The sequence below is a fragment of the Citrobacter sp. 21OH12SH02A-Citro genome, from assembly GCF_027919895.1.
Classification (GTDB): Bacteria; Pseudomonadota; Gammaproteobacteria; order Enterobacterales; family Enterobacteriaceae; genus Citrobacter; species Citrobacter braakii.
This window is the reverse complement of record NZ_CP114801.1, coordinates 2590452-2705794: the sequence shown is the minus strand read 5'-3', so window position 1 is coordinate 2705794 and position 115343 is coordinate 2590452. Positions and strand designations below refer to the sequence as shown.

112 protein-coding genes, 1 other RNA gene, 1 pseudogene and 1 other annotated feature (2 of these 115 cut by a window edge) are annotated in these 115343 nt (G+C 51.7%); of the genes and pseudogenes, 59 read left to right on the top strand and 55 right to left on the bottom strand.

Annotated elements, in window-relative coordinates:
* Positions 1-460, top strand: partial view of an environmental stress-induced protein Ves gene (gene ves, locus O6D90_RS13110; RefSeq protein ID WP_016152850.1) — the 3' portion only. 116 nt of this gene lie to the left of the window's left edge; only the last 460 of its 576 coding nucleotides appear in the window; the start codon falls outside the window, past its left edge; it ends in the stop codon at positions 458-460.
* Here ves and cho read toward each other — a convergent pair.
* Together cho and nadE are read right to left on the bottom strand one after the other, a co-directional pair.
* Entirely contained in the window at positions 420-1334 is a 915-nt protein-coding gene (cho, locus tag O6D90_RS13105) for an excinuclease Cho (RefSeq protein ID WP_085951045.1), read from the bottom strand. The genes ves and cho overlap by 41 nt on opposite strands.
* A 106-nt stretch (positions 1335-1440) precedes the next feature.
* The gene (nadE, locus tag O6D90_RS13100) at positions 1441-2271 is read right to left on the bottom strand and encodes an ammonia-dependent NAD(+) synthetase (RefSeq protein ID WP_016156329.1); all 831 of its coding nucleotides are present in this window, start codon (positions 2269-2271) and stop codon (positions 1441-1443) included.
* A 210-nt stretch (positions 2272-2481) separates the two neighbouring features.
* Here nadE and osmE point away from each other — a divergent pair, with 210 nt between their 5' ends.
* The 7 genes from osmE (at position 2482) to chbG (ending at position 8394) form a co-directional block, all read left to right on the top strand.
* Positions 2482-2823: an osmotically-inducible lipoprotein OsmE gene (gene osmE / locus O6D90_RS13095; RefSeq protein WP_003030621.1), complete on the top strand. Its 342-nt coding sequence runs from the start codon at positions 2482-2484 to the stop codon at positions 2821-2823.
* Positions 2824-3120: 297 nt separating this feature from the next.
* Positions 3121-3441 (top strand): PTS N,N'-diacetylchitobiose transporter subunit IIB, encoded by a 321-nt coding sequence (chbB, locus tag O6D90_RS13090; protein WP_003832547.1) that lies wholly within the window; start codon positions 3121-3123, stop codon positions 3439-3441.
* Between the two features lie 87 nt (positions 3442-3528).
* Positions 3529-4887 carry a PTS N,N'-diacetylchitobiose transporter subunit IIC gene (gene chbC / locus O6D90_RS13085; protein ID WP_016156330.1) on the top strand — a complete coding sequence of 453 codons (1359 nt, stop codon included), beginning with the start codon at positions 3529-3531 and terminating at the stop codon, positions 4885-4887.
* Between the two features lie 55 nt (positions 4888-4942).
* The gene (gene chbA / locus O6D90_RS13080) at positions 4943-5290 is read left to right on the top strand and encodes a PTS N,N'-diacetylchitobiose transporter subunit IIA (protein WP_003030618.1); all 348 of its coding nucleotides are present in this window, start codon (positions 4943-4945) and stop codon (positions 5288-5290) included.
* Positions 5291-5300: 10 nt separating this feature from the next.
* Positions 5301-6143: a transcriptional regulator ChbR gene (chbR, locus tag O6D90_RS13075; RefSeq protein ID WP_088583157.1), complete on the top strand. Its 843-nt coding sequence runs from the start codon at positions 5301-5303 to the stop codon at positions 6141-6143.
* Between the two features lie 124 nt (positions 6144-6267).
* Complete coding sequence (locus O6D90_RS13070) at positions 6268-7623, top strand: 6-phospho-beta-glucosidase (RefSeq protein ID WP_016156332.1); 1356 nt, start codon at positions 6268-6270, stop codon at positions 7621-7623.
* A 12-nt stretch (positions 7624-7635) separates the two neighbouring features.
* The gene (gene chbG / locus O6D90_RS13065; protein WP_016152855.1) at positions 7636-8394 is read left to right on the top strand and encodes a chitin disaccharide deacetylase; all 759 of its coding nucleotides are present in this window, start codon (positions 7636-7638) and stop codon (positions 8392-8394) included.
* A gap of 36 nt (positions 8395-8430) precedes the next feature.
* On the opposite strand, the gene katE is transcribed toward chbG, so the two are convergent.
* Positions 8431-10689 (bottom strand): catalase HPII, encoded by a 2259-nt coding sequence (katE, locus tag O6D90_RS13060; RefSeq protein WP_016156333.1) that lies wholly within the window; start codon positions 10687-10689, stop codon positions 8431-8433.
* Between the two features lie 212 nt (positions 10690-10901).
* On the opposite strand from katE, the gene cedA reads away from it, so the two are divergent.
* Positions 10902-11144: a cell division activator CedA gene (gene cedA / locus O6D90_RS13055; RefSeq protein ID WP_071600320.1), complete on the top strand. Its 243-nt coding sequence runs from the start codon at positions 10902-10904 to the stop codon at positions 11142-11144.
* A gap of 64 nt (positions 11145-11208) precedes the next feature.
* Here the strand turns inward: cedA and tcyP are convergent, their stop codons facing one another.
* The 4 genes and pseudogenes from tcyP to hxpB form a co-directional block, all read right to left on the bottom strand.
* Positions 11209-12600, bottom strand: a complete 1392-nt coding sequence (gene tcyP, locus O6D90_RS13050; RefSeq protein ID WP_016156334.1) for a cystine/sulfocysteine:cation symporter — start codon at positions 12598-12600, stop codon at positions 11209-11211.
* A gap of 135 nt (positions 12601-12735) precedes the next feature.
* Positions 12736-13335 (bottom strand): metal-dependent hydrolase, encoded by a 600-nt coding sequence (locus O6D90_RS13045; RefSeq protein ID WP_087050648.1) that lies wholly within the window; start codon positions 13333-13335, stop codon positions 12736-12738.
* A gap of 83 nt (positions 13336-13418) precedes the next feature.
* Positions 13419-13540, bottom strand: a pseudogene (locus tag O6D90_RS13040) (2-deoxy-D-gluconate 3-dehydrogenase); the annotation flags it as partial.
* A 30-nt stretch (positions 13541-13570) separates the two neighbouring features.
* Positions 13571-14239 (bottom strand): hexitol phosphatase HxpB, encoded by a 669-nt coding sequence (hxpB, locus tag O6D90_RS13035; RefSeq protein WP_016156335.1) that lies wholly within the window; start codon positions 14237-14239, stop codon positions 13571-13573.
* Between the two features lie 168 nt (positions 14240-14407).
* Between hxpB and O6D90_RS13030 the strand changes: the two genes are divergently transcribed.
* On the top strand, positions 14408-14944 hold the full coding sequence (locus O6D90_RS13030) for a YniB family protein (RefSeq protein WP_019076635.1): 537 nt from the start codon (positions 14408-14410) through the stop codon (positions 14942-14944).
* A gap of 64 nt (positions 14945-15008) precedes the next feature.
* On the opposite strand, the gene O6D90_RS13025 is transcribed toward O6D90_RS13030, so the two are convergent.
* Together O6D90_RS13025 and pfkB are read right to left on the bottom strand one after the other, a co-directional pair.
* Positions 15009-15869 (bottom strand): fructosamine kinase family protein, encoded by an 861-nt coding sequence (locus tag O6D90_RS13025; RefSeq protein ID WP_016152861.1) that lies wholly within the window; start codon positions 15867-15869, stop codon positions 15009-15011.
* 269 nt (positions 15870-16138) lie between these two features.
* Positions 16139-17068 carry a 6-phosphofructokinase II gene (pfkB, locus tag O6D90_RS13020; protein ID WP_016156336.1) on the bottom strand — a complete coding sequence of 310 codons (930 nt, stop codon included), beginning with the start codon at positions 17066-17068 and terminating at the stop codon, positions 16139-16141.
* 287 nt (positions 17069-17355) lie between these two features.
* On the opposite strand from pfkB, the gene O6D90_RS13015 reads away from it, so the two are divergent.
* Positions 17356-18114 carry a DUF481 domain-containing protein gene (locus tag O6D90_RS13015; RefSeq protein ID WP_016156337.1) on the top strand — a complete coding sequence of 253 codons (759 nt, stop codon included), beginning with the start codon at positions 17356-17358 and terminating at the stop codon, positions 18112-18114.
* A 167-nt stretch (positions 18115-18281) separates the two neighbouring features.
* Here the strand turns inward: O6D90_RS13015 and yniD are convergent, their stop codons facing one another.
* Positions 18282-18389: a small membrane protein YniD gene (yniD, locus tag O6D90_RS13010; RefSeq protein WP_003030590.1), complete on the bottom strand. Its 108-nt coding sequence runs from the start codon at positions 18387-18389 to the stop codon at positions 18282-18284.
* Positions 18390-18693: 304 nt separating this feature from the next.
* On the opposite strand from yniD, the gene thrS reads away from it, so the two are divergent.
* From thrS to ihfA, 8 genes are all read left to right on the top strand, one after another.
* Positions 18694-20622, top strand: a complete 1929-nt coding sequence (gene thrS, locus O6D90_RS13005) for a threonine--tRNA ligase (RefSeq protein ID WP_016152864.1) — start codon at positions 18694-18696, stop codon at positions 20620-20622.
* Positions 20623-20625: 3 nt separating this feature from the next.
* Positions 20626-21168, top strand: a complete 543-nt coding sequence (gene infC, locus O6D90_RS13000; protein ID WP_048997935.1) for a translation initiation factor IF-3 — start codon at positions 20626-20628, stop codon at positions 21166-21168.
* A gap of 96 nt (positions 21169-21264) precedes the next feature.
* Positions 21265-21462 carry a 50S ribosomal protein L35 gene (gene rpmI / locus O6D90_RS12995; protein ID WP_003030583.1) on the top strand — a complete coding sequence of 66 codons (198 nt, stop codon included), beginning with the start codon at positions 21265-21267 and terminating at the stop codon, positions 21460-21462.
* A 55-nt stretch (positions 21463-21517) separates the two neighbouring features.
* Positions 21518-21874 carry a 50S ribosomal protein L20 gene (rplT, locus tag O6D90_RS12990; RefSeq protein WP_003030578.1) on the top strand — a complete coding sequence of 119 codons (357 nt, stop codon included), beginning with the start codon at positions 21518-21520 and terminating at the stop codon, positions 21872-21874.
* 120 nt (positions 21875-21994) lie between these two features.
* Positions 21995-22119: a sequence feature (Phe leader region), on the top strand.
* Complete coding sequence (gene pheM / locus O6D90_RS12985) at positions 22000-22044, top strand: pheST operon leader peptide PheM (RefSeq protein ID WP_001386830.1); 45 nt, start codon at positions 22000-22002, stop codon at positions 22042-22044. (Overlaps the previous feature by 45 nt.)
* A gap of 159 nt (positions 22120-22278) precedes the next feature.
* Complete coding sequence (pheS, locus tag O6D90_RS12980; protein ID WP_016152865.1) at positions 22279-23262, top strand: phenylalanine--tRNA ligase subunit alpha; 984 nt, start codon at positions 22279-22281, stop codon at positions 23260-23262.
* A gap of 15 nt (positions 23263-23277) precedes the next feature.
* Positions 23278-25665: a phenylalanine--tRNA ligase subunit beta gene (gene pheT / locus O6D90_RS12975; protein WP_016152866.1), complete on the top strand. Its 2388-nt coding sequence runs from the start codon at positions 23278-23280 to the stop codon at positions 25663-25665.
* A 4-nt stretch (positions 25666-25669) separates the two neighbouring features.
* Positions 25670-25969 (top strand): integration host factor subunit alpha, encoded by a 300-nt coding sequence (ihfA, locus tag O6D90_RS12970; RefSeq protein ID WP_003030571.1) that lies wholly within the window; start codon positions 25670-25672, stop codon positions 25967-25969.
* A gap of 40 nt (positions 25970-26009) precedes the next feature.
* Here ihfA and O6D90_RS12965 read toward each other — a convergent pair whose 3' ends face one another.
* From O6D90_RS12965 to O6D90_RS12945, 5 genes are all read right to left on the bottom strand, one after another.
* Positions 26010-27239, bottom strand: coding sequence for a NupC/NupG family nucleoside CNT transporter (locus O6D90_RS12965; RefSeq protein ID WP_016156338.1), 1230 nt, complete (start codon positions 27237-27239; stop codon positions 26010-26012).
* A gap of 3 nt (positions 27240-27242) precedes the next feature.
* The gene (locus O6D90_RS12960) at positions 27243-28205 is read right to left on the bottom strand and encodes a nucleoside hydrolase (RefSeq protein ID WP_016156339.1); all 963 of its coding nucleotides are present in this window, start codon (positions 28203-28205) and stop codon (positions 27243-27245) included.
* 17 nt (positions 28206-28222) lie between these two features.
* Entirely contained in the window at positions 28223-28957 is a 735-nt protein-coding gene (locus O6D90_RS12955) for an outer membrane protein OmpK (protein ID WP_016152869.1), read from the bottom strand.
* 31 nt (positions 28958-28988) lie between these two features.
* Positions 28989-30203, bottom strand: coding sequence for a PfkB family carbohydrate kinase (locus O6D90_RS12950; protein WP_016156340.1), 1215 nt, complete (start codon positions 30201-30203; stop codon positions 28989-28991).
* 85 nt (positions 30204-30288) lie between these two features.
* Positions 30289-30447 carry a DUF1427 family protein gene (locus O6D90_RS12945; RefSeq protein ID WP_016152871.1) on the bottom strand — a complete coding sequence of 53 codons (159 nt, stop codon included), beginning with the start codon at positions 30445-30447 and terminating at the stop codon, positions 30289-30291.
* 304 nt (positions 30448-30751) lie between these two features.
* Here O6D90_RS12945 and btuC point away from each other — a divergent pair, with 304 nt between their 5' ends.
* From btuC to selO, 6 genes are all read left to right on the top strand, one after another.
* Positions 30752-31732, top strand: a complete 981-nt coding sequence (gene btuC, locus O6D90_RS12940) for a vitamin B12 ABC transporter permease BtuC (RefSeq protein ID WP_032931198.1) — start codon at positions 30752-30754, stop codon at positions 31730-31732.
* Positions 31733-31792: 60 nt separating this feature from the next.
* Positions 31793-32344 carry a glutathione peroxidase gene (locus O6D90_RS12935; RefSeq protein WP_016156341.1) on the top strand — a complete coding sequence of 184 codons (552 nt, stop codon included), beginning with the start codon at positions 31793-31795 and terminating at the stop codon, positions 32342-32344.
* The gene (gene btuD, locus O6D90_RS12930) at positions 32344-33093 is read left to right on the top strand and encodes a vitamin B12 ABC transporter ATP-binding protein BtuD (protein WP_016156342.1); all 750 of its coding nucleotides are present in this window, start codon (positions 32344-32346) and stop codon (positions 33091-33093) included. Before O6D90_RS12935 ends, btuD begins: the two co-directional genes overlap by 1 nt.
* 77 nt (positions 33094-33170) lie before the next feature.
* Positions 33171-33635, top strand: a complete 465-nt coding sequence (locus O6D90_RS12925; RefSeq protein ID WP_003832591.1) for an NlpC/P60 family protein — start codon at positions 33171-33173, stop codon at positions 33633-33635.
* Positions 33636-33954: 319 nt separating this feature from the next.
* Entirely contained in the window at positions 33955-34668 is a 714-nt protein-coding gene (locus O6D90_RS12920) for an EAL domain-containing protein (protein WP_016156343.1), read from the top strand.
* 61 nt (positions 34669-34729) lie between these two features.
* Positions 34730-36172, top strand: a complete 1443-nt coding sequence (gene selO / locus O6D90_RS12915; protein ID WP_271143107.1) for a protein adenylyltransferase SelO — start codon at positions 34730-34732, stop codon at positions 36170-36172.
* Here the strand turns inward: selO and O6D90_RS12910 are convergent.
* The 8 genes from O6D90_RS12910 to ppsR form a co-directional block, all read right to left on the bottom strand.
* Positions 36169-36948, bottom strand: a complete 780-nt coding sequence (locus O6D90_RS12910; RefSeq protein WP_016156345.1) for a heme ABC transporter ATP-binding protein — start codon at positions 36946-36948, stop codon at positions 36169-36171. The genes selO and O6D90_RS12910 overlap by 4 nt on opposite strands.
* Positions 36941-37933 carry a FecCD family ABC transporter permease gene (locus O6D90_RS12905; RefSeq protein WP_032931204.1) on the bottom strand — a complete coding sequence of 331 codons (993 nt, stop codon included), beginning with the start codon at positions 37931-37933 and terminating at the stop codon, positions 36941-36943. Before O6D90_RS12905 ends, O6D90_RS12910 begins: the two co-directional genes overlap by 8 nt.
* The gene (locus O6D90_RS12900) at positions 37933-38754 is read right to left on the bottom strand and encodes a heme/hemin ABC transporter substrate-binding protein (protein ID WP_016156347.1); all 822 of its coding nucleotides are present in this window, start codon (positions 38752-38754) and stop codon (positions 37933-37935) included. The genes O6D90_RS12905 and O6D90_RS12900 overlap by 1 nt, the downstream gene beginning before the upstream one ends.
* On the bottom strand, positions 38751-39782 hold the full coding sequence (gene chuS, locus O6D90_RS12895) for a hematinate-forming heme oxygenase ChuS (RefSeq protein ID WP_016152880.1): 1032 nt from the start codon (positions 39780-39782) through the stop codon (positions 38751-38753). The genes O6D90_RS12900 and chuS overlap by 4 nt, the downstream gene beginning before the upstream one ends.
* 48 nt (positions 39783-39830) lie before the next feature.
* Positions 39831-41816 carry a TonB-dependent hemoglobin/transferrin/lactoferrin family receptor gene (locus O6D90_RS12890; protein WP_016156348.1) on the bottom strand — a complete coding sequence of 662 codons (1986 nt, stop codon included), beginning with the start codon at positions 41814-41816 and terminating at the stop codon, positions 39831-39833.
* Between the two features lie 74 nt (positions 41817-41890).
* Entirely contained in the window at positions 41891-42121 is a 231-nt protein-coding gene (gene hemP, locus O6D90_RS12885) for a hemin uptake protein HemP (RefSeq protein ID WP_016156349.1), read from the bottom strand.
* Positions 42122-42245: 124 nt separating this feature from the next.
* Positions 42246-43292 carry a 3-deoxy-7-phosphoheptulonate synthase AroH gene (aroH, locus tag O6D90_RS12880; RefSeq protein WP_016152883.1) on the bottom strand — a complete coding sequence of 349 codons (1047 nt, stop codon included), beginning with the start codon at positions 43290-43292 and terminating at the stop codon, positions 42246-42248.
* 126 nt (positions 43293-43418) lie between these two features.
* Positions 43419-44252, bottom strand: a complete 834-nt coding sequence (gene ppsR / locus O6D90_RS12875) for a posphoenolpyruvate synthetase regulatory kinase/phosphorylase PpsR (RefSeq protein WP_016152884.1) — start codon at positions 44250-44252, stop codon at positions 43419-43421.
* Positions 44253-44580: 328 nt separating this feature from the next.
* Here ppsR and ppsA point away from each other — a divergent pair, with 328 nt between their 5' ends.
* Positions 44581-46959 (top strand): phosphoenolpyruvate synthase, encoded by a 2379-nt coding sequence (ppsA, locus tag O6D90_RS12870; RefSeq protein WP_016152885.1) that lies wholly within the window; start codon positions 44581-44583, stop codon positions 46957-46959.
* A 95-nt stretch (positions 46960-47054) separates the two neighbouring features.
* On the opposite strand, the gene fadK is transcribed toward ppsA, so the two are convergent.
* From fadK to O6D90_RS12845, 5 genes are all read right to left on the bottom strand, one after another.
* Entirely contained in the window at positions 47055-48701 is a 1647-nt protein-coding gene (gene fadK, locus O6D90_RS12865; protein WP_016156350.1) for a medium-chain fatty-acid--CoA ligase, read from the bottom strand.
* An 82-nt stretch (positions 48702-48783) separates the two neighbouring features.
* Entirely contained in the window at positions 48784-49077 is a 294-nt protein-coding gene (locus O6D90_RS12860; protein WP_016152887.1) for a ferredoxin, read from the bottom strand.
* Positions 49074-50363 carry an FAD-dependent oxidoreductase gene (locus tag O6D90_RS12855; protein ID WP_016156351.1) on the bottom strand — a complete coding sequence of 430 codons (1290 nt, stop codon included), beginning with the start codon at positions 50361-50363 and terminating at the stop codon, positions 49074-49076. Before O6D90_RS12855 ends, O6D90_RS12860 begins: the two co-directional genes overlap by 4 nt.
* 53 nt (positions 50364-50416) lie before the next feature.
* On the bottom strand, positions 50417-51352 hold the full coding sequence (locus O6D90_RS12850; protein ID WP_016156352.1) for an electron transfer flavoprotein subunit alpha: 936 nt from the start codon (positions 51350-51352) through the stop codon (positions 50417-50419).
* A 21-nt stretch (positions 51353-51373) separates the two neighbouring features.
* Positions 51374-52138 (bottom strand): electron transfer flavoprotein, encoded by a 765-nt coding sequence (locus O6D90_RS12845; RefSeq protein WP_016156353.1) that lies wholly within the window; start codon positions 52136-52138, stop codon positions 51374-51376.
* Positions 52139-52643: 505 nt separating this feature from the next.
* Here O6D90_RS12845 and O6D90_RS12840 point away from each other — a divergent pair.
* Positions 52644-53534, top strand: a complete 891-nt coding sequence (locus O6D90_RS12840; RefSeq protein ID WP_016156354.1) for an AraC family transcriptional regulator — start codon at positions 52644-52646, stop codon at positions 53532-53534.
* 54 nt (positions 53535-53588) lie between these two features.
* Here O6D90_RS12840 and O6D90_RS12835 read toward each other — a convergent pair whose 3' ends face one another.
* The 9 genes from O6D90_RS12835 to ydiK form a co-directional block, all read right to left on the bottom strand.
* Positions 53589-54740, bottom strand: a complete 1152-nt coding sequence (locus O6D90_RS12835; RefSeq protein ID WP_016156355.1) for an acyl-CoA dehydrogenase — start codon at positions 54738-54740, stop codon at positions 53589-53591.
* A gap of 13 nt (positions 54741-54753) precedes the next feature.
* Positions 54754-56349: an acyl CoA:acetate/3-ketoacid CoA transferase gene (locus tag O6D90_RS12830; protein ID WP_046274671.1), complete on the bottom strand. Its 1596-nt coding sequence runs from the start codon at positions 56347-56349 to the stop codon at positions 54754-54756.
* Between the two features lie 156 nt (positions 56350-56505).
* Positions 56506-57264 carry a type I 3-dehydroquinate dehydratase gene (gene aroD / locus O6D90_RS12825; RefSeq protein ID WP_016156357.1) on the bottom strand — a complete coding sequence of 253 codons (759 nt, stop codon included), beginning with the start codon at positions 57262-57264 and terminating at the stop codon, positions 56506-56508.
* Positions 57265-57300: 36 nt separating this feature from the next.
* Entirely contained in the window at positions 57301-58167 is an 867-nt protein-coding gene (gene ydiB / locus O6D90_RS12820) for a quinate/shikimate dehydrogenase (protein WP_016156358.1), read from the bottom strand.
* A gap of 21 nt (positions 58168-58188) precedes the next feature.
* Positions 58189-59424 carry an MFS transporter gene (locus O6D90_RS12815; protein WP_016156359.1) on the bottom strand — a complete coding sequence of 412 codons (1236 nt, stop codon included), beginning with the start codon at positions 59422-59424 and terminating at the stop codon, positions 58189-58191.
* 240 nt (positions 59425-59664) lie between these two features.
* On the bottom strand, positions 59665-60885 hold the full coding sequence (locus O6D90_RS12810; protein ID WP_271143106.1) for an MFS transporter: 1221 nt from the start codon (positions 60883-60885) through the stop codon (positions 59665-59667).
* Between the two features lie 48 nt (positions 60886-60933).
* Positions 60934-61290, bottom strand: coding sequence for a YdiL family protein (locus tag O6D90_RS12805; protein ID WP_016156361.1), 357 nt, complete (start codon positions 61288-61290; stop codon positions 60934-60936).
* 158 nt (positions 61291-61448) lie between these two features.
* An RNA gene (gene rprA, locus O6D90_RS12800) (antisense sRNA RprA) lies at positions 61449-61556 on the bottom strand.
* Between the two features lie 184 nt (positions 61557-61740).
* Positions 61741-62850 (bottom strand): AI-2E family transporter YdiK, encoded by a 1110-nt coding sequence (ydiK, locus tag O6D90_RS12795; RefSeq protein ID WP_016156362.1) that lies wholly within the window; start codon positions 62848-62850, stop codon positions 61741-61743.
* Positions 62851-63063: 213 nt separating this feature from the next.
* Here ydiK and ydiJ point away from each other — a divergent pair, with 213 nt between their 5' ends.
* The 3 genes from ydiJ to O6D90_RS12780 all read left to right on the top strand — a co-directional run bounded on the left by ydiJ (position 63064) and on the right by O6D90_RS12780 (position 66793).
* Entirely contained in the window at positions 63064-66120 is a 3057-nt protein-coding gene (gene ydiJ, locus O6D90_RS12790) for a D-2-hydroxyglutarate dehydrogenase YdiJ (RefSeq protein ID WP_271143105.1), read from the top strand.
* Entirely contained in the window at positions 66117-66527 is a 411-nt protein-coding gene (gene menI / locus O6D90_RS12785) for a 1,4-dihydroxy-2-naphthoyl-CoA hydrolase (protein WP_016152900.1), read from the top strand. Before ydiJ ends, menI begins: the two co-directional genes overlap by 4 nt.
* Before the next feature lie 77 nt (positions 66528-66604).
* On the top strand, positions 66605-66793 hold the full coding sequence (locus O6D90_RS12780; protein WP_029139522.1) for a YdiH family protein: 189 nt from the start codon (positions 66605-66607) through the stop codon (positions 66791-66793).
* A gap of 67 nt (positions 66794-66860) precedes the next feature.
* On the opposite strand, the gene O6D90_RS12775 is transcribed toward O6D90_RS12780, so the two are convergent.
* Positions 66861-67712, bottom strand: coding sequence for a Vmh family MBL fold metallo-hydrolase (locus O6D90_RS12775; protein ID WP_016156364.1), 852 nt, complete (start codon positions 67710-67712; stop codon positions 66861-66863).
* A 122-nt stretch (positions 67713-67834) separates the two neighbouring features.
* On the opposite strand from O6D90_RS12775, the gene O6D90_RS12770 reads away from it, so the two are divergent.
* A complete protein-coding gene (locus O6D90_RS12770; protein ID WP_016156365.1) occupies positions 67835-68722 on the top strand; it encodes a LysR family transcriptional regulator in 888 nt (295 codons plus the stop codon).
* 701 nt (positions 68723-69423) lie between these two features.
* Here the strand turns inward: O6D90_RS12770 and O6D90_RS12765 are convergent.
* Both O6D90_RS12765 and O6D90_RS12760 read right to left on the bottom strand, forming a co-directional pair.
* On the bottom strand, positions 69424-69903 hold the full coding sequence (locus tag O6D90_RS12765; protein WP_016156367.1) for a DUF2778 domain-containing protein: 480 nt from the start codon (positions 69901-69903) through the stop codon (positions 69424-69426).
* On the bottom strand, positions 69900-70382 hold the full coding sequence (locus O6D90_RS12760) for an Hcp family type VI secretion system effector (protein WP_016156368.1): 483 nt from the start codon (positions 70380-70382) through the stop codon (positions 69900-69902). Before O6D90_RS12760 ends, O6D90_RS12765 begins: the two co-directional genes overlap by 4 nt.
* A gap of 724 nt (positions 70383-71106) precedes the next feature.
* Between O6D90_RS12760 and sufA the strand changes: the two genes are divergently transcribed.
* From sufA to ldtE, 7 genes are all read left to right on the top strand, one after another.
* Positions 71107-71475, top strand: a complete 369-nt coding sequence (sufA, locus tag O6D90_RS12755; RefSeq protein ID WP_016152905.1) for a Fe-S cluster assembly scaffold SufA — start codon at positions 71107-71109, stop codon at positions 71473-71475.
* 8 nt (positions 71476-71483) lie between these two features.
* Entirely contained in the window at positions 71484-72971 is a 1488-nt protein-coding gene (gene sufB, locus O6D90_RS12750) for a Fe-S cluster assembly protein SufB (protein WP_016152906.1), read from the top strand.
* 16 nt (positions 72972-72987) lie between these two features.
* Entirely contained in the window at positions 72988-73734 is a 747-nt protein-coding gene (gene sufC / locus O6D90_RS12745) for a Fe-S cluster assembly ATPase SufC (protein WP_016152907.1), read from the top strand.
* Positions 73709-74980, top strand: coding sequence for a Fe-S cluster assembly protein SufD (gene sufD / locus O6D90_RS12740; RefSeq protein WP_016156369.1), 1272 nt, complete (start codon positions 73709-73711; stop codon positions 74978-74980). Before sufC ends, sufD begins: the two co-directional genes overlap by 26 nt.
* Positions 74977-76197 carry a cysteine desulfurase SufS gene (gene sufS / locus O6D90_RS12735; protein ID WP_016156370.1) on the top strand — a complete coding sequence of 407 codons (1221 nt, stop codon included), beginning with the start codon at positions 74977-74979 and terminating at the stop codon, positions 76195-76197. Before sufD ends, sufS begins: the two co-directional genes overlap by 4 nt.
* Positions 76198-76209: 12 nt before the next feature.
* Positions 76210-76626, top strand: coding sequence for a cysteine desulfuration protein SufE (gene sufE, locus O6D90_RS12730; RefSeq protein WP_016152910.1), 417 nt, complete (start codon positions 76210-76212; stop codon positions 76624-76626).
* 118 nt (positions 76627-76744) lie between these two features.
* A complete protein-coding gene (gene ldtE / locus O6D90_RS12725) occupies positions 76745-77749 on the top strand; it encodes a L,D-transpeptidase LdtE (protein WP_016152911.1) in 1005 nt (334 codons plus the stop codon).
* A 67-nt stretch (positions 77750-77816) separates the two neighbouring features.
* Here the strand turns inward: ldtE and lpp are convergent, their stop codons facing one another.
* The 3 genes from lpp to O6D90_RS26370 all read right to left on the bottom strand — a co-directional run bounded on the left by lpp (position 77817) and on the right by O6D90_RS26370 (position 80013).
* A complete protein-coding gene (gene lpp / locus O6D90_RS12720; protein WP_003029373.1) occupies positions 77817-78053 on the bottom strand; it encodes a murein lipoprotein Lpp in 237 nt (78 codons plus the stop codon).
* A gap of 309 nt (positions 78054-78362) precedes the next feature.
* Positions 78363-79775, bottom strand: coding sequence for a pyruvate kinase PykF (pykF, locus tag O6D90_RS12715; RefSeq protein ID WP_016152912.1), 1413 nt, complete (start codon positions 79773-79775; stop codon positions 78363-78365).
* A gap of 7 nt (positions 79776-79782) precedes the next feature.
* The gene (locus tag O6D90_RS26370; RefSeq protein WP_419095934.1) at positions 79783-80013 is read right to left on the bottom strand and encodes a hypothetical protein; all 231 of its coding nucleotides are present in this window, start codon (positions 80011-80013) and stop codon (positions 79783-79785) included.
* 338 nt (positions 80014-80351) lie between these two features.
* On the opposite strand from O6D90_RS26370, the gene O6D90_RS12710 reads away from it, so the two are divergent.
* Genes O6D90_RS12710 through O6D90_RS12700 form a run of 3 tightly spaced genes read left to right on the top strand, consistent with a single transcriptional unit; the run spans position 80352 to position 82869 of the window.
* Entirely contained in the window at positions 80352-81374 is a 1023-nt protein-coding gene (locus O6D90_RS12710; RefSeq protein ID WP_016156371.1) for a methionine ABC transporter ATP-binding protein, read from the top strand.
* Positions 81367-82035, top strand: coding sequence for a methionine ABC transporter permease (locus O6D90_RS12705; protein ID WP_016152914.1), 669 nt, complete (start codon positions 81367-81369; stop codon positions 82033-82035). The genes O6D90_RS12710 and O6D90_RS12705 overlap by 8 nt, the downstream gene beginning before the upstream one ends.
* Positions 82036-82056: 21 nt before the next feature.
* A complete protein-coding gene (locus tag O6D90_RS12700) occupies positions 82057-82869 on the top strand; it encodes a MetQ/NlpA family ABC transporter substrate-binding protein (RefSeq protein WP_003029358.1) in 813 nt (270 codons plus the stop codon).
* Positions 82870-82943: 74 nt separating this feature from the next.
* Here O6D90_RS12700 and ttrA read toward each other — a convergent pair whose 3' ends face one another.
* The 3 genes from ttrA to ttrB are packed head-to-tail and all read right to left on the bottom strand — an operon-like array spanning position 82944 to position 87765.
* Positions 82944-86015: a tetrathionate reductase subunit TtrA gene (gene ttrA, locus O6D90_RS12695; RefSeq protein ID WP_016156372.1), complete on the bottom strand. Its 3072-nt coding sequence runs from the start codon at positions 86013-86015 to the stop codon at positions 82944-82946.
* A complete protein-coding gene (gene ttrC / locus O6D90_RS12690) occupies positions 86008-87030 on the bottom strand; it encodes a tetrathionate reductase subunit TtrC (RefSeq protein ID WP_016156373.1) in 1023 nt (340 codons plus the stop codon). The genes ttrA and ttrC overlap by 8 nt, the downstream gene beginning before the upstream one ends.
* Positions 87031-87765, bottom strand: coding sequence for a tetrathionate reductase subunit TtrB (ttrB, locus tag O6D90_RS12685; RefSeq protein ID WP_016156374.1), 735 nt, complete (start codon positions 87763-87765; stop codon positions 87031-87033). It lies immediately after the preceding gene.
* A 227-nt stretch (positions 87766-87992) separates the two neighbouring features.
* On the opposite strand from ttrB, the gene ttrS reads away from it, so the two are divergent.
* From ttrS to ydhT, 9 genes are all read left to right on the top strand, one after another.
* Entirely contained in the window at positions 87993-89726 is a 1734-nt protein-coding gene (ttrS, locus tag O6D90_RS12680) for a tetrathionate respiration histidine kinase TtrS (protein WP_231392230.1), read from the top strand.
* On the top strand, positions 89701-90285 hold the full coding sequence (gene ttrR / locus O6D90_RS12675) for a tetrathionate respiration response regulator TtrR (protein WP_016156376.1): 585 nt from the start codon (positions 89701-89703) through the stop codon (positions 90283-90285). Before ttrS ends, ttrR begins: the two co-directional genes overlap by 26 nt.
* Positions 90286-90377: 92 nt before the next feature.
* Positions 90378-90587: a fumarate hydratase FumD gene (gene fumD, locus O6D90_RS12670; protein ID WP_271143104.1), complete on the top strand. Its 210-nt coding sequence runs from the start codon at positions 90378-90380 to the stop codon at positions 90585-90587.
* A gap of 482 nt (positions 90588-91069) precedes the next feature.
* Positions 91070-91696, top strand: coding sequence for a ferredoxin-like protein (locus O6D90_RS12665; RefSeq protein WP_016152920.1), 627 nt, complete (start codon positions 91070-91072; stop codon positions 91694-91696).
* Between the two features lie 118 nt (positions 91697-91814).
* The gene (locus tag O6D90_RS12660) at positions 91815-93917 is read left to right on the top strand and encodes an aldehyde ferredoxin oxidoreductase (protein WP_016156377.1); all 2103 of its coding nucleotides are present in this window, start codon (positions 91815-91817) and stop codon (positions 93915-93917) included.
* 10 nt (positions 93918-93927) lie between these two features.
* Entirely contained in the window at positions 93928-94593 is a 666-nt protein-coding gene (locus O6D90_RS12655) for a YdhW family putative oxidoreductase system protein (RefSeq protein ID WP_016156378.1), read from the top strand.
* Between the two features lie 64 nt (positions 94594-94657).
* Positions 94658-95326: a 4Fe-4S dicluster domain-containing protein gene (locus O6D90_RS12650; protein WP_016152923.1), complete on the top strand. Its 669-nt coding sequence runs from the start codon at positions 94658-94660 to the stop codon at positions 95324-95326.
* Positions 95323-96108 carry a thiosulfate reductase cytochrome B subunit gene (phsC, locus tag O6D90_RS12645; RefSeq protein ID WP_016152924.1) on the top strand — a complete coding sequence of 262 codons (786 nt, stop codon included), beginning with the start codon at positions 95323-95325 and terminating at the stop codon, positions 96106-96108. Before O6D90_RS12650 ends, phsC begins: the two co-directional genes overlap by 4 nt.
* Positions 96109-96111: 3 nt before the next feature.
* Complete coding sequence (gene ydhT, locus O6D90_RS12640; protein ID WP_016156379.1) at positions 96112-96924, top strand: protein YdhT; 813 nt, start codon at positions 96112-96114, stop codon at positions 96922-96924.
* A gap of 9 nt (positions 96925-96933) precedes the next feature.
* Here the strand turns inward: ydhT and O6D90_RS12635 are convergent, their stop codons facing one another.
* From O6D90_RS12635 to O6D90_RS12615, 5 genes are all read right to left on the bottom strand, one after another.
* Entirely contained in the window at positions 96934-97611 is a 678-nt protein-coding gene (locus O6D90_RS12635) for an amino acid ABC transporter permease (RefSeq protein ID WP_016156380.1), read from the bottom strand.
* On the bottom strand, positions 97601-98386 hold the full coding sequence (locus tag O6D90_RS12630; protein ID WP_016156381.1) for an amino acid ABC transporter permease: 786 nt from the start codon (positions 98384-98386) through the stop codon (positions 97601-97603). Before O6D90_RS12630 ends, O6D90_RS12635 begins: the two co-directional genes overlap by 11 nt.
* Entirely contained in the window at positions 98386-99204 is an 819-nt protein-coding gene (locus O6D90_RS12625) for an amino acid ABC transporter ATP-binding protein (protein WP_016156382.1), read from the bottom strand. Before O6D90_RS12625 ends, O6D90_RS12630 begins: the two co-directional genes overlap by 1 nt.
* A 1-nt stretch (position 99205) precedes the next feature.
* Positions 99206-100039 (bottom strand): ABC transporter substrate-binding protein, encoded by an 834-nt coding sequence (locus O6D90_RS12620; RefSeq protein ID WP_016156383.1) that lies wholly within the window; start codon positions 100037-100039, stop codon positions 99206-99208.
* A gap of 204 nt (positions 100040-100243) precedes the next feature.
* Entirely contained in the window at positions 100244-100384 is a 141-nt protein-coding gene (locus O6D90_RS12615) for a hypothetical protein (protein ID WP_016152930.1), read from the bottom strand.
* Between the two features lie 331 nt (positions 100385-100715).
* Here O6D90_RS12615 and O6D90_RS12610 point away from each other — a divergent pair, with 331 nt between their 5' ends.
* Positions 100716-102197, top strand: a complete 1482-nt coding sequence (locus O6D90_RS12610; RefSeq protein ID WP_016152931.1) for an APC family permease — start codon at positions 100716-100718, stop codon at positions 102195-102197.
* Positions 102198-102218: 21 nt separating this feature from the next.
* On the opposite strand, the gene O6D90_RS12605 is transcribed toward O6D90_RS12610, so the two are convergent.
* Positions 102219-102917, bottom strand: a complete 699-nt coding sequence (locus O6D90_RS12605; protein ID WP_016156384.1) for a cache domain-containing protein — start codon at positions 102915-102917, stop codon at positions 102219-102221.
* A 24-nt stretch (positions 102918-102941) separates the two neighbouring features.
* On the bottom strand, positions 102942-103667 hold the full coding sequence (locus O6D90_RS12600) for a FadR/GntR family transcriptional regulator (RefSeq protein WP_016156385.1): 726 nt from the start codon (positions 103665-103667) through the stop codon (positions 102942-102944).
* A gap of 313 nt (positions 103668-103980) precedes the next feature.
* Here O6D90_RS12600 and O6D90_RS12595 point away from each other — a divergent pair, with 313 nt between their 5' ends.
* From O6D90_RS12595 to O6D90_RS12580, 4 genes are all read left to right on the top strand, one after another.
* On the top strand, positions 103981-105408 hold the full coding sequence (locus tag O6D90_RS12595) for a gamma-aminobutyraldehyde dehydrogenase (RefSeq protein WP_016156386.1): 1428 nt from the start codon (positions 103981-103983) through the stop codon (positions 105406-105408).
* A gap of 11 nt (positions 105409-105419) precedes the next feature.
* Positions 105420-105893, top strand: coding sequence for an ester cyclase (locus tag O6D90_RS12590; protein ID WP_016152935.1), 474 nt, complete (start codon positions 105420-105422; stop codon positions 105891-105893).
* An 88-nt stretch (positions 105894-105981) separates the two neighbouring features.
* A complete protein-coding gene (locus tag O6D90_RS12585) occupies positions 105982-107874 on the top strand; it encodes an NAD(P)/FAD-dependent oxidoreductase (RefSeq protein WP_016156387.1) in 1893 nt (630 codons plus the stop codon).
* Between the two features lie 3 nt (positions 107875-107877).
* Positions 107878-109086, top strand: coding sequence for a c-type cytochrome (locus O6D90_RS12580; RefSeq protein WP_016156388.1), 1209 nt, complete (start codon positions 107878-107880; stop codon positions 109084-109086).
* 47 nt (positions 109087-109133) lie between these two features.
* Here O6D90_RS12580 and O6D90_RS12575 read toward each other — a convergent pair whose 3' ends face one another.
* A complete protein-coding gene (locus O6D90_RS12575; protein ID WP_016156389.1) occupies positions 109134-110609 on the bottom strand; it encodes a PLP-dependent aminotransferase family protein in 1476 nt (491 codons plus the stop codon).
* Positions 110610-110715: 106 nt separating this feature from the next.
* Here O6D90_RS12575 and puuE point away from each other — a divergent pair, with 106 nt between their 5' ends.
* From puuE to O6D90_RS12555, 4 genes are all read left to right on the top strand, one after another.
* Positions 110716-111978: a 4-aminobutyrate transaminase gene (puuE, locus tag O6D90_RS12570; protein ID WP_016156390.1), complete on the top strand. Its 1263-nt coding sequence runs from the start codon at positions 110716-110718 to the stop codon at positions 111976-111978.
* A 250-nt stretch (positions 111979-112228) separates the two neighbouring features.
* Positions 112229-113209, top strand: coding sequence for an ABC transporter substrate-binding protein (locus tag O6D90_RS12565; protein ID WP_271143316.1), 981 nt, complete (start codon positions 112229-112231; stop codon positions 113207-113209).
* The gene (locus tag O6D90_RS12560) at positions 113196-114200 is read left to right on the top strand and encodes a FecCD family ABC transporter permease (protein WP_016156392.1); all 1005 of its coding nucleotides are present in this window, start codon (positions 113196-113198) and stop codon (positions 114198-114200) included. The genes O6D90_RS12565 and O6D90_RS12560 overlap by 14 nt, the downstream gene beginning before the upstream one ends.
* The gene (locus O6D90_RS12555; protein ID WP_016156393.1) at positions 114197-114949 is read left to right on the top strand and encodes an ABC transporter ATP-binding protein; all 753 of its coding nucleotides are present in this window, start codon (positions 114197-114199) and stop codon (positions 114947-114949) included. The genes O6D90_RS12560 and O6D90_RS12555 overlap by 4 nt, the downstream gene beginning before the upstream one ends.
* Here the strand turns inward: O6D90_RS12555 and O6D90_RS12550 are convergent.
* Positions 114918-115343 carry the 3' portion of a substrate-binding domain-containing protein gene (locus O6D90_RS12550; RefSeq protein ID WP_016156394.1) on the bottom strand. It continues 315 nt past the right edge of the window, so 426 of the gene's 741 nt are visible here — the last part of the coding sequence; its start codon lies beyond the right edge, outside the window; its stop codon occupies positions 114918-114920. The two genes, O6D90_RS12555 and O6D90_RS12550, sit on opposite strands and share 32 nt — an antisense overlap.

Below are 115343 nucleotides of genomic sequence, written 5' to 3'. Positions count from 1 at the left end.
TATCGCCTCCATCGCAGCGAATGGAGAGTTTTCTCTTTTTCCCGGCGTAGAACGCGTGATTACCCTGCTGGAAGGCGGAGAAGTGACGCTGGAAGAGCCGAACACCTTCACGCATACCCTGAAACAGCATCAGCCTTTTACCTTTGCCGGTGACAAGGTGGTAAAAGCGAAGCTGACGGAAGGGCAGATGTCGATGGATTTTAATATCATGACCCGACGGGATGTCTGCCAGGCAAAAGTCAGAGTTGCCGATCGCACCTTTACGACCTTTGGTTCGCGCGGCGGCGTGGTGTTTGTTATCAGCGGAGCCTGGCAACTGGGTGATAAGTTGTTGACCGTCGATCAGGGTGCAAGCTGGCACGACGGTAAACACACGTTACGACTGCTGGAGCGCGAGGGGAAACTGCTGTTCAGCGAGATTAACTGGATGCCGGGGCATTCTCCGGACTCAGTTCAATAATGTCATATTGACCAGACAGAATAGGCCGGCAGAGAATTTTGTAGCCATCTTGATCAAAGCCGGCCGGCATTCGCGCGAGTGTAGCTGCCTCATCCAGCGTTGAAACGGCTCCCAGCCACAGCCAGTTATTGATGATATGGTACTGCGTCATTTCAGCGCGGGTTTCCTGCAGCGCAATGGCATTGCTCCACGGCCAGCAGATTACGCGCACTCTTTCCAGGGCTTCTACCAGACGCAAATAATGTGCTTCAGGGCTTTCTTTCCCACAGCAGGCTCCGGCGCAGCGTTTAAGCGCGGAGCGAAAACAGGCGCGCCCGTGGCTGAGGGGTTCCAGCCCCAACAGGCCGTAGCACAGCTGTTGTTCATCGGCGAGGCTTTGCAGCGTCTGTAGCGCTGCGCGGCGGTTGGCAAATAGGCCAAACAGATTGGGTGCGTGGGAGAAATCAATATCTCGTGCGTAAACCACCTGAACCGTTCGATCGGTAAGCTGCAAGGCACACAGCTGGCGATTGCGTCGCAGCCGTTTGTTAAACAGGGGCTGCTGTTCTTTGATAAGCCGCGCTTCCAGCAGCAGGGCGCCAATTTCTCCGGCCGTACAAATCCAGCTAATGCGCCTGGCCTGACGCAGCATACTCGCTTCGTCTGCGGTACGCAGATGCGCCAGCACACGGCTGCGAATATTGACACTTTTACCAATATAAAGCGGCATGGTGTCGCTATCACTGTGAAACAGATAGACGCCTGGCGCGGTGGGAAGCGCACTCAAAAACGGGCGCAGGTGCTCGGGATATTCATAGATTGCCGCTGCCTCAAATGTCAGACGAGGGGCTGATTGACGCTGTACCACTGTTGACTCCAGATGCTGGTTATTCATCCAGTGTAGCAGTTTGAGGGCGATTAAAAAAGCGGCATGAGATTCAGCAGGCTAATGCCAGATAGTGCCAATCCTGGCGCTACCCGGCATTTTGAAGGGAAAAGGATTACGCTTTTTTCCAGAAATCATCAAACACAGTGATCGGGGTGCGACGTTTATGCTCAGTTTTCACGTACCAGCCTTCAATTTTTTTCGCGACGTCGGGATCCAGCGTTTTTCCTTCCAGATAGTCGTCGATGTTGTCGTAAGTGACGCCCAGTGCGGCTTCATCCGGCAGAGAAGGGCGATCGTCCTCGAGGTCGGCAGTTGGTGCTTTCTTATATAAGTGCTCCGGGCACCCCAGCGCGGCGAGCAGTTGTTTGCCCTGGCGCTTGTTCAGACGAAATAGTGGGTTAATGTCGGTACCGCCATCGCCGTACTTAGTGAAAAATCCGGTGATGGCTTCTGCAGCATGATCGGTACCCACGACAACTCCGCTGGTCATGCCGGCGATACTGTATTGTGCCTTCATACGTTCACGGGCTTTTTCATTGCCACGCACAAAATCGCTCAGTTCAATACCCGCTTCACGCAGGGCCTGCTCGCTGGCCAGCACCGCGCCCTTAATATTGACGGTCAGTACGCGGTCCGGTTGAATAAAGGCGATGGCATCCTGGCAGTCCCGCTCATCGGCCTGAACACCATACGGTAGGCGTACGGCAATAAACTGCAGTGCGTCATTACCCGTTTCTTTTCGCAGCTCGGTGATCGCCATCTGGCACAGTTTTCCAGCGAGCGTTGAGTCCTGTCCGCCGCTAATTCCCAACACCAACGATTTCAGAAAGGGGTAGGTCTGCAGATACGATTTCAGGAAATCCACGCTGCGGCGAATTTCTTCTTCTGCATCGATGTGCGGTTTTGCGCCAAGCGCCTGGATTATCTCTTGCTGCAGAGTCATTTAACCCCCTCCGAAAAATAAAATGATCAAAAAAATGATGTGTTAAAGCTAACGCGTTGAGGCCCAAACGACAAGGGATGCGAGCCTGATATAGCATCATTTTGTTTTAATAGAATTTTCCGAAACCACCTAAGTATCCTCTGATTGCTTGAAAAATGCGTTGTTGTGCTCCAGGCTTATATAACACGCTGAAATACAAGAGGACGGAATATGAACAAGAATCTAACAGGAATTCTGAGCGCAGCGGCTGTTTTGACTATGCTGGCAGGGTGTACGGCCTACGATCGTACGAAAGACCAATTTGTTCAGCCCGTGGTGAAAGATGTGAAGAAAGGGATGAGCCGGGCGCAGGTAGCGCAGATTGCCGGTAAACCGTCTTCCGAAGTCAGTATGATCCATGCGCGTGGGACGTGTCAGACCTACATCCTGGGTCAACGAGATGGTAAAGCTGAGACCTATTTTGTTGCTTTAGATGACACCGGACACGTGATTAACTCTGGCTACCAGACCTGCGCAGAGTACGACACCGACCCGCAGGCAGCGAAGAAGTAGCAACTGTTTATTGCCTGAGCACTCGGGAAAACCGGCCACTGCGCCGGTTTTTTTATGTCACACGATCTTAATTATTGACGCGAATTATTTGCCTGAAGTGTGAGGGTGGTCATAACGCCAGGTCAAGGAGAGACAATTTAGTTGGTCAAGGAAATACCATCCGCCGGTGCAATCCCGTATACTCATTTCAGCCACCTAAAAAAGTAATTTAGCTGACGCAAGTTACCCAGAGCATGGATGCAGGTTAGGGCTTGCGGAGTGTCTGGTGACAGATAATCGCACATGAGGATCGTTTTAATGGAAAAGAAACACATTTATCTGTTTTGTTCTGCGGGCATGTCGACTTCATTGTTGGTTTCGAAGATGCGTGCTCAGGCCGAAAAATACGAAGTACCGGTTATTATTGAAGCGTTTCCTGAAACGCTGGCCGGAGAAAAAGGTCCAGTGGCCGATGTTGTATTATTAGGTCCACAAATTGCTTATATGTTGCCCGAAATTCAGCGTTTGTTACCCAACAAGCCTGTGGAAGTGATTGACTCGCTGCTGTATGGCAAAGTCGATGGTTTAGGCGTGCTTAAGGCTGCGGTTGCAGCAATTAAAAAAGCCGCAGCAAATTAATTATTTTATTTTAATTTTTCCCGTCAAAGAGTTATTTCATTAACATTCACCGCAATTATTAATTGCGGTATTTAAGGGTATTTTTCTATGAGTAACGCTATTGCTTCACTTGAAAAGGTACTCCTTCCTTTTGCTGTAAAAATTGGAAAGCAGCCACACGTTAATGCAATCAAAAACGGTTTTATTCGTTTAATGCCGTTAACCCTCGCAGGGGCCATGTTTGTATTAATCAATAACGTTTTCCTGAGCTTTGGGGAGGGGTCGTTTTTTTATTCAATGGGCATTCGACTTGATGCTACAACTATTGAAACGCTGAATAGTTTGAAAGGCATTGGTGGAAACGTCTATAACGGTACGCTGGGTATCATGTCATTGATGGCGCCGTTCTTTATCGGTATGGCGCTGGCAGAAGAACGCAAAGTCGACTCACTGGCTGCCGGGCTGTTATCCGTCGCCGCGTTTATGACCGTAACGCCATATAGCGTGGGTGAAGCCTATGCCGTTGGCGCGAACTGGCTCGGCGGTGCCAATATTATTTCCGGTATTATTATCGGCCTCGCGGTCGCGGAAATGTTCACCTTTGTGGTCCGTCGCAATTGGGTAATTAAATTACCCGATAGCGTACCGACATCCGTGTCGCGCTCTTTCTCTGCACTGATTCCTGGCTTCCTTATCCTCTCCATTATGGGGATCATCGCCTGGGCATTGAACACCTGGGGTACGAACTTCCACCAGATCATCATGGATTCCATTTCAACTCCGCTGGCATCGCTGGGCAGCGTGGTGGGCTGGGCCTACGTGATTTTTGTTCCGCTGCTGTGGTTCTTCGGTATTCACGGTTCACTGGCGCTGACCGCGCTGGACAGCGGTATCATGACGCCATGGGCGCTGGAAAACATCTCCATCTACCAACAGTTTGGTTCCGTAGACGCCGCGCTGGAAGCCGGAAAGACCTTCCACGTCTGGGCGAAACCGATGCTCGACTCCTATATTTTCCTCGGGGGTAGCGGGGCTACGCTGGGTCTGATCATCGCTATCTTCCTGGCATCGCGTCGTCCGGATTATCGTCAGGTTGCTAAACTGGCACTGCCGTCAGGCCTGTTCCAGATTAACGAACCTATCCTGTTCGGTCTGCCGATCATCATGAACCCGGTGATGTTTATCCCGTTCATTCTGGTGCAGCCGATTCTGGCGGCGATTACGCTGGCAGCTTATTACTCCGGCATTATTCCACCGATTACCAACATCGCACCGTGGACTATGCCAACCGGTTTGGGCGCGTTCTTTAACACCAACGGTAGCGTCGCTGCTCTGCTGGTCGCGCTGTTCAACCTCGGTATCGCCACGCTGGTTTACCTGCCGTTCGTGGTGGTAGCCAACAAAGCGCAGAACGTTATTGATCAAGAAGAAAGCGAAGAAGATATCGCTAACGCATTGAAATTCTAAAATTTAATCCGGCATGGCTTCACGGTCATGCCGGACTGAACCAGAGGAAAAAAGTATGTTGGATATCGAAAACATCGTTGACACGCAGTCAGAAGCAGAAGAACTCGAAGAAGTGGTGATGGGTCTCATCATCAACTCCGGTCAGGCGCGTAGCCTGGCGTACGGCGCGCTCAAAATGGCCAAGCAAGGCGATTTCGAGTCAGCTAAGGCTATGATGGACCAGTCTCGCCTGGCGCTGAACGAAGCGCACCTCGTGCAAACGAAACTGATTGAAGGCGATCAGGGCGAAGGTAAAATGAAAGTTAGCCTGGTGCTGGTTCATGCTCAGGACCACCTGATGACATCAATGCTGGCGCGTGAGCTGGTGACTGAACTGATTGAGCTTCACGAAAAGCTGAAATAGCGAGGAGTGCATAATGCAGCTACAGATTAACGCACCGGAAATCAAAACCGTCTATGAGCAGCAGCTGTTTAATGGCAAAAATTTCCATGTGTTCATCTATAACAAAACTGAGAGCATCAGCGGGCTGCATCAGCATGACTACTACGAATTTACCCTGGTTTTAACCGGGCGCTATTATCAGGAAATCAACGGTAAACGCGTATTGCTCGAACGCGGGGACTTTGTTTTTATTCCATTGGGATCGCACCACCAGAGTTTTTATGATTTTGGGGCGACAAGGATCCTGAACGTCGGTATCAGTAAACGCTTTTTTGAACAGCACTACCACCCGCTGCTGCCATTTTGTTTCGTTGCATCGCAGGTCTATCGGGCGAATAATTCGTTTCTCACTTACATTGAAACGGTTATTGCATCATTGAACTTTCGCGAGAGTGGACTGGATGAATTTGTAGAAGTGGTCACCTTCTATATTATTAACCGGTTGCGCCATCATCGCGAAGAGCAGGTGCTGGATGATATTCCGCAGTGGCTTAAAATCACCGTGGAGACCATGCATGACAAACGGCAGTTTAGCGAGAATGCGCTGGAAAACATGGTACACCTGTCCGCGAAATCTCAGGAGTATCTGACCCGCGCAACCCAGCGTTATTACAGCAAAACGCCGATGCAGATCATTAATGAAATCCGCATTAACTTTGCCAAAAAACAGCTGGAAATGACTAACTATTCTGTAACGGATATTGCTTACGAATCTGGCTACAGTAGTCCAAGTCTGTTTATTAAAACGTTTAAAAAGCTGACGTCATTTACACCTAATAGCTATCGTAAGAAATTAACTGAATTTAATCAGTAGATATTATTTGCCAATAACCCATTTTTTATAGCTTGCCCAAAATAGCGTCGGGACAGCCACGCTATACCTGACAAACGGGTTGAGCATAATACACGTCAGTGTTTTGACACTGAAGGGAGAAAGTATGAGCCAGAAATTAAAAGTCGTCACTATCGGTGGCGGGAGCAGCTACACCCCTGAGTTACTTGAAGGCTTTATTAAGCGCTATCATGAATTACCGGTTTCTGAATTGTGGCTGGTTGATGTCGACGATGGAAAAGAGAAGCTGGACATTATTTTTGACCTTTGCCAGCGCATGATCGATAAAGCTGGCGTGCCGATGAAGTTGTTTAAAACGCTGGACCGCCGTGAAGCGCTGAAAGATGCTGATTTCGTTACCACCCAGCTGCGCGTAGGGCAACTGAAAGCCCGCGAAAAGGATGAACGCATTCCGCTGAGTCACGGGTATCTGGGGCAGGAAACCAACGGCGCTGGTGGGCTGTTCAAAGGTCTGCGTACTATTCCGGTTATCTTTGATATTGTCAAAGATGTGGAAGAACTGTGCCCGAATGCGTGGGTGATTAACTTTACTAACCCGGCCGGGATGGTGACGGAAGCGGTCTATCGCCATACGAATTTTAAGAAATTCATCGGTGTATGTAATATCCCCGTCGGCATGAAAATGTTCATTAGCGATGTGCTGGCGCTGAAAGAGAGCGATGACTTATCCATCGATCTGTTCGGTCTGAACCATATGGTCTTTATTAAAGACGTACTGGTGAATGGTAAATCACGCTTTGATGAACTGTTGGATGGCGTGGCTTCAGGTCAACTGAAAGCCTCCACCGTGAAGAACATCTTCGACCTGCCGTTCAGTGAAGGGTTGATTCGCTCGCTGAAGCTGGTGCCGTGCTCATATTTGCTCTATTACTTCAAGCCAAAAGAGATGCTGGCGATTGAAATGGGTGAATACTATAAGGGCGGCGCTCGCGCTCAGGTGGTACAGAAAGTGGAGAAACAACTGTTTGATCTCTACAAAAACCCGGATTTGAACGTGAAACCGAAAGAGCTTGAACAGCGTGGTGGAGCCTATTACTCCGATGCGGCCTGTGAAGTGATCAACGCCATCTACAACGACAAACAGACCGAGCACTATGTCAACGTTCCGCACCATGGGCATGTTGACAATATCCCGGCGGACTGGGCGGTTGAGATGACCTGTACACTGGGACGCAACGGCGCCACGCCGCACCCACGTATTACCCATTTTGATGAGAAAGTGCTCGGCCTTATCTATACCATTAAAGGCTTTGAAGTCGCGGCGAGCAATGCGGCACTGAGCGGCGAGCTGAATGATGTGCTGCTGGCGTTGAACCTGAGTCCGCTGGTGCATTCTGACAGCGATGCCGAGATTCTGGCGCGTGAGCTGATTCTGGCGCATGAAAAATGGCTGCCAAACTTCGCCGGGTGTATCGAGAAACTCAAAAGCGAACAACACTAACTGAGGTCGGCTATGGAACGCGTACTGATTGTAAATGCGGATGATTTTGGCCTGAGTAAAGGACAAAACTACGGCATTGTTGAAGCCTGTCGCAATGGCGTGGTCACCTCGACAACTGCACTGGTTAATGGCGCAGCCATTGACCATGCGGTACAGCTGAGTCGCGACATACCTGAACTTGCCGTTGGGATGCATTTTGTTCTGACGCTGGGCAGGCCATTGACGGCAATGCCAGGCCTTACTCGTGACGGGTTACTGGGAAAATGGATCTGGCAGATGGCTGAAGAAGACACCTTGCCGTTGGATGAAATTTCTCAGGAACTGGCCGCGCAGTATCAGCGTTTTATTGACCTGTTCGGGCGGGAGCCAACGCATCTGGATAGCCATCACCATGTGCATATGTTCCCGCAGATTTTCCCTATCGTGGCCGGGTTTGCTGCCCAACGGGGGATTGCGTTACGGATCGATCGTCAGGCGGTATTCCAGGCGTCTGACTTTCCGCAGACGTTACGGACTTCCCAGGGATTCAGCAGCGAGTTTTATGGCGAAGCGATTTCTGAAGCCCTGTTTTTGCAAACGCTTGACGCGTCAGCAGACCGGGGAGAGTCCTCGCTGGAAGTGATGTGTCATCCGGCCTTTATCGATGACATTATTCGTCAAAGTGCCTACTGTTACCCCCGCTTAACTGAGCTTGACGTGCTGACGTCTCCGTCACTGAAATATGCTATTGCGGAGCGCGGTTATCGTCTTGGCAGTTTTCTGAACGTGTAACTCCTGAGTTTGCGGCGCATAATGCGCCGCATTTTTTTAGGCAGGTATCGTGTCGATTTTTCCGGCGCGTGACCAGACGCGGTGCGCAGTCATTAGCGTCAGCAGGGTATCCATAAACTGTGCGTCTGCACTGTCTGCCTCCACCACGCCTTCTTCTCCTTCATTTTTGATATTCAACGTTGCTTTAAACTGACGCGCATCGCCTGCCAGTGCGATAGGTTTTAAGTGCTTATACGCTTCGAGTAAGTAATATCGGGCATCACCGTTCATAGCGATATCTGCGATATTGCCACACGGAACGATAACCGCATCGACGGTCAGCGATGGTGAACCCGCAAAGGTACCGGCGATTGTCAGGACGGAACCATCATCGGCAACCACATTACCCATTCGGGAATAGAGCAGTTTGGCGTGAACGCCTTTGGCCTGTAAGGCTTGCATGATGGCAAGCAGGTCGCCCGATTTCACCTGGTCATTAAGTAGAATGGCGACCACGCGGCCCTTAATCTCACCTTGCGCACCCGCATATAAACTGAGTGACGGCGCACTTTTCAAACCATTCACGTTAGCCGGTGGGGCGATTTTGGCCTGTTCCTCGGTTAGCTCAAAACCGAGATTATCGGCAACCGCCTCGGCGAGGGCTGTATCAATATGGGCTAACTGTTCGACCACTCTTTCCCGAATATAGGGGCGCGTAACTTTGCTGAGTTCGAAGCTGAATCCGCCGATAATATGCTGCTGTTCAATTGGCATCTGACTTAGCCAGAACAGGCGAGGGTGCGCATAGTATTCGCCAAAAGAGGGGCTACGTTCGCGGATTTTGTTTCCTTCAATCCGTTCCTGATACGATTCAAATCCACCGCGTTTTGGCCCCGGCGGCGTTTCACGCGGCCAGTTATCATTGATGGAATTAGGTTCATAGTTGGCCGGGTTGGTATCGATGTCCATACGATGCATGCCGTCACGCTGGAAGTTATGGTACGGGCAGGTCGGGCGATTAATCGGGATTTCATGGAAGTTGGGCCCGCCCAGGCGGCTGATTTGGGTATCGGTATACGAAAACAAGCGGCCTTGCAGCAAGGGATCGTTGGTAAAATCGATACCAGGGACGATATGTCCGGGATGAAAAGCGACTTGTTCATTTTCGGCGAAGAAATTATCCGGATTACGGTTCAGCACCATTTTACCAACGCGTTGTACCGGAACCAGCTCTTCCGGGATCAGCTTGGTCGGGTCGAGCAGGTCAAAATCGAACTTGAATTCGTCTTCTTCAGGAATGAGCTGCAGCCCCAGTTCGTATTCCGGATAATCGCCTGCTTCAATAGCTTCCCACAGATCGCGGCGATGAAAATCGGGATCACGACCGGTAAGTTTTTGCGCTTCATCCCATACCAGCGAAGCTTTGCCCGCCAGCGGTTTCCAGTGAAAACGGACAAAGGTGGCTTTCCCTTGCGCATTTATCAACCGGAACGTGTGGATGCCAAAGCCTTCCATCGTGCGATAGCTGCGTGGAATACCCCGGTCGGACATTGCCCATATAACGTTGTGCAACGTTTCTGGCTGTAACGAGACATAATCCCAAAAGGTATCGTGGGCGCTTTGACCCTGTGGGATAGCCCAATGCGGCTCCGGTTTTACCGCATGAACGAAATCCGGGAATTTATGGGCATCCTGAATGAAGAAGACTGGCGTGTTGTTTCCCACCAGATCGAAAACGCCCTCTTCAGTATAAAATTTGGTCGCAAATCCTCGAATATCTCTGACCGTATCCGCTGAGCCTGCGCCGCCCTGAACCGTAGAGAAACGGACAAAAACCGGGGTGATTTTATTTTCATCACTCAGAAAGTCCGCTTTCGTCGTCGCGCTGAGACTGGCATAGGGCTGAAAGTAACCATGAACGGCCGAACCTCGGGCATGTACGATCCGCTCCGGGATGCGTTCGTGATCAAAATGGGTGATTTTTTCCCGCAGGATAAAGTCTTCCAGCAGAGTTGGCCCACGGTTTCCTGCACGCAGAGAGTTTTGATCGTCCGCGATGCGCACTCCCTGATTGGTTGTCAGAGCAAAATCTTCGCTGCCTTTGCGAAAACTTTCCAGCGCGTTGAGTTTGTCACTTCTGGTGTCAGGCGCTTTTAAGCTGCCGGACGTAGTGGGCTGCATGCCTGGTGGCGTGGGTTCAGGTGTTGGCCGATGTGAACCGTCTGCTGGCGCCAGTGAGTCAAGTCCTGGTTGGGATTCGCTGGCATCATGAACCGGCGCTGAGTGATGGAGTGGGTGCTTATCATTCTGTGACATTAAACTCGTCTCCTGTTTTCATCGCTTAAAGGTCGTTGTTGCCGTCAAAAGCTTTAACTATAGACCACTTGCTCAGTGGTGCAGGAACTGACCGAGGACGTAAAGCGCGATGAACCAGGCAAACAGCGCACGCAAGGCAGGACGTCAGGAGGCAAAATCGGCTAAGATAGCCGTTTTCTGATTTTTAGAATTAGTCTTTAGTGAAGCAACTGATTATGAAACCTCTTCGCCAACAAAATCGTCCGGTAATTAGCTATGTTCCTCGCGTGGAGCCAGCCCCACCAGAGCATGCAGTTAAAATGGATGCGTATCGTGACGTATGGATACTGCGCGGAAAATATGTCGCTTTTGTCTTAATAGGGGAGGCGTTTCAGCGTTCGCCTGCATTTACGGTCCCGGAATCAGCGCAACGCTGGGCTAATCAGGTTCGCCAGGAAAATGAACTGAGCGATTAATGGATATAAAAAACCGCCGGAGCATGACACTCCGGCGGTTTTTTGTTTTTCAGATCTAACAGATTTAGCGATGCGCCAGTTCGGCGTTATCGTCGCTGTCCAGAATTGTTTTATCGGTCTGTTTCAGCCATTGGCTGGTCAGCGTACCGGCTGTCATAGAACCGCTCACGTTCAGCGCGGTACGACCCATATCGATCAGCGGCTCAACGGAAATCAGCAGCGCAACCAGCGTGACCGGCAGACCCATAGCTGGCAGGACGATCAGCGCGGCAAACGTTGCACCGCCACCCACACCCGCAACCCCTGCGGAACTGACGGTTACGATACCAACCAGCGTGGCAATCCACATCGGGTCCAGCGGGTTGATCCCGACGGTCGGGGCGACCATTACTGCCAGCATTGCCGGGTACAGCCCTGCACAACCGTTCTGGCCAATGGTGGCGCCAAAGGAGGCGGCAAAAGAGGCGATGGATTCAGGCACGCCCAGACGACGGGTTTGCGCTTCAACGTTCAGCGGAATTGAGGCTGCGCTGGAACGGCTGGTGAAGGCGAAAGTCAGCACCGGCCACACCTTGCGGAAGTATTTCAGCGGGCTAACGCCGTTAATACCCAACAGGATCCCGTGTACCACGAACATAATGCCCAGACCGAGATAAGAGGCCACGACGAAGCTACCCAGCTTGATGATGTCCTGCAGGTTGGAGCCCGCAACCACTTTGGTCATCAGCGCCAGAACACCGTATGGTGTCAACTGCATCACCAAACGAACCAGCTTCATCACCCAGCTTTGCAGGGTATCGATAGCAACCAGCACACGCTCGCCTTTCGGCGCATCATCTTTCAGCAGCTTCAGTGCGGCAACACCGAGGAATGCCGCGAAGATAACCACGCTGATAATTGACGTCGGGTTAGCTCCGGTCAGATCGGCAAACGGGTTTTTCGGTATAAACGACAACACCAGCTGTGGAACGCTGAGGTCAGCTACTTTGCCAACATAGTTGGTTTCAATCGCGTTCAGACGAGCGGTTTCGGCCCCACCTTGCACCAGACCTTCTGCGGTCAGGCCGAACAGGTTGGTCACCAGAACCCCTACCAGCGCGGCAATCAGCGTAGTAAACAGCAGTGTACCGATGGTCAGGAAGCTGATTTTACCTAACTGAGAGGCGTTGTGCAGACGCGCAACGGCGCTGAGAATAGATGCAAACACCAGCGGCATGACAATCATCTGCAGCAGTTGGACGTAACCGTTGCCGACAATGTTGAACCACTGTACGGAATCTTTAAGAACCTGGCTGTCGGAACCATAAATGGTGTGCAGGGCGAGGCCAAACACCACACCCATGACCAGACCGACCAGTACTTTTTTTGCCAGACTCCACTGCTTGTGACGGGCTTGCGCCAGCACGAACAGCAGCACTACGAACACGATAATGTTCGCGATTAATGGATAGTTCATCCCCGTTCTCCTGATCTTATTATGCGTATCACCGTGTGACGGTGATTCTGTTGGCGCAAGATTAGCAGAACTGTGACTTGCCTCTTATATTCAAATGGAATTGTTTATGCCAAAAATAACTTTTTGGCTGATTTATTAGTCAACCTGGTGCGTTATAAAACGATTAAACTGCATTTGCAGCGTATTTATCATTTGTGATGACCAGCGCACCGCACTGTTCTCTTGTACGGTCTGCGGCATCCAGATTGCCCACGCGAACAGCGCCATGCACAGAAACCGCTCCAGTTGGTTGCCTTTTTGCGGCACGAGGATAGGCAGACGAAAACGCCAGCGGCAGGGCCAAAGCAGGGGGACGCCCGCCGGGGTCAACATGTCGGCCAGAATGTGGCTGAGATAACCGAGAACCATACCTTGTAAGGCATCCGCTGGAATTATCCAGGTATCAGGGACTTTCAGGTAAAACGTGGCCAGCAGGGCAAAAACCGCCAGCAGGCTATGTGTAAATCCGCGATGACCAAATGCCCGGGCAATGGGCTTTGATATCCACTTCAGACGCTGCCCCAGCAGGGATTTGGGATGATCGATATCCGGCAGCAAGCACGTTAAAATGGCTGAAGGAACAATATGCCACCAGTCACCCTGCGCAAGAACGGGCGTTAGCTCGGCATTCTTGGCAAATACCGCACAGGCAATAGAAAAAAGAAGGTGACCTTCCGCCGTCATGATAAAACCCAATAAACTGTCGATTCATACAGTATAGGGGTTTTATACAGTAGGCGGAAGAGGTGACGTTGTAACCCTTTGTCACAAGTGCGCCTTTACCGCGCCAGCCAACTGCCATCCACGGCTAGCGTATAACCATGTATATAGTCCGAGGCAGCACTTGCGAGGAACACGACCGGGCCTTTCAGGTCATCAGGCGTGCCCAGCGTCCGGCAGGCGGGCAATGCGATCATTGCCCGTCGCAGGATTAGCCGCGCAGGTGAGCGGCAGTGAGTTCGGTGAGCGAGGCCAGTTTGACGTCGGCCAGAACGAAGCGAGGATCGTCCTGATTTTCATGCGCAGGTACTACGATGGAACGCATACGGGCGGCTTTCGAAGCAATCATGCCGTTCACCGAGTCTTCCAGTGCTACGCAGTTTATAGGGTCAATGCCCAGTTTTGCCGCGCAATCGAGATAAACCTGCGGATGCGGTTTGCTGTAGGGCAGTTTTTCCGCAGAAGCCAGTGCATCGAAGCTGCTGCGCAGATCAAACATGGTTAGCACTTTTTCCAGCATATGCAGCGGCGAGGCGGATGCCAGTCCTACTTTCAACCCCTGAGATTTGCACAATGCCACGGCCTCACGCACGCCCGGCAGCAGTGGTTTTGTTTCTTCAACTAACGCAATTGCCCGGGTAATGATGCGCTCGGTTACTTCCTGACGTGAGGGACCGTTCCACGGTTGCTGTGCAAACCACAAATCAACCACCATGTCGATGCGTAAGCCAAGTGTATCGGGAAGTTCATGGCGGCGGGAGATATCAACGCCTAAACTTGCTATCACATCCAGTTCGGCCTGATCCCAAAGCGGTTCAGAATCGACCAGTAATCCATCCATATCGAAAATTGCAGCAAGAATTTGACGCGGGGTTGACATCACAACCTCTCCTTTACGGGTGATAAAAGGGATTAAGAGCCAGCCTGGACGGGCTCTGAGCGTTCATTATGGCTAATTCAGCAGTATACCGCCTTTAAAGATCAGGCGAAAACGATAATCAACGGGTAAACTTAGGCCAAAATGACACGTCTTAATCAAGGGGAACTCATGACGTATCAACAAGCTGGACGCATTGCCATCTTGAAAAGGCTGGTGGGATGGGTGATTTTCATTCCCGCGCTGATTTCAACCCTGGTTTCAGTACTGAAGTTTATGTATGCGCACAGCGAAAAGCAGGAAGGGATTAACGCGGTCATGCTCGATTTTGCTCATGTGATGATCGACATGATGCGTGTGAACACACCTTTTCTTAACGTGTTTTGGTATAACTCGCCGACGCCCGATTTTCAAAGTGGACTGAATCTCGTTTTTTGGCTGATTTTCATTCTGATTTTTATCGGTCTGGCGTTGCAGGATTCAGGCGCCAGAATGAGCCGTCAGGCGCGTTATTTACGCGAGGGCGTTGAGGACCAGTTGATTCTGGAACAGGCAAAGGGCAGTGAAGGGTTATCACGCGAGCAACTTGAGTCGCGTATTGTGGTACCGCACCATACGATCTTTTTACAAATTTTCCCGCTCTATATTTTGCCGGTGATCGTTATCGTGATTGGCTACTTCTTCTTTTCATTACTGGGTTTTTTGTAACTGCTGCACTATCAGGCCTGACGCGTTGTGAAACGCCAGGCCAGATAAGCAACGTGCGACTTTGCTAAGCCGCCAGTAACCGGTCCAGCGCTTTCTGCGCCACGACCAGATGCTGTCCCCCGAACAGAATAGCCCTGTTCAGCAGCGTATAGAGCTGGTAGACAGGCTGTCTGTCGAGAAAATCCAATGGTAGCGGAGAAACAGACTGATAACCGTCATAGAGTTGCGGCGGCTGATCGGTATGTAACGGCAGCATTGCCAGGTCACACTCTCTGTCCCCCCAGTAGCAGGCAGGGTCAAAGATGTACGGGCCGTTCGGGCCGAGGGCGCAGTTCCCGGACCACAAATCACCATGCAGAAGAGATGGCTGCGGCTGATGGGAAGAGAGACGCTGCTGAACATGCTCGACAATGGCGTCGATATTGCCAAACGCAATGCCTTTTTCAGCGGCGAGTTCCAGCTGCCAGCCAATACGCTGCTCGGCAAAAAAGGTTGACCAGCGACGTTGCCAGGTGTTGGGCTGCGGCGTGGTAGAGAGCGCATTATCGAAGTCGAGCCCAAACTGCGGCTGATCGCTCCATTCATGCAAATGCGCCAACTGTTGGCCGAGGATAAACGCGTTGTGCGCATCAAGCGGACGGGGAGGGAGGAAATCCATCACCAGAAAGCTGTAATCTCTGTCTGCGCCTACCGCCCAGACTTTCGGTACAGATACGGTTTGACTGCGAGAAAGTAGCTCCAGCTGATCGGCTTCCGCCGTAAAGCCGGTTAACAGCTCTCTTTCATCGCATTTAACGAAAAAATCGCGCCCCGCATAGCGTAAATGCCATGCGGCGTGGATCTCTCCGCCGGGCAGTTCGTTACGCAGTTCGATTTCGCCTTCACCTAATTGCTCGCTTAAAAGACGACTGATAGCCTGCCACATGATGTCTCTCCCCATGTTGTCTGCCAGATCATAAGGTTAGCGCAAGAATGCGGTTAAAAAACACGAACTGACGCACACCACGGACGCGTCATCGCTGGAAAGGCACTTAATGTGTGTCGTTCTTCTTCACCTCGCATCGTTGTGAAGACGCCTGGTCGCACATGATTCACTGCTTTGTAATCATGTGATTTTTTATCATAGACGTATAACACCCATGCCGACAGTTTTACGGGGAAATCCCCTTGTATCTAGACAAGGGGAAGCCGTCATTACTGAGCCAGATACGCGTATATTTTTTGCGTATCGTCTAAAGCGCACAGACGCGTACCCTGATTCAGGGTGGCGGCGCTACCTGCGGCGACACCGTAACGAACAATATCTGCAAAAGGTGCGCTCTCCGCCAGTTTAAGCGTCATGGCCCCGACCATACTGTCGCCCGCACCTACGGTACTTTGACTCTTCACCGGTGGCGGAACCACCTGGACACAGGTTTCACGATCAACGCCAAGCGCTCCTTGTGGTCCAAGCGAGACCACTACGCGATGCGCTTTTCCGCTTTGCACGATTTCCTGCGCGGCGTTGCGCACATCATCGGGCTGCGTGAGTTCGCGATTCACCAGCGCGCTCAGTTCTTTGAGGTTGGGTTTGACCAGTTCGATATTGCCGATGGTTAATGCTGCTGCCAGCGCTTCGCCAGAACTATCGACGATACAGCGAATCCCTTGTTTTTGTGCTGTGGTAATGAGCCGGGTCAGCTTCTCAAGCTGTACACCAGGCGGCAAACTGCCGCTAATAACCAGCAGTGCGCCAGACTCAATTTCCAGCACCTGATCCTGAAGTTGGTAGAACTCATCATCGGTGAGCGCAGCGCCTGGCATGACGAAACGATACTGTTCGCCGCTGGACTCAACGTGGACATGGAGATTTTGTCGGGTCCAGTCTTTAGCTTCGACGGTGGACACGGGAACATTTTCGTCGGCGAGCAAAGCAACAAGATGCTCTCCGGTGGCGCCACCCGCAGGGAAGATGGCCGTAGCGGTGCCGCCAAGATGGGCAATTGCGCGAGCGACGTTGATACCGCCGCCGCCGGGTTCAAAAACCGGCGAGGTACAGCGAAGCTTACCTTCCGGGTAGATTTGCGGCGTGATTGTTGCGCTATCGAGAGAGGGCGCAAGTGTTAACGTATAGATACGTACCATCTTTACCTCCTGTTAGGCTGTCCTCAGTCTGGCACTTAACCCCCCGAAAGTGAAGTAATTAACAACATGATTTTTCATATCTTTATTTAAAATAATCGCGTTAAAGATATATAAATAAAAAAACGGTTTAGGAACGCTCTTATTCAAAAAATGAAATAAGAATTTATTGCTATGTTATTCGAGTCTTTTTATAATTTGTTACCTTTCAAGGGTCTTTTGTCATTGATCCATATGAAAGTTTCCGAGACCGTTATGGTCTCTTTTTTTGTTGTACGGACTCTTAATAAATGAAGCTTTTGAAGACAGTGCCCGCAGCGTTACTGCTGACGGGTGGCCTGCTTGCGTCAATGCAGGCTGCCGCCGATGATTCCGTTTTTACTGTCATGGATGACCCTTCCAGCGCGAAAAAACCCTTTGAAGGTAACCTGAACGCGGGATATCTCGCCCAGTCAGGCAACACAAAAAGTTCTTCTTTAACTGCAGACACCACCATGACCTGGTACGGTCAAAATACGGCGTGGTCTTTGTGGGGAAATGCCAGCAATACCTCCTCAAATGATGAGCGTTCATCAGAGAAATATGCCGTAGGTGGCCGTAGTCGTTACAACATGACCGACTATGACTATCTCTTTGGTCAGGCAAGCTGGCTGACCGACCGTTACAACGGCTATCGCGAGCGTGACGTGCTAACCGCAGGTTATGGTCGTCAGTTCCTCAACGGACCGGTGCACAGCTTCCGTTTTGAATTCGGTCCAGGTGTGCGCTATGACGAGCACACGGATGGCACCACCGAAACACAGCCGCTGGGCTATGCGTCCGGGGCCTATGCGTGGCAGATGACGGACAATACTAAGTTTACGCAAGGTGTGTCGGTATTTGGTGCTGACGATACAACGCTCAATTCTGAAACGGCCTTGAACGTTGCCATCAACGAACACTTTGGGTTAAAGGTGGCTTACAACGTTACCTGGAACTCTGAACCACCGGCAACAGCGCCGGAGCATACCGATCGTCGTACTACTGTGTCACTCGGCTATCGTATGTAATGACAAGCCGGGTCAAATAATTGGCCCGGCTTTTCTCAATTAACGTTAAATTTATTTAATATTAAATCTGTGTTTTATTTTTAATACTTATCAATAACGCGCTATTTTCAGACGAATTCGATTTAATTGATAAATACAACGGAACCGGGACAGCGTGTGCCAGTATTTTAACCCCAGATCATCGCAGCCCAACGTAGCATCAGCATTGCCGCACAAATAACGAGCAGTATCACAACCATCTTCCAGTGTTTCTTCGCAAAGCGATTTGTTGGCATTGTCCTTTTCCTGCTCAGGTTAGATGACTTTATACAAGTGTAACAAAAACGTCAGGGTGTCAGTGAATTGATTTACATCATAGAGTGCGCGTTGATTGTTGCTTTGATCGGCTCGTAATGCCGTGTACACTGTCAAACGGTGTTATCAAAAAGCGGGTGTAGGTCCAGTGTAGCCATTAAGGCGACCAGTGACATATTTCGCAGAGTGAAGCGGGAATCAGCCCACACCTTTTTGATGATTTTAAATATTGAATCTTTGTATGTGATCTTACGTGTGGGTCACCACTGCAAATAAGGATATAACATGCCTGTTATTACTCTTCCTGATGGCAGCCAACGCCATTACGACCACGCTGTAAGCCCCATGGATGTTGCGCTGGACATCGGTCCAGGTCTGGCGAAAGCCACTATTGCTGGCCGTGTTGACGGTGAGCTGGTAGATGCTTCCGATCTGATTGAGCATGATGCGAAGCTCTCCATCATCACCGCGAAGGATGAAGAAGGTCTGGAGATCATTCGTCACTCCTGTGCGCACCTGTTAGGGCACGCGATCAAACAACTCTGGCCGCACACCAAAATGGCGATCGGACCGGTTGTTGATAACGGTTTTTACTACGATATCGATCTTGACCGTACGCTAACCCAGGAAGATGTCGACGCGCTCGAGAAGCGGATGCACGAGCTCGCTGAGAAAAACTACGATGTCATTAAGAAGAAAGTCAGCTGGTACGAAGCGCGTGAAACCTTCGTGAAGCGTGGCGAGACCTATAAAGTCTCCATTCTTGATGAAAACATTGCCCATGATGACAAGCCTGGCTTGTACCATCATGAAGAATATGTCGATATGTGCCGTGGCCCGCACGTGCCGAACATGCGTTTCTGTCATCACTTCAAACTGATGAAGACCGCTGGGGCATACTGGCGTGGCGACAGCAATAACAAGATGCTGCAGCGTATTTATGGTACTGCGTGGGCCGATAAAAAAGCCCTGAGTGCCTACCTGCAACGTCTGGAAGAAGCGGCCAAACGCGACCACCGTAAAATCGGTAAGCAGCTTGACCTGTATCATATGCAGGAAGAAGCGCCGGGTATGGTGTTCTGGCACAATGATGGCTGGACAATCTTCCGTGAACTGGAAGTCTTTGTTCGCTCAAAACTGAAAGAATACCAGTATCAGGAAGTTAAAGGTCCGTTCATGATGGACCGCGTGCTGTGGGAAAAAACAGGTCACTGGGATAACTACAAAGATGCGATGTTCACGACCTCCTCTGAGAACCGTGAATACTGCATTAAGCCCATGAACTGCCCGGGCCACGTGCAGATCTTCAATCAGGGTCTGAAATCCTATCGTGATCTGCCGTTGCGTATGGCCGAGTTTGGTAGCTGCCACCGCAATGAGCCGTCAGGCGCGCTGCATGGCCTGATGCGTGTTCGTGGCTTCACTCAGGATGATGCACATATCTTCTGTACAGAAGAGCAGATCCGTGATGAAGTTAACGCTTGCATTCGTATGGTCTACGATATGTATAGCACCTTTGGCTTCGAGAAAATCGTCGTCAAACTGTCCACTCGCCCCGAAAAACGTATCGGTAGCGATGAAATGTGGGACCGTGCTGAAGCTGACCTGGCCGTTGCGCTGGAAGAAAACAACATCCCGTTTGAGTACCAACTGGGTGAGGGCGCATTCTACGGTCCGAAAATTGAATTTACCCTGTATGACTGCCTCGATCGTGCATGGCAGTGCGGTACTGTACAGCTGGACTTCTCTCTGCCGTCCCGTTTAAGCGCCTCTTATGTTGGCGAAAACAACGAGCGTCAGGTGCCGGTTATGATTCACCGCGCAATTCTTGGGTCGATGGAACGTTTCATCGGTATCCTGACCGAAGAGTTCGCTGGCTTCTTCCCGACCTGGCTTGCGCCAGTTCAGGTTGTCGTCATGAACATCACCGATTCACAGTCTGAATACGTCAACGAATTAACGCAGAAACTACAAAATGCGGGTATTCGTGTAAAAGCAGACTTGAGAAATGAGAAGATTGGCTTTAAAATCCGCGAGCACACTTTACGTCGTGTCCCTTACATGTTGGTCTGTGGCGACAAAGAGGTAGAAGCAGGCAAAGTTGCCGTGCGCACCCGTCGTGGCAAAGACTTGGGCAGCCTGGACGTAAATGAAGTGATTGAGAAGCTGCAACAAGAGATTCGCAGCCGCAGTCTTCAACAACTGGAGGAATAAGGTATTAAAGGCGGAAAACGAGTTCAAACGGCACGTCCGAATCGTATCAATGGCGAGATTCGCGCCCTGGAAGTTCGCTTAACAGGTCTGGAAGGCGAAGCTTTGGGTATTGTGAGTCTGAGAGAAGCGATCGAAAAAGCTGAAGAAGCTGGAGTAGATTTAGTTGAAATCAGCCCTAACGCCGAACCGCCAGTTTGTCGTATTATGGACTACGGCAAGTTCCTTTATGAAAAGAGTAAGTCTTCTAAGGAACAGAAGAAAAAGCAAAAAGTTATCCAGGTTAAGGAAATTAAATTCCGTCCTGGCACCGACGATGGCGATTACCAGGTAAAACTCCGCAGCCTGGTACGCTTTCTGGAAGATGGCGATAAGGCTAAGATCACGCTGCGTTTTCGCGGTCGTGAGATGGCCCACCAACAGATCGGTATGGAAGTGCTCAACCGCGTCCGTGACGATCTGAGTGAACTGGCAGTAGTCGAATCCTTCCCTACGAAGATCGAAGGCCGCCAGATGATCATGGTGCTCGCTCCTAAGAAGAAACAGTAAGGCCTTCAAGTAGCAATGTCTGTGGAGCCTGCGGGTTCCACAGCCGTTGTTCGCCTACGTTTCGTTTATTAACAATGCGAAGTGGAAGTTATTAAAATGCCAAAAATTAAGACCGTACGCGGTGCTGCTAAGCGCTTCAAAAAAACCGGTGGTGGTGGATTTAAGCGTAAGCACGCAAACCTGCGTCATATTCTGACCAAAAAATCTACTAAGCGTAAACGTCACCTGCGTCCAAAAGGCCTCGTTTCTAAAGGCGATCTGGGTCTGGTTATCGCGTGCCTGCCGTACGCATAAGCCGTTAACGTTTAATTAATTTTTTTACTAAGAATATAGATACAGGAGAGCACATATGGCTCGCGTAAAACGTGGTGTAGTTGCCCGTGCACGTCACAAGAAAATTTTGAAACAAGCTAAAGGCTACTACGGTGCGCGTTCTCGCGTATACCGCGTTGCCTTCCAGGCTGTTATCAAAGCTGGTCAGTACGCTTATCGTGACCGTCGTCAGAAAAAGCGTCAGTTCCGTCAACTGTGGATTGCGCGTATCAACGCAGCAGCACGTCAGAACGGTATTTCTTACAGCAAATTCATCAACGGCCTGAAAAAAGCCTCTGTTGAAATCGACCGTAAGATCCTGGCTGACATCGCAGTATTCGACAAAGTAGCGTTCACCGCTCTGGTCGAAAAAGCGAAAGCAGCTCTGGCATAAGCCGGTGAAAAGAGGGAGCCTGGCTCCCTCTCTTTTATTTGTAGTGCAATCAATTGGTTGACAATTTATCCGTAAGCCTTTTCAATAAAGGTTGTCCGGTTTTTACCACACAAGGTAACGCAAGCATGAATGCTGCTATTTTCCGCTTCTTCTTTTACTTTAGCACCTGAACTCAGGAGGCTTGCGCGTGAAAGAAGAAACGGAAAACAGCGCCTAAAAGCCTCCCTGGTGGAGGCTTTTTTTATACACGTTATCCTTCAGGCTGCCTCTGCGTTGGCTGCAGTCGCTTACCCCAGTCACATATTTGTCTGAGGATTAGCGCTCTACTGCTGTCTTGACTCAGTCAGAATGATTTTGTGTATATACGAGCGACTAGTGAATATCGCAACATAACGAGGAAAACCATGTCACATCTCGCAGAGCTGGTTGCCAGTGCAACGGCCGCCATTAACCAGGCTTCAGATGTTGCCGCGTTAGACAATGTCCGCGTCGAATATTTGGGCAAGAAAGGGCACCTGACCCTTCAGATGACTACCCTGCGTGAACTGCCGGCAGAAGAGCGCCCGGCAGCAGGTGCGGTGATAAACGAAGCCAAAGAGCAGGTTCAGCAAGCGCTGAACGCGCGTAAAGCCGAATTAGAAAATGCCGCGCTGAATGCTCGTCTGGCTGAAGAAACTATCGATATCTCCTTGCCTGGGCGTCGTATCGAAAACGGCGGTTTGCATCCGGTAACGCGGACTATCGATCGCATTGAAAGTTTCTTTGGTGAGCTGGGCTTTACCGTGGCGACCGGTCCGGAAATCGAAGATGACTATCATAACTTCGATGCGCTGAACATTCCTGGCCATCACCCGGCGCGTGCTGACCACGACACTTTCTGGTTTGATGCGACGCGTCTGCTGCGTACGCAGACTTCCGGCGTGCAGATCCGCACTATGAAAGAAAAACAGCCGCCGATCCGTATTATCGCTCCGGGCCGCGTATATCGTAACGACTACGATCAGACGCACACCCCAATGTTCCATCAGATGGAAGGGCTGATTGTTGATACCAATATCAACTTCACCAACCTGAAAGGCACGCTGCATGATTTCCTGCGCAACTTCTTTGAAGAAGACCTGCAGGTTCGTTTCCGTCCTTCCTACTTCCCGTTCACCGAACCTTCTGCGGAAGTTGATGTGATGGGTAAAAATGGCAAATGGCTGGAAGTATTGGGTTGCGGAATGGTTCACCCGAACGTGCTGCGTAACGTCGGTATCGATCCGGAAATCTACTCTGGCTTTGCATTCGGTATGGGTATGGAGCGTCTGACCATGCTGCGTTACGGCGTAACCGATCTGCGTTCTTTCTTCGAAAACGATCTGCGTTTCCTCAAACAGTTTAAATAAAGGCAGGATAAAACAATGAAATTCAGTGAACTGTGGTTACGCGAATGGGTAAACCCGGCGATTGATAGCGATGCGTTATCAAACCAAATCACGATGGCGGGTCTGGAAGTTGACGGTGTGGATCCTGTTTCTGGCGCGTTCAACGGTGTTGTGGTGGGCGAAGTGGTTGAGTGCGCTCAGCATCCTAACGCTGACAAACTGCGCGTCACCAAGGTGAATGTCGGCGGCGACCGCCTGCTGGATATCGTCTGCGGTGCGCCAAACTGCCGTCAAGGTTTGAAAGTGGCTGTAGCAACCGTTGGTGCCGTTCTGCCGGGCGATTTCAAAATCAAAGCCGCGAAACTGCGCGGTGAGCCGTCTGAAGGCATGCTGTGCTCGTTCTCCGAGCTGGGCATTTCCGACGATCACAACGGTATTATCGAACTGCCTGTCGATGCACCAATTGGTACCGATATCCGTGAATACCTGAAGCTTGACGATAATACTATCGAAATCAGCGTCACTCCGAACCGCGCCGACTGCTTAGGCATTATCGGTGTGGCACGTGACGTAGCTGTATTGAACAAAGCCCCTCTGGTTGAGCCGGAAATAGCGCCAGTAGCCGCAACCATTAGCGACGTCCTGCCGATTCAGGTCGACGCGGTGGAAGCCTGCCCACGCTATCTGGGCCGCGTGGTGAAAGGCATTAACGTTAAAGCGCCAACCCCGCTGTGGATGAAAGAAAAACTGCGTCGTTGCGGCATCCGCTCGATCGATGCCGTGGTTGACGTGACTAACTATGTGCTGCTCGAATTGGGCCAGCCGATGCACGCATTCGACAAAGACCGCATTGAAGGCGGGATTGTTGTCCGCATGGCAAAAGAAGGTGAAACCCTGGTATTGCTGGACGGCAGTGAAGCGAAGCTGAATGCGGATACGTTGGTGATTGCGGACCATAACAAAGCGCTGGCAATGGGCGGCATCTTTGGTGGCGAGCACTCCGGTGTGAATGATGAAACGCAAAACGTCCTGCTGGAATGCGCGTTCTTCAGCCCGCTGTCTATTACCGGTCGCGCACGTCGTCACGGTCTGCACACCGATGCGTCTCACCGCTATGAGCGTGGTGTCGATCCGGCGCTGCAACATAAAGCCATGGAACGTGCTACGCGCCTGCTGATTGATATCTGCGGCGGCGAAGCGGGTCCAATCATTGACGTGACGAACGAAGCCTCGCTGCCAAAACGCGCAACCATTACGCTGCGCCGTAGCAAACTGGATCGTCTGATCGGACACCATATTGCGGATGAGCAGGTGAGCGATATTCTGCGCCGTCTGGGTTGTGATGTCACGGAAGGGCAAGATGAGTGGAAAGCGGTAGCGCCGAGCTGGCGTTTCGATATGGAGATCGAAGAAGACCTGGTCGAAGAAGTCGCCCGTGTATACGGTTATGACAATATCCCGAATACGCCAATTCAGGCGGGTCTTATCATGGGTACTCATCGTGAAGCGGATTTGTCGCTGAAACGCGTAAAAACCATGCTGAATGACAAAGGCTACCAGGAAGTTATTACCTACAGCTTTGTCGACCCGAAAGTCCAGGCGCTGCTACACCCGGGTGAAGAAGCGCTGTTGCTGCCAAGCCCAATCTCGATTGATATGTCGGCAATGCGTTTATCCCTGTGGACCGGCTTGCTGTCTACGGTAGTGTACAACCAGAATCGTCAGCAAAACCGCGTGCGTATTTTCGAAACGGGTTTACGTTTCGTACCGGACACGCAGGCCAACCTCGGGATCCGTCAGGATCTGATGCTGGCGGGCGCGATCTGCGGTAACCGTCATGATGAACACTGGAATCTGGCAAAAGAGACTGTTGATTTCTATGATCTGAAAGGCGATCTGGAAGCGGTTCTCGACCTGACCGGCAAGCTGGCGGATATTCAATTCAAAGCTGAAGCGAATCCAGCACTGCATCCGGGGCAGTCTGCGGCGATTTATCTGAAAGGTGAACGCATTGGTTTCATTGGGGTTGTTCATCCTGAACTGGAACGTAAACTGGATCTGAACGGTCGCACTCTGGTGTTTGAACTGGAGTGGAACAAGCTCGCAGACCGCGTGGTGCCTCAGGCGCGTGAAGTTTCTCGCTTCCCGGCGAACCGTCGCGACATCGCAGTCGTTGTGGCAGAAAACGTTCCCGCTGCGGATATTTTATCCGAATGTAAGAAAGTTGGCGTAAATCAGGTAGTTGGCGTAAACTTGTTTGACGTGTACCGCGGTAAGGGTGTTGCGGAGGGTTATAAGAGCCTCGCTATCAGCCTGATCCTTCAGGATACCAGCCGTACACTTGAAGAAGAGGAGATTGCCGCTACCGTCGCCAAATGTGTAGAGGCATTAAAAGAGCGATTCCAGGCATCATTGAGGGATTGAACCTATGGCGCTTACAAAAGCTGAAATGTCAGAATATCTGTTTGATAAGCTTGGGCTTAGCAAGCGGGATGCCAAAGAACTGGTCGAGCTGTTTTTCGAAGAGATCCGTCGTGCTCTGGAAAATGGTGAGCAGGTAAAACTCTCTGGTTTTGGTAACTTTGATCTGCGTGATAAGAATCAACGTCCGGGCCGTAATCCGAAAACGGGCGAAGATATTCCCATTACAGCACGGCGCGTGGTGACCTTCAGACCCGGACAGAAGTTAAAAAGCCGGGTTGAAAACGCAACGCCGAAAGAAGAGTAATCTGAACTAACTAAAAAGGCCGCGAATGCGGCCTTTTTTCTTAGTGGGCCAGAAGGAAAAACAGCCCGGTCAGTGCTGCGCTCAGCAGGTTAGACAACGTGCCCGCCAGGATCACTTTAAGCCCCATTTTAGCAATGAAACTTTTTTTCCCCGGCACAATCCCCCCCAGTACGCCAATCAATGCGGCAGGAGAGGACAAATTGGCAAACCCAGCCAGCGCCATGATCGTTATTATCTGCGAATATTCCGACAGTTGGTCTTTCATTGGAATAAAGCTGGTATACGCGACGAACTCATTCAACACCAATTTTTGACCTAACAGGCTGCCAATTTGCAAGACTTCGTTAGTGGGAATGCCCAACAGCCAGGCAACCGGAGCAAAGAGGTAACTGAAGATAAATTGTAGCGTGACGTTACCATAGCCGAAAAAGCCACAAAACCAGCCCAACAAGCCGTTCACCATAGCAATTAATGCAATCAGTGCCAGAAGCATTGCCCCCACGTTAGCGGCGAGCTTCAGCCCGATAGTCGCGCCATTTGTCGCCGCTTCAACGATGTTGATAGGCTTTTCATCTTGACCAAGCATATCGCCTGACACGTCGGCAGTGTTTTCGGGTTCCGTTTCTGGAAACAGCATTTTCGCCATTAACAGACCGCCTGGTGCTGACATAAAAGAGGCGGCTACCAGATAGCGAATTTCGATCCCCATACTGGCATAGCCAACCAGCACTGAGCCTGCGATAGAGGCCACACCACCTGTCATGAGGGCAAACAGTTCTGAGCGCGTCATGCGTGGCGCATAAGGCTTCATCAGGACGAAGACGTCAGTATTGCCCGCAAAAATATTGGCCGTTGCAGCCATGGATTCTGCCGGGCTGGTGCGTAGCAGTTTATGGATACCCGTACCGATGAGACGGATAATCCACTGCATGATGCCTAGGTAGTACAGCACGGAGAACAATGCTGACATAAAAATGATAATCGGCAGAACATGCACGGCAAATACAAACCCCATTTTGAACTGTCCGAGATTACCGAAGAGAAAGTTAATCCCTTCCGACGAATAGTTCAGCATGCCTGACAGACTGTTTGATATGGCGAGTAAGATTTTTTCCCCTAAGGGGACATACAGGATAAATGCAGCAAAAAGAGCCTGGATTGCAAAGGCGCCGCCAACAGTGCGAAACCGGATAGCTTTGCGATTTTCTGAACATAGCCAGGCAACGAGTAACAGGACAACAATGCCAAGTATGACGATGAGTATCTGCATGGTTTATCCCTCATCGGCATCAATGATGCTACGGAAAAGATCTTTAAAGAGAGCATCCCGCTCAATAAATTTTGCGACCTGAATGACGTGACGGCGGTTATCAAAACTCCAGCTCAGATTGTCATTGATCAAAGGGGATGTACGGTATTCACAGGTGAACCAGTCAGGATTCAGGACATAGCCAACCGTAGTGATATCCCAAATGACTTTGCGGGATGCAAAACCAATCCAGGGGCATCGCGGGGCAATTTCAGCAAAGTAGCTACCAATGCGGCTGGTCTCTGCAAAATAGTGCTGCATCTCTGGGACCGATGAGGCCATAGTGTTAGCCACGCCAAAGCAGGGGATTTGGGTGAGCGCTACGCCGCTATCAAAAAGTACCCGACTCGCCGCAATGTCCTGCATCAGGTTGAATTCATGATTATCTTTCCAGGCATAACTGTTACCCCCAAGCCAGATGACATGAATCTTTGTGACGATGTCCGGCGCGAGGAGCAGTGCGTTAGCGATATTGGTCGGCGCGGCGATTGCGAGTACATGTAATGTTTGCTCAGCCGTTCTTGCCCGGTTAATCAAATCCTGTACTGCTGCTGACATCTCCGGCTGGTTGCTATCTTTCAGATAGCGTGTTGAACCCTGGAATATTTGCGGTATGTTTTCGCGGCGGGGGAGTTTGTTAAATACGCGATAGATCTCATCGACGCTCAGTTGCATGCCTACTGCGGGATCGTCAACATATGTGTGCGAGCCCTCTTTACCAAAATAGTGGTTGGTAAACGGAGCGGCGTAAACAGCTTGCAGATCGAGGCGCTCCGGGTGTAAGAATGCCCAGGCAATGGCCATCTGATCGTCAATTTCATTGTAGGTATCGCTGTCAATAACGATAGGCACTTTGCCATACTTAGGTGGCGTAATTAAGGTAATACGCTGCGCTGAAGTTAATTCAGGCCAGTGGATACTTAACATCGTTAATGTTCCTTAAGTTAGAAGTCGTAGGCCAGTCGATAAATGAGAATATCGCCATATCCATCCGCACCAAGTTTGTTATAAAAGTATCGATACATTAATGTGGTGGATATATGAGGCATGATTTTCCAGGTAATATTCAGGCCGCCGTTTAAACCATTGCTACCATGATTGTTAGCGGTATAGTCATCATTACGGTCAAGTTCTATTTCATTCCAATTGGACAGTAAGAAGTCCTGGTTGAGAAGATTGAAAGCATAGCCAGCGTTCCATCCGATTGAGAAACCATTAAGTCCATTAATATCATAAGCTGGGCCAAAATTACTGTGCGCGGTAATGTACTGACGAGCAATCCAGGGTTTAAACCACCATCCATCGCCTTTCAGGTCGGTATAGCCAAGCCCAATAAATTGATTCGTCTCTTTAAAATTAGGGCTTTGCGAATTATAGACTTTTGTAAATAGGCTGGCACCCGTTTTCCAGAGGTAGGTATGAATTTCACCATTCGCAGTCTGCCCCTGATTTCCTTCGTCATCTAGAATGTTTTCAAAATCATAAAAACCGTACATTTCACCCCAATCAAAACCAATACCTCCCTCAATACCAATTAAGGCTTGTTCATATTCGAGGTCTTTAACACCGGCATCCCAGGATTGATAGTCAAAATGTATATTTCCCCAACCGTATTGTTGTTCAGCTAATGAGGAAAAAGCTACGCACGATAATAAAGCCCCGAAGGCGATTTTTTTCATTTTATATCCCTATTTTGGTGGTGGATTAATATCAGTATTTAGTACAAGCTAATCGTTTTAATACGAGTTCATGGGATGGCATATTGGCTGCGCCTTCACGCTCTACGGCCAGTGCTGCAAATACACAGGCGTAATGAATTGCGTTGGCAATATTTTCTCCACAGGCAAGTCGTGCAGCGAGTGCACCATTAAATGCATCACCGGCGCCGGATGTATCAATATTAACGGCGGGATATGCCGGGAACTGTTGGTGAGTAGAACCATCAAATAACCAGCACCCATCTTTGCCTAACGTAATTAGAATATATTGTGGTCCCATTTGGTGCATGGTTTCGGCGGCCTGACGAATATCGTCTGGCGTACGAATAGCCTTGCCAATTATCGCCTCTGCTTCTGTGAGGTTTGGGGTCAGGATGTGTGTCCAGCGGAGAAGGTCTGTCACCTCCTTACGCCATGGCGCTGGATTCAGGATTGTCATCACCCCTGCGGCATGTGCGAACTTAATAGCTTGAGCTGTAGCGTCAGGATTGTTTTCCATCTGCGTCAAAAAAACATTGGCGGTGCCTATCTCGTCATAACAGGATATAATTTCTTCACTCGTTATTTCCTGATTAGCCCCTGGATTAATAACGATTACATTATCGCCAGCCTCTTCGGATATCATCACTACGGCACTGCCGGTTGGTGCATCACTTTTGGTAAAGATGGTTAGCTTTTCTAATCCTACGCCATTTAAAAAATGCTGGGCTTTGGTTGAAAACTCATCTTCACCTAATTTGACTGTAAAATAAGTGCGAGCATTGGCTTGTGCGGATGCTATCGCCTGGTTGCTGCCTTTCCCTCCGGGTAAACAACAGGAAAAAAGCGCGCGCGTAGTTTCCCCTGAAATAGGAAAACGGTGAAGCCGATATACTAAGTCAGTATTAAATGAACCCAGAATGTAAACTTTCCCATTGTTTTCGTTCATTGATATTTCTCGTTCGATCTTTGATTGGTTAATGATGATGTTTTGGTGCAAATAAAGAGAGTTATTCTCATATAATGGGAATGCATTGTCGTGATTATATACAGCACCTCCATAGCATGAGCGGACATGTCCTGTTTTTACGAGGTCATTGATGTCGCGGCGGAGTGTTCTTTCCGTAACATCAAGTACCTTAACAAGAGATGATATTTTTACACTTCCTTGTTTTTTGAGTAGTGTTAAAATATAGCGAAGACGCTGTTTTTTGTAACGACAGGGCATCTAATCCTCACTTTTCATGAATGTGATGAGAGGTCCATGTAATAAGTTTATTTTGTCTATACGTTAATTTCTTTGGTGAATGAATTTATTTGTTGAATAAATAATTAAAGATCTGATTACCACTAAGTACACCGATGATACCAAATACACCAGGCCAGGCAGCAGGGGCTGGAATGGGGAGTTTTATTAATGTAAATATGAAACCAATAATTGCACCGGCAATAAGCGAAAGAATTATATCCATAAGATAATTCCTGAGGGTGTTATGATGATATGAAGACTACACAATATATTTACGTATTGATGAGAAGACAATCACACAAAACTTCTGCAACCGGACATCTTGTCCGGTTGTGGTTATTTATTTAATCTCAGGAACGATATTAATAATGACAGCTACTACCTGGTATTGCTGCCAGCATTGCATTATGCAAAAGACTAAGGTTCATGCTGTTTTGGGCCATTGCCTCATTTGCGGTAGAGCTTCCTTCCATGTTTTTTGCTTTCATCGTAAAATTAATGAGATAACCCATAAAAAAAGTATAAACATGCAACCTTTTGCACAATTACAACGTCGGCGAGACCGATACTGGTTAGGCACTTTATCGCTGTTGCTATTGGTCATGCTCGTGATTAGCTTATGCGCAGGAGAACAGTGGATCGCCCCCGGCGACTGGTTCAGCGCCCGCGGCGATCTGTTCGTCTGGCAAATCCGATTTCCCCGTACCCTCGCCGTTTTGCTGGTAGGCGCTGCGTTGGCCTTATCTGGCGCAGTGATGCAAGCTCTCTTTGAAAACCCGCTCGCAGAGCCTGGATTACTGGGCGTGTCTAATGGCGCGGGCGTCGGGCTCATCGCGGCGGTGCTGCTGGGGCAGGGGCAGCTCCCCGGCTGGGCGTTGGGCTTATGCGCCATCGCTGGGGCGCTGATTATCACGCTTATTCTGCTCCGTTTTGCCCGCCGTCATTTGTCTACCAGCCGTCTGCTGTTGGCGGGGGTGGCGCTGGGCATTATCTGTAGCGCGCTGATGACATGGGCCATCTACTTCTCCACTTCTTTTGATTTGCGACAGCTAATGTACTGGATGATGGGGGGCTTTGGCGGCGTTGACTGGCATCAGGCCTGGCTCATGGTGGCGTTGATTCCGGTGCTGGTGTGGATCTGCTGTCAGTCGCAGCCGATGAATATGCTGGCGCTGGGGGAGACTTCTGCACGTCAGTTGGGATTGCCATTATGGTTCTGGCGCAACCTGCTGGTGGTCGCCACGGGCTGGATGGTTGGCGTAAGCGTGGCTCTGGCAGGAGCGATTGGCTTTATTGGGCTTGTGATCCCACATATTCTGCGGCTGTGCGGCTTAACCGATCATCGCGTGTTACTGCCGGGCTGCGCGTTGGCTGGCGCTATCGTATTACTGTTGGCTGATGTTGTCGCGCGTCTGGTGCTGGCCTCGGCTGAGCTGCCAATTGGCGTGGTGACGGCCACCATGGGCGCACCGGTATTTATCTGGCTATTGTTAAAAGCCGCGCGCTAGAACGCGTTGATTCGGTCTATGATTAAAAACTGAAAATCCACCTGTTGTTCTGGAGATGCTATGCAAAACACTATCCTCGATACAGACGTGACGACCATCGACGGCGAGGTGACCTCACTGCAGCCGTATGCCGGAAATGTGCTGTTAATCGTCAACGTTGCTTCAAAATGTGGGCTAACGCCGCAATATGAGCAACTGGAGAATCTGCAGAAAGCCTGGCATCAGCAGGGCTTTACCGTTCTTGGGTTCCCCTGCAACCAGTTTCTGGGCCAGGAGCCGGGCAGTGAAGAGGAAATAAAAACGTACTGCAGTACCACCTGGGGCGTTACCTTCCCGATGTTCAGCAAAATTGAGGTCAACGGCGAGGGACGCCATCCGCTGTATCAGAAACTGATTGATGCCGCGCCAACCGCCGTTGCGCCTGCGGATAGTGGATTCTATGAGCGTATGGCGAGTAAAGGTCGGGCGCCGCTCTACCCGGACGATATTCTGTGGAATTTCGAGAAGTTTTTAGTGGGTCGGGATGGTCAGGTACTGCAACGATTTTCACCCGATATGACGCCTGAGGATCCTGTTCTGGTGCAATCCATCAAGACGGCGCTGGCAAACTAATGTCTCGATTGATGCAGCTACAGGACGTAGCAGAATCGACCCGACTCGGCCCGCTTTCTGGTGAGATAAAAGCAGGGGAGATCCTGCATTTAGTGGGACCTAACGGCGCAGGAAAGAGCACACTGTTGGCGCGAATGGCGGGTCTGACGACCGGCAAGGGCAGCATCACCTTTGGTGATGTGTCATTGGATGAATGGCCTGCAGCAAAGCTGGCGCAATATCGCGCTTATCTTGCGCAACAGCAAAACCCGCCGTTTGCGATGCCGGTCTGGCATTTTCTGACGCTGCATCAACCCGATAAAGCACGCACCGATCTGTTACAGGAAGTCGCCGATGCGCTTGGGCTTGCGGATAAGCTGGGACGCAGCGTGAATCAGCTCTCCGGCGGTGAGTGGCAGCGCGTGCGCCTGGCTGCGGTTATCCTGCAGATTTGCCCACAAGCGAATCCATTCGGCCAGCTTTTGCTGCTGGATGAGCCGATGAACAGCCTGGACGTGGCGCAACAAAATGCGCTGGACCGGATGCTGGGTCAGCTGTGTTTGCAGGGCATCGCGATTGTAATGAGCAGCCATGACCTTAATCATACCTTACGTCATGCGCACAAGGCCTGGCTCCTCAAACGCGGGAAGCTGCTTGCCAGTGGTGCTCGTGATGCGGTACTAACGCCGGCCAATCTGTCTGCGGCTTATGGCGTGAACTTCCGTCGTTTGGATATTGAAGGCCACAGAATGCTCATATCAACCACTTAAGTTAAATGGGTTCTTGAAAATCATATAATTTCCACGCTAAATTGACATAAAAATATAATTCAGAGGATTCGTCCTGAATGCGCTTTTGGCTTCTTTTCATCACAGCATTGTTTTTGGCGGGCTGCAGCAGCCATCGTGCTCCTGCGCCAAATGCCCGCTTGTCGGATTCTATCGCCGTTATCGCCGGGCTTAATGACCAGCTACAAACCTGGCATGGCACACCCTATCGTTATGGCGGCATGAGCCGTAGCGGAGTGGATTGTTCTGGATTTGTATTGATGACAATGCGCGATAAATTCGATCTGCAACTTCCGCGTGATACGCGCACGCAATCAAAGATTGGTACCGAAATTGATAAAGATGATTTGCTGCCCGGCGATCTGGTGTTCTTTAAAACCGGTTCTGGGGAAAGCGGTCTGCATGTCGGAATTTACGATACCAATAATCAATTTATTCATGCCTCAACCAGCCGTGGTGTGATGCGCTCGTCACTGGACAACGTTTACTGGCGCAAAAACTTTTGGCAGGCGCGACGTATTTAATCCTCATCAGTCACGAGGCTGCCTACGGCTGAGCAGCCTCGACATTTCCATTTGTTAGTAACTTCTTATTTCTGCCGCCAGCCGGACAATACCCCTGAACATTAAGAGCGTATCTTGCTAAAAATATGATTTATTCCGAGATATTAAAAAGTGCAAAGCTGGATATTCGCTTATAATCAGGATAAGCTAAAAAAAAGGGATTCGATTTACTGGCTATAAAGGGAAAAATGAAAGGGCCTCTACTTGCATCAGCAATAACGTATTTCTCCATCCTTTGCTACAGGATGCCGGATAACACCTATGCAGAGGGGCTGGCACGATGATTGTTTCAATGGATACTCTTTACCATTCAGAGTTCTCTTTTCTCCCTGCGAGAAACGAAAAAGGCGATCTTGAATACGTAGATATCATTACCAGTTTTGCCAGTGCGCAGGGGGATGTGCGTATACCCACCGAGCTGGTCCTACCTCGGATGTCGGACGAAGAGCAATGTCGGTTATTTACCGAAAAGCTTGAATTAATCGAAACGTGCCAACATTTTTTTATTCAACGAAAGGTTTCTGCCTGGATTAATTTAACGCCGGCAATTGCTAATACTTTATTATCAGATGCTAAATTTGCTTCACAAGTTGAACGATTGTCATTTCTGGAACTGGCTATTAATGAAAACTATCAAGAGTTAAATAATGGAAAAGCGAATCCAACGCTGGCAGCACTGGCGGCGCGATTTCCATTAGTACTGACAAACTATGGTGCTGGCGGCATATCAAACCGGGCAATTTTTGATGGGCTGTTCAAACGCGTCGTGCTCGATAAAAACTTTGTTCAACAAAGGATTACACATATTTCGTTTGAGCCATTTATGCGGGCTATCCTGGCACAGCTATTTCCCAGCAGTGAGTCAATTATCATTAGCGGTATTGATACACCCGAGATGTTAGCGCGCGTACTGCCTCTGGGATTCAGCGCCATGCAGGGCGCGCTGTGGCCTGCTGTGCCCCCCGCGCAGATAATTTCGCTCGCGAAGATATAACCCTCATATTTGCTGGTGTTTAACAGGCTTTTAACCGTCTACACTAGAGACAGGAGGCCCTATGACCCTGTCTTTTACCACCCGCTGGCGTGATGAATTACCAGCAACCTATACAGCACTTTCACCCACTCCCCTGAAAAACGCGCGCCTGATCTGGCATAACGATGCGCTGGCGGAGCAATTAGCTATTCCAGAGACACTATTTGATATTCCAACCGGAGCCGGTGTTTGGGGCGGTGAATCGTTGCTTCCCGGGATGTCGCCATTAGCGCAAGTTTATAGCGGACATCAGTTTAGCGTCTGGGCGGGCCAGCTTGGCGATGGACGCGGGATCCTGTTGGGCGAACAACAGCTCGCTGACGGCTCAACGTGTGACTGGCACCTGAAAGGCGCCGGACTTACGCCTTATTCCCGTATGGGGGATGGTCGCGCCGTATTGCGCTCGACAATTCGCGAAAGCCTGGCCAGTGAAGCGATGCATTACCTGGGAATACCGACCACGCGGGCATTGTCGATTGTTACCAGCGACACGCCGGTGTATCGCGAAACGGTAGAATCAGGGGCGATGCTCATGCGCGTGGCGCAAAGCCATATGCGCTTTGGCCATTTTGAGCATTTTTACTATCGCCGCGAGCCGGAAAAAGTGCGCCAGTTGGCTGACTTTGCGATTCGCTATTATTGGCCGCAATGGCAGGAAGAAGCCGATAAGTATCAGCTGTGGTTTAACGATGTTGTCACGCGGACTGCGACGTTAATCGCGGACTGGCAGGCGGTAGGATTTGCGCATGGTGTCATGAACACCGACAACATGTCGATTCTGGGACTGACGATGGATTACGGTCCATTCGGTTTCCTTGATGACTACGTGCCCGATTTTATCTGCAACCACTCAGACAACCAGGGTCGATACAGTTTCGATAATCAACCGGCCGCGGCGCTTTGGAACCTGCAACGTCTGGCGCAAACTCTGTCGCCATTTATCCCGGTCGAGGCGCTTAATGATGCGCTGGACAGTTATCAACTGGCGCTGTTAACACGCTACGGTCAGCGGATGCGACAAAAGCTTGGCTTCTTTAGCGAGCAAAAAAACGATAACGAACTGCTTAGTGAACTGTTTAACCTGATGGCGCGGGAAAGAAGCGACTATACGCGAACGTTTCGCATGCTCAGTCAGACGGAACAACACAGCGCGCAATCCCCGCTGCGCGATGAGTTTATCGATCGCGCAGCGTTTGACGATTGGTTCACGCGGTATCGCTCACGCCTGCAGCAAGACAACATTGCCGACGCAGACAGACAAACGCAGATGAAGGCGGCTAATCCGGCGATGGTATTGCGTAACTGGTTGGCGCAACGGGCGATTAATCAGGCAGAGCAGGGGGATTACGCCGAGCTGCATCGGTTACACGAGGCGTTGCGTACCCCATTTGTCGATCGTGATGATGACTATGTCAGCCGTCCACCTGACTGGGGCAAACGGCTGGAAGTGAGCTGTTCAAGCTAAGGGGCCAGAAACACCTGTGGGGATCCGTTGGCCGGATGCTGGCCAACGTGTACCTGCGCGCCATACCAGCGTTTCAGGTCATCGGCCTGTAACACGGCCTCAGGCGTTCCCTGCGACACCAGCCTGCCGTTGTGCAGCAACACTATTCTGTCTGCCCACAGTGCGGCGAGATTCAGATCGTGAAGCACAATGCACACATGCAGCTCTTGTGAAGCGGTAAGCGTCTTCAGCAAGCGCAACAGATGCTGCTGGTGGTAAAGATCCAGCGCAGAGGTCGGTTCATCAAGGAATAACCAGCCGCGAGGCGCGCCGTCGCACCAAAGTTGCGCCAGTGCACGGGCTAACTGTACTCGCTGTTGTTCGCCGCCGGAAAGCCCGGCGTATTGCCGGCCCGCCAGCGGTGTACATCCGGTCATTTCCATCACCTGAGCGATAAGTCGAGGTTCCGACCGCGAGGTCCAGGGCGCACGCCCCATCGCGATGACGGCCTCTACCGGCCAGTCAAATCCCAGTTGTGTTTGCTGGCGCATCACCGCCCGATGCCGCGACAGTGTCTGGGTATGCCATTCATCCAGCGGTTTACCCGCCAGCACGCAACGCCCTGTAGCCGGTTTCAGAAAACCGGTCAGCAGGCGCAGCAGAGTGGATTTCCCCGCACCGTTTGGGCCGATGAGCGCCACCAGTTCACCTTTTTCGAGAGCAAGAGAGACGTCGTCAATCACCGCTCTGCCCGCGACGCGATAGTGAAGCCCTTCAGCGATGAAATGTTCAGCCATGCGGTCCTCGCTGACGAAAAATAAGCCATAAAAACCACGGTGCGCCAAGAAGACTGGTTAGCAAACCGACCGGCATTTCCGCAGGTGCAACCGCCGTACGGGCCAGCGTGTCGGCTATCAGCAATAAAAATGCGCCCGCCAGCACGGAACCTGGAATAACGGCCCGATGGTCTGAGCCGAGCCACATGCGCATCAGATGCGGGATAACCAGCCCGATAAAGCCAATTACGCCGCTTACCGCCACGGCTGCGGCAACCAGCAATGCGCTACAAAATAGCAAAACACGCTGAACGGTACGCACATCTACGCCGAGGTAATGCGCCTCTTCCTCACCTAACTGCAGCAGGTTCAGCGCCGGTGCCAGACGCCAAATGATCAGCACCGTCGGGACAGTCAATGAAGTGACAGCCAGCAGCGTGGACCATTGCGCGGCCCCCAGACTGCCCATCCCCCATAGCGACAGCTGGCGCAGTTGCGCGTCATTACTGACCCACGACAGAACGCCAACTGCCGCCCCGCACAGCGCGTTGATGGCAATACCGACCAACAGCAGACGTGAGAGTGAAGCGTCGCGTTGTTGGCTAAGGATAAAAATAACCACCGTTGCCGTCAGCGCACCGAGAAAAGCGGCCAGCATGGGGGCGTACAGCATCAACAGCGCAGGCAAAGAGACCGGCAGCACTACCCACAGGGCGACGGCGCAGGCGGCTCCGCTGCTTATCCCCAGTAATCCCGGATCGGCAAGCGGGTTGCGAAACAGGCCCTGCATCACGCAGCCCGCGAGCGCCAGAGAACCGCCAATCACCAGCGCCAGCAGGACGCGGGGCAGGCGAATGGTGAGCCAGATTTGACGCAGTGCCTCATCACCATCACGCCACAGCAAACTTACCGGCAGGCGCAACGCGCCAAAACCGGTAGCCATGATTGTCATCACGACCAACATGAGTGCGAGTGTCCATAAAGAACAACGGATACGTCGCGACATCAGGGCAATTGCTCTGCTTTAGCGCGAAGCTGCAAAATGGCCTGCGGGGTGCGTACGCTAAAGCCGAGCAGCGCCATATCGTCAACCTGCAATACCTGTTTATTCCGTCCGGCAGGCGTCTGCGCCAGGCCCGGCAGCGCCCACAGGTTATCTTCGCCACCCATCGCCTTAACGCCGTCCTGTGAAATCACCACCAGATCGGGTTGGCTGGCAATGACACCTTCCTGCGACAGCGGCTGATAGCGGTTAACACCCTGCATTGCGTTGCGCAAACCGGCGGCACGAATAGCCGCATCGGCTGCGGTTTGCTGGCCCGCTGCCATCGCGGTCATCCCGCCATGATTGAGAATAAACAACACTCGTTTGTTAAGTTCAGATGACGGCAACGCCGCCAGTTCCTGACGTAAGCGGGTGCGCAGCGTTTCGCCATCGGCCTCCCTATGGGTGGCTTCGGCGATGACGCGAATTTTTTCATCAATCACATTAAGCGCGTTGCTTGCCGGGATCGTCACAACCCTGACGTTGCTCTGTTCGAGCTGTTTTAGCGCCAGAGAGGGCTGCGCCTGCGCGCTGGCAAGGACCAGCGTAGGACGGGTGGCAAGGATCCCTTCGGCGTTGAGTTGGCGCAAATAACCGACATCAGGTAGGGCGTTTGCTGCTTCAGGCCACTGGCTGGTGCTGTCTCGCGCCACAAGGGAAGACTGTGCTCCCAGTGCGTATACAATCTCGGTGACATCGCCACCGAGAGCAACAACCCGTTCCCTGGACGCAGCCAGCGCTACGATGGGCAGTAGCGCAATCAGGACCAGCAGTTTTTTCATGCGGCCAGCCCCTTCGGCGTCAGTGCGTCAATTTGCGCGCGCCATTGCGTCTGCTCTGGTTCGCCTTCCGTTCGTTGACCATATAACTGGGCGATTTGCGTGCCGTCGGCAGCAAACAGTTCCAGGCTGGTGACGTGGCCATCGGCGGTCGGTTTGCGCGTTACCCATGTTTCTGCCACGCTCTCTTCCAGCAGATGTAAGGTAAATGTCGGGTTGAATATATTCAGCCAGCCTTTCATCGGCACCAGTTTTTCTATCACACCGGTAAAAATCTGTACGCAGCCACGATTACCCACAAAGACCATAATTTCATTGCCATCCTGGCGCGCGGTGTCGAGTAACTGCGCCAATGCGCTATTTGCGACTTTACAGGCCAGATCGTCGCCCACCAGGTTAAACGCCTGTTGGCGGGTGAGGTCGTGGCGTTTCAGCAGACCGAAGAACTGGTGTACATCGGTCATGGCTCGCCACTCTTGATCAACGGTCTGCGCATCGACCGTGACGGTGGCTGGAGCAGAAGGGGGGGCGGGTTGCAGCGCCAGAGGCGGGTTTTCAGCGAAGATGAAACGGGTCAGCAACGCAGCCCATTCCTCAATGAGGGTATTCTGTGTGGCATAGACCTTGAGCAGCGCATCCCCCTGATGGTCAAAGAACTGAATGCTCTGACGCTCGCCGTGGGCGGTTGTTTCGCTGATATGGAACACGCTTGCCCACTGATTGAGGAACAGGCGCAGGTCGAGGGCGCGCGGATTGAGTACCAGTCCGGCATGACCGTTCAGGTGCTGATTGGTAAACGCACCAACCTGCTCATGCACCGCATATTCGTTGCGGCATATACATTTGGTTTCGCCGACGGCTTCCAGTGCGCCGAGGATTTCACGCACTTCGCCACGTAAGCGCCAGGCGTCATGACCGACGCGCGCGAAGGTCAGTTCGGCTTCGCTAATATTCATCAATCCCGCAATATCACGTGCGTATTTGCCAGGATTTTCTTTCTTCAGTTCCAGCCAGCGTGTGTAATGATTCATTGTCTCTTCCTTCCAGATTGCTGCCCCCGGCGAACCGGGGAAAAGTGATTACCACTGATAACTCACGAAAATTTTGCCATTACGACCATCCTGCGGAATGCCCTGCGGCGACCAGTACTCTTTGTCGAAGGCGTTGCCCAGTACCAGCGTGGTGGTCATGCCTTTCAGCGCTTGTTGGCCCTGATAACTCACGTAGAAATCGTTTACCGCATAACCGGGCTGTTTCGTGTAGCTGCTGCTGATATGCGTTGAACGGTCAGCAAATGTACCTATCCAGCCAACGGAGAAACCGCTGTGCGCAACCGGTACGTTCAGTTTGCTGGTGACGGTATCCGGGTTAATGCTGGAAATGTATTCGCCGGTGTCTGTATCTTTGCCGCGCGTACGGTTATAGGCCATGTCGAGGCTGAACAGATCGGCGGAATATTTCGCCATCACGTCCCAGCCCCAGATTTTGGCGTTGGGTACGTTATAGGACATGGTTGTCGCGGCGGCGAAGTCGACGCTGGTAGAGATGTAATCTTTCGCTTTGGTGTCGAAATAGCTGGCTTTAAATTCGAGCGCATCGCTCGCCATCAACAGATCGTCAAAGCGCAGGCCAAATCCGTATTCCTGGGTTTCGTTGGTTTCCGGGCGTAGGTTAGGGTTCGGCACCCAGTAGTTGGTGTAAAAACGGCCAATCGAGAAGTGTTTCGCATCGTTATACATCTCGCCCATGGTCGGCGCACGGAAGGCCTGAGCGTATGATCCGAACAGCATCAGCCAGTCGGTTGGCGCAACGGTGAGCCCGGCGCGGGACGACCATTTATCGGCATCGACATCTTCATAGCCGTCGCTGCTGCCACGATAAGAGTCATAACGGGTACCGCCCAGCAGCGTAACCGGCAGGTCGCGCAGGGTGATTTCATCTTGTAGCCAACCGGAGCTGAAATCGATTTTTGCCTCCGGGAAACCGGTGGTTGCGCCGCCTGGCTGTTGTTCCTGACGATAGTATTCCCCGCCGTAGGTCAGCAAATGAGATGCTAAAGAGTCGGTAAACAGGCGGCTGCGGTTGTCGATTGTGCCGCCTTTGGTGGTTTGTTTGCGAAACTCGCCGGTGTTATCCGTGTTTTGCGCATTAATGCGTGCTTCGGACCAGTAGATGCGGGCATCCGCGTTCAACCAGTCATTGTCTGCTGGAGCAATCGAGTAGGTCAGTTGCGCGTCGCGCTGGATGGTTGAGCGATCGGTCATCGGGTTGCTGGTGGCATCCGCTGCGCTGGTTTGCGGGTTTTTAGGTTCACGGGCGTCATTGTTGTAGTAACGCAGCGAGCCGGCCAGCGTCTGGGCGCTGTCAATTTTCCAGCTGCCTTTCGCCAGCATATTGTTAATCGCTTCGTCGTTTGGTGCCGTAGTACCGTCGCTCTGGCGCAAATCACCGCGATCGCGACTGGACCAGGCAAGCAGTCCGTCCAGCGTATCGGTGCGACCAAACGCGCTGGCGCCCATACCGAGGCTGTGATCGCCGGTTGCCGCGGTACCGAACACGCGATAACCGCTGTTTTGTCCGGCTTCCAGCAGATCTTTGGCATCCGCAGTGTCATAGGCGATCACTCCACCTAACGCGCCGCTACCGTACAGCAGTGCAGAAGGGCCACGGACGACCTCGATGCGTTTGATCAGCGCCGGATCGAGGAAGGTACTGTTCAGGTGTCCGGTGTCGGTTCCCTGACGAACGCCATCAACCAGCACCAGAACGCCACGTCGATCGTAGCCGCGCAGATTCACGTCCTGGCCGTTAGTGCGACCGGTGCCGTCAAGGGTCAGGCCCGGAACCGTACGCAACAGGTCGGCTGCTGAGCTGGCGGTCTGGTTTTCCGGCGCGGTGGCATCAATCACGCTGACCATCATCGGCGCTTCAAAAGCACTACGGGCATTGCCGGTAGCGGTGACGGTCATATCTTCTACCGCCGCATACGCGACGGTGGGCAGGTTACTGATAATCGCCAGCGCCAAGAGCGAAGGGCGCAAGGATGCAGTGTGCAGGTGTGGCATAGCAACTCTCCATTAGGAAATCGAAAAGCGCTGGCTGCCTGGGTATTACCTGGGTGGCTGGCGAAAAGTGGTGTTTATTTGGTCAGAATGAGTTTTCCGGCTTGTGTCTGGCGCAGCAAATAGAGCTGACCATCGTGTTCTATGATCACGCGCCCCTCTTTGCCCAGCAGACTTTTACTGTCAATTCGGCGCTCGTTTGGCGCGACGGCAGGCGGTGTTTTTTCTTTTGCGGGCGTTGTTGTGTTATCCATACGTGAATAGTTTTTAAAAATAACAATCAATTTAACAATGATAATCATTATCATCAAACTGCAAAATTGCGGCAAGCCTTTTTGTGAAATAATTGTGACGAGAATAGATTTTGTACAATAAGGAGGGGGAAAACAAAGGATTAGCACCGGGCAACGTGATGTTACCCGGCGAACAGCATTAAAAACGGCTATCAACCGCAGAGGCGAGTTTTTCAACCAGCAGTTCAGTATCTTCCCAGTTCAGGCACGGGTCGGTAATGGACTGGCCGTAAACCAGCGGCTGGCCGCTAACGATTTTTTGCGTACCTTCACGCAGGAAACTCTCCGCCATAATCCCGGCAATCGCCGTCGAACCATTGCGAATTTGCTGGCACACATCATCACAAACGTCCAACTGACGACGATGCTGCTTCTGGCAATTGCCATGGCTAAAATCGACCACCAGATGTTCAGGCAGGGAAAATTCGTGCAGGGTATCGCAGGCGGCGGCAATATCTTCAGCATAATAATTCGGCTTTTTACCGCCGCGCATGATGATATGCCCGTAAGGATTACCGCTGGTCTGATAAATGGTCATCTGGCCGGTTTTATCCGGAGAGAGGAACATATGGCTGGCACGGGAGGCGCGAATCGCATCGACGGCAATACGCGTATTGCCATCCGTACCGTTTTTAAAGCCGACCGGGCAGGAAAGCGCAGAGGCCATTTCACGGTGGATCTGGCTTTCGGTGGTGCGTGCGCCAATGGCTCCCCAACTGATTAAATCGGCAATAAACTGACCGGTCACCATGTCGAGGAATTCTGTTGCCGTGGGTACGCCCAGTTCATTGACCTGCAACAGCAGTTTACGCGCCAGTTCAATGCCGTGGTTCACGCGGTAGCTGCCGTTTAAATCCGGGTCGGAAATTAAGCCTTTCCAGCCCACTACGGTGCGCGGTTTTTCAAAATAAGTGCGCATCACGATTTCCAGACGCGCCTGATGTTTTTCGCGCAGCGCCTGTAAACGCGTCGCGTATTCCATGGCGGCATCAAGATCGTGAATCGAGCAGGGACCTACGATCACCAGTAAACGAGCGTCTTCACCATTTAATATTTTTTCTATCCGGCGTCGGGAGTCCGTAACATGACGGGCGACGGAGGACGAAACAGGATGCCGTTGCGCAAGCTCTGCTGGAGTGACCAGGTTGTCAATACGCGCAGTACGGAGTTCATCGGTTCTGTTCATTACTTGTCTCAGAAATTTGTTGCTTCAACGGCAGGACTACCGGGAAGTGATGTATATCACAATATCATACTCATCCTGCCTGGTGGCGAGCATAATAACAAAAAATCGAACCAATGCACTAGCATTCTAGTACATGCGGCGATTCAGCCCCATGATGTCGAGGATCTTGGTAGCAATCTCTTCTACCGAATAATTGGTACTGTTCAGCCATGGGATCTGGTTTTTCCGGTATAGCGCTTCCACCTCAGCAACCTCCATCCGGCACTGGCGCATCGAGGCGTAACGGCTGTTTTCCCGGCGCTCTTCGCGGATGGCCGCCAGGCGCTCAGGGTCAATGGTCAGGCCGAACAATTTATGCTGTAACGGCTTCAGGGACGCTGGCAGCACCAGATTATCCATATCATCGGCAATAAAGGGGTAGTTGGCCGCGCGAATGCCAAACTGCATGGCCAGATACAAACTGGTCGGGGTTTTACCGCAACGGGAAACGCCAAGCAGGATCACCTGCGCCTGATCGAGGTTGCGCAACGAAATGCCGTCGTCATGGGCGAGGGTATAATCAATGGCGGCAATGCGCGCGTCGTACTTGTTAAGGTTGCCGGGGTTCAGGCCGTGGGTACGATGGGCGATCGGCGTAGGATCGAGCTTCATCTCTTGCTGCAGTGGGGCAACCAACGCCTGCACGATATCCTGACAAAATCCTTCGCTTTGCAAAATGATCGAGCGAATTTCCGGCAAAACGATAGAGTAAAACACCAAAGGGCGCACGCCAGTTTGTTGATAGATCGCGTCAATCTGGTCTTTAACCGCTCGCGCACGACTCTCATTTTCCACAAACGGCAGCGTAATGCTGCTGATCGTAACCGGAAATTGCGACATTACCGCGTGGCCCAATACCTCGGCGGTGATGGCCGTACCATCAGAAATATAAAATACGTGACGATCAACAGCATTATCCATTTTGCTCATCCTGGGGCTGACATAATTCTCTGAAAGCATAAATTAAAATTCGCCAGAAGCGAATATTGCTGCATCTATTTTGTAAAATGAAACGGTATTTTTATATTTACTGAAAAGTACATTTCATTTTTCGGAACAAATGTTTATACCGGTAGTTTTTGTGGTGATCCCCTGTGGCTCGCGGGTTTGCGCAAATGCGGAAACAATCTGAAAAAATAAAAAATAAAGTTGCTTGAACGATTCACCGTTTTTTTCGCTGAAGTAAATATGCAAAGATAATTACGCAAAATTGAGTTTCCTAACCTCGTTCATATATAAGGATTGTTCGATGTCCAACAATGGCTCGTCACCGCTGGTGCTTTGGTATAACCAACTCGGCATGAATGATGTAGACAGAGTTGGGGGCAAAAATGCCTCCCTGGGTGAAATGATTACTAACCTTTCCGGTATGGGTGTTTCCGTACCGAATGGTTTTGCAACGACCGCCGATGCGTTTAACCAGTTTCTGGACCAGAGCGGTGTAAACCAGCGCATTTATGAGCTGCTGGATAAAACGGATATTGACGATGTCACCGAGCTTGCGAAAGCCGGCGCACAGATCCGCCAGTGGATTATCGACACTCCTTTCCAGCCGGAGCTGGAAAATGCCGTCCGCGATGCCTACGCGCAGCTGTCAGCAGACGATGCCCATGCCTCTTTTGCCGTGCGCTCTTCCGCCACCGCAGAAGATATGCCAGATGCGTCATTTGCCGGTCAGCAGGAAACCTTCCTCAACGTCCAGGGATTTGATGCCGTACTGGTTGCTATCAAACACGTCTTTGCCTCGCTGTTTAACGACCGTGCAATCTCTTATCGCGTTCACCAGGGTTATGACCATCGTGGCGTGGCGCTCTCTGCTGGCGTTCAGCGGATGGTGCGCTCAGACCTCGCGTCTTCCGGCGTAATGTTCTCCATCGATACCGAATCCGGTTTCGATCAGGTGGTGTTCATCACTTCCGCATGGGGCCTGGGCGAGATGGTCGTGCAGGGTGCCGTTAACCCGGATGAATTCTACGTGCACAAACCGACTCTGGCGGCAAACCGTCCGGCGATCGTCCGTCGCACAATGGGTTCGAAAAAAATCCGCATGGTCTACGCGCCAACCCAGGAACACGGCAAGCAGGTGACGATTGAAGATGTACCGCAGGAGCAGCGCGACATTTTCTCCCTGACCAACGCAGAAGTGCAGGAGCTGGCGAAGCAGGCGGTACAGATCGAGAAGCACTACGGTCGTCCGATGGACATCGAATGGGCGAAAGACGGTCATACCGGCAAACTGTTCATTGTGCAGGCGCGTCCGGAAACTGTGCGCTCGCGCGGCCAGGTGATGGAGCGTTATACGCTGCATGCTCAGGGTAAAATTATTGCTGAAGGTCGTGCTATCGGTCACCGCATTGGCGCGGGTCCGGTCAAAGTCATTCAGGACATCAGCGAAATGAACCGTATCGAACCTGGCGACGTCCTGGTTACCGACATGACCGACCCGGACTGGGAACCGATCATGAAGAAAGCGGCGGCGATTGTCACCAACCGTGGCGGTCGTACCTGCCATGCGGCGATCATTGCCCGTGAACTGGGGATCCCGGCCGTTGTTGGCTGTGGTGATGCCACCGAGCGTATGAAGGACGGTGAGAAAGTCACAGTCTCCTGCGCCGAGGGTGATACCGGTTATGTTTATGCTGAGATGCTCGACTTCAGCGTGAAGAGTTCCAGCGTGGAGACCATGCCGGATCTGCCGTTGAAGGTGATGATGAACGTGGGTAACCCGGACCGGGCTTTCGACTTCGCCTGTCTGCCAAACGAAGGTGTCGGCCTGGCGCGTCTGGAATTTATCATCAACCGCATGATTGGCGTACACCCGCGTGCGTTGCTGGAGTTCGATGACCAGACGCCTGAGCTGCAAAACGAAATCCGCGGCATGATGAAAGGTTTTGATTCCCCGCGTGAATTCTACGTTGGTCGTCTGACGGAAGGGATCGCCACGCTGGGTGCGGCGTTCTATCCAAAACGCGTTATCGTGCGTATGTCAGACTTTAAGTCCAACGAATATGCCAACCTCGTCGGCGGTGAGCGTTATGAGCCGCATGAAGAGAACCCGATGCTGGGCTTCCGCGGGGCGGGCCGTTACATTGCTGATAGCTTCCGCGACTGTTTCGCGCTGGAATGTGACGCAGTGAAACGTGTCCGTAACGATATGGGCCTGACTAACGTAGAAGTGATGGTACCGTTTGTACGTACCGTTGCCCAGGCGAAAGCGGTAGTGGAAGAGCTGGCGCGTCAGGGGCTGAAACGCGGTGAGAACGGACTGAAGATCATCATGATGTGCGAGATCCCATCCAACGCCTTGCTGGCCGAGCAGTTCCTTGAGTACTTTGACGGCTTCTCCATCGGTTCAAACGACATGACGCAGCTGGCGTTGGGACTGGACCGTGACTCTGGTGTGGTTTCTGAACTGTTTGATGAGCGTAACGACGCGGTGAAAGCGCTGCTGTCGATGGCGATTCGTGCAGCCAAGAAACAGGGCAAATACGTGGGTATTTGCGGTCAGGGTCCATCCGATCACGAAGACTTCGCCGCCTGGCTGATGGAAGAGGGGATCGACAGTCTGTCGCTGAACCCGGACACCGTCGTGCAGACCTGGCTGAGCCTGGCTGAACTGAAGAAGTAACATCATGCCGGATGGTGGCGTAAATGCCTTACCCGGCCTACGGTTAGTATGCAACGTAGGCCGGATTAGAGGTGTTAGCATCGCCATCCGGTATTTTACCCTTCAACGCTTTCCACACTCTCCACGCTTAAACGCTGAATGATATCCTGACGCAGCTGGTATTTTTGTACCTTGCCTGACGCCGTGCGCGGTAACGTTTCGACAATGACGATGTGTTCCGGATATTTATACTTTGCCACCCGTTTGCGGCTAAAAAAGGCCACCACTGATTCCAGCGACAGCGAATGATGCGGCGGTTTCAGCACCACATAAGCGCACGACCGTTCACCTAACCGATCGTCTGGCATCGCGACAACGCAGGCATCATGAATGCGCGGATGCTGCAATAAAATATCCTCCACTTCGCGGCTGCTGATGTTTTCCCCACCGCGCACAATAATATCTTTTTTACGCCCGGTAATTTTGATGTATCCCGCTTCGTCCATGCGGCATAAGTCGCCACTGTAATACCAGCCATCTTTATCCAGCGCGCGGGCGGTTAGTTCAGGCTCATCGAGGTAGCCCATAAAAACATTGGGACCACGCGAGGCCTCTTCACCTTCGATCCCTGCAGGCAACGTATTGCGCTCTTCATCGACGACTTTAATTTCAACGCCTGCGGCGGCATATCCATCGGTGTTCATCATGCGTGAAAGTGAATCGTCGAGATTGACCAGCGCATGCGGCGAGCTCTCCGTCGAACCATAGATGCTTAACAATTTAATGCCGCGCTGTTGGCAGTCACGGGCAATCTTTTGCGGAATAGTGGTGCCACCGCATAAGAAAAAACGTAGTGATGTGAGATCACAGGGCCGTTTTTCCAGGCTACACAACATGTCGTAGACGAAGGGGGTTGCACCGAGCACGCAGGTACAGCGTTGTTGCTCGAGCAGTTCAAGACAGGCGCTTGGGGTGAATATATCCAACAATACGCTGCGTGCGCCGATTAAAAACGGCGCGGTAACGCCATGCAAAAAACCGGTAGCGTGTCCCAGTGGGGCGGGCATCAAAAACACATCCTGCCAGGTGAGATTGAGTCGGGCACAGTAGGCGCGTTCGCTGGCAAGGATATTGTTGTGGGTTAACATTACGCCTTTCGGCATTCCCTCTGTCCCGGAGGTAAACAGCACGGCAGCCAGTTCATCGGCGTGAACGTTAATAACCTGGGTTAATGGCGGAGCCTGAAGCAGTTGGCTGAACGCCCGCGAGGCGGTGGCCGGTGCCAGTTTATCTACGGCGACAATCTGTTGCAGATGCGGCAACTGGTTTTGCAAGGGGAGGATCAGATCGACCGGTCGGGTCTGTTTAAACAACGTCGGTGCGAAAAAAATCTTCGCTTTGCATTTGTTCAGTACCCACACCAGTTCCGCTTCGCGCCAGGCAGGCAGCAGTGGTACGGAAACGGCCCCGGTTTTCAGGCAGGCCAGGTAGATAATGGTGAACTCGCACCAGCCAGGCAACTGAAAGGCAATGCGATCGCCGGGTTGGATCCCGCAGGCTACAAACCAGGTTGCCAGACTGCTGGCAGCATCGTCGAGTGCAGCGTAGGTATATGAAGCGCCATGATTATCAACCACGGCGATTTTATCCGGCATGGCTCTGGCGGTTTGGTGCCAGTAATCGCCAAGCGAAGCATCTCCCCATAAACCCAGTTGTCGCCAGGCCTGGCGACGTTCGGCGTTAAACGTAAGTGTGATACTCATGAAGTTATTCCCAGGATTATTTCGGCATACATCTGACCGGATGGCCGGCGCGGCCAATCCGGCGTACAACATGCAAAATCCATTAGCCGTAGCGGAAATCAACGCCAAATGTTCCGAGCGGGTATTCCCATTGTGTGAGGATCGTGTCACCGCACAGCACCCGGCAGGTGCCGCACTCCAGGCAGCCTGCGGAATCAAAATGAATATTTCCACTCTCATCCTGTTTATACAGTCCGGCGGGGCAGGCTTTCAGCAACTTGCGAAATTCATTAAGGTCGGGATGTTCAGCCAGAATGATATGTGGGTGGCCTTCATCAACATTAAATTTATTGACGCCCAGTTTGACGTCGACGTTAACGTTAGTGTCCTGATTCATAGTGCGGTGGCCCCCTTGATGCCGTCTTTCAGTAAGTTCATCAGCCCAATTTGCCTGGCATGGGACATGATCATCTTGCGAACGGGCTGATTTGGGCTTCCGTCGACGGTAAACATATCGTTCATGATATCGGCCACCATGCGGGGATACTGGGTGAACAGGCGCGGGTTTTCCATCAGCGCCGGGATCTTGCGAAAATGCTGCAAATCACGCATCACACAGCCCTGTTCGAGGGCGCGTTTGTAATCCATCAGGCTACTGGCCGAGTAATCCTGGCGCTCTTTTGCTGCAATGGCTGTTTGGGCGGCGGCTTCTGCGGAAGCTATCGCCAAATCCATGCCGCGCACGGTATAACCCAGATTCAGACAGAAACCAGCGGCATCGCCGACGATCATTACCCCGTCATCAACCAGTTTCGGAACCATTGCCAGACCGCCTTCCGGTACCATATGTGCGGAATACTCCAGCAGTTCACCGCCGGCAATCAGCGGACGAATAGTCGGGTGTCGCTTAAAGTCCTCCAGCATTTGCGGAATGCTTTTCGTGGCATGGGCAATATCCCCCAGACCACACACCAGGCCCAGAGAGATGGAATCCTGGTTGGTATACAGAAATCCGCCTCCCATCAGTCCATCAGACGGTGAGCCTGCGAACAGCCAGGCTGCACCTTCGTTGCCTGACAAATTGAACCGATCCGCAATCACCGCTGACGGTAAGCCGATCAGCTCTTTTACGCCAACGGCATAGTGCTGTGCAGAAGAGGGGGGAACCATCCCCAGCGACCGTCCCAGCATAGAATTAACGCCATCGGCAAGGATGACAATATTGGCTTCAAGGATATCGTCCCCGGCTTGCACACCGGTGACCTTATTGCCTTCGCGAATTAGCGCGTCGACGCGCACGCCGGGGATGAACTGCACGCCAGCCTGTTCCGCTTTTTCCATTAGCCATGGGTCAAGCCGGTTGCGCAAAACGGTATAAGAGTCCTGCGCTGGCGCGTTGTCTTTTTCACGATGGAAGTCGAGGGTAACGGCGCTCTCTTCGGTCAGGAAGGAGATTTTTTCGCGGGTGACTTTACGTTCGAGAGGCGCTTCCTGCGCGAATCCGGGCATGATGCGCTCAAGGCTATGCGCGTAGAGTCTCCCGCCGGTCATATTTTTACTGCCCGCACTGTTGCCGCGCTCAATGACCAGTACGTCCAGTCCGGCCCGGGCCATAACGTAACCTGTCATTGTACCCGCTACACCAGCACCGACCACAATGGCATCAAATTTTTCATCTGACATGCTTTATGCTCCTTTCCCGCCGCGAGGGCAGCGGGAGATGTGCGTTAACGGGATTAGCGGCTGAGATGGTCGATAAGGGCCGGAACCACTTTGTAGATGTCGCCCACCAGACCGTAATCGGCGTAATTGAAAATAGGGGCTTTTTTATCTTTGTTGATGGCGACAATGACTTTCGCGCCGTTACCGCCGACCATATGCTGAATTTGTCCTGAGATGCCCAGCGTGAGATACAGGTCTGATTTCAATAACACGCCAGAAACGCCAATGTAGCGTTCGCGTTCCATCCAGTTTTCGCCTTCGGCAATCGGTCGTGAACAACCCACTTCAGCACCCAGCACCGATGCCAGTTGGCGCACCATTTCCAGATCGTTTTGCGCCACCAGACCGCGACCCACACCCACCACGCGCTTAGCTTTGCTGAGATCCACACTGCTCACGGATTTGGCGCGACGCTCCAGGCACATCACTTCATGGTACGGCGCGATGTACGTTGCTGAGACAACCGGGCAGTTGTGCAAGGCGTTTTCCGCGACCGGTTCAAGCTGGCCTGGGGCAAGCGTGATAATCGCCAGCGTACTTTTGATTTTTTCTTTGCCAAATGCCAGACCACCATACATCCGGTGTTCGGCGAACAAAATGCCTGCATCCAGCGTTACCGATGTGGCGTCGTTCACCATCGCTGCGTTGAGCTGAATGCTTAAGCGTGCGCCAAGGGATTTGGCTCGTTTAGTCGCGGACATCAGCAGCAGCCCGGCGTGTTCCTGCATCAGGGCGGCGATGGTCTCAGCGTAATTTTCAACACGCTGTAAACCGGAGGTTGCGTCGAGCACGACTATCTTATCGGCGCCCAGGGCTTGCAACTGATTGGCCTGGTCGCTGCCTTGTACGATAAGGTGTACCTGCTCACCCCACAGGCGAGCGCCGGCCATTAATTCTGCATAGCGTTCTACGTTATCGCTGAACACCCAGACGTTGGCTAATTTACTCATGATGATTTCTCTCCGTTGGGCTTAGTTCAGGGCTTTTTTCAGGTGTTCAGCCAGTTCGGCAATGGCTTCTGCTGAGTCATTTTCCAGAATGATGTGCTGACGTTCGGTTTGCGGCGGCACGGTAAGACTCACCAGCTCCGCTAACGGTGAAGCAGGTATCCAACCAATATCGCTGGCTTGCCACGGGGTGACCGGTTTTTTACCCGCGCCCAGAATCGCCTTCATCGAGGGAATACGCGGTGTGTTGATATCCGACGTCACGCACAGTACGGCGGGGAGCGGCAGATCAATTACTTCGACTTCATCTTCAAGTGTGCGCTCAACCACAAGGCGATCGCCGTTACGTTGGATGCTGCTGACGGCATTAATCACCGGGAGCTGTAATAGTTCGCCAACCAGTAAGCCGACCTGCTGCGCGTAGATATCCCCCGATCCTTCACCGAACAGCATCAGGTCGAAATCCATATTGTTGGCCGCACAGGCCAGCGCCTGAGCGGTATCCCGGGGTAATGAATGCTCCAGTTGTGCATCCTGCACCATATACAAACTGTCCGGCCCGCGGGACAGCACGTCTTTACGCACTTTGGAGTTTTGTAGTAGCGACCCGCCCACCGTTAAGGCGATGATTTCATCACCCTCCGCGCTAAGCTGCGCTGCGGCCTCTATCGCATTTAAGTCAAACTGGCTGATTTTGGCATCGGCCCGGTCAAAGTTAAGCGAGCGCTGTGGGGTAACAACAATGTCCTGTTCTTCAGGCACCAACTTAAAGCAGGTTATTATTTTCATGGCATCTCCAGTGATTCTCGTGTGGATGATGACGTGGTGCGTCATTATCGACAGTAGGGAAAATTGACTGAAAATAGTGTGCGACAGAGGGAGGGCTGTTTTCGACGGGGAAATCTGTTTTCATTGCCAACAATCTTGCAAAAAAAACGTCCCGGGAATGCCTGGTTTATCAGCAATAATCAGACGGTGCGTACCAGAGGAAAAAACGGGAACACAAAGACAGTGAAAATAATTGCGAAATGCGTCATGTTTTTAATCGCCTCTGCGCTGAATTTGTTTCTTATATGTAAATTATTAATGCAGACTTAATAACATTTATTCTTTTTGATTATTATAAAACGCAAATAATCAATGGCAGCAATGTACCAAAGCAAAAGGTGTCATCTTGCAGACGGGGCAAATAATTTTGTTTCGCCGGGAAGGAATAACGTTGTATAACGTCATTATCATTTTTATTTTCTGATATTAATAATCCCAAAATTGCTGCCTTTAGGTGGAGGTTGTCATGTATCAACGCTGCTTTGATAATGCCGTGGAGACCCTTTTTGAACAGGGGAAAACCCCGAGATTCTCGCGATTCGTCATCAGTGATGACCCTAACTGGGAGTCGGGTCATCACGTTCACGATAATGAAACAGAGCTTATTTATGTCAAAAAAGGGGTCGCAAGATTAATTATCGATTCGTCGCTGTATGTCGCGCATGCCGGGGATATCGTGGTGATAGAGCAAGGGCGACTCCATGCGGTTGCTTCGGATAGTAGCGCGCCTGCAACGACTTACACCTGCGCGCTCTACGGTTTTCGTTTCAACGGCTGGCAGGATAATCAGCTATTGCAGATGCACTCGTGTCCGGTGATTAGCGTTACTCAGGGGAAGGAGGTTATTAAGAGTATCTTTAATGAGTTGGGGGTTATGCTCCCCCAGAGCAAAAATAACCTGACATCTTCAGCCTACGACGCTTTTGCTTATGCTCTAACCGTTTTATTTTACGAAAACTTTAAAAATGCCTATCGTTCTGAGCAAGGTTATATTAAAAAAGATGTCTTAATTAAAGATGTGCTGGTTTATTTAAATAATAACTTCCGCGAAAAAATTACTCTCGATCAGTTATCCAAAAAATTCCGGGCCAGCGTGAGTTATATCTGCCATGAATTTACTAAGGAGTATCGAATTTCGCCGATCAATTATGTGATTCAGCGACGAATGACCGAGGCGAAATTTGCCCTGACGAATACGGAAGCTTCGTTAGCGGAAATCTCCTGGCGGGTAGGGTATGAAAATGTCGATCACTTTGCCAAACTCTTTCAGCGGCATGTGGGTTGTACCCCCAGTGATTATCGCAAGCAGTTTAAAAATAATCTGGTTGAGCAGGAATGCTTGATCCCAGAGGTCTGATTATCCTGGCTCGTGCCGGAAAACGCTTGTGCGCTATCCGGCACGAATTACCGCTTACTTATTCTGGTAATCTTTCAGGATTTGGCGTCCGGCGACGTAAATCATAATTTCGTCGGTGCCGCCGCCAATGCGCTCGCAGCGAACATCGCGCCAGAATCGGGAAACTCGCGCTTCATCGGTGTAACCCAGCCCGCCCATGATCTGAATGGCGTCATCAATCACTTCCATTGCCGTGCGGGCGCAATACAGTTTTGCCAACGCCGCGCTGGTCCGCAGCGACTGTTCCTGATCGGCCTGCCAGGCCACTTTCAACACCATATTGCGCATGTTTTCAATTTTAATCGCCATCAGCGCCAGTTTTTCCTGGATCATCTGGTTATGGCCAATCGGTTTACCAAATGCGATGCGCTGATTAGCGTAACGGGCGGCATCTTCGAAGGCGCACTCGGCGAAACCGGTACTACGCGCGGCGTTGATCAACCGTTCCATCTCAAAGTTGTACATGACGTTGAGGAAGCCCATGCCTTCTTCGCCGACCATATCGCTTTCGTCTACTTCAACATCATCAAGATAAACTTCGCAGGTGCTGAGCATGTGCCAGCCGATTTTATGCAGCGGATTAACCTTAATGCCGGGTTTCTTCGAATCCACCCACCACAGTGTAAAGGCTTTCTTCGGATCTTTCGGCTCCGGATCGCGAGCCAGTACCAGCATATAAGGATACTCTTTAGCGCCGGTGATAAAGGTTTTTTGTCCGTTGAGATATACCTTGCCGTTTTTGCGGGTGTAGCTGGTGGTGGCGCTGTTATTGTCTGAACCTGCTCCCGGTTCGGTTAATGCCAGCGCATAAGCCGGATCGCCCGTTTCCATGGTGCTTTCTGCCGTTTTACGTAACTGTTCGGCGGAGCCAAAACGACGCATACTGTGAATGCACTGACCGTTCGTGATTAAAAAAGCGGGTGCGCCGCATTTGGAAACTTCCATCAGTGCCAGCATCTGCGTGACGTAATCTGCCGGGAAACCGCCGAATTCTTCCGGAACGCCCAGCATTGAAATTCCGTTGTCCGCAAGGGCGCGCATAAACTCTTTCGGATAGGTAGCCGTCTGATCGCAGGTACGGAAATATTCCTCCGGGAAATTGCTGGTAATCAGTTCGCGAATGCTGGCAAGCAGCAGCTCTTGTTCTTCAGTTAATGAAAAATCCATCAGGGTACTCCTTTTAATTGGCGGCATCGGGCAATATAAAACCCATCGAAGCATCGATAAATAATCTTTCGTCCATTAGTTTCAGTTCCGGAGAAATAACCGGAGGGAAATCCATTTTGTCCAGAATGTCTTCCTGCAAAGAGACTCCTGGCGCAATTTCGACTAAATGAAGGCCATCTTCTTTTAACGTAAATACAGCACGCTCGGTGATGTAACGCACATCCAGTCCGCGCTCGAGTGCAATTTTTCCGCTGAAAGTGACTTCAGGTAATTCGTTGACGAATTTTTTCACCCGGCCTTCCTGCACGATATTTAATTTGCCATTGGCAACTTCCGTTTTCAGGCTTCCGGCAGTTAAGGTGCCGCAAAATATTATTTTCTTCGAGGTGGCGCTAATATCGATAAAACCGCCGGTCCCCATAATTTTGCCATTGAATTTATGTACGCCGACGTTGCCGTGGCGATCCACTTCGGCGAAGCTTAAATAGCATACATCCAGCCCACCGCCGTGGTAGAAGTCAAACTGGGAGGTCATATCCAGAATCGCGCGGGTGTTGACGTTGGCGCCAAAAGCGATGCCCTGGGAGGTAATTCCGCCAATCGGACCGGTCTCGACCGTCAGAATAAAGTCGTCAGCGCAGCCTTCTTCGCGTGCAACGAGACCAATACCATCGGCGATACCCACGCCAACGTTGCCGACCGCGCCTTTGCGCATTTCGAACAGGGCGCGTCGGGCCACCAGTTTACGCTGATTGAGCGGCAGGGCAGTCTGCTGGCTGTCATCAAGGACAAAATCGCCCGAGATAAAGCGGTTAACCGGCGCGCCGCCGTACAATTGAGTTTGATCGGGATCGATGACCACAATATCGACCAGATAGCCCGGAATACGCACGGCTTTTGGGTGCAGTGTGGCTTTCTTCACCATTTTTTGCACCTGCATCATGACGATACCGCCGTTGTTGTGAACGGCCTGAGCAATCACCAGCGCGTCGAGATACATAACTTCATCTTCAAACGTGGCGTAACCTTCGCTGTCGCAGGTGGTGGCGCGAATAAAGGCGATGTTTGGCGCAATGGCTTTGTAGTAGAGGTACTCTTTGTTATCAATTTCCACCAGCTTGATCAGATCTTCGGTGGTCACTTCATTCAGCTTTCCGCCCTGTTGGCGGGGATCGACAAATGTTCCGATACCGATCTCACTCAGAATACCCGGCTGGTGGGCTGCCGAGGCACGCAGGGTCTGGGTTAATACGCCCTGAGGATAGTTATAGGCGGCAATTTTATTCTGCTCAGCGAGGTCGGAAATTCGTGGTGATTGTCCCCAGTGGCCGCATAATGCCCATTTGACTAAACCTTCTTGTGCTAACGGGCTAATTCCACGGTCAGCACGGTCACCTAATCCCGTTGGGCTAATCAATGATAAGTTTCGGGGGGAGTGTGCGTTTTTATATTTTTCAGCCAGCGCGTTAATTAATGTTGTTGCTTCGAGAATACCGCCGCCTGCGCCTAATACACAGAGCGTTGCCTCATCAGGAATATAATTAATGGCATCCGCTGCGGATAATACGGGGACCCGACCATCAATGCGTTTTGGTCTTGATAATTTCATGTGAACTCCAGATTATATGCGTGCGACTACCTGTCGCTATATTCGACAATAATAATGTGAGTTATTTAATAATGTCCGGCCATCTGCCCGATATTCGTGATTAAGCGAATATCTGGGGCAGGGCATTACTGATATTAATATGGATAAACGGTACTATTACGCCTGATGCAATATGGTCAAAACGGTACGTAGGTCGGTGACCGAAATTTGCCCAGGGGCAGAGGCTTTTTTCACCGCGCCAAAGGTTGCCGCTGAACCGAAAACCTCACCGGACAGACGTGAAATCACCCCTGTTTTAGCCATCGACATAGTAATGATCGGGCGATCGGCATAGCGTTCCTGCATTTCCAGAGTTGCGCCAAGCAGGGTCAATACATCCGTCTTGTTTTGCGGCATCAGGGCGATTTTCGGGATATCAGCGCCAAGCTCCTGCATTTTACGCAGGCGCAGGACAATCTCTTGTGCCGCTGGCGTCTTATGGAAATCATGATTCGACATAATGACGGCGACATTTTTTGCATGTGCATATTCGACGGTGGCTTTAATCAGTTCGTCACCGGTGAAAAGCTCCAGGTCAATCATATCGACCAGACCGCTATCTACCGCCGCACGGTTTAGCGCAATATAGTTTTCGACAGCCAGCGTCTGTTCACCACCTTCTTTGGCACTACGGAAAGTGAACAGCAGCGGTTTGTCAGCCATCACCTCGCGGATGGCGCGTGCAGCTTCCAGTACGGCATCAACGGAGGACACCTCGGTGAAATGGTCAACGCGCCATTCCAGAATGTCGAAATCCGCCTCGCGATAGGCCAGCGCTTCGCTTTTTACCGTTGCGATGTCTTTACCCATCAGTGAGACAATGATCTTCGGCGCACCCTCGCCAATGACGAGGTTTTTTACGGTTACGGTTTTCATCGATTACCCTTTAAATATTTTACAAATGCTTGCCCATCAGGCTGCAAAACCCATAACCTGTTTCACATACTCAAGAGGGAAATCTTTCCCGGTCCAGAGTTTAAACTGTTCAGCCCCTTGCCATAACAACATGCCGTAACCATCAATCGTTTTGCAACCGGCAAGTTGTGCCTGTTGCAATAATTTGGTCATATGCGGGTTGTAGACGCATTCAGTCACCAGCAGATCCGGGCGTAGCAGGGAAACGTCGGTCACCAGAGATTCGTTCTCCAGCGGCTTCATTCCCACTTTCGTACCGTTGGTCAGAATATCCGCGCTGGCCAGTGCGTCCGCAAAAGCCTGTCGATCGTCGAGATCGATAACGGTGACCACGCAGTCGGTATTTTCATTAACACGTTTGGCGAATTCTTGCGCTTTGGCAAAGAACTCATCTTGACGGTTAAAGAGTTTGATTTCTTTGATGCCTTCAATCGCCGCCTGGGCGCCAATGGCCGTTGACGCGCCGCCTGCGCCCAACAGTACCATGGTTTTACCCCTGATATCGAAACCGCTTTCCTTGATGGCGCGAATATGCCCCGTGCCATCAGTATTGTAGCCGCGCAGGTAACCATCATCATTGACGATAGTATTAATCGCGCCGACCAGTTTGGCTGCAGGCGTTAATTCATCAACATATTCACATGCCAGCTGCTTGTTGGGCATCGAGACTCCGGTACCGCGCATCTTTAAAGCCTTCAGCCCGGCAATCGCATTAGCAAACGTGGAGTTATCGACTTCAAATGCCATGTAGGTAAAAGGTAATCCCGCTTTTTCTAATGCCTTATTTTGCATTTCAGGCGACAAGCTGTGTCTGATAGGGTAGGCCATCAGACCAATCAGTTCATATTTTGCAGTTACGTCCATTTGATACTCCTTCTAAGCAATTTATTGAAAATAACGTTCGCCCAACCGCACATCATTTTTGGGAATATCAAATACGCGGTAGTAACGAATAAAGACGATGATGGCGGTGATGAAGGCCAGCAAAGCAAATGCGAGGTCCAGCAAAATGATGTACTGCAGGCCAATGTTTGAAAGGTATCCGGTGATTAATGGGATAATAAAGTTGGCTACGCCCCCCATCATCATATAAATACTGGTGACCTTGGCTTTGCTCCTGGGGAAAAACTCTGACATCACCGAAACGCCGAGCTGTAAAATACCGCCTGCGGCAGAAAACCCGATAAGAAATGAACCGGCGTTACACACCAATGGGGATGGATATAAATAGATAACCGCTGCGGTGAGGGTTGCCAGCCCGGCGTTAAACACATTCGCCCAAATGGGTCGAACCATTTTCTTGAGCAGTACAGCAAAAATAAACACGCAGACCAGCGATCCCATACTGTAGTAAGAGATGGTTTTCAGCGCGTCGGCTTCTGCCATGCCGGCAAATGCCATCGCATATTTCGGCATCCAGACTACGATGACGTAAAAGGTCGAGAATGCGGCCACCCCAAACATAACGGAGGCTACGCCTTCTAGCCAGACCAGCGGTTTACTGTTCATCTGTGGTAGCTCTTTTGCAATGCCCGCATCCACCATCTGGCTGGGGAAACGGCTTTTGAGCAGCATCAACGTTATGATGACGAACAGTATCCCCGGGATAATGACCGCATAGCCGTACCAGATATGGTTGAGCAGCATGGTGCTGACGACGATGGGGTAGATCATCTGCCCGAATGAGACCATCGCTTTAACCAGGATAACCGCTGACCCAGACGCCTTAGGGAAGCATTCCATCAAAGCCGGATAGCCACCTGTATCCAGGGCCGAGTTAGCGACGCCGACACAAACAGCGAGAATAAAGGCAATCATCAGATTCGGGCTGGCGGGAATGCCGAAGAAAAACAGCATGTACAGAATTGCCCCTAACAGAATGATAGCCCGTCTACCAAATTTATCTGAGAGCACACCAAAGAATAAAATACTCACCAGGCGACCAAGACCAATGCCGGAAATTAAATAGGCTATCCCAGCATTGTCGGTGGAGAATTTTTCTGCAAGAGAACTCATGTTTTGCGCCAGTGTAATGACGCTAATGCCGTGTAAAAAATAACTTAAATAAATACAGATTATCGCCAAAAGAAATGGCGTATTAAAGGTCTTATTTTGAGACATGTTCACAACTCCTTGCGGATTTTAAAATTGTTCTGTGCTCGTCGATTTTGTTTAAATTGCGGCGACCTTGTGATTAATATACCGAGGCGCTGATATTGTGCCTACATAGCATGGCGTTTAAGTTACCAGGTATGTTGCATGCTCAACTGTGAAACTTAATTCTTTCAACCAACATTTTGCTGAAGTTTTAAAACCGCGACCAATTATTTTGCAGCGGGGGAGAACAATATTGCATCCGCGTTATTTTACGACCATCGCCATGTTTAGTTGCTGCTTTGTCGCGATACGGCTGCGATAGCCAATAAACAATGCTAACAGGAAGCCTACCGCGGCTATGCCGGTATCAAACCACATGATGTGAGCAATGCTGGTCTGCGAGAGTCTTGCCGTTATCAGTGGGATGGTGAAGGTCGCAATGCTGCCCGCGCTGTAGTAAATCCCGGTAGCTTTGCCCTTCGCATCGGGAAAGCGTGCGGCCATCAGCGTTAAACCGATTTGTACAACGCCTCCGGCTGAAGAGAAACCGATGACAAACGCGAAGACGATCACCATGTAGATCGACGGATGCAGGCAGACCATCAGCAATGCGATAAATGAGATAAAGGTGTACAGCATTAACAGAGAGGTTGCGCGCCCCGTCTTTCGTGCCAGTGGCGCGGTGATCAACACACACAGTAGAGAACCGCAGGTGTAAATGCTTAACAGCTTGATCGATAAGGTGTAGGACATCCCAGCGACAAACTGTCCGTACTGTGCCAACCACTGGCTTATCAGATAAAATGTCGCCATGGCGATGTAGCCGTACAGAGTGTAACTGGCGAGATCGAGAAGAGAACAACGATGTTCAGATTGTATGCTTTTCTGTTCAACGGGTAATGCCTTGAGGGGGGCTTGATGCCCAGGATGGGCCGGGAATCGACAGCGAAACAAAAATATGCCATTGATTAGCATTACCGCGGCCGCCACAAGGAAGGACCAGCCAAACCAAAGTTCTGCCCACACCAGCAGACTGATAATCATCGGCAGCAGAAACTGACCGATGGAAACAAACGCTTTAATTAAGATATTAACCGTGCCGGGAGAGCGGGGAAACGCCTCCATCAGGCTGGGGTAAGTTCCGGCGTCAAGAAAACTGTTTGCCATTCCGGCTAAAAATCCAAAAGCATAGGCAATATAAATGCTGTGAGTATTGATGATGCCTACAAAGAACAGCAGGTAGCAGGCCATGCCTAAAATAATAAACGGTCTGCGGCCATAGCGATCGGAAAGCATGCCCGCCACCAATAACACGCTTAAACGGCCAATGCCGAGTGAGGAAATAACAATTGAGACGCCTGCGGCATCGGTGTGCCACTGTTGTTCCAGTGAAGACATATTGAGGCTCATCAGAATGACCCCCATGCCGTGTACCAGGTAATTAAAGTACAGCCCTATCGCAGTGGAGAAATAGGTGTTTTTCATAATATGTTACTCAGCGAAGAGGCTAAATGAGTGTGGCGCTGCGGTCTCTTAACACAAACGCTCAAGGTCGTGGGCATACAGTTCAACAGCGGCCGATTGATAGATTTTCCAGTCGAGAAAATCATCGTGCTGATAAACCGCCTGAAAAGAGATCAGATCGGGAAAGAAACGCATGGTGTTATTACCGATACGGTTATTTATTTTTTCGATAATGGCGTTAATTCTTAACTTTCGTCTGGCTTTCATTTCTGCACAAATGCGCGTGATGTCTTCCGGGATTTCCCTTTCGCCATTCTCCCATTGTTGCCAGGCGGCAACATTGTGATCCCGCGAGATATACATAGCGCTTTCTTCTACCGTCATAGCAAAAATATGGCGGATAGCCTGGAGTTCTAATGCGTTCATTATTTGATCACCTCATAAAAGACGGTGGAATAGTAATAACATTGCTGTGGATATTTCGGCTTGAAGAGAGTCACAGTATCTTGTGCAATATTATTTGTTTATCAACGGGGAAGAGGGGATCTGTGGTGCGGTAAGGCTGGTGGCGAGGCGCGCGAAGGACAAAAAAAAGCCCATCGTGGGAGATGGGCAAAGACTACACACAGCAATTCGTTGTTTCACTCAGGGGATTTCCATGCTTATAAATCAATGTGTTGATCTAAAGCCATGGGCTAATAGTAGGCATACTGATTTTTTACGTCGATCAGATTCATCTCAATAGTTTAAAAACTGTAAATAATTTGCGAAGCAAATGAGTATTTAAAGAAGGATAACGTTGGGTCTTATTCAGTAAGTGGGCGGAATTGATTAGCAATGTTAAACAATCAGGCGGCGGTGCCGCCTGACGTGGGATTACTTATTGCGTTCGATTTCAGCAATTTCTTCGAGGATTTCGTCGGGATCGCTACCTGGCGCAGGGGCTTCGTTTACCCAGGCGGAGAACAGACGCCAGGACACGGCCAGTACCACCGGGCCGATAAACAGACCAATCATGCCGAAGGCAATCAGTCCGCCGATGACCCCTGAGAGAATCAGGATCAGCGGCAAATCGGCCCCCATGCGAATCAGCATCGGGCGAATAACGTTATCCAGCGTTCCGACCACGCCGCTCCACACCAGCAGCACCGTGCCCCAGGTTGAATCGCCCGTCCAGTACAGCCAGATAATGGCCGGGACCAGCACCGGCAATGGCCCCAGTTGCACCAGACAAGACAGGATCATCAATACAGCCAGCAACGTGGCGTACGGCACGCCGGTTACCGCCAGACCAATACCACCGAGCACTGCCTGCACCAGCGCGGTGACCACAACGCCTAATGCGACGGCGCGAATGGCTTGTGCTGCCAGCAGAATGGCGGCATCGCCACGTTTGGATGCCAGGCGACAAGCGAAGTGGCGAATACCTAACGCCACCTGTTCACCGCGCCAGTACAGCAGGGCGCTGAAAAGCAGCATCAGACCACAGTGCATCATAAAGCGGCCAAGGTGTGCAGCCTGGCCAACAAACCAGGTCGTCGTCGTGCCGATATAAGGACGAACCTTGGCCATGATGGCCGCGCCGCCCATATCCAGCAGACTGTGCCACGCGGCATACAATTTGGCGCCGACCAACGGAATACTGTTCAGCCACGCCAGATCCGGCAGGGTCATATCGCCTGCGGTTACGGCATGGATCAATGGCCCGCTGCCATCAACAATGCTATTGACCAGTAGCGCGATAGGAATGATGAACAACAGCACCAGCAGCAGGGTCATCACCAGCACAGCCAGCGAGCGACGGCCCCAGAGCAATTTTTGTAAGCGTAGCAGGATCGGCCAGGTCGCAATGACCACCGTCCCCGCCCATGCAAAACCGAGGATAAAGGGCTGAACAATCCAAAGACAGGCCACAATCATGACGGCTAAAAACAGCGCCGATAGCAGCACTTGTGCAATATCCTTGGGCTGGCGGAAATTTACCATAAATACTTTTCACCTTTGTCTTTGCGCCAGAACGTTGACGCGACGTGAACACTTAAATGACACCCTGTAATGATGAGCAATTTCAGCGGTTTTTAACAGGCGGATTCTGCCTTTAAATCTGCTGAGCGTATTAGAAAAAAATGTGATACAACAAACAAAGCAACACGCAAACGATTAAATTCACAACACAGACCGCAGGAAAGGGTCACTATAATGATTCCACAAATTTCTCAGGCGCCAGGTGTCGTTCAACTGGTGCTCAATTTTTTGCAGGCACTGGAGCAGCAAGGATTTACGGGCGATACGGCAACGAGCTATGCCGATCGTCTGACAATGTCGACGGATAACAGTATTTATCAGCTGCTTCCTGATGCTGTCGTATTCCCTCGTTCAACCGCAGATGTGGCGCTCATTGCTCGTCTGGCAGCGGAACCTCTTTTCTCTTCGTTGATTTTTACCCCACGCGGCGGCGGCACCGGGACCAACGGTCAGGCGCTAAATCAGGGCATTATTGTTGATATGTCCCGCTATATGAGCCGCATCATTGAAATCAATGCGCAGGAAGGTTGGGTGCGGGTCGAAGCCGGGGTGATAAAAGACCAGCTCAACCAGTTTCTGAAGCCTTACGGCTATTTCTTTGCCCCCGAGTTATCCACCAGTAACCGGGCAACGCTGGGTGGGATGATCAATACCGACGCATCCGGACAAGGCTCGTTGGTTTACGGTAAAACCTCCGATCACGTGCTGGGTATCCGCGCGGTGCTAATGGGCGGCGATATTCTTGATACCCAGCCAATGCCGGTCGAACTTGCCCAAACGCTGGGTAATAGCAACACCACTATTGGCCGCATTTACAAGACGGTTTATGAGCGTTGCCGCGACAACCGACAGCTGATCATTGATAAATTCCCGAAACTTAATCGCTTCCTGACCGGTTACGATCTGCGGCACGTCTTTAACGATGAGATGACCGAATTTGATTTAACCCGCATTCTTACCGGCTCTGAAGGCACGCTGGCGTTTATCACCGAAGCCCGTCTCGATATCACGCCGCTACCCAAAGTCAGACAACTGGTTAACGTTAAGTACGACTCTTTCGACTCGGCATTGCGTAATGCCCCGGTGATGGTGGAAGCGCGCGCGCTGTCGGTAGAAACCGTCGACTCCAAAGTGCTTAACCTGGCACGGGAAGATATTGTCTGGCACTCGGTAAGTGAATTGATTACCGATGTGGCGGATAAAGAGATGCTGGGTCTGAATATTGTGGAGTTTGCCGGTGACGATGAAGCATTGATTGATTCGCAAGTCAGCGCACTGTGCGAACGGCTGGATGGCTTAATTGCGCGTCAGGAAGCGGGTGTTATAGGCTGGCAGCTATGTACCGAGCTGGCAGGCGTCGAGCGCATTTACGCGATGCGTAAAAAAGCTGTCGGTCTGCTGGGGAATGCGAAAGGGGCCGCGAAGCCGATTCCGTTTGCTGAAGATACCTGCGTTCCGCCGGAACATCTGGCTGACTATATTGCCGAGTTCCGTGCGCTACTCGATAGCCACGGCCTGAGTTACGGCATGTTTGGTCACGTGGATGCAGGCGTGCTGCACGTCAGACCGGCGCTGGATATGTGCGACCCGCAGCAGGAAGTGCTGATGAAAAGCATTTCTGACGATGTTGTCGCGCTGACGGCAAAATATGGCGGTCTGCTGTGGGGCGAGCACGGGAAAGGTTTTCGTGCAGAATATAGCCCGGCGTTCTTCGGTGAGGAACTGTATCGAGAACTGCGTAAAGTGAAATCGGTGTTTGATCCGCAAAACCGGCTCAATCCTGGCAAAATCTGTCCACCGGAAGATGTTGATGCGCCGATGATGAAAGTGGACGCGGTGAAGCGCGGAACGTATGACCGTCAGATCCCGCTGGCCGTCCGCCAGGAGTGGCGTGGGGCGATGGAGTGTAACGGCAACGGGTTATGCTTTAACTTTGATGCGAAAAGCCCGATGTGTCCGTCGATGAAAATCAGCCTCAACCGCATCCATTCACCGAAAGGGCGAGCTACGCTGGTGCGTGAATGGCTGCGTCTGTTGGCAGATCGCGGGATTGACCCGCTACAGCTGGAAAAAGAGCTACCGGAAAAACGTGCCAGTTTACGTACGCTGATTGCCCGTACCCGCAACAGCTGGCATGCGCGCAAAGGCGAATACGATTTCTCGCACGAAGTGAAAGAGGCAATGTCGGGTTGTCTGGCGTGTAAAGCCTGCTCCACACAGTGTCCGATTAAAATCGATGTGCCGGAGTTCCGCTCACGCTTCCTGCAGTTGTATCACACGCGTTATCTGCGGCCGTTGCGCGATCACATGGTGGCGACCGTTGAGAGTTATGCGCCGTTAATGGCGCGGGCGCCCAACGCGTTTAACTTCTTCATCAACCAGCCGCTGGTGCGTAATCTGGCTAAAAAGCACATCGGCATGGTCGACTTACCGCTGCTGTCTGCGCCGTCGCTTCAACGTCAGTTGGTTGGCCATCGTTCCGCCAATATGACGCTGGAACAGCTCGAATTACTCAGCCTTGAGCAAAAAGCCCGTACGGTGCTGGTAGTGCAGGATCCGTTCACCAGCTATTACGATGCACAGGTGGTGGCTGATTTTATACGTCTGGTTGAAAAGCTGGGTTTGCAGCCGGTACTGCTGCCGTTCTCGCCAAACGGCAAGGCCCAGCATATTAAGGGCTTTTTAAACCGTTTTGCTAAAACCGCAAAGAAAACATCTGAGTTTCTCAATCGGGTGGCGAAGCTGAATATTCCGATGGTGGGTGTCGATCCGGCGCTGGTGCTTTGCTATCGCGATGAATACAAACTGGCGCTCGGGGAACATCGGGGCGATTTCCATGTGTTACTCGCCAACGAATGGTTATCGACAGTTGTGGAGTCACAGCCGCCAGTCGCTGTGGGCGGTGAAGCGTGGTACTTCTTTGGACACTGTACCGAAGTGACGGCCCTGCCGGGCGCGCCTGCTCAGTGGGCGGCTATTTTTGCCCGCTTTGGCGCAAAGCTGGAGAACATCAGCGTAGGGTGCTGTGGCATGGCGGGCACCTATGGCCACGAAGTGAAGAATCATCAGAACTCACTGGGGATCTATGAGCTATCATGGCACCAGGCAATGCAACGATTGCCGCGTAACCGTTGTCTGGCTACCGGATACTCCTGTCGCAGTCAGGTTAAACGCGTTGAAGGCACGGGCGTTCGCCATCCATTACAGGCACTGCTGGAGATTATAGGATGATCTGGAAACGTGAAGTCACACTCGAAGCGCTCAACGCCATGGGTGAAGGAAATATGGTTGGGCTGCTTGATATTCGTTTTGTGCACATTGGCGATGACACGCTGGAAGCCACAATGCCGGTAGACCATCGTACTAAACAACCTTTTGGTTTGCTGCACGGCGGCGCGTCCGTGGTGCTGGCTGAGAGCATTGGTTCGGTGGCTGGCTACCTGTGTACTCAGGGTGAGCAAAAAGTGGTGGGTCTGGAGGTCAACGCCAACCATATTCGCTCGGCGCGGGAAGGGCGCGTCAGAGGGGTATGTCGCGCGGTGCATACCGGCTCCCGTCATCAGGTATGGCAAATCGAAATCTTCGATGAGCAGGGACGATTGTGCTGCACGTCGCGTCTGACGACAGCAATTTTGTGATGCATATTGCTTTTGGTCATTATCTGCACAGGGAATGGTGTTATACTGTGCAGGTTTTGAACACAAGCGAGGATGATATGTCTACCCAATTAGACCCGGCCCAACTGGCAATAGAGTTTTTACGTCGTGATAAAACCGATCTTTCACCAGCTCAGTACCTGAAAAGACTGAAACAGTTAGAGCTGGAGTTCGCGGATTTATTGACGCTTTCTTCGACTGAACTTAAAGAAGAGATCTATTTTGCCTGGCGCATGGGCGTTCATTGATTCCGGTATGCTTATCTTAATGAAACCCCGACACGCGTTCGGGGTTATTTTTTGCGTTAAATCTCAATCACCACTTCATCTCACCAGTATTAACCTTCGCACTTAGCTCCAGAGAACTTGCGTCTGCAAGACCTGGCCATGCCGCGGTGATGGTTTTAATCACATAATCCGAACCTTTCTTCGCCCCTAACGCCTGCTCAAACGATTGCAGATAGTCCTGTGTGAAGCGAATCGCTTTATCGCCCGCAGGGCGTTCGCCGATGTAATGCCCCGGGACCACCTGGGTGGGTTGTAACTTCTGCATTTCGCTCAGTACGCTACGCCACGCGCTACGCTGTTCTGCAGATTGCGTATCCGCCGTCCAGACGTGTATACCAGACGCCACGCCGGTACCGCCAATAATGGCACGGTTTGCCGGGATCCAGACATAGGCTGCATAATCATTAGGGTGGCGCAGTTCCAGCGTTTCACCATCAACCGTGAAATGCGTTTGCGTTGTCGCTTGCGGAACAGTGAGCGATGTTGGCGCGCCATCCTTCATTTGCGGACCCCAGAATTGCAGTTTGGCCTCTTTGGTGGCACGGATATGCTCTACTACGTGCGGTGTTGCCAGGACTTTTACCTGTGGGAAGGCTTTGACGATAGGCTGCAGTCCGAAATAGAAATCCGGATCGCCGGAGGTGATCACGATGGCCTTCAGCGTTTTACCGCTGGCGCGAATCATCTGCACCAGCTGTTCACCATCTTTAGTACTGAACTGTGCGTCAAACAATATTGCTTCTTTCGGTCCTGAAACCAGCGTTGAAGAGACCGGGAAAATAGCCTTGTCCTGTGGATTGTAGACGTCCAGCTGTAGCGTCGCGGCAAAGGCTGAAGAGGCGAACAGAGGTAACAGCAGGGCCAGCGTTTTAACTTTCATGCCAGGTATCCTTGTGCAGGGAATTGTCTTTTGATAGTTCCTGTATTTTAAGGAAATTCGGATCTGTTAGAATTCCCTTATTAGGACATGCTGAGTTTCATAAAACGATCGGATGGGATGCAATGGACAGAGTGATGGCGGCAACGGTATTCAACCATATCTGTGATTTGGGCAGTCTGAGCGCCGCCGCGCGTGCGCTGGGGCTTTCCCGTCCGATGGTCAGTCGTTACCTCGACGAGATGGAAAAATGGGCGGGTGCAAGGCTTATCCATCGCTCGTCGCGCCGTCTGACGATCACGCCAGCGGGTGAAGAGGCATTAGTGAAAACGCGTTCTCTGGCGCAGCTTTCGCTGGATATTGGTGCCGCCAGCGCCGCGCAAACTCCCTCTGGCACGCTACGTGTGGCCTGTGCGCATTTTACAGCTATGCATATTTTAGCGCCGGTACTGCCCGCGTTTCTGACGAAGTATCCGCAACTGCGTATCGAGGTGGAGATCAATAATCAACCGGTAAGCCTCGTTGGAGAACGCATTGATGTGGCGATCCGTATAACGGAAAACCCTGAACCTGGAACTATTGCCCGTCGCCTTGGCGACTGTAAATCGGTACTGTGCGCGTCTGTAGAGTACCTGCATCAACATGGCACTCCTGAGACTATCGACGACCTTACGCAGCATAATTGTCTCTACTACAGCGGGTTTGCCGGAAAATCCTGGCACTTTCTGGATGCCCAGGGGCGGGCTGCCGCTGTTGCGATTAAAGGCAATTTGAGCGCCGGGATCTCTTCGTTGCTCTGTGAGTCGGCGTTGGCGGGAACGGGCATTGCGCTGGTGCCGGAACTGGAGGCGCGGGAAGGGCTGGCACAGGGAAAGCTGGTTAGACTCTTGCCCGAGCTTCAACCAAAAAGCCTGCCAATTTATGGTTTATATCTTTCGCGGGAGCATCAGCCTGCAGGACTGCGCCTGTTGCTGGACGCGCTCAGTGAAAAACAGCGCCTAATAATTGATTGAATACGCTTATAAAATAGTCAAATCGCAATTTGTGTTAAACAAAACATATCCGGAAGTGAGATTATTCTTATCGCCCCTTCAAGAGCTAAGCCATCGTGAGTGCCGGAGATAAGCGCCGGATGGGGCCGGAACCCTTAAGCCTGCCAGCAAGCAGCCTTAAGGGTTTTTTGTTGTTTGTTCATAATTTGAATTTTTTCCCTCCCGTCATTCCTACGTCTCTCTAAATAGATATTAATTCTGTAAAATGAGTATATATCTAAATCTAAAGAATTTTTTTTACCAGCCTTGCGATTGAGGACAGTGCTGTAGGCAACTGGCTATCAACGACGCATACTGACTAGATGACCTTGTTGCCAGCCAATTGGGTTGTGGAATGTGAACTCGCCTAAATTGGCAGTGGGGTAGGTTCGATACTGAAAACAGTGGGACTGAAGTCCCACTGTTCAGCATTTTCATTTAATTTTTGCATCTTTCCATTATCATTGACATGAACAATATAAAAATTCCGTTCAATAATAATGCGCCCATAAAGATAATGGTCATGTGTGTATTGTCCCAGACGCTGGGGTCCATCTCTTTCACACCGGGATAGATTAAATCAAATAATTTATTTTCAGGTAAATATTTGAAAATAAATAGAAAAAAACAAACCCAAGATATTGCAAATAAATACCATGTGATGACTTTTTTAATATGTTTCATTAATACACCTGAATAGTGCCGTATGCACGAAGACTGGGGGTAACCAGCATTTGTGGAGTGCTTAAAAGTGCTTCCCGGAGTATGTTGTAATGAGCTCTGCTGGGAAGAGTTATGCAGCCATTACTGACGCCAGTATACCCCGCAGGGTGCAATCTGAAATACCCACGGCTGACCTTGTTATAGAACGTAACGTCATCTAATTTTTCATCCTCTCTGAATAATCCGAACCAGATATCGCGGTCTGAACCGCTAATCTCTGACGCAGTATAATCTTTAATTGCGCTGAAAATCCCGCCTTTCGGACGCGAAACAATATAGTATTTACCGGGAGGAAGCGGCCCGATATCCTTAATTGCTATCGATTCAGGGTTGTTTCTATGCTCCCCACTGTTACCTGAATATGCAGGGAAGAAGCCAACTCCGGGGCAGCTAAGACTTGATAGCTGCCCACCGTTTAAATGAAATGTGCAACGAATCACCGTTCACTCCAGGAATCAGAAAATATTATATTCCCGTCGCAGTGTTTCCAGGTTATTCGTTCATATCTAAGAGCAATACTTTCAAGGTGATTGTGTTTTTCAGTGGCTGCGTTTTTCACGTCATGCATTAGAGGACAAATTGAAACCACCTTCACTGTTTCGAGTAGCATATTGAAGTATTCAACTTCCTGTCCTGCATCATTGATTTTGTACCATTTAAATTCGGCCTCTTTAAGGGTTTGTCCAGTGGCTACTGCTTTGTAAAAATATGGACTGGAGCTATCAAACTCCTTTTCAAATATAAGAGCGGTGTGTACTCGTGTTCCTGTTATTTTCCCTGTGTTGTTGTCGGTAGGGAGGTGCAGGCCATGACTAAACCCTAAGATCTCAATGCTCCCCACACGGTCGCGAACATCTACAGAACCCTTGATGTCTGCTCCTCCATCATCTTTTAACCACAAATACGCAGGTATAGCCATTTAAAACTCCATTTCACATACGCAAGGTAACTGTAATAAACGACATGACGCATGAATACGCAAGGCAATAAATGTCATACATTTTTATTATGTTTTATTTATATTTATGAGAGAAATAAAAAGCTTAGAATTAAAAATGAATAGTAATGGTGCACATATAAGAATAGTGAGATTTTGAAGCGAAATATATTGCTTAATTCTGATATTGAGAAAGTCTTTGTAATGCTATCAAGCAGGATCTTAAAAGTAGACGCGCAAACCGTACCGTCGATTTTGTTCGGAAGGCGTTGTGGTGTTTTGGATAAATCACGCGCAGAGGGCGCATGAAAAAGGGTGAAGTTTGGGGGGCAAAAACGCACTGGGGCGCAATTTAGAGGATTAACTAGTCCGTTTTTGGCTATAACAAGAAGAGATTAAGTTAATAATTATACAATAGTCGTATGATTTCATTAAATTTTTAAAACTTATCACTTAAATAGACATTATCTATACATCTTTTAGTTTTTGACCTGTCTGTACGATTCAATTGTTAAAACCCATTATTAATCAATGCATTGAACTAAAAAATCCATCCCTGTTAACCCACGCAGCAGGGTCTATGCTTAGTAAAAGGGGGCAAAAAGGGCGATTAACCCGAATGCCCCTGCTGTTGAGGGGTTGAAGTGATAATCATTATCACTAACATGTTGTTATAGCTTGAAAGCTAGTGACTCGAGGTAACCCTATGGAATTGCATTCAGGAACATTTAACCCGGACGATTTTGCCTGGCGTGGTCTGACGTTAACGCCAGCGGCTGCGGCGCACATCCGCGAGCTGGTGGCAAAGCAACCCGACATGTTAGGCGTGCGTTTAGGCGTGAAGCAAACGGGATGCGCGGGATTTGGCTACGTGCTGGACACCGTTCGCCAGGCGGAAAAAGACGATCTGCTGTTTGAAACGGAGGGGGCCAGACTTTATGTACCGTTACAGGCGATGCCGTTCATCGACGGCACAGAAGTCGATTTCGTGCGCGAAGGATTAAATCAGCTATTTAAATTTCATAACCCGAAAGCCCAGAACGAATGCGGCTGTGGCGAAAGTTTTGGGGTATAGGCGGTACTATGTCTCGTAATACTGAAGCAACTGACGATGTCAACACCTGGGCTGGCGGGCACCTTAATTACAAAGAGGGCTTCTTCACCCATCTACAAACCGATGAGCTGGCGAAAGGGATCAACGAAGATGTCGTGCGCGCGATTTCGGCAAAACGTAATGAACCCGACTGGATGCTGGAATTTCGCCTGAATGCCTTTAAAGCGTGGCTGACCATGGAAGAGCCGCACTGGCTAAAAGCGCATTACGATAAGCTGAACTACCAGGAGTACAGTTATTACTCTGCGCCGTCCTGCGGTAATTGCGATGAAACCTGCGCGTCTGAGCCGGGCGCGGTGCAGCAAACGGGGGCGAATGCGTTTTTAAGTAAAGAAGTTGAGGACGCATTCGAGCAGCTTGGCGTGCCGGTCCGCGAAGGCAAAGAGGTGGCGGTTGATGCCATTTTTGACTCGGTGTCGGTGGCGACAACTTATCGCGATAAACTGGCGGAACAGGGCATTATTTTCTGTTCGTTTGGTGAGGCGATTCACGATCACCCCGAGCTGGTAAAACAATATCTGGGTACGGTTGTCCCGGGTAATGACAATTTTTTTGCGGCGCTGAATGCGGCGGTGGCCTCCGACGGCACGTTTATTTATGTCCCGAAAGGTGTACGTTGCCCAATGGAACTGTCGACCTATTTCCGTATAAATGCGGAAAAAACCGGTCAGTTTGAACGCACCATTCTGGTTGCGGATGAGGGCAGTTACGTCAGCTATATCGAAGGCTGTTCAGCCCCGGTACGCGATAGCTACCAACTGCATGCCGCGGTGGTGGAAGTCATTATCCACAAAGATGCCGAAGTGAAATACTCGACGGTACAAAACTGGTTCCCTGGTGACGGTAACACCGGCGGCATTTTGAACTTCGTCACCAAGCGCGCTCTGTGCGAAGGCGAAAACAGCAAAATGTCGTGGACGCAGTCGGAAACCGGCTCGGCCATTACCTGGAAATACCCAAGCTGTATTCTGCGCGGCGACAACTCTATCGGCGAATTCTACTCCGTCGCGCTGACCAGTGGTTATCAGCAGGCCGATACCGGCACCAAGATGATCCACATCGGCAAGAACACCAAATCGACCATTATCTCGAAAGGGATCTCCGCGGGACACAGTCAAAACAGCTATCGCGGCTTAGTGAAGATCATGCCAACCGCAACCAACGCCCGCAACTATACCCAATGCGACTCGATGCTGATTGGCGCGGATTGTGGAGCGCACACCTTCCCGTATGTGGAGTGTCGTAACAACAGCGCCCAGCTTGAGCATGAAGCCACGACCTCGCGCATTGGTGAAGACCAGCTGTTTTACTGTTTGCAGCGCGGCATCAGCGAAGAGGATGCCATTTCGATGATCGTCAATGGTTTCTGTAAAGACGTGTTCTCTGAACTGCCGCTGGAATTTGCCGTTGAAGCGCAAAAACTTCTCGCCATAAGTCTTGAACACAGCGTCGGTTAAAATTTAAGGAAAGCACATGTTAAGCATTAAAAATTTACAGGTCAGTGTGGAAGATAAGGCGATCCTGCGTGGGCTGAGCCTGGATATTGGCCCCGGAGAGGTACACGCCATTATGGGGCCGAACGGTTCCGGGAAAAGTACGCTTTCCGCAACGCTCGCCGGGCGCGATGACTACGAAGTCACCGGCGGGACGGTAGAGTTCAACGGTAAGGATTTACTGGAACTGTCACCCGAAGACCGGGCCGGTGAAGGGATCTTTATGGCATTTCAGTATCCGGTAGAAATCCCCGGCGTCAGTAATCAGTTTTTCCTGCAAACGGCACTGAATGCGGTGCGCAGCTACCGTGGCGAAGAGTCGCTGGACAGGTTTGACTTCCAGGATCTGATGGAAGAGAAAATCGCGTTATTGAAGATGCCGGAAGATTTGCTAACGCGTTCGGTCAACGTTGGTTTCTCAGGTGGCGAGAAAAAGCGTAATGACATTTTGCAAATGGCGGTGCTGGAACCTCAGCTGTGCATTCTTGATGAGTCGGACTCCGGGCTGGATATCGACGCGCTGAAAGTCGTTGCGGATGGCGTGAACTCGCTGCGCGACGGGCAACGTTCATTCATTATCGTCACCCACTATCAGCGCATCCTGGATTACATCAAACCCGATTATGTGCACGTTCTCTACCAGGGGCGAATTGTGAAATCCGGTGATTTCACGCTGGTCAAACAACTGGAGGAGCAAGGTTATGGCTGGCTTAGCGAACAGCAGTAACGTGCTGCAACAGTGGCATCATCTGTTTGAAACGCAAGGGGAGACGCGCTCGCACCATGCCCATCAGCACCTGCAGCAGATGCTGCGTCTGGGACTGCCAACGCGTAAGCATGAGGACTGGAAATACACACCGCTGGAAGGATTAACCAACAGCCAGTTTGTCAGTCATGTCACTGAGATAACGTCCGCCCAGTGTGAAGCGTTAGCGCCGGCTATTGATGCTGTCCGCCTGGTGTTTGTTGACGGGCAATTCTGTCCAACGCTCAGCGACAGCGTGGAAGGTAGCGGGTTTAACATTACCGTTGATGATGTGCGCCAGTCGCTACCGGCGGCTATCCAACCGGAAGTCTTTCTGCACCTGACCGAAAGCCTCTCCCGCAGCGTAACGCACATTCAGGTGAAGCGTAACCAGCGACCGGCAAAACCGTTGCTGCTGCTGCACATTACCCAGGGGCTGGCGGGTGATGAGGTGAACACGGCGCACTATCGCCACCATCTGGATCTGGCAGAAGGCGCAGAAGCCACCGTCATTGAACACTATGTCAGCCTCAGCGAATATCGCCATTTTACCGGTGCACGATTAACGATGAACGTCGCGGCAAACGCACACTTGCGTCACATCAAACTGGCGTTTGAGAATCCGCTCAGCCACCACTTCGCGCATAATGATATTCAGTTGGGCGCTGATGCCACGGCCGCCAGCCACAGCTTTTTACTCGGTGATGCGGTGTTGCGCCATAACACCAGCACCCAGCTTAACGGCGAAAACACCACGCTTCGGCTTAACAGCCTGGCGATGCCGGTGAAAAATGAAGTCTGCGATACCCGCACCTGGCTTGCGCACAACAAGGGATATTGCAACAGTCGACAACTGCATAAAACGATTGTCAGCGATAAGGGGCGGGCGGTATTCAATGGCCTGATCAACGTCGCTCAGCACGCCATTAAAACCGACGGTCAGATGACCAACAATAATTTGCTGCTCGGAAAACTGGCGGAAGTAGATACCAAACCGCAGCTTGAAATTTATGCCGACGACGTGAAATGCAGCCACGGGGCGACGGTAGGGCGGATCGACGACGAGCAGATGTTCTATCTGCGTTCGCGCGGGATCGGCCAGCAGGATGCCCAACAAATGATTCTCTATGCGTTTGCCGCTGAGCTGACGGAAGCCCTGGGCGAGGAAACGCTGAAACAACAGGTCCTGGCACGGATCGCCCAACGCTTGCCGGGAGGCGTAGCATGACATTTCCCATTGAAAAAGTGCGGGCTGATTTTCCGGTCCTGACGCGTGAAGTGAACGGTTTACCGTTGGCGTATCTGGATAGCGCCGCCAGTGCGCAAAAGCCTAACCAGGTGATTGATGCCGAAGCCGAGTTTTACCGTCACGGCTATGCCGCGGTCCACCGCGGGATCCATACGCTGAGCGCGCAGGCCACGGAAAAAATGGAGAATGTGCGCAAGCTCGCCTCGCTGTTTATCAATGCCCGTTCAGCTGAAGAACTGGTGTTTGTTCGCGGCACAACGGAAGGTATCAACCTGGTAGCTAACAGCTGGGGCGGCAGCAATGTGCGGGCGGGCGATAACATTATCATCAGCGAAATGGAGCACCACGCCAATATTGTGCCCTGGCAGATGTTGTGCGCCCGCGTAGGTGCAGAACTGCGCGTTATTCCGCTCAATACAGAGGGTACGTTGCAACTGGAAACGCTGCCGACGCTGTTTGACGATCGCACGAAACTGCTGGCGATTACCCATGTGTCTAACGTGTTGGGCACGGAAAACCCATTGGTTGAGATGATTGAGCTGGCGCATCAATACGGCGCGAAAGTGCTGGTGGATGGCGCACAGGCAGTTATGCATCATCAGGTGGATGTGCAGGCGCTGGATTGCGACTTCTATGTTTTCTCTGGGCACAAGCTCTACGGGCCAACCGGTATTGGCGTTCTGTATGCCAGAGAGTCATTGCTGCAGGAGATGCCGCCGTGGGAAGGCGGTGGGTCGATGATTGCGACGGTGAGCCTGAGCCAGGGGACGACGTGGGCCAAAGCCCCCTGGCGGTTTGAAGCCGGAACGCCAAACACCGGGGGAATTATTGGACTCGGCGCGGCTATTGAATATGTTTCCGCGCTGGGGCTTACTGAAATCAGCGAATATGAACAATTCCTGATGCGCTATGCGCTGGAACAGCTGGCGGATGTGCCGGATTTAACGCTCTACGGGCCGGATAATCGTCTGGGGGTGATTGCGTTTAACCTCGGCAAACATCATGCCTATGATGTCGGAAGTTTTCTTGATAACTATGGCATCGCCGTGCGGACAGGGCATCACTGCGCTATGCCGCTGATGGCCTACTATAACGTTCCTGCGATGTGCCGGGCGTCGATTGCCATGTACAACACCCACGAAGAAGTGGATCGCCTGGTAACGGGCCTCAAGCGTATTCATCACTTACTGGGATAACAGGGAGGCGTTATGGCTGCGCTGCCGGATAAAGAAAAGTTGTTGCGTAATTTTCTGCGTTGCGCTAATTGGGAAGAGAAATACCTGTACATTATTGAACTGGGTCAGCGTTTGCCGGAATTAAACGACGACGATCGTAATACGGAAAATAGCATCCAGGGCTGTCAAAGTCAGGTATGGATTGTCATGCGTCAGAATGCTGAAGGAATTATTGAATTACAGGGCGACAGCGATGCGGCAATTGTGAAAGGGCTTATCGCTGTCGTATTCATTTTATATGACCGCATGACCGCCCAGGATATTGTGAATTTTGATGTGCGTCCGTGGTTTGAAAAAATGGCGCTCGCACAGCATCTCACACCGTCTCGTTCACAAGGGCTGGAGGCGATGATTCGGGCTATTCGCACCAAAGCCGCAACTCTTAGCTAAACTGATAAAACACGTCAATTTTCAGCTCGACGTGAAAGAGTGAGGTAGTGCAACGCAGTGACTCGTAGGTCGGATCGGGCGCTCGACGCCGTCCGGCAGGAACGCCAGGGGGGTGAGTATGAAACGCGCGTCTGTTATTACGTTAATGCTAATCGGCGCTTACAGCGCTATTCAGGCCGCATGGGCGGTCGATTATCCTTTGCCTCAGGCGAACAGCCGTCTTGTTGGGCAAAATCAAACTTACACCGTGCAGGAAGGCGATAAAAACCTACAGGCGATTGCCCGTAAGTTTGATACCGCCGCAATGCTGATCCTTGAAGCCAATAATACGATTGCCCCCGTACCTAAACCCGGAACGCTAATTACTATTCCCTCGCAACTACTGCTACCGGATGCACCCCGAGAAGGCATTATTGTGAATCTGGCGGAACTGCGTCTGTATTACTTCCCGCCGGGAGAGAATATTGTTCAGGTTTTCCCAATTGGTATCGGTTTGCAGGGGCTGGAAACGCCGGTAATGGAAACCCGGGTTGGGCAGAAAATCCCGAATCCGACCTGGACCCCTACAGCAGGCATCCGTAAACGCTCTTTGGAGCGCGGCATAACATTACCGCCGGTAGTGCCTGCCGGGCCAAATAACCCGTTAGGACGCTTTGCACTGCGTCTGGCGCATGGAAACGGTGAATATCTGATCCATGGCACCAGTGCGCCGGACAGCGTGGGGCTGCGCGTAAGTTCTGGGTGTATTCGCATGAATGCGCCGGATATCAAAGCACTGTTTGCTCAGGTCCGGACAGGAACGCCGGTTCGGGTGATTAATGAGCCGATAAAATATTCGATAGAGCCGAACGGAATGCGCTATGTCGAGGTGCATCGACCGCTGTCGCCGGAAGAGGAGCAAAACGTCCAGACCATGCCGTATGTGCTGCCAGCCGGTTTTACCCAGTTTAAAGACAATAAAGCCGTGGATAACAGTTTGGTGGAAAGAGCCTTGTATCGTCGTGCGGGCTATCCGGTCACCGTAACGGCCGGGCAAGCGTCGGTCGTAAGCAATGGCGCGGAAGTGAAGTCTGCACAGAATGGCGTGCCGGGAGAGGATGCAGAGGTGCGTGCTACGCAATAACAGGGAAGGGAAATTCAGAGCAAAAAAATGGCGCACAATGTGCGCCATTTTTATTACACAGATACTATTACTTGCGGTATTTAGTAGCTGCGTTGTCCAGACGCTGGTTAGCGCGAGCTGCGTCATCTTTAGCAGCCTGAACGTCGGAACGCATTGCGTTCACGTCGTTGCTCAGCTGGTCAACTTTAGCGTTCAGAGTCTGAACGTCAGAAGACAGCTGATCGATTTTAGCGTTGCTGGAGCAACCTGCCAGCAGAGTAGAACCCAGGATTACCGCGCCCAGTACCAGTTTAGTACGATTCATTATTAATACCCTCTAGATTGAGTTAATCTCCATGTAGCGTTACAAGTATTACACAAAGTTTTTTATGTTGAGAATATTTTTTTGATGGGAATGCACTTATTTTTGATCGTTCGCTCAAAGAAGCATCGAATTGTGCAAAAACGGCTAAAAACCCGAGTGAAAACAGAAAGCTTCCATCGGATTCATCTTAGATAATCACGGATTAGATAGTGAAATCCGATTTGATTTTTTATTAATTGTAGCTATCGATAAAATAAAAAAAGCGCCACCAGGGCGCTTTTTTAAGCAAATTAATTCGCGTTGGAATTATTACAGCACGTGAACGGATGCCGTGTTGGTCGTGCCGCTCGGAACCAGTGCACCGGAAACCATCACCACAACGTCACCTTTCTGAGCCAGACCGCTTTCCAGAGCGACTTCTTTACCCAGACGATAGAAATCATCGGTAGAGCTGATTTCTTTAACTACCTGTGCAACAACGCCTTTGCTCAGCACCAGCTGACGCGCGGTAGTTTCGTTGGTGGTCAGTGCCAGGATGGTGGCATCCGGGAAGTATTTACGTACTGCGCGAGCAGATTTACCGCCCTGGGTTGCTACAACGATCAGCGGAGCATCCAGTTTTTCTGCAGTTTCAACCGCGCCACGGCAAACGGCTTCGGTGATGCGCAGTTTACGGCTGTCGTTGTTGAAGTCCAGACGGCTGGTCATCACGCGGTCGGTACGCTCACAGATGGTTGCCATGATGGTGACGGCTTCCAGCGGGTATTTACCTTTTGCAGACTCGCCAGACAGCATGACTGCATCGGTACCGTCGAGGATGGCGTTCGCTACGTCACCGGCTTCAGCACGGGTCGGACGCGGGTTTTTGATCATGGAGTCCAGCATCTGGGTCGCAGTGATAACGACTTTACGTGCACGGATACATTTTTCGATGATCATCTTCTGCGCGAAGATAACTTCTTCAACCGGGATCTCAACGCCCATGTCGCCACGAGCAACCATGATGCCGTCAGATGCTTCGAGGATTTCGTCGAAGTTGTTCAGGCCTTCCTGGTTTTCGATTTTGGAAATGATCTGGATGTTTTCGCCGCCGTGCGCTTTCAGGTGCTCACGGATTTCAACGACGTCAGAACGTTTACGGATAAAGGATGCTGCAACGAAGTCAACGCCTTGCTCGCAACCGAAGATCAGGTCCTGTTTGTCTTTTTCAGCCAGTGCTGGCAGCGCGATGGAAACGCCCGGCAGGTTAACGCCTTTGTTTTCGCCCAGGTCGCCGTTGTTCAGCACTTTACAGATAACTTTGTTACCTTCGATAGCGGTAACTTCCATGCCGATCAGACCATCGTCAACCAGAACGGTATTGCCGACGGACAGATCTTTAGTGAAGCCTTCATAAGTAACAGCAACGATTTCGTTGTTGCCGACGACAGATTTGTCGGTGGTGAAGGTGAAGGTCTGGCCCGCTTTCAGGGAAACGTCGTTACCGCCTTCCAGTTTGATGGTACGGATTTCCGGACCTTTGGTGTCGAGCAGGATTGCGGCTTTCTTGCCGGTTTTGCTCATGACGTTGCGCAAATTCTTGATGCGCTGACCGTGTTCTTCATAGTCCCCGTGGGAGAAGTTCAGACGCATGACGTTCATGCCCGCGTCCAGCATTTTGGTTAACATCTCTTCGGATTCGGTTTTCGGACCGATGGTGCAAACAATTTTCGTCTTTTTCATGACAGTCTTAGTCTTTAAGTTGAGAAGGATATGGAAATCTGGCTCCCGCCGCGCACGGACGGGAAGCTAAACCTGAGTTACGAAAGTTGTGATGCCTCGCACTAAGGATAGGTGACATCGAAAGAGCGTGCAGAGGAATGTGTGCTTGTGTTTCAGCCCAACGGGATGGTGAGTTTTGTAGTCGTTGAGTTTTACAGGTCAATGTGCTGAAACCATTCAAGAGACAATTGGCGCGCATTATACGCTGAAAATTATCAAAAAGGAAAATGGAAACAGCGTTTCAAAACACTTCTGTGCAGTTTTACAGAAAATATTCATTAATTTGTTTCCAGGTATGGATAAAGAGGTTATTCGCAGCAGCATTTGTTGCGCAACAAGGTGTAATTGTCATCCCAATCCCTGACTTTTTGTGTATAACGCCGACCAAATCGACATATTTCTAAAAGTTATATCAAATGCGTTTTAATTCATTTTAAAAGCCAATCTCACTGATTACACTCGTTTGGACATCCATACTGCTAAACAGCCAAAAGCGCTAGCAGCAGAACAATAAGCAGCAGCGGATACCTAAACGACATGATTGTCCTGAAAAATATTTCGAAAGTGTTTACGCCAGGCAGGCTTGCCATTACCGCTGTCGATAACGTCAACCTGACGGTTGAACAGGGACAGATTTACGGAATTATTGGTTACAGCGGGGCGGGGAAAAGCACCTTAATACGCTTACTTAATGGTCTGGAAAAACCGACTTCAGGCAGCGTAACGATTAACGGCCACGATATCTCTGCCGCCCGTGGGGAATCTTTACGTCAGGCGCGACTGAAAATCAGCATGGTGTTTCAACACTTCAATTTGCTGTGGTCACGAACGGTTAGTGAAAATATTGCGTTCTCTATGCAAATTGCTGGAGCGCCAAAAGCATCAATTAAAGCGCGAGTTGCTGAACTGATTTCGCTGGTGGGGCTGAGCGGTCGTGAAAATGCGTATCCGTCTCAGCTGAGCGGTGGGCAAAAACAGCGGGTAGGAATTGCCCGTGCGTTGGCGAACAATCCTGACGTTCTGCTGTGTGACGAAGCCACCTCGGCGCTGGATCCGCAAACTACCGATCAGATCCTCGATTTGCTGCTCGATATTAATCGCCGCTTCAAATTAACCATTGTGCTGATCACGCATGAAATGCACGTGGTACGAAAAATCTGCGATCGCGTCGCGGTAATGGAAAACGGCAGGGTCGTTGAGGAAGGCGACGTGCTCAACGTCTTTACCCATCCGCAGCAGCCGATCACCCGACAGTTCGTTCGTCAGGTGAGTCAGTACACCGAGGAAGACGAGTTTAACCCACAGTTGGCCCGCGAGTTGGGCGGTGTGGTGATCAAGCTAACGTTTACCGGGCAACGTACGCATCGGCCTGTGGTTGGCGAATTGACTCTGCGCTATGGCCTGCCGTTTAACATTTTACACGGCAAGATGACGCAAACCGCGCACGGTGTATTTGGTCAGCTTTGGGTGCACGTTGTGGCCTCTGAGGAACAATTGAACAATATTTTGGCCGATCTGCGCCAGAGCGACATTGAAGGCGAGGTGATCAACCATGGCTGAAGAACTGTTTCCTCATCTGAAGTGGGAGCAACTGCTGGCAGCAACCCAGGAAACGCTCTACATGACGGTCCTTTCTGGCGCAGCGACCTTTGTCCTGGGCGTTGCACTTGGTCTGGCTCTGTTCCTGACCGCACGCGGCGGACTGTTTCACAATCGCGCGGTGTATAGCGTTATTTCGCTGGTGGTGAATATCTTTCGTTCCATCCCGTTCATCATTCTGATCGTGCTGCTGATCCCGTTTACCAAAGCGATGGTTGGCACCATTCTCGGCGCTAATGCCGCGTTGCCTGCGCTGATCGTAGGGGCCGCACCGTTTTATGCGCGTCTGGTCGAAATTGCCCTGCGTGAAGTCGACAAAGGGGTTATTGAGGCGACGCGTTCGATGGGCGCACGGCTAAGCACGCTTATTTTTCGGGTTTTACTGCCGGAATCCTCTCCTGCTCTGGTGTCCGGGATCACCGTGACGCTGATTGCGCTGGTCAGCTACAGCGCGATGGCAGGGGTAATTGGCGCCGGTGGTTTAGGGAATCTTGCCTATCTGGAAGGTTTTCAGCGCAACCACAGCGACGTCACGCTGGTGGCGACGGTGACGATTTTGCTCATTGTCTTCATCATCCAGCTTTGCGGCGATGTGATCACCTCTCTGTTAGATAAACGCTAATAAAATACGGAAACCATTATCATGAAAAAATCACTGACGTTACTCGCCGCAGCAACCTTAAGCGCCCTGAGCTTTGCCTCCTGGGCCGATACTCTGACCGTTGGCGCCTCAAACGTGCCGCACGCGGAGATCCTTGAGCAGGCTAAGCCTATTCTGGCGAAGCAGGGGATCGATTTAGAGATTAAACCGTTCCAGGATTACATTCTGCCCAACACCGCGCTGGCTGGCCGTGAGATTGACGCTAACTACTTCCAGCATATTCCATACCTGAACAGCGTGATTAAAGATCATGCGGGCGATAAAACGTATGATTTCGTCAGCGCCGGAGCGATTCACATCGAGCCAATTGGGATCTATTCGAAAAAAGTGAAATCGCTTAAAGATCTGCCGGAAGGCGGCAAGGTCATCATGCGCGATGCGGTATCTGAGGAAGGCCGTATTCTGTCGATTTTCGAAAAAGAGGGCGTAATCAAGCTGAAGCCGGGCGTGGATAAAGTCACCGCGCGCATTAGCGATATCGTCGAGAACCCGAAAAAACTGAAGTTCCTGCCTAACGTGGAAGCCGCGCTGTTACCGCAGATGTATAACAACGACGAAGGCGATGCGGTGGTGATTAACGCCAACTACGCCATCGACGCCGGGCTGGATCCGGTGAAAGATCCTATCGCCGTCGAAAGTGGTGAAAACAACCCGTATGCCAACATCATTACCGTGCATCGTGGCGACGAGAAGAAAAAAGATATCGTGGCGCTGGTTGATGTCCTGCACTCAAAAGAGATCCAGGACTGGATCCGCACCAAATATAAAGGTGCGGTGATCCCGGTAAATAACTGATCCGCGGGCGTTGCCTTATCCGGCCTACGACGTTCTGTAGGCCGGATAAAACGCGTTGGCGTGGCCATCCGGCGCTAGAGTTTCACTCGCTCAATCCTCGCTGGCAACCCCTGGCGCACCGCTGCACCTGACACCCAGTCAAGCCAGGTATTGGCTACCTGCCGGGTAGGATCCGCAAAGCCCAAATCGTTGAGATTAATCCCCGACCTTATTTGTGCGTCAAACGCCATCGGCTTGCCGTCGAGCGTATGCTGCGCCGCGCCCATTTCTTTATGCCCATAACCGTGTTCAATGGCGATCACGCCCGGCATCACGCCATTAAGCAGGCTTATCTGCGCCTGCGCCTGACCGCCAGGCGTGGTGATACGCACCATATCGCCGTGCGCTAAACCATATCGTTGACCATCCTGCGGATTAAGCGCCACCAGATTAACCGGCTTCAGATGATGCAGACGTGGGATCACCGCCGTGGCGCTGGACATGGTATTGGATTTAAAAGAAATCAGTTTCAGCGGCCACTCTTGTTCCGGGAACAACTCCTCGACCGCACGCCCATCTGACAGGCGTGAAGGATACCAGGCCGGGCAGCCGCTGTAGCGCTCGCCGGTAATTGCATGGCGGTGCGCGGCGACGTCCGCATTCCAGATTTGTAGCGGTTTTTCCCACGCATTGCCTATCCGATTCTCAACCCGCCCGCTGTTGTCCGGCGCAAAACGCCCACCGCGGGAGTAGATAAACGCCACCCGGCTGATTTCATCGGCTTTCAGCGTTTGGGTCATCACTGGCACGATCCGCTGTACCCCAGTCAGCGCTATGTCTTCCGGTTGCGCTTCAGCGACCGGCGCTTTGCCCATAAACGCAATATTGGCGGCGAGTCGCAGGTAGTAATCTTCCGCACGATTCAACGGATAGTGATTGCCCTGCGGATCGGTAATCGCATTGTCACCAAATCCGGGGAGCCCGATACGTTTTGCCACTGCGATACAGAAAGATTCCATCGAGGCGGGTTGACCATCAGCGGTTCTGCTGGTTGCCGCTGTCACTACCGGCCAACGCGCGGTGGTGGCTTTACTGGCAACGCCGGCCCACGGGGCGCTGAATCCCCAACTTTCGAAGTTGTGGGTATCCGGCACGATGTAATCGGCCAGCGCCGTGGTTTCGTTCATAAAGGCGTCAATAGCGATAAACAGCGGCAGACGCGCAGGATCCTTGAGCTTTTCTTCCGCCACGCCGCGCAACCCTGCGATGCCGTAGAACGGGTTGGTCATGTTTGAGATCCAGGCTTTCAGCGGATAAGGGTAGCCTTCCAGCGCCGAGACGAGGAGTTCGGTAAGCTGGCCTGCGACAAACGGATACCACGGGGCTTTGGCCGGGAAGGGCGATTGTCCGGCCGCCACCTTATTGCGATACTCTTCGGAAGACTCATAAGCAGTTTTACTGCGCGCGATGCTTAATCCTTTTGGTTTTACCTTCCCGGCGAAGCTGTCCATGTTGTAGCGCGGACCGTCGGTGGCGCCATTGAACTTGCCGCCGCCGACAAATACGCCGCCTTCAAGACTGAGATTGCCAATCAGCGCATTGAGCATCATCACCGACCAGGCGTTATAAAATCCATTGCCTGCCATCATTCCACCGTGCGTAATCACCGCTGCCTGGCGGCCATGGCGGGTAAACGCGTCGGCCAGGGCGCCAATGTCAGCTTCAGACACGCCGCATTGCTGGCTGTACTGCGTCAGCGTTAGTTTCCCGGCGGACTCTTTCATACACTGGAAGCTGCTTTTTACCGTCACCGTCTGACCGTCTGCCAGCGTGACCTGGCGGGTGACGAACAGCTGCGCGCGTGGGCAACTGCTGGCGGCGACAATTTCGCCGGCCTCGTTAATGACCACCGGCTCCTGGGCGGCGTTTGCACTCAGGTGCGCGAGGGTTAAATGCTGTCCGGCAAGGGTTGGAAGCTCATCGGTAATCACCAGATGCGTGGCGTTAGTCCAGCTTTTTTCCCCGGCCTGCTGCATGGCCTGTACGCCGGGAATGGTGAGATAATCGGCGTTATAACGCTGTTTTTCGATAATCCAACGGATCATCCCCATCGCCAGCGCGGAGTCACTTCCCGGTCGTACAGGCTGCCAGTGGCCGCGATTGTCAGCCTGCACCGTGGTCAATGGCAGGGCCGGCGCCACCACCACATAACGGAAGTCGTCGCGTAAACGGGCGCTGGCCAGTTGGCGAGCCTGGCGCTTAAACGGGTTACCGGATTGCGCCGGAGACGTTCCCATAAATAGCGCGAATTTGACGTTGTCCCAGTCGGGCTTCACGTGGGTGTTTTTATCCAGATCGCCCATTAACGCACCGGAACCGGCCCGGTATGCCAGACCACAGTAAGCGCCATGAGCGCCGAAGTTTTTACTGCCAAAACTATTTAATGCAAAGCGGCGCAAAAATGAATCACGTCCTTCATCGCTGGTATTGGTGACCAGCAGTTGATTGGATTTAGGGCCATAGCCGGGATGCCTGGCATCAAGCGGCGTGTTGGTGTCATGGATTGCCCGCAAGCCGTCAACGTGGCCTTCACCAAACAAGTCGCCGCCTTCCACCACCTCTTTGATCAGCTGTTCGAAGCTGATGCGCTGCCATTTTCCCTCACCGCGTTTGCCGACACGTTTCATGGGCTGGAGAATGCGTAACGGGCTGTATAAACCTTCAAGTAAGGTTGCGCCACGGGCGCAGGCCGTGGAACGCGCGTCAAGACCCGTTTCGCCCGCCAGTTGTTCCATTGCGGTGGCAAAGGGGACGGAGGCGTCAATATGGTGCTCGTGAGACAATGGGTGATAGGGGTTGCCTGCAATGCGCAACACCTTTCCTTGTTCGCTGTCAACGCGCACCCGCACGCCACACTGCGTCCAGCAGCCGAAGCACTGCGTCATGGAGATAACCTGCTGCGGGTTCTGCTGCCAGCGCGGCTGGGCATTGGCTTCGGGGATGAGGGCGTTACCAAAGATGCGGTCTCGGGTAATTTTGCCCGAGGAGCCGTCCAGCAAACCGTCTATCGCGCGCTTTGCCACATCCCGATAACTCAGGCCAAAAGTCACCATGCCACCTACGGCAAGGCCTACTTTAAGCCACTGACGACGGGTTAAATTAGCCATGTTGCATTCTCCTTGCGATCGCGTTCAGGGCTTCACGAACAATAATGATCAGTGCTATCCACAGGCCGAAGGTGCCCACAATGGCCAGCCAGCCATCGGTACCACCGGGCAGGGTGTAAGGATTAAACAGCGCGTTAAATTTCGGTATGGTCTGCACCTGGATAAGTAACGTCCAGCGCATCAGCCAGCACAGCGCCATCGCGCTAAATGCAAGTAATATGCGCAGCTGCAGCGATAAGGGGTTACGGAGCACCAGCCCGCACAGGACAAGCGAAACAAGCCATAGCGCAACCCAACCGATAGCGTAGTGTCGTGCTAACGGGGCAACGTTCAGCCATTGGCGAATAGCCGAACCGGAAAGCGTATTGCCGCTCACCCATATCACCACGACCAAAGCCAGTACCATCAGGGTGACTGTCTGCCCCCACGCCAGTTTGCGGGTCAATGTTCCCTCGCTTTTTGTCGCGGCGATGAGCAGGGCGAGAAACGTTTGCAGCGCGCTGAGGAACATCGCAACCGGAAAGGCGTAGCTGAACCAGACAGGACGCGCCTGCACTACCGACACTTCGCGGCCGGTGTATACCAGCAACCCGATGGCTGACAAGGCGCTACCTATCGCCAACCACTTAGTGACGCTGTAACTTTTAAGCATTAACCTTTTAACATGCTGCGCCAGAAACCACAGACCTAAGAAGCCGGTAAAGAGCGGTAAAAACAGCGCGCCCCAGGGCATCCAGGACCACGGCGTCGGCCAGGCGTAGAAATGCCAGACGCGGGCGGTTTGGTGTAAGTCAGCGGTCAGCGCCAGCGGCGCGGTAATCGCGCAGGTCAGGGCGATTAACAGCGTCAGGTTTTCCAGTTCCGGCATCTCTTGTTTACGCCAGTGAAGCACGCAGGCGAACAGCGCGGCGCAGGCGGCAATGCCGATGAAAAAGAAATATTGTACGGCCCAGGGTAACCAGCTTACGTCCTGGGGATGGGCCAGAACCTCTTCAATAACCAGTGAATGGTTCATTTAAACCTCCTGCCAGAGAGCGGGTTGAGCACGTCCCATCAACGGGGTTACTAATGCTTCGTCCAGACCCAGATAGAACACGTGCGGTGATGTCCCGTTTTCCGGTTTCAGGACTTTGATGGCGTCATGGTGTTCACGCAGCATTTGAGAAATCCGGCTGTGCGGATCTTTGATATCGCCTATGATGCGCGCGCCGCCGACGCAGGATTCCACGCAGGCCGGGAGCAGGCCAGCTTCGAGGCGATGAACGCAAAAGGTACATTTATCGGCGGTTTGTGTTTCATGGTTGATGAACCGCGCATCATAAGGGCAGGCCTGCACGCAGTAGGCGCAGCCCACGCAGCGCGTGTTGTCGACCACCACAATGCCGTCTTCGCGTTGGAAGGTAGCCTGTACCGGGCAAACGGGCACGCAGGGAGGATTATCACAATGGTTGCACAGCCGCGGCAGCAGGACGTTGGTGACGCTCTGCTGACCTTCAATCTGCACCTGGTACTGGTTAACGAGGGTGCGAAATTCACCCTGCGGCGTCTGGTTTTCAATGGCGCAACTGACAGTACAGGCCTGGCAGCCGATACAGCGTCGCAGGTCAACCAGCATGGCGTAGCGATGCTGAAGTGAGCCTTCATGGCGTTCAGGCGAGAAGGGAAATTGCGCCTGAGCCAAGGGTACCAGTGATGCGCCAGCGGTCAGGACGCCCAGTTGTTGGAGAAACTGCCGTTTACTGCTGTCCATATTTTCTCCCGTCACGATGCAACAACGAAACATTGGTCACGCCGTTGGTTTGCGTGTGATGAATAAAGAATCTTGATGATTTACAGTGTAAAAATCGTGACGGGGGGTACTCTATTGTGGTTAACCACATACCCGGCTTGTTGTTGATCTAAAACAACATAATTGACAGGGATAATTGAGTGGGACGCAACGTAGCAAAATGTCTGACGGTGCTGGTGTCGCTATGGATGCTAAGCGGTGTGGTCAGGGCTCAGACATGGAACATTGGCGTTTTGGCGATGCGTGGGGATGTCTCCACGCGTAATCACTGGCAGCCGCTGGAAACCCTGTTGAATCAGCAAATTCCCGGCGAACAGTTTCATATTCAACCGCTGGACCTGCGGCAGATGCAGGAGGCGGTGAATCGTGGAACGGTACAATTTGTGGTCACTAATCCGGCGCAATTTGTTCAACTAAACAGCCGCGCTGCGCTACGCTGGCTGGCGTCACTCCGTTCTACTCGCGGGGGGAAAGCCACCAGTAATGTGATTGGCAGCGCGATCCTCGTCAGGCGCGATAGCGGGATAACCTCCGCACACGATCTGATCGGCAAAACGGTGGGTGCCATTGATGCTCAGGCATTTGGCGGCTATTTGCTGGGATATAAAGCGCTCAGCGATGCCGGCCTGCGCCCGGATCGCGATTTGCGCCTGACGTTTACCGGATTTCCCGCCGATGCCTTACTCTATTTATTACGCGAAAAAGCCGTGCAGGCGGTGATTGTGCCGGTGTGCCTGCTGGAAAAAATGGACGAAGAAGGGCTTATTCGTAAAACAGATTTTACGGCGGTGCTTAACCATCCGACGTCGATTCCCTGTTTAACCAGTACGCCGCTCTATCCTGACTGGTCATTTGCGGCACTGCCTGCGGTAAGCGACGAGCTGGCCGATCGCGTCACGCGGGCCCTGTTCAATGCGCCGCAGAACGCGACGTTTCGCTGGGGGGCGCCCGCCTCGACCCGCGAGGTGGAAGCGTTGCTGCGCGATGTCCGCCAGCATCCGCAGCAGCGCCAGCTGTGGCTGGATGTCAAAAGCTGGTTTATTCAACATCGGCTGGCGATGGGGGCCGCGGCTCTTGTCTTGTTGTTGTTGACGCTCAATTACATCTGGGTGATGTTGCTGGTCCGCCGACGCGGCAGGCAGTTGGAGCAAAACAACGTATTGTTGCGCAAACAGGAACAGGAGCTGGAAACCGCTCGCCAAATGAGCGTGCTTGGCGAGATGACGTCGGGTTTTGCCCACGAGCTCAATCAGCCGCTATCGGCTATCCGTCATTATGCGCAGGGCTGTCTGATCCGCCTGCGTAGTCAGGATCAACAGCATCCGCTGCTGCCCGCGCTGGAGCACATTGATACCCAGGCGCAGCGGGGGGCTGATACGCTGCACAATCTTCGCCAGTGGGTCAGCCAGGCACAGGGCAATCCGGTGATGACCGATGACTGGCAGGTCGTCAACGTTCATGATGCTATCCATCACGTCTGGCAATTATTACGCATGCCCCAGCAATTTCCGGCGGTAGCGCTGCAAACGCAGATCGGTAAGGCGTTAACATTAACGTTGCCGAGTGTTCTCCTCGAACAGGTACTGGCCAATGTGGTTCTCAACGCCGCCCAGGCGGGGGCTACCACCGTGTGGTTTTGCGCTCAGCGTGAGGATGGTGATGTGAGTATTCAGGTGCAGGATAACGCCGGAGGTATTGATGAGGTGCAGCTGTACCAGGCTTTTCAGCCGTTTATGACCACCCGTAAAGAGGGCATGGGGCTGGGGCTAGCCATTTGTCAGCGGCTGGTGCGCTACGCAAACGGAGACATTGCGATCAAAAATCATCAGGCTCCAGATGACAAAGCGGGCGTGGTAGTGACATTACATTTTAAGCAAAATCCGGAGGGAGGCCGTCGTGGCAATCATTCATCTGCTGGATGACGATATTGCCGTCACCCAGGCTTGCGCGTTTTTACTGGAAAGTCTGGGATATGAGGTGTGTTGCTGGGAGCAAGGCGAAACATTCCTCACCGAGGCAAATCTGCACCAGGTGGGCGTACTTTTGCTGGATATGCGTATGCCTGTACTGGATGGGCATGCTGTGCATGAAGCCATGCGCCAGCGTGAGAGTACGCTGGCGGTGGTATTTCTCACCGGGCATGGCGATGTGCCGATGGCGGTTGAACAAATGAAACGCGGTGCGGTCGATTTTTTGCAAAAGCCGGTTTCCGCCGCGCCTCTGCAAGCGGCGTTAGAGCATGCAGTGCAGATTTCTCACGCCGCCTTTTCGCGACAAGAGATCGTGGTTTGCTATCAGCAGCTTACGCCAAAGGAGCGAGAGCTGGCGCAACTGGTAGCAAAAGGGTTAATGAATCGGGAAATTGCTGATGCCATGAATATTGCCGTGCGCACGGTTGAGGTTCATCGGGCGCGGGTGATGGAAAAAATGCAGGCGGGGAGTCTTGCTGAACTGGTTAATCGACTGCAGAGGATTCAGTAAATTTATGACATTTATTTGATTTTCATTGAATTTTGTCTAATCCGTCAGACTGATATATGCTGTTGGTTTGAGTTAATGACGAGCGGGAAAAAATGGGAAATCAGACCAAAGACGATGAGTTGTACCGTGAAATGTGCAGAGTAGTCGGTAAAGTAGTGCTGGAAATGCGCGATCTGGGACAAGAGCCTAAGCATGTCGTCATTGCGGGAGTACTGAGAACCACCCTCGCCAACCAGCGTGTGAAGCGCAGCGAGTTAGAAAAACAGGCTATTGAGACCGTCATTAAAGCATTAGCCGGTTAATCCACAAAAAGAGGATGGTGGTCTCGTTCGCCGTCCTTTTATTCTCGTCACGTTAATTTATCAATATATATAATTTAGTGCTGCAATTAGAAGAGTAACCTTCGCTGTATATTGAGTTATATTCCGAATGATATATTAAAATATATATGCGAGTAGAGTCACAAATATTTGCAAAGCATGTGAAATATTATTTCAACTTATCTTAATGATAATAAATCTCACTCCGCATTTATTATTTCCCTTCCGTTTTTTAATTGATGACGATCAAAACTATGAGCGCTGAATAACCACATTATCTTTACGCCTAACCCTAAAGGATTAGATTCATTCAGTTTAACCACCGTCATTTTACGCGATCAGGTTAGGGCAAAAATTTACGTGTTGTTGGCAACATTAACCGCCCGAAATGGCTTGAGTTGCACGGGTTTAATTTAGCCTGGAGGTGTTGCTAACACAGCGTTTGCGAAGAGGATGCGAAATAAATGAATCAGGTTGATCGTCCATTTTTAGATTGTGGTTTAACGCGGCTTGAATTTCTGCGGATATCAGGAAAAGGTTTGGCAGGATTAACCATCGCCCCTGCACTGTTATCACTTTTTGGCTGTAAGCAGGAAGATATCGACAGCGGTACCGTGGGGCTTATCAATACGCCGAAAGGGGTGCTGGTGACCCAGCGAGCGCGCTGTACTGGCTGCCACCGCTGTGAAATTTCCTGTACCAATTATAACGATGGTGCCGTGGGGACTTTCTTTTCCCGTATAAAAATCCATCGCAACTTCTTCTTTGGCGATGATGGCGTCGGGTCCGGTGGCGGACTTTATGGCGATTTAAACTATACCGCTGATACCTGCCGTCAGTGCAAAGATCCGCAATGCATGAAGGTCTGCCCCATTGGCGCTATTACCTGGAAACAGGAAGACGGCTGTATTGCGGTGGATCATAAACGTTGTATTGGCTGCAGCGCTTGTACCACCGCCTGCCCGTGGATGATGGCGACCGTGAATACCGAAACAAAAAAATCCTCAAAATGTGTGTTATGTGGGGAGTGCGCCAATGCTTGTCCGACTGGGGCATTAAAAATTATCGAGTGGAAAGATATTACTGTTTGATAGATAGCAGGCATACCTGATACGCGTCATTAATTGCCAAAAATATCGCAGTTTTGCAAAAAAACTGCCTGAAGGATGGCGGGTATATCTATTAAACCTTCTTGCAAAGGAAAACATGATGGCTAATGGTTGGACAGGTAATATTTTACGGGTCAATCTCACCACGGGGAATATCACCCTTGAAGATTCCAGTAAATTTAAAAAATTTGTCGGCGGGATGGGCTTTGGTTATAAAATTATGTACGACGAAGTCCCGCCAGGCACCATGCCTTTCGATGAAGGGAATAAACTGGTTTTCGCCACCGGGCCATTAACGGGCTCTGGTGCCCCTTGTAGCTCCCGCGTCAATATCACCTCCTTATCGACTTTTACCAAAGGCAATTTAGTGGTGGATGCTCATATGGGCGGCTTCTTTGCTGCGCAAATGAAATTCGCCGGTTACGACGCCATTATTATCGAAGGCAAGTCCGCGACGCCTGTCTGGATCAACATTAAAGACGAAAAGGTCAGCATCGAAAAAGCCGATTTCCTGTGGGGTAAGGGAACGCGCGCCACAACCGAAGAGATTTGCCGCATTACCAGCCCGGAAACCTGCGTCGCCGCTATTGGTCAGGCGGGTGAAAATCTGGTGCCGCTCTCCTGCATGATCAACAGTCGCAACCACAGCGGAGGCGCCGGTACTGGCGCGGTAATGGGGTCGAAAAACCTGAAGGCTATTGCGGTAGAAGGGACCAAAGGGGTCAATATTGCCGATCGTAAAGAGATGAAGCGGCTCAATGATTACATGATGACCGAGCTCATCGGTGCCAACAACAACCACGTTGTGCCAAGCACCCCGCAGGCCTGGGCAGAATACTCTTCGCCAAACTCGCGCTGGACGGCCCGTAAGGGACTGTTCTGGGGCGCTGCAGAAGGGGGACCAATCGAAACCGGGGAAATCCCGCCGGGTAACCAGAATACCGTGGGTTTCCGTACCTATAAATCCGTGTTCGATTTGGGGCCAGCCGCTGAGAAATACACGGTCAAAATGAGCGGCTGCCATTCATGCCCCATTCGCTGTATGTCGCAGCTCAATGTCCCGCGGGTGAAAGATTTTGGCGTGCCAAGTACCGGCGGTAACACCTGCGTGGCGAACTTTGTCCACACCACCATTTTCCCCAATGGCCCGAAAGATTTCGACGATAAAGACGATGGGCGCGTGGTGGGAAATCTGATTGGCCTGAACCTGTTTGACGATTATGGCATCTGGTGTAACTACGGGCAGTTGCACCGTGATTTTACTTACTGCTATTCGAAAGGCGTCTTTAAGCGCGTACTGCCAGCTGAAGAGTATGCGGAGATCCGCTGGGATCAGCTGGAAGCGGGCGATCCTCATTTTATTAAGGATTTTTACTACCGGTTGGCGCATCGCGTGGGGGAACTCAGCCATCTTGCGGACGGATCGTATGCCATTGCTGAACGCTGGGATTTGGGCGAAGAGTACTGGGGTTATGCCAAAAATAAACTGTGGTCGCCGTTTGGTTTTCCTGTCCACCATGCAAACGAGGCCTCTGCACAGGTGGGGGCGATCACCAACTGTATGTTTAACCGTGACTGTATGGCGCACACCCATATCAACTTCATCGGTTCCGGTTTACCGCTGAAATTACAGCGCGAAGTGGCGGGCGAGCTATTTGGTTCGCAGGATGCATACGACGAAACCAAAAACTACACCCCAATCAATGCCGCCAAGATCAAATATGCCAAATGGACGCTGCTGAAAGTCTGTCTGCATAACGCGGTTACGCTGTGCAACTGGGTGTGGCCGATGACGGTTTCACCACTCAAGAGCCGTAACTATCGCGGCGATTTGGATCTGGAAGCAAAATTCTTCCAGGCGGTCACCGGCGATGAAACCACGCAGGCGAGTCTGGACTTGGCCGCTGAACGCATCTTTACCCTGCACCGTGCCTATACGGTCAAATTGATGCAAACCAAAGATATGCGCAATGAGCACGATCTCATCTGCTCCTGGGTGTTTGATAAAGATCCGAAGATCCCGGTCTTCACTGAAGGGACCGACAAGATGGACCGGGAAGATATGCGTCAGTCGCTGACGATGTTCTATCAGGAAATGGGCTGGGATCCAGAACTGGGTTGCCCAACGCGTGAAACCCTGAACCGACTCGGACTTGAAGATGTAGCCGCTGATTTGGCTGCACAAGATCTGTTGCCGGCGTAAGGAATGCGAGATGACTAACGTGAGCGACGTGCTGACCCCCGTTGAGGCGTTTCCTGACGAAGTGGATAGCCGAAAGAGACAGTGGCTGCAGGCGTTTCACCCGCCTGTAGAACAGATGAATGCGCCCCAGGTTCAGGAACCAGCCAGCCCGGAGTTGATTGTGGCAGATTTTATCCGCCAGCATTCAGCATCGGGGCAACTGGTGGCGCGCAGTGTCTTTTTGCTGCCGCCTTATTCGGTTCCTGAAACCGATCTTTCCGCGCTGCTGGATGTGCTGGGCCAGGACGCGAATGGTGCGGATATCACCTGTGTGCAGGGTGCGGAAGAAGCATATTTCTATTCGACGCAAACCATGACGGCAAATTACGCCGACATGTGTGTGCAGGTGGTGGAAAACGACATCTGCCGTGCGATTGCCGAGGCGGTACGCTTCGATTGTCGAACGTATCCTCGCCCTTATAAGGTCGCCATGTTGACGCAACCGCCGTATCGCTTTGAGTCTCAACAGATTGCCGCTGCGCTCACGGCTATGGAAACGCATCCTGATTATGCAGATATACGGACTGTGGAATCGTCAAATGCGGAGCCTTATTTGTTCAGCGAACGTTTTATGAGTTATGGCAAAGCGTACGGCCTGTGCGAATGGCTTGAGGTTGAGCAGTATCAGAACCCCTGAATTATTCAGGTTGATGTCATGGAACGTGTGGACGACCACTGTCACAGTATTAGAGGATAACCCGATGTCCTTCACCCGACGAAAATTTGTCATTGGCATGGGGACGGTGATTTTTTTCACTGGCCCAGGTCAAAATCTGTTAGCGAGTACCAGGAGTTCTAAAGACGTACATTACGTCATGATTCACGATGAATCACTGTGTAACGGATGTAATATCTGCGCCCGCGCATGCAGGAAAACCAACCATGTTCCTGCGCAGGGTAGCCGTTTGTCGATAGCTCATATTCCGGTTTCGGACAACGACAACGAAACGCTGTATCACTACTTCCGTCAGTCCTGCCAGCACTGTGATGATGCCCCCTGTATTGAGGTGTGTCCGACCGGCGCCTCATGGCGAGATGACAACGGCATTGTGCGGGTAGACACGTCTTCCTGTATCGGCTGCAGTTACTGTATTGGCGCGTGTCCTTATCAGGTGCGTTATCTCAACCCGCAGACCAAAGTGGCGGATAAATGCGACTTCTGCGCTGAATCTCGTCTGGCGAAAGGTTTCCCGCCGATCTGTGTTAATGCCTGCCCGGAACATGCGCTGATTTTTGGTCGCGAAGATAGCCCGGAAATTCAGACCTGGTTGAGAGAAAATAAGTATTACGAGCATCAACTTGCAGGCGCCGGGAAACCCCATCTGTATCGTCGGTTCGGTCAACATTTGATTAAAAAGGAAAATGTATGAACGCGTCGCAGAATGCCGAACAGTTTCACGCCCAGCTTGCGCAGTATGTTCCCCTGTTTTCACCGGACTACTGGCCTGTGTGGTTGGTCATCGCCGGGTTAATGCTAGTGGGGATGTGGCTGGTGCTGGCGCTACACGCCATGCTGCGCTTTCGGGCCGCGCATAAAGCGTCGGCAGGGCACGGTGAGAAAGTCTATTTATACTCGAAGGCCGTTCGTTTGTGGCACTGGTCGAATGCGCTGCTATTTCTGCTACTTCTGGTCAGTGGCCTGGTCAATCACTTCTCCGTCGTCAGTGCGTCGGTGATGAAAAGCCTGCTTACCGTGCATGAGGTCTGCGGCTTTTTGCTGCTCGCCTGCTGGATTGGCTTTGTCCTGATCAATCTGATTGGCGGCAACGGGCATCACTATATTATCCAACGTCAGGGCTGGATCGGACGAGCGCAAAGACAAACGCGTTTTTACCTGTTTGGCATTATGCAGGGCGAGTCACACCCATTCCCGGCATCAAAGCGTTCTAAATTCAACCCGCTACAGCAGGCGGCCTATGTTGGCGTGATGTATGGCTTACTGCCACTGCTGTTGATCTCAGGGTTGTTATCGCTCTATCCGACGGTTGTCGGTGACCTGTTCCCCGGCGTGCGTTACTGGTTGCTCCAGGCGCACTTCGCGCTGGCAATAATCAGTCTGTTTTTCATTTTTGGGCATCTTTATCTCTGCACGACAGGTCGTACGCCGGGCGAAACCTTCAAGTGTATGGTGGATGGCTATCACCGGCATTAAGCGATGATGATTACGCGAAGTGACTTACGGGCCTGGCGCGTTGGGCCCGTAATGTATCGCTGGTTTCTACGCGCGTTTCCAACTGGCGGAAGCTACGCTGATGTCCATCGTGCGCTCCAGCGGGAAGGGTATACAGACTGGGCAAATAGTCTGGTGGAATACGGCTGGTCAAAATGGCGGGAAGAGGCGAGTTTTGCCCAGCAGGATATTCGCGCGATGGGGAATATTTCCCGTGTGCAAACGGCGGGGGAAATCAGCCCTCCGCTGGCGAGTGCGGAAGATAATGCCCGATTCAGTTGTGCAGGCGATAACGTTAAAATCACCAGCGCCGGGTATGCCGCACAGATCGCCAGCGCAGGTTACAGCGCACGTATTGGTAGCGTAGGCTATAACGCGCATATCGGCAGTTCAGGCGATCGCGGGCGAATTGCGGTTGCGGGAAATTCGGCACGTATCAGTAGCGTGGGTGACGGGACGCGTATCGCCAGTACCGGCATGCGCGTACGCATCAGTTCGCTCGGCGACAGAAACCGGATTGCCTGCGGTGGTGATTTAACTCAGTTGGCCTGTTTTGGCGCAGAGTCTAAAATCGCCAACTGCGCCGACAACATCCACATTATTGCCAGCGGAGAGAACGCCGTTGTTGCCAGTACCGGTGTTGTCGATTCGATAATACTCGGCCCCGGCGGCTGCGCGGCGCTGGCCTATCACGATGGCGAGAGAATGCGTTTTGCACTTGCCGTTGAGGGGGAAAATAACATTCGGGCGGGCGTGAAATATCGGCTCAACGAAGACCACCAGTTTGTGGAATGTTGAGCCGTGATCTCATTTTAACGCGAAGCGGCGTTGGGTGATTTTCTCCAGGCTCAGGCACAGCAGGTAATAGACCAGTCCCGTAAAAATAAAAATGGCTGCCGGATAGATTTGTACCCGGCTGTTAACCTGACCCGCAACCGTTGTGAGTTCCGGCACGTTAACGATAAACGCCAACGACGTGTCCTTCAGTAATCCAATAAAAATCCCCGTCAGCGATGGCAGTACGTTACGCAGCACCTGCGGCAATAAGATAAGCCACAGGGCCTGATACGGGCGAAAACCCTGAACCACGGCAGCATCATATTGCCCGCCAGGCAGCGCGCTAATTCCTGCATACACTGAGTGCATGACCGAGGCAGCGGTGAACCATGCCAGCGCCAGCGTCACGGTAACGGCTCCGGGGAGATCGCTTCCGGTCAGCATGGGTAGCAAATACCACATCCAGAAAATCACAAAGATTAGCGGAATGCCGCGAATAAACTCCGCCCAGATAAACAACCCGTTGCGAACCGTGCCCGGAAAACGCCAGGCGCAGCAGGCAAGAACTATCCCACCAGGCAAGGCCAGCAGCGCCGCGCCGAGAGCCATCAACAACGTGAGCAGAACGCCGCCGGGTTGTCCCTGAGCCACCCGTCCCCACAGGAGATAATCAAGATTGTCGGTAATGACCGAAATATTAGCGATCATGCAGTATGCTCCTGACGCTGAAGATACGCGTTTTAACCTTTGACGATTTACCCGATGCAGGTCGTGGGCCAAGACGCGTAAGCAGCATACCCAGAACGATGCCTGTGAACAGATAGAGCGCAGTGCCAACAGCAAAGGCTTCCAGCGCGTGCGCGTTGTAGCTCTCAATTTGCCGCACCTGGTAGGTGAGCTCAGCAAATCCAATACCACTGGCAAGCGAGGAAAGTTTCATCAGGTTAAGGTATTGCCCAACAATGGGTTGCCAGGCGTTCGCCAGTCCCTGAGGGAGCAGAATGTGACGAAACGTCGCCCAGGATGAAAAACCCTGCGCCACGGCAGCCTCACGTTGTCCGGCAGAAACCGCCTGTAAACCAGAGGCGATCTCCTCGACCAAAAATGCCGAGGTAAATACGCCCAGCCCCCATGCTGAACAGATAAACTCTGGTGTTAACCACCAGACATCGCCTGGCAGAATAGACCAGGGATGCTCTGCATTGATGAAGGTAATGATGTTGCGGGGCAGCCAGTTCCATGCGGCAAAATACCAGAACATCAGTTGCACCAGTAAAGGCGTGTTGCGAAACACCGAAATCCATACACTGACCACCGCTTTGTTGAAGCGATTGCCCGTCAGACGCAGGCCGAGTAGGAAGATGGCAATGAGCGTGGCGAGTACGACACCTGCCAGTGTCACCCAGAGCGTGGTGAGAAAACCGGAAATTATCCATTGCAGAGGTTGCCCGCTCAGCACTCCCTGCCAGTCCATTGCAAGCATTATAGCGATGACTCCTGGTGTAACGGGTCGAGCACTTTTTTCAGGAAACGCTGGGTTCTCGGGTGCTGTGGCCGGGTGAAAAAATCCTCCGGCGCGGCCACTTCAAGAATTTCTCCGCCATCGATGAATACCACGCGATCGGCAATCTCACGGGCAAAATGCATTTCATGGGTCACGACGATCATGGTGATACCGCTGTGGGCCAGGTTTTTCATCACCTGTAATACTTCGCCGATCATTTCCGGATCCAGCGCGGAGGTGGGCTCATCAAACAGAAGGATTTGTGGCGATGAGGCCAGCGCGCGGGCGATGGCCACGCGCTGTTGCTGCCCACCGGACAACTGTGCGGCATAAGCGCTCGCTTTTTCTGCTAGTCCCACCTGATCCAGCAATTCGAGTGCCCGACGCGCCGCTGCCGCCTTGTTCCAGCCGTGAACATATTCCAGCGCCAGCGAGATGTTCTGATGCGCTGTCAGATGCGAATAGAGATTGAATTGCTGAAAAACGAAACCGATACGGCTGCGTAACTGGCGTAATGCTGCCCCGCGCAACTGACTAATTGGTTTGTCATCAATGAAAATCTCGCCACCGCTGAGCGACTCAAGCTGGTTGATAAGGCGTATAAGCGTGGATTTTCCCGAGCCAGAAGGGCCCAGAATAGTCACCACTTCACCGGGTTCAACTGACAGGCTGACGCCGTTAAGTACGGTATGAGTGTCAAACTGTTTGATGACATTGCGCAGTTCGACGCTTGCCTGGCGCAAATGGTTAAAATCCGCCGCGGAAACTGCACAACGATGAAACAGGGCTGAGAGCATATTACTTCGCTTCTATTTTAAAGGCGCGGGGTTGCGGATTTTTGGTTTCAGGGCCAAACCAGACATCATAAATTTTTGCCGCCTGCCCGGTAGATTCCAGCCTCAAAAGCTCATCATTGACGGCTTTTAACAGCGCTGGCTCACCTTTTTTCACTCCCACGCCGATCTCTTCTTTGCTCAACAGATCAGGCAGAATTTTGAAATCTGCTTTATCCGGCGCACCGCTTAATAGACCGGCCAGAATCGTACTGTCCTGGGTGATGGCCTGAACATTGCCATTGCGTAGCGCGGTTAACGCCAGTGGAATATCGTCGTAGGCCAGCACACGCGACTGCGGGAAGCGCTGATGTAGCGCCTGCTCACCGGTAGTACCTTTTACCGCGCCGATTCGCGCTTTGCTGTATGCATCGAGCTGGTCCGGGGATTTGGCCGGTACCAGGAACTGCTGCCCGGTAACAAAATAGGGGACGGAGAAGTCAATGACCTGCGCCCGCTCAGGCGTAATCGTGATATCCGCCACGATTAAATCGGCTTTACCGGATTGTAATAACGGAATGCGGTTTGCCGGATTAGTCGCTACCAGTTCCAGTTTTACGCCGAGGGATTTTGCCAGCGCTTCAGCAAAATCAACGTCATAGCCGACAATCTTATGCGTTTTTGCATCGATGGAGCCAAACGGCGGATTCGCGTCGAATGTCGCAACTTTTACTACACCTGCGGCTTTGATATCGGCCAGTTGGTCAGCCTGAGCCTGCGAGGCGGCAATGCCGGTGGCCAGCAGCACGCCGAGTGCCAACAGTGTTTTTTTAGCGCGGTAAGTTTTCGTTGCCATCATGATGTAAATCCCTGTCGTTTTTGGTTTGTGCTTTTTACGCTCCCATAACTTACGTTCAGGACAAAATAAGAAAAAATTCTTATCTATTTACAAAATGTTATTAGTGAAAGCGGTGTTAACAATGGGTAAACGCAATGGGAAATGTAGATAAGAGGAGGGGCATAGTCTGGCGGTAAAAAAACCGGCATTGCGCCGGTTTGGAAATCAGATTTTACAGGCGTCGCCGCAGTCATTATCAGCAATAATGTCCTGCGCTTTCTTGTCTGCATCTTCCAGACGTTCAGCATTACGCTCTTGCGCTTCTTCCAGTCCATCAAAGACCAGATTATCGAGATCAATTTCCATCATTCACCTGCTCAGGTTCAGCGTTTAACATCACATTATTATATTGCAAAAATGTTGCTTAACAGCAGCGATTCTTGCTAATTAGCGTCGAACTCAATTCGGGGTGCCTGTTTACCCGCCAGTTGGCCAACAATTCGCAATTGCTAAAGAACCGTGAAGCGGAAATACCGAAAAATGCTTGTGCCCTCGACTGTTCTACTCCCACTTTTCCATTAACGTGATGTGCGATCATTTTTAACAAATTAGCGACAAAATCACTATACATATAACTTAATATCTTTTATACATTAATTGTTCAACCCTGCGACTATTCCACAAAAGAGAAAGCTATATGGAACAGACACCTGATAAGAAAAACGATAATTTTCAAAAAGATGGCAAAGAACAGTTCAATCGCTCGATCGGTCTTATTTCAAACTTTGCGTTGGGGTTTACCTACCTTTCGCCGCTTACCGCCGTCTATTCGCTGTTTGCACTGGCCGTAACGCTGGCGGGGCCGCCCGCAGTCTGGTGGATTTTAATCGTCGCATGTGGACAACTTTTGGTGGCGTTGGTGTTTGGTGAGGTCGCTTCCCAGTATCCGATAACCGGCGGGCTTTATCCCTGGGCCAGAAGGTTATGGGGCAAGAAATATGCGTGGATCGCTGCCTGGATTTACCTGTGGGCACTGGTGGTCACCATTACGTCAATCGCGGAATATACTTCAACATTTGTTGAGTCGCTCTTCCACTATGGTCAGACGCCAGCCACTATGTTGGCGACTTCCGTCCTGCTGCTGCTTTTGATGATGGCTGTTAATATGTCCGGGACTAAAAATCTGGCTCGGGTCGCAAAAATTGGCTTCTGGTGTGAAATCGTTAGCGTGATTGCGCTGGGAATTTATCTGCTGATATTCCACCGTTCGCAGCCATTCTCCGTAATTTTTGATTCGATGGGCGTGCTGGCGCATGACGGCAGCTATTCCACCGCGTTTATGTCTGCCGCGCTGATGGGGCTGTTTATGTTCTTTGGCTTTGAGGCCTGCGGTAACGTTGCGGAAGAGGTACAGAATCCAAGTAAAAAGATCCCGGTTGCGATGATTTTGAGCATCGTATTTGGTGCGATTTCGGCGATTATTTCCGTCATGGGATACCTCCTGGCTTCACCAAATCTGGTCAGTATCGTGAATGGCAAAACATCTGACCCGATTCCGGCCATCCTTAATGAAGCTCTTGGTGAAACTGGTGCAACTATCTTTATCATCGTCGCGATTGTGGCGATGCTGTCGTGCATTTTGTCTCTGCAGGCTGCGTTAAGCCGCCTTATCTTTTCTTTCTCCCGCGACAGAATGCTGCCGGGAAGTGAGTGGATGTCAAAGATCTCTAAAAATGGCGTTCCGGATAATGCCATGGTTGTTAGCTGTCTGCTGCCAGTCATCATCTGCGTTTGGGTCTATTTCCAGCCAGACAACCTGTCGCGTATTACCGCGTTTGCCGTCATCGGTATTTATATCTCGTTCCAGATGGTTGTGCTTGCCGCACTGCGCCAGCGCCTGAAAGGCTGGAAACCGGCAGGGGAGTGGACCATTGGCGGTTGGGGCGTGATTGTGAACGTGCTGGCGCTAGCCTATGGATTGTGTGGGATCTGGTTGTTGGCGCAACCGGCAGACAGCAGCGATTTCATCGACCGTTGGACGGTACTGTTCGGCCTGGCGATTGTCGTTGGCTCCGGGCTTATCTATATGTTCCTGACCCGACCGTTTGGTCGCTCTGCGGCACCGGAAAACGACGCCATTGCCTACGCTAACAAGCTGAATATGGGGCAGGATAACTAAACACTAAGGGCCTTCGGGCCCTTAGTTTTGATAGTGATAAAGGATAAAGTAGTCGCTCTGATAAACAACGGTACTGTTTGCGGGAGAGAGTAATTCACCCACGCGAAAACGTGGCCAACTGGAAAAGATAATTCTGTTTTCCAGATTGGTCAGAATGACATAGTCAGAATGAGCGCAGGAGAGCAGTTCGGCCTCAATCTGACTGACCAGCAGATCGACGGCGGCAACGCCAAGAAACTGATCGTTGTAGTAGACCGGCACTGCCGAGGTCAGGGTGTAGGAAATATTGCAGATATAGTCGACGTAGGGACCGTGGATATAGGCTTTTCCTGCCGGAGGTGAGTGCTTAAACCACTCGAAGGTTCTGAAATCCAGGCGTTGCTGGGTGGCCTGATCTAAATCGAGGTGCGCCTGACTCAAACCATTATCTTTCTTATACCACCATTCCAGCAGCCAATACTCTTTTGTGGTGGCAGTGCTCTCAATATGGCTGGCGAACCCGGCCCCTGAACAGTAATGATTGTTACTGAGGGTGCGCTTGATGTGTTGCTGAACGGTAGATCTCACCGATGGATCGAGGACAACTTCTGCTGAGGCCTTTTGCACCCCGGAAATCGCCTCATGGATGCTCCTCGCCAGCGCAACGGTAGAATCTACGGTAGAGGCGGTAATATCATCAATCTTACGAATTAATGCGCTTAAGGATGTCGAAGAGCTCATTGTCTGTCCTGCCTTCACTGATTGTCAGTTCGAGTTATATTTCAGCTTTTTTTCAATAAGGTAATAGGTAAACGTGTCGATGATCCGTGTGGCAAGCTGCACGGATTCTGCCTCGTTGTGAGCTGCCAGCGCATCGGCCAGTGCCGAGTAAAGCGCAATAATTTCGGCATGAATGTTGTCTGCGCGATAAAGTATCGCCACCAGCGATGCCCATTCAGCCTGGACCTGCAGCTCCTGATTGGCCAGTCGCGCCGAATGTGAACTGGCAGCTATCGCCAGTAGACAGCGCATATCGGCCTGGGTCATCAGCTCTGGTGAGTTTGCCTTGCTGAGCACCTCAACAAACTCGCGAAATTTGGCGATATCCGCGCCGGTCATCCGTCTGGAAGCCAGCCTTGCGCTATGGCTGATAATGGCGCAATGCATTTCGCCCAGGTCAGAAAGATAATCCGTACTGATCGCTTTGAACGGATGCAGGGCGCTGTTTTTGCCATCAATATTTTCGCAAACGAAGCTCCCGCCATTTCGACCACGAACCGTATGGATAAGATTATTAGCCCGAAGCGTGTTTAGCGCTTCTCTGATAGTGATATGTGAGACACCCATCATCTTTGCCAAATCAGTTTCGTTGGGGAGCTGTTCTTTTGGCTCCAGCAACCCCGTGATAATGGCGTTTGACAGGCGCTGCACTATCTGGTCTGAACGACTGACCTGCCCGATAGGCGCAAATATGACCGCGTGAGTAATCATAATCTTTTCTGCACTCAATTCCCTGAAACAACGACCATTTTTAACACATGCCCGTCAGGCAAGGAAGGTAAGAATGGCCGAGTTATTTTACATGCCTATGCGCAACGTCACTGCACAAGCGGATGTGTGTCCCGATAACTTCATGATGAGCTGAGCATAAAGCCTCGGCTCACGATGAAAAGCCTTATCCCGAAAATGTAAAAATTAAGTTAAAAATGCGAGGCTTATCATAGTGTCAATGTTGCGCATTTGAAAATCTTTTACAATATATATTACATAAGTTTCTTTATGTATTAACGGGCAGGAGACAGACATGAAAACCCTGAAGCATTTTATCAATGGGCAATACGTAGCAGGTCGTAGCGAAGATACCTTCGAACTGGTGAGTCCGGTCGACGGCGAAACGTATGCATTATCACCCAACGCCGATGCGGAAGAGGTGGAGCAGGCCTACTCGGCGGCGGAGGCGGCGTTTAGCATCTGGCGAAAATCGACGCCGGCACAGCGGCAAAAGGCGTTATTGCAACTGGCAGATGAGATTGAACGAAACGTTGAGCGGCTGGTGAACGCGCAGAGTCAGGAGACCGGTCAGCTTCGCCATTTTATTGAGAAGGAAGAGATCGCGGCATCCTGCGATGCCATCCGCTTTTTTGCCGGTGCGGCGCGTTGTCTTGAAGGGAAAGCAGCAGGGGAATATTCCGCCGGGTTTACCTCGACTATCCGCCGTGAACCGCTGGGTATCGTTGGACAAGTCACGCCATGGAACTACCCGTTCATGATGGCGGTATGGAAGATTGCGCCAGCGCTGGCGGCAGGCAATACGGTCGTATTAAAACCCAGCGACACCACGCCGGTCAGCACGCTGCTGTTGGCTGAACTGGCCGCGCCGTTGTTCCCAAGAGGGGCGTTTAACGTCGTATTAGGTAAAGCCAGCACCGGTTCGCTGGTGGTTTCAAACCCGAAGGCCTCACTGGTTTCGATTACCGGTTCGGTCCGCGCGGGCCTACAGGTTGCGGCTTCGGCAGCGGCGAACCTGACCAAGGCGCATCTGGAATTGGGCGGGAAAGCGCCTGCGGTGGTGTTTGCTGATGCAGATATGGACAAGGCGATCGCGACGATCACCACGGCAGGCTTCTTCAATGCCGGCCAGGATTGCACGGCGGCTACGCGTATTCTGGTCGAACAATCCATCTACGCTGAATTCCTGGAAAAGCTGGTTCAGAAAACGAAGAGTATTAAATTTGGACCGCCAGCGGATCAGGCTGCGCTATATGGCGCATTGAACAGTAAAAACCAACTGGAGCAGGTGAAAGGCTTTATTGCGCGTTTACCGGCACATGCAAAAATTGAAACGGGTGGGCGTGCCGGGCCAGGTCCGGGCTTCTATTTTGAGCCGACGATCGTCTCCGGATTGCATCAACATGACGAAGCTATTCAGCATGAAGTATTTGGACCGGTAATGACTATTCAGCCGTTTTCGACTGATGAAGAGGGTCTACACAAAGCGAATGATGTGGAATATGGTCTGGCCGCCAGCGTCTGGACCAGTAACCATGGTCGCGCACAGCGCTTCAGCATTGACCTCGATTTTGGCACCGTGTGGATTAACAATCACATTCCTCTGTGCGCCGAAATGCCGCACGGCGGGTTCAAAAAATCGGGTTATGGCAAAGATCTCTCATCCTACTCGCTCGAAGAATATACCCGGGTGAAACATATCATGTGTGACATTTCTGAATAGAGAGGATTTCGATGAAAACATTAAACATAGCGGTGCTTTCATTCGTGATGTTCTCGGGCTATAGCCTGGCAGAAAGCACATCGCTGAATACCGTTAAAGAGTACATGGCAGCCTGGAATGCACACGATGCTTCGCGAGCCGCGCAATATCTTGCTGATGACGCAGTCTATTATGATGCCGCCGCTGGCGAACCGATAAATGGCAGAGAAAAAGCTGAAAAAGAGGTTATCGGTGCCTTTATTAAGGCGGTGCCAGATCTGAGCTGGAAAATGGTCGGCAAACCCGTTTACGACGAAGATACCGTGGCGTTTCGTTGGGAATTTTCAGGCAAAAATAGTGGTGAATGGGCAGGGAGTCCGCCGACAAATAATCCGATAAAATTTGAAGGTGTCAGCTATATTCATGTTAAAGCAGGTAAAATCACCTGGCAGGGTGATTATTATGATTCTAAAAAACTGGATGAAGAGTTAAAGCCAGGGAAATAGTCGGCTGTCCCCCTTTATTACTATGAAGGGGGACATCTCTTATTTGGGTCGTATTTAGGGCAGTGTGTAGCAATAAGGAAAAAAGTTAATGGCAATTACCAGACGTGATTTTCTCAACGGCGTCGCGGTGACTATTGCGGCGGGGCTTACCCCGCTGGAATGGGTCAGGGCGGCAGGAAAGGGAAACGCATTTATAGATGGAAATTATTATCCGCCAGGGCTGACGGGGCTGCGGGGTAATCATCCTGGATCGTTTGAAATGGCGCATGCAGTAGGCCGCGAGCATAAACATTTTGATTTAAACGCTCTGCCCGTTGAGGAAGAGTACGATCTGGTGATTGTGGGCGGCGGTATTAGCGGGCTGGCTGCCGGTTGTTTCTGGCGCCAGCTTGCCGGTCAAAATAGCCGGATCCTGATCCTCGATAACCATGACGATTTTGGCGGGCACGCCAAACGTAACGAATTTACGAGCTCAGGTAAGAAATTACTCGGCTATGGCGGTAGCGAAGCATTCCAGTCACCCGCGCACAATTTCAGCCCTGAGGTGCAAAAACTGATGGAAACCGTGGGCGTCAGCGTCACGCGGTTAAAAGAGAGCTTTGACGTAAACTTCTATCCCGATTGGCAGCTCAGTCGTGGCGTGTTCTTCGACAAAAAGAATTTTGGCGAAACAAAAATCGTCAGCGGCGATCCGGGGCGTGCGGTATCTGATGATATCCCGCCGAACAGGCTCAATGGCCGTAAAATTGAAGACTTTATCAATGATTTTCCGCTAAGTGAGCACGACCGAAAGGCGTTGATCGACCTGCACGTCCATCCTGGCGACTATCTTCCGGGCATGACGGTCGATGAGAAAATGGAATGGCTGGATACCCACAGCTACAGTGAATTTTTGGCCACAAAAGTTGGTTTGAGCAAAATGGCGCTGCTCTATTTTCAGCAGCGTTCTAATGACTTCTTCGCCATCGGCATTGAAGGCATTTCCTGTAGCGATGCCAGGGCGTGCGCATTACCCGGCATGGAGGCGCTGGGAATACCGCCGTTGGACGGCGAGTCGCTGGCCGACCTCGAAGAGCCGTATGTTTACCATTTCCCTGACGGTAACGCCGGGCTGGCCCGACTGTTAGTCAGGTATATGCTGCCGGATGCGCTACCGGGTAACACGATGGAAGACTCTGTCCTTGCCAGACTGCATTACGAAAAGCTGGATCTGCCGGAAAACACCACGCGCTTGCGTCTGAATAGCACGGTGATTAATGCGGCCAACACAAAGGATGGCGTGGTGGTGACCTATCTGCGTGACGGCAAAATGCATCGCGTGCGCGGTAAAAACACCATCATGGCGGGCTATAACATGATGATCCCGTATCTGGTGCCTGAGATGCCGGAACAGCAGCAGGCGGATCTCAAACTGAACGTGAAGGCACCGCTGGTGTACACCAACGTGGTGGTCAAAAACTGGCAGGCGTTCAAACAGCTTGGCGTGCATGAATTTTACTCTCCGGCCGCACCTTACAGCCGGATTAAGCTCGACTATCCGGTCAGCATCGGCGGGTATCAACACCCAGCCTCACCGGACGATCCGATGGTCATTCACATGGTCTATGTGCCTACTTATCCAGGCAGTAATTTGTCGGCCAGAGAACAGTTCCGTCTTGGGCGAGCGTATTTACTGGGGACCACATTTGCGACGCATGAGGAGATGATTCGCTCCCAGTTGCAGGAAATGTTTGGCTCAACGGGCTTTGATAATCAACGCGATATCTCCGCCATTACGGTTAACCGCTGGGCGCATGGCTATGCGTATTACGCCAACGCGTTGTTCGATGATATGGATAAAATGCCAGAAATTATCGAGCGGGCGCGTCAGCCAGTTGGTCGCATTGCCATCGCTAATTCCGATTCTGACTGGGGGGCTTATGCCCATACGGCCATCGACCAGGCATGGCGTGCGGTTAATGAACTCAAGGATATGGGGTGATCTATGCGTAATGTAACCGTTCTTGCCGCCTGTTTGTTTACCGCCTCTGTGAGTGCAGCGGAATCTAATGGCGAATATATCGCCCGTATCTCTGACTGTGTGGCCTGTCATACCACCGAAGGGGGGGCGGCGATGGCGGGTGGCAAAAAGTTTCCTACTCCGGTAGGGGATATTTATTCGACCAACATTACCCCAGACAAAACCCAGGGTATTGGTAATTACTCATACGAGGATTTTGACAAGGCCGTACGTCAGGGAATTGCCAAAGATGGTCATCCGCTCTATCCGGCCATGCCTTATCCCTCTTACGCGAAACTTTCTGATGACGATGTACAGGCGTTGTATCGCTATTTTATGCATGATGTCACCCCCTCTGCGCAGCCCAATAAAGAGAATGCCATTCCGTGGCTACTCTCCGCCCGCTGGCCGCTGCATATCTGGAACTGGCTGTTTACCGACGCGCCAGCGACGGCTGTAGAGAGTGCGAAAACGGATGACAACGCTGCGTTAGTAAAACGGGGCGCTTATCTGGTGGAAGGTCCCGGACACTGCGGTTCTTGCCATACCCCGAGAGGCATGGCGATGAACGAAAAAGCGTATACTAATGCTGATGCCGAGTACCTGAGCGGCGCGATGATCGACGGCTGGTATGCGCCTTCGCTGCGCGGCACGGGAATGTCTGAGCAGGAATTAAAATCGCTGTTGCTGACCGGTAAAAGCAAGCATGCCGCGGTTTCAGGTTCGATGGCTGAAGTCGTTACGCAGAGTACACAGTACCTGACCGATGACGATGCCACGGCGATCGCGCAATATCTGCTGAGCCTGAAAAGTGTGAAGCCTGAAACGGTGCGCGCAGCGGCAACTACGGTGTCCTGGTCGAATTCACCCGAGGCGGGAAAAGTGACCTATAACCGCTACTGCTCCACCTGTCACGGTCTGGAGGGGAAAGGTACGGATGATAACGCACCGTCTTTAATCAATAATTCGCTGGTGATGGTTGATGACCCGACGCCGCTATTCAGAGTGATTGCCCACGGCGCAGAAACACCGACAACGCGTGGCAGCGTCTCCTTTAAGATGCCGGCTTACGGTGGCATGTTAAGCGACAACGAAATGCGCGACGTGATTAATTACGTGCGTAAAAGTTGGGGAGAAGGGAATGGCGAAGTAAGCCAGGAGGACCTGGCAGGAATTAAAAAAGCGTCACATTAAACAGCATGTCGGATGGACAAGGTGCTTGCCGCGCCATCCGGCAGTGTTTAAACGGCGTTTACTCTGATAATACCCACCAGTCGGGTAAACGCCGACGCCATTTCATGCTCTTCGATACTGGCAAATCCCAGCAGCAGGCCGCTGCGTTTCTCTTCATTCACGTAATAGCGAGACAGCGGGCGCACCAGCAGCCCTTGCGCATTCGCCTGTTGGGCAATGACAACGTCATCGCTCCCGACGGGCAACTGTAGAATCATGTGCAGCCCGGCGTTGCTGCTGAAGGAGCCAAGATACTGCTCGCCCAACTGGCGACTGATAAGCTCCACCAACGTCTGGCGGCGACGACTGTACAACTGGCGCATTTTACGAATGTGCGCCGCGTAGTAACCCTCGCGGATAAACTCCGCCAGCGCTGCCTGAATCAGCAAATGTCCACCACGATAGAGGTCGTTATGAACCTTCTTCAGCGGCGCGGCGAGCGGTTTGGGCAGTACCACATACCCGAGCCGCAGTGCGGGATAGAGTGTTTTACTGAATGTCCCGATATAGATGACCGGCGTCTCTTCTTCCAGTCCCTGCAAGGATGGAATTGGCTGGCCGGAAAAGCGAAATTCGCTGTCGTAGTCATCTTCCACTATCCAGCTTCGCGTTTCACGTGCGCGAAAGAGAAGTGCCCGACGGCGGTTGAGGCTCATTACCGAACCGAGCGGATATTGATGTGACGGTGTCACAAAAATCAGCTTTGGCGCGGATTCGCCAGCCTCCGGCGGCACCATACCTTGTTCATCAACCGGGATCGCCGAAAAGGTAACCGCATTGATGCGCAGAATATTTTTGATTCCCCAGTAGCCCGGCTCCTCAATCCAGGCGTTATCCCCCGGGTTGCATAGCGTCCGGGTCACCAGATCCAGCGCCTGGTGAATACCTTCAGTAATCAGAATTTGCGCCGGTGAACACCGCACCCCGCGTGCGGTGCGCAGATAGTCTGCCAGCGCTTCTTTCAGCTCAGTCACGCCGCCTGCGGCATCGTACGTGAGAAACTCCGGGCGTAACCGTCTCGCCAGCCGATCCTGAATTTTTTTGAGCACCCGGTGAGGGAAATGCTCCACATCAGGTACGCCTGGAATAAATGCGCCCCATTGACGAGGGCTGGCGCTGGCATGGCCCAGCAGCTCAAGGCAGCGGGCAGATAAGCGGGTGTGATCCTCCAGTGTGGCGGCAACGGGCTCTTTGTTGGGACGCAGGTCGAGATTGTCCAGCACGCTGTCGGTGACAAATGTGCCGCTGCTGGTGCGCGCGGAAATATAACCTTCGGCCTGCAATTGCTCGTAAACCCGCAGGACGGTATTGCGTGATAGCGTCAGTTCGCCTGCCAGGTCACGCGACGGAGGCATTCGGGTCGCCGGTTTCAGGCTACCTTCGAGGATGCAACTGCAGATGGCGGCATACAGGCGACGATGCAGCTTTTCATCGGTCTGCTGGCTAAATGCCTGCTTGATCACATCTCCGGCAAGTGAACGCATTTGGATCCTTAAAATAAAACGATTTGGCTCTCGATTAAAGTACCAGATGGCGTCTAAATTTAAAGGGTAATTCAACCTAAATGTATTAATGGACAAGGTGTAGAGAATGAACAATAAAAACCTGCAACAACGTCGTCTGGATGCCACCCCGCGTGGCGTGGGTGTAATGTGTGATTTTTATGCCCAGTCAGCAGAAAACAGCACAATTACCGATATCGAAGGCAATCAGTACATTGATTTTGCCGCCGGGATTGCCGTGCTGAACACCGGACACCGTCATCCTCGCCTGGTGCAGGCAGTCGAAGCGCAACTGCAGGCTTTTACCCATACGGCTTATCAGATTGTCCCGTACGAAAGCTATGTGTCTTTGGCGGAGAAAATCAACGCCGTTGCGCCAATCGACGGCAAGCGCAAAACCACATTCTTCACCACCGGGGCTGAAGCGGTCGAAAATGCGGTGAAAATTGCGCGCGCACATACCGGCCGTCCTGGCGTTATTGCTTTTGGCGGCGGTTTTCATGGGCGTACCTACATGACGATGGCGTTAACCGGCAAGGTGGCGCCGTATAAAAAAGGGTTCGGCCCGTTCCCTGGCTCCGTTTACCACGCACCGTATCCTTGCGAGTTGCAGGGGATTTCTACGGCGGACTCCATCAAAGCGATTGAGCGCCTGTTTAAAGCCGATATCGATCCCACTCAGGTCGCGGCGATTATTTTCGAACCCGTCCAGGGCGAAGGGGGCTTCGTGGTGGCGCCGCCGGAGTTTGTGGCTGCCATCCGCCGTATTTGCGACGAGCATGGCATCGTGATGATCGCCGATGAGGTGCAAAGCGGGTTTGCTCGTACGGGCCAGTTGTTTGCGATGGACCATTACGCTGACAAAGCTGACCTGATGACTATGGCAAAAAGCCTTGCAGGCGGCATGCCGCTGTCTGGCGTCGTGGGCAAAGCTGAAATTATGGATGCGCCTGCGCCGGGTGGCCTGGGCGGAACCTACGCCGGAAACCCGCTGTCAATTGCGGCAGCTCATGCGGTGCTGGATATCATTCGTGATGAACAGCTGTGCCAGCGTGCGGCAGCTCTTGGCGAACAACTGCGCGCCACTCTGACTGACGCGCAAGCCGGGTGTCCTGAACTGGCCGAAGTGCGCGGCTTAGGCTCTATGATCGCCGCTGAATTCTGTGATGCAGCGACGGGAGAACCCAACGCAGCCGCCGCACAACGCGTGCAGAAGAAAGCCCTTGAGCAAGGATTACTTCTGCTGACCTGCGGTCAGTATGGCAACGTTATTCGCTTCCTTTATCCGCTGACGATCCCGCAGGATCAGTTCGTCAAAGCGCTCGATATCATTAAAGCGGCAACCAAATAATCCGTTAGTCATAGTGTTACCCACAGTCGACGGTGGTCTTCACCGTCGGCTTTTTTGTCGGCATAAATTGATCTTCCTCGTGTGTCGTGCGGTATTTATCGCGAATGGGTTGCCTGTTATATCGTTATATAATTTAATACACATCGTTTTTACTCCGCTATCCAGATGGTATCCCATGTTAACTTTCCGCTCTTTTGTGCTGGTATGCGCCAGCATGTTGTTTGCGTTTTCTGCCTAGGCCGACCGTACGATCACCGACCAGCTTGGTCGTCAGATCACGATTCCGGACCACGTCGACAAAGTGGTCGTGCTGCAACACCAGACGCTGAATATTCTGGTCCAGCTTAATGCTCAGCAGGACATTATTGGCGTGATGTCGAGCTGGAAAAAACAGCTCGGGCCTGAGTTTGCGCGCTTTATGCCGACAATTGCCACATTGCCGACGCCGGGCGATCTCACCAGCGTGAATATTGAAAGCCTACTGGAGATTCATCCACAGGTGGTTTTTGTCGCCAACTATGCGCCAGCGGAGATGATCCAGCAGATTCAGAACGCCGGTATTCCGGTCGTGGCAATCTCATTGCGCAAGGATGCAGCCGGGCAACAGAATAAAATGAACCCGACCATGGCCGATGAAGAGCAGGTCTACAACGAAGGGTTAAAGCAGGGGATTCGCCTGATTGCGGATGTCGTGGGGCGCAAACCGCAAGCTGAGACGTTAATCGACTACGTTTTTGCGGCGCGGGCAAAATTCAATGCGCCGGTCGCAAAAATCCCGGATGCGCAAAAAGTCCGTATTTATATGGCTAACCCCGACCTGATGACTTACGGCTCCGGGAAGTACACGGGACTCATGATGCAGCACGCGGGTGGGCTAAACGTGGCGGCTGCCAGTGTAAAAGGCGCCCGTCAGGTTGCGCTGGAACAGGTATTGGCGTGGAACCCGCAGGTAATTTTTGTTCAGGATCGCTACCCGCAGGTGGTAACGGAGATCCAAAACGATCCTAACTGGCAGGGGATCGATGCGGTAAAAAATCATCGCGTCTGGTTGATGCCTGAGTACGCCAAAGCCTGGGGCTATCCGATGCCTGAAGCGTTAGCGATTGGTGAGCTGTGGATGGCCAAAAAACTGTACCCGGACGCCTACAAAGACGTGGATGTTGATGCGCAGGCGCAAGACTACTATCAGCGTTTTTATGGTGTGAACTGGCAGCCTGATGCAGTTAAGTAAGCGCATTTTACTCCAGCAACCACTCTTAATCGCGACGGTCCTGTTGCTGGGCCTTGGCTCGTTGTGCCTCGGACAATATCCGCTGTCGTTAAGCGAAGTCTTTTATCACCTGATGCACTATAGCGACGCTGAAGGGATTGCCGGTCAGGTTATCTGGACTGTCAGGCTACCGCGAATTCTGATGGCGCTGCTGGCGGGTGGTGCGTTGGGGTTATGTGGCGCGACGCTGCAAGGAGTATTTCATAATCCGCTGGTCGACCCGCATATTATTGGCGTGACGTCTGGGGCCGCTTTTGGCGGAACGCTGGCTATTCTGCTCGGCCTGTCGCCGTGGTTGATGATGGGTTCAACGTTTTTCTTCGGTCTGACGGCGCTGGTCCTGGTGTATGCCATTGCTGCGCTGCAGGGGCTGGAGAATACGCTGGTGCTGATCCTGTCGGGTATCATTTTGAGTGGTTTTTTTGCCGCGCTGGTGAGCCTGATTCAGTATCAGGCTGATACCGAAGAAACGTTACCCAATATCGTGTTCTGGCTGCTCGGCAGCTTTGCGACGGCTAACTGGCATAAAGTTCTGCTGTTGGCGATCCCAGTCGGTATCGCTGCGACAGTTTTGTACCAGCTACGCTGGCGGATAAACATGTTATCACTCAATGATAAAGCTGCCCGTTCGCTAGGCGTCGCGGTAGTTCCTCTGCGACGCAGCGTTTTGCTGTGCTGCGCTTGTTTAGTCGCCGCTCAGGTAGCGGTCAGCGGCAGTATCGCCTGGGTTGGGTTGGTTATTCCGCATCTGGCGCGTTTGCTGGTGGGGGTTGATCATCGGCGTCTACTGCCGTGCGCCTTCTGGATGGGAGGCGGTTTTATGATTGTGGTGGATGATATTGCCCGTACCCTGATGCACGCGGAGATACCGCTTGGGATCATCACCGCATTATTCGGCGCGCCGCTGTTTGCTTTTTTACTCATCCGCTCCAGCCGCCGGGGGACATCATGAAACCTGCCGCATTGCGTGTAAACACGCTTACCTATGGATATCGCACGCCGCTATTTGAGCCGCTTACATTCAGTTGCCAGAAAGGTGAGATCTGGGCTGTGCTGGGACGTAACGGTCTGGGGAAAAGTACGCTGCTCGATACGCTAACCGGCACGCTGCCAGCTTTGGACGGCAGCATTGAAATTGACGGCGGGATAGGGATTGTGGCGCAGCATTGCCACCTGCCATTTCCTTATACGGTGAGCGACGTGGTGCTGATGGGGCGGGCACAGCACGTGAAGCTTTTTGCGCAACCCAGCCAGCAGGATCAACAAAGAGCGACCCAGGCCCTGGAGCAGTTAAATATTGCCCAGCTTGCTTCCCACTCGTTTAGCTCACTTTCCGGGGGTCAACAGCAACTGGTGATGATAGCCCGGGCGCTGGTGACGGAGTGTCAAACGCTGCTGCTTGATGAGCCGTGTTCCGCGCTGGATCTCGCCAATCAGCAGGTGGTGCTTCAGCTCATCAGCGATCTGGCCCATCTACAGGGATGCAGCATTCTTTTTTCGACCCACGATCCGCTGCATGCGTTACAAATAGCCACCCATACTTTGCTGCTGCTCCCCGAAGGAAAATGGCGGGCAGGGCCAACGGACAGCATTGTGACGGAAGAGAATCTGTTCCTGGCCTATGGCTTACCGCTGCGAAAACTCAGTCTGGAGAACCACCCGACGCCGTTTATCGCACCGCTGTTTTCTGTTCGTCGTTAACAGGTAAAAACCCGGCGGCGGTAAGAAACGCCTGACCGCCGTTGGAGAGCATGAATTTAACCAGCGCCATCACCTCGTTGGATGCGTCGAGCACCGCCAGTTGGTATTCGCAGCGAATATTGTGCTCATCAGGGATAGCTACATAATGTACGTCGGGTTGGGCGCGCAGCGTTTTCGCGTAGTGCGCGTAGCCGATAAACAGATCGGCCAGTCCCTGGCGAAGGATCCAGGCGCTCGCCAGTTCACCAGACGGGATTTTCACCGTATCACGCCCACCAACCAGTGGGATGGCGCGCGCCCGAAGCTGTTGTCCGAGTCCTGGCTCCAGTACATCCATATTGTCGAAAAATGCCCAGGTATAGTCTCCGGAAGGGTCGCAGCCGGGCGTGGATGT

Coding starts and splice junctions, on each gene's coding strand:
- cho (WP_085951045.1), bottom strand. CDS start 1,334: ATGAATAACCAGCATCTGGAGTCAACAGTGGTACAGCGTCAATCAGCC.
- nadE (WP_016156329.1), bottom strand. CDS start 2,271: ATGACTCTGCAGCAAGAGATAATCCAGGCGCTTGGCGCAAAACCGCAC.
- osmE (WP_003030621.1), top strand. CDS start 2,482: ATGAACAAGAATCTAACAGGAATTCTGAGCGCAGCGGCTGTTTTGACT.
- chbB (WP_003832547.1), top strand. CDS start 3,121: ATGGAAAAGAAACACATTTATCTGTTTTGTTCTGCGGGCATGTCGACT.
- chbC (WP_016156330.1), top strand. CDS start 3,529: ATGAGTAACGCTATTGCTTCACTTGAAAAGGTACTCCTTCCTTTTGCT.
- chbA (WP_003030618.1), top strand. CDS start 4,943: ATGTTGGATATCGAAAACATCGTTGACACGCAGTCAGAAGCAGAAGAA.
- O6D90_RS13070 (WP_016156332.1), top strand. CDS start 6,268: ATGAGCCAGAAATTAAAAGTCGTCACTATCGGTGGCGGGAGCAGCTAC.
- chbG (WP_016152855.1), top strand. CDS start 7,636: ATGGAACGCGTACTGATTGTAAATGCGGATGATTTTGGCCTGAGTAAA.
- katE (WP_016156333.1), bottom strand. CDS start 10,689: ATGTCACAGAATGATAAGCACCCACTCCATCACTCAGCGCCGGTTCAT.
- tcyP (WP_016156334.1), bottom strand. CDS start 12,600: ATGAACTATCCATTAATCGCGAACATTATCGTGTTCGTAGTGCTGCTG.
- hxpB (WP_016156335.1), bottom strand. CDS start 14,239: ATGTCAACCCCGCGTCAAATTCTTGCTGCAATTTTCGATATGGATGGA.
- O6D90_RS13030 (WP_019076635.1), top strand. CDS start 14,408: ATGACGTATCAACAAGCTGGACGCATTGCCATCTTGAAAAGGCTGGTG.
- O6D90_RS13025 (WP_016152861.1), bottom strand. CDS start 15,869: ATGTGGCAGGCTATCAGTCGTCTTTTAAGCGAGCAATTAGGTGAAGGC.
- pfkB (WP_016156336.1), bottom strand. CDS start 17,068: ATGGTACGTATCTATACGTTAACACTTGCGCCCTCTCTCGATAGCGCA.
- O6D90_RS13015 (WP_016156337.1), top strand. CDS start 17,356: ATGAAGCTTTTGAAGACAGTGCCCGCAGCGTTACTGCTGACGGGTGGC.
- yniD (WP_003030590.1), bottom strand. CDS start 18,389: ATGCCAACAAATCGCTTTGCGAAGAAACACTGGAAGATGGTTGTGATA.
- thrS (WP_016152864.1), top strand. CDS start 18,694: ATGCCTGTTATTACTCTTCCTGATGGCAGCCAACGCCATTACGACCAC.
- rpmI (WP_003030583.1), top strand. CDS start 21,265: ATGCCAAAAATTAAGACCGTACGCGGTGCTGCTAAGCGCTTCAAAAAA.
- rplT (WP_003030578.1), top strand. CDS start 21,518: ATGGCTCGCGTAAAACGTGGTGTAGTTGCCCGTGCACGTCACAAGAAA.
- pheS (WP_016152865.1), top strand. CDS start 22,279: ATGTCACATCTCGCAGAGCTGGTTGCCAGTGCAACGGCCGCCATTAAC.
- pheT (WP_016152866.1), top strand. CDS start 23,278: ATGAAATTCAGTGAACTGTGGTTACGCGAATGGGTAAACCCGGCGATT.
- ihfA (WP_003030571.1), top strand. CDS start 25,670: ATGGCGCTTACAAAAGCTGAAATGTCAGAATATCTGTTTGATAAGCTT.
- O6D90_RS12965 (WP_016156338.1), bottom strand. CDS start 27,239: ATGCAGATACTCATCGTCATACTTGGCATTGTTGTCCTGTTACTCGTT.
- O6D90_RS12960 (WP_016156339.1), bottom strand. CDS start 28,205: ATGTTAAGTATCCACTGGCCTGAATTAACTTCAGCGCAGCGTATTACC.
- O6D90_RS12955 (WP_016152869.1), bottom strand. CDS start 28,957: ATGAAAAAAATCGCCTTCGGGGCTTTATTATCGTGCGTAGCTTTTTCC.
- O6D90_RS12950 (WP_016156340.1), bottom strand. CDS start 30,203: ATGCCCTGTCGTTACAAAAAACAGCGTCTTCGCTATATTTTAACACTA.
- O6D90_RS12945 (WP_016152871.1), bottom strand. CDS start 30,447: ATGGATATAATTCTTTCGCTTATTGCCGGTGCAATTATTGGTTTCATA.
- btuC (WP_032931198.1), top strand. CDS start 30,752: ATGCAACCTTTTGCACAATTACAACGTCGGCGAGACCGATACTGGTTA.
- O6D90_RS12935 (WP_016156341.1), top strand. CDS start 31,793: ATGCAAAACACTATCCTCGATACAGACGTGACGACCATCGACGGCGAG.
- btuD (WP_016156342.1), top strand. CDS start 32,344: ATGTCTCGATTGATGCAGCTACAGGACGTAGCAGAATCGACCCGACTC.
- O6D90_RS12925 (WP_003832591.1), top strand. CDS start 33,171: ATGCGCTTTTGGCTTCTTTTCATCACAGCATTGTTTTTGGCGGGCTGC.
- O6D90_RS12920 (WP_016156343.1), top strand. CDS start 33,955: ATGATTGTTTCAATGGATACTCTTTACCATTCAGAGTTCTCTTTTCTC.
- selO (WP_271143107.1), top strand. CDS start 34,730: ATGACCCTGTCTTTTACCACCCGCTGGCGTGATGAATTACCAGCAACC.
- O6D90_RS12910 (WP_016156345.1), bottom strand. CDS start 36,948: ATGGCTGAACATTTCATCGCTGAAGGGCTTCACTATCGCGTCGCGGGC.
- O6D90_RS12905 (WP_032931204.1), bottom strand. CDS start 37,933: ATGTCGCGACGTATCCGTTGTTCTTTATGGACACTCGCACTCATGTTG.
- O6D90_RS12900 (WP_016156347.1), bottom strand. CDS start 38,754: ATGAAAAAACTGCTGGTCCTGATTGCGCTACTGCCCATCGTAGCGCTG.
- chuS (WP_016152880.1), bottom strand. CDS start 39,782: ATGAATCATTACACACGCTGGCTGGAACTGAAGAAAGAAAATCCTGGC.
- O6D90_RS12890 (WP_016156348.1), bottom strand. CDS start 41,816: ATGCCACACCTGCACACTGCATCCTTGCGCCCTTCGCTCTTGGCGCTG.
- hemP (WP_016156349.1), bottom strand. CDS start 42,121: ATGATAATGATTATCATTGTTAAATTGATTGTTATTTTTAAAAACTAT.
- aroH (WP_016152883.1), bottom strand. CDS start 43,292: ATGAACAGAACCGATGAACTCCGTACTGCGCGTATTGACAACCTGGTC.
- ppsR (WP_016152884.1), bottom strand. CDS start 44,252: ATGGATAATGCTGTTGATCGTCACGTATTTTATATTTCTGATGGTACG.
- ppsA (WP_016152885.1), top strand. CDS start 44,581: ATGTCCAACAATGGCTCGTCACCGCTGGTGCTTTGGTATAACCAACTC.
- fadK (WP_016156350.1), bottom strand. CDS start 48,701: ATGAGTATCACACTTACGTTTAACGCCGAACGTCGCCAGGCCTGGCGA.
- O6D90_RS12860 (WP_016152887.1), bottom strand. CDS start 49,077: ATGAATCAGGACACTAACGTTAACGTCGACGTCAAACTGGGCGTCAAT.
- O6D90_RS12855 (WP_016156351.1), bottom strand. CDS start 50,363: ATGTCAGATGAAAAATTTGATGCCATTGTGGTCGGTGCTGGTGTAGCG.
- O6D90_RS12850 (WP_016156352.1), bottom strand. CDS start 51,352: ATGAGTAAATTAGCCAACGTCTGGGTGTTCAGCGATAACGTAGAACGC.
- O6D90_RS12845 (WP_016156353.1), bottom strand. CDS start 52,138: ATGAAAATAATAACCTGCTTTAAGTTGGTGCCTGAAGAACAGGACATT.
- O6D90_RS12840 (WP_016156354.1), top strand. CDS start 52,644: ATGTATCAACGCTGCTTTGATAATGCCGTGGAGACCCTTTTTGAACAG.
- O6D90_RS12835 (WP_016156355.1), bottom strand. CDS start 54,740: ATGGATTTTTCATTAACTGAAGAACAAGAGCTGCTGCTTGCCAGCATT.
- O6D90_RS12830 (WP_046274671.1), bottom strand. CDS start 56,349: ATGAAATTATCAAGACCAAAACGCATTGATGGTCGGGTCCCCGTATTA.
- aroD (WP_016156357.1), bottom strand. CDS start 57,264: ATGAAAACCGTAACCGTAAAAAACCTCGTCATTGGCGAGGGTGCGCCG.
- ydiB (WP_016156358.1), bottom strand. CDS start 58,167: ATGGACGTAACTGCAAAATATGAACTGATTGGTCTGATGGCCTACCCT.
- O6D90_RS12815 (WP_016156359.1), bottom strand. CDS start 59,424: ATGTCTCAAAATAAGACCTTTAATACGCCATTTCTTTTGGCGATAATC.
- O6D90_RS12810 (WP_271143106.1), bottom strand. CDS start 60,885: ATGAAAAACACCTATTTCTCCACTGCGATAGGGCTGTACTTTAATTAC.
- O6D90_RS12805 (WP_016156361.1), bottom strand. CDS start 61,290: ATGAACGCATTAGAACTCCAGGCTATCCGCCATATTTTTGCTATGACG.
- ydiK (WP_016156362.1), bottom strand. CDS start 62,850: ATGGTAAATTTCCGCCAGCCCAAGGATATTGCACAAGTGCTGCTATCG.
- ydiJ (WP_271143105.1), top strand. CDS start 63,064: ATGATTCCACAAATTTCTCAGGCGCCAGGTGTCGTTCAACTGGTGCTC.
- menI (WP_016152900.1), top strand. CDS start 66,117: ATGATCTGGAAACGTGAAGTCACACTCGAAGCGCTCAACGCCATGGGT.
- O6D90_RS12780 (WP_029139522.1), top strand. CDS start 66,605: ATGTCTACCCAATTAGACCCGGCCCAACTGGCAATAGAGTTTTTACGT.
- O6D90_RS12775 (WP_016156364.1), bottom strand. CDS start 67,712: ATGAAAGTTAAAACGCTGGCCCTGCTGTTACCTCTGTTCGCCTCTTCA.
- O6D90_RS12770 (WP_016156365.1), top strand. CDS start 67,835: ATGGACAGAGTGATGGCGGCAACGGTATTCAACCATATCTGTGATTTG.
- O6D90_RS12760 (WP_016156368.1), bottom strand. CDS start 70,382: ATGGCTATACCTGCGTATTTGTGGTTAAAAGATGATGGAGGAGCAGAC.
- sufA (WP_016152905.1), top strand. CDS start 71,107: ATGGAATTGCATTCAGGAACATTTAACCCGGACGATTTTGCCTGGCGT.
- sufB (WP_016152906.1), top strand. CDS start 71,484: ATGTCTCGTAATACTGAAGCAACTGACGATGTCAACACCTGGGCTGGC.
- sufC (WP_016152907.1), top strand. CDS start 72,988: ATGTTAAGCATTAAAAATTTACAGGTCAGTGTGGAAGATAAGGCGATC.
- sufD (WP_016156369.1), top strand. CDS start 73,709: ATGGCTGGCTTAGCGAACAGCAGTAACGTGCTGCAACAGTGGCATCAT.
- sufS (WP_016156370.1), top strand. CDS start 74,977: ATGACATTTCCCATTGAAAAAGTGCGGGCTGATTTTCCGGTCCTGACG.
- sufE (WP_016152910.1), top strand. CDS start 76,210: ATGGCTGCGCTGCCGGATAAAGAAAAGTTGTTGCGTAATTTTCTGCGT.
- ldtE (WP_016152911.1), top strand. CDS start 76,745: ATGAAACGCGCGTCTGTTATTACGTTAATGCTAATCGGCGCTTACAGC.
- lpp (WP_003029373.1), bottom strand. CDS start 78,053: ATGAATCGTACTAAACTGGTACTGGGCGCGGTAATCCTGGGTTCTACT.
- pykF (WP_016152912.1), bottom strand. CDS start 79,775: ATGAAAAAGACGAAAATTGTTTGCACCATCGGTCCGAAAACCGAATCC.
- O6D90_RS26370 (WP_419095934.1), bottom strand. CDS start 80,013: ATGCGCGCCAATTGTCTCTTGAATGGTTTCAGCACATTGACCTGTAAA.
- O6D90_RS12710 (WP_016156371.1), top strand. CDS start 80,352: ATGATTGTCCTGAAAAATATTTCGAAAGTGTTTACGCCAGGCAGGCTT.
- O6D90_RS12705 (WP_016152914.1), top strand. CDS start 81,367: ATGGCTGAAGAACTGTTTCCTCATCTGAAGTGGGAGCAACTGCTGGCA.
- O6D90_RS12700 (WP_003029358.1), top strand. CDS start 82,057: ATGAAAAAATCACTGACGTTACTCGCCGCAGCAACCTTAAGCGCCCTG.
- ttrA (WP_016156372.1), bottom strand. CDS start 86,015: ATGGCTAATTTAACCCGTCGTCAGTGGCTTAAAGTAGGCCTTGCCGTA.
- ttrC (WP_016156373.1), bottom strand. CDS start 87,030: ATGAACCATTCACTGGTTATTGAAGAGGTTCTGGCCCATCCCCAGGAC.
- ttrB (WP_016156374.1), bottom strand. CDS start 87,765: ATGGACAGCAGTAAACGGCAGTTTCTCCAACAACTGGGCGTCCTGACC.
- ttrS (WP_231392230.1), top strand. CDS start 87,993: ATGCTAAGCGGTGTGGTCAGGGCTCAGACATGGAACATTGGCGTTTTG.
- fumD (WP_271143104.1), top strand. CDS start 90,378: ATGGGAAATCAGACCAAAGACGATGAGTTGTACCGTGAAATGTGCAGA.
- O6D90_RS12665 (WP_016152920.1), top strand. CDS start 91,070: ATGAATCAGGTTGATCGTCCATTTTTAGATTGTGGTTTAACGCGGCTT.
- O6D90_RS12660 (WP_016156377.1), top strand. CDS start 91,815: ATGGCTAATGGTTGGACAGGTAATATTTTACGGGTCAATCTCACCACG.
- O6D90_RS12655 (WP_016156378.1), top strand. CDS start 93,928: ATGACTAACGTGAGCGACGTGCTGACCCCCGTTGAGGCGTTTCCTGAC.
- O6D90_RS12650 (WP_016152923.1), top strand. CDS start 94,658: ATGTCCTTCACCCGACGAAAATTTGTCATTGGCATGGGGACGGTGATT.
- phsC (WP_016152924.1), top strand. CDS start 95,323: ATGAACGCGTCGCAGAATGCCGAACAGTTTCACGCCCAGCTTGCGCAG.
- ydhT (WP_016156379.1), top strand. CDS start 96,112: ATGATGATTACGCGAAGTGACTTACGGGCCTGGCGCGTTGGGCCCGTA.
- O6D90_RS12635 (WP_016156380.1), bottom strand. CDS start 97,611: ATGATCGCTAATATTTCGGTCATTACCGACAATCTTGATTATCTCCTG.
- O6D90_RS12630 (WP_016156381.1), bottom strand. CDS start 98,386: ATGCTTGCAATGGACTGGCAGGGAGTGCTGAGCGGGCAACCTCTGCAA.
- O6D90_RS12625 (WP_016156382.1), bottom strand. CDS start 99,204: ATGCTCTCAGCCCTGTTTCATCGTTGTGCAGTTTCCGCGGCGGATTTT.
- O6D90_RS12620 (WP_016156383.1), bottom strand. CDS start 100,039: ATGATGGCAACGAAAACTTACCGCGCTAAAAAAACACTGTTGGCACTC.
- O6D90_RS12615 (WP_016152930.1), bottom strand. CDS start 100,384: ATGGAAATTGATCTCGATAATCTGGTCTTTGATGGACTGGAAGAAGCG.
- O6D90_RS12610 (WP_016152931.1), top strand. CDS start 100,716: ATGGAACAGACACCTGATAAGAAAAACGATAATTTTCAAAAAGATGGC.
- O6D90_RS12605 (WP_016156384.1), bottom strand. CDS start 102,917: ATGAGCTCTTCGACATCCTTAAGCGCATTAATTCGTAAGATTGATGAT.
- O6D90_RS12600 (WP_016156385.1), bottom strand. CDS start 103,667: ATGATTACTCACGCGGTCATATTTGCGCCTATCGGGCAGGTCAGTCGT.
- O6D90_RS12595 (WP_016156386.1), top strand. CDS start 103,981: ATGAAAACCCTGAAGCATTTTATCAATGGGCAATACGTAGCAGGTCGT.
- O6D90_RS12590 (WP_016152935.1), top strand. CDS start 105,420: ATGAAAACATTAAACATAGCGGTGCTTTCATTCGTGATGTTCTCGGGC.
- O6D90_RS12585 (WP_016156387.1), top strand. CDS start 105,982: ATGGCAATTACCAGACGTGATTTTCTCAACGGCGTCGCGGTGACTATT.
- O6D90_RS12580 (WP_016156388.1), top strand. CDS start 107,878: ATGCGTAATGTAACCGTTCTTGCCGCCTGTTTGTTTACCGCCTCTGTG.
- O6D90_RS12575 (WP_016156389.1), bottom strand. CDS start 110,609: ATGCGTTCACTTGCCGGAGATGTGATCAAGCAGGCATTTAGCCAGCAG.
- puuE (WP_016156390.1), top strand. CDS start 110,716: ATGAACAATAAAAACCTGCAACAACGTCGTCTGGATGCCACCCCGCGT.
- O6D90_RS12560 (WP_016156392.1), top strand. CDS start 113,196: ATGCAGTTAAGTAAGCGCATTTTACTCCAGCAACCACTCTTAATCGCG.
- O6D90_RS12555 (WP_016156393.1), top strand. CDS start 114,197: ATGAAACCTGCCGCATTGCGTGTAAACACGCTTACCTATGGATATCGC.